Consider the following 115,343-nt stretch of genomic DNA (forward strand, 5'->3'; position numbering starts at 1 on the left):
AATGACAGCTACGTTTATCCAAAAAGTGACTGAACCTCATTTTACTAATGCTTAGATTATATTATTTCCAGTTGCTTATCTTATGCTTGGCCTTTCCCTTTCCCATCATCACCTCCCGCTTAACTACATGATGATCCGATCGTAAGAACTGAGATTGGTTCAGATATTTTGGAAACAACGCCCTAGAAGATTGTCATGTATCCAATAAGGTGATCTCCGTACAAAACGAGTTTTTATTCATGCTGTATAACTTCGGCTAGAAATCTTTACATATGCATTGGTGCACATCAAAATAACCGAGTTGTCAGTTATGCTGCCGCATCCCCCAACTTATTGGATACATAAGCTAGAAAACTATTAAATGGGCTCAGACCATTTGGTATCTTTATTGGAAAGCATATTGTGTTTAATTAGTTGAATTAGACTTAGTCTATTAACTATAAAATATGAGTATATATGCATATTAATAATCTCTCTTACATACGTTTCCTTTTGATTTTAATTATTTTATTATTCTCATTTAATAATTCATTAGCGAGTGATTACTTTAGAGCCGACAGTCGTACTCCAAATGAGATAATCAGAAGTAACGGTTTAGTATCTCGAGGTCATGACAATGTATACGAATACGGAACGCCTCAAAATATAAGTTTATATAACCATGCATTAGGAAATGTTCTGACAGGGAATACACGGTTTAATGATGGATACATATCCACTACAAATACACTCACGCTTGCTCACAATTTCGGACAAAATTTGCTTGGTGGCCAATCTGTATACTATATATACGTTATTGCTTCCGCACCCAATATATTCGATCTCAATGGTGTGCTTGGACGTTATTCTCCCCACCCAAGTGAATATGAGTTTTCCGCTCTAGGAGGTGTTCCGTTGAGCCAAATTATTGGCTGGTACAGAGTTAGTTTTGGTGTTGTTGATGTATCAATGTCACGTAATCCTGCATATTATCGAACTCTATTTCGGGCGTTGGATATAGCACCCACTGAGGATGGATATAGATTGGCTGGATTCCCTGATGGACATAGGGCATGGAGAGAAGAACCATGGAGAAATCATGCTCCTGCTCAGTGTAGATCAGACTTAAAAAGTCTTACGTGTAAAGAAGAAACTAATTCTTTGTCTGAGAAATCTTTAAGAAACTATAAGGATATGATAGTCAGGTATTCTATATTAATAGCTCTAATCACCACTGGTGATATTTGATTTGAAAATTAATCTGTTTAACTAATGGTTGTTGATTTTGAGTATCCAATCGCTTTCCTATTAAATCGTTTTAAATAGGCGTTATTAATGAACAAATGCCAATACCTCTAATGAGGAGTGTACGACTCATAAGATACAACAATATAATTGTTATGAGTAGAACAGACCGATGAGCATGGATTTAATAAAAAAGCCTATAATTTTGTTAAAGTTTTATGGTGTAAATAAAGAAACACCACTTAATGCTGAAATTAATTTAAATAAAGATCAAGGTTCTCTAATTCTTTGTTTATTAAATCCATTTCTATCACTTTTATTAATAGTGACTATCAGATAGAATAGGGAAGTGGATAAGGTTTATGATAAACCCAGAGTTCATGATCTATCTAAACGGAAATAACTTCAAAACTAGATAAGTATTTCTTTTCCAAGTTAAGTGCTTTTAAGGCTTGGTTGATTATATAATTAAGGTTAGTCCTGTTATGCTAAGATTTATTTATTGTACATTTTTCTTGTTATTATCATCTTACTCCCAAGCTATGGGAGAGGATGGAACTATCCAAGATAAATCGGATCGTTCTTTTGATGAAATGAATGTCACAATAACCTCAGTGAAAGCTACTGACCAAAATAAGTGTCTTGTAGGTTATAAATGGGCCCATACTACTGTTCCCGTTTACGGTATATGGCTATGTAATGATTATAAGGGGCAAAATATGTTTTCAGTTGCAAAGTTGGCATATCTTTCAAACACCAACGTAAAATTAAGTGTGATTGCAGGTCCTTGGCCTAAAACGGTTGTTGCTATCGAAACTTGGCACAAATAGACTTAGAGATCCATTCACGTATTCTATCCGTGGTGAAGACCTGTGAGAAACGTGGGCTGTCTGCATTGGATGTCATTAGCGATGTAGTATCATCGGTAATACGTAAGCAATCCTATTCCGATATGTTTAATCTCATAAAAACCGAGTCAAGCCACCTCTGGTGAACGCTGATAGTTTATGTAGACTCAAGCACGTTCAATAGGAAACGCTATCACCTCATTAATATGGGTTTTACCCAATGCAAGCATAATGAGTCGATCGATACCTAATGCCACACCGGCACAGTCGGATAGGCCGAAGTGAATTGCATCAATCAAATGATGATCGATAGGTTGAATATTGCGACCAATATCCACACGTCTTTTGTTATCTTTTTCGAAGCGAGCCAATTGTTCATTTGCGTTATCCAGTTCATAGAAACCGTTTGCCAGTTCAACACCTTGGTAATACACTTCAAACCGAGCGGCAACGCGAGAATCTCCTTCACAAACTCTTGCCGACGCTGCTTGTGATACGGGGAAGTCATAAACAAACGCAGGTACAGATCTGCCAATCTTTGCTTCCACTCCCTCGTTAAATAGCAGTTGTATCAAGGTGTCTCGATCTTCCTCGTTGTCTGCAATATCCAACACTCCAAGAGTTGTGGCTACCCTTTTAAGGTCAGTTATTGAAGCTTCAAGTGGACACACTCCTAATATTCGCTTAAATATCCCTTGATAGGTCATGCGATCTGCGGTAGAGGTACCCAGTATTGTGTGCAATAATGAATCTATTTCAGTCATTAAGGCATGATGGTCAAAACTCGGTCTATACCATTCGAGGATCATAAATTCTGGGTTGTGGTAACGTCCTACTTCTTCATTTCTGAATGATTTGCAAATTTGATAGATAGCACCACTTCCTGCTGCAAGTAGACGTTTCATGTGGAACTCAGGGCTCGTAATCATGTACAAGGGAATACCGTGTATATGCCCCTGCCCCACAAACTCTGTGCAGAACGTGTGCAGATGGATATCGGTTACGGCAGCATGACTCATAGCTGGGGTGTCTACTTCCAGTACATCACGCTCTAAAAAAAACTGCCGGATCTTCCGAATCAAGAGTGCTCGTGTTTTTAAGGTATCAATATTTGAGGTTGGACGCCATTGGTTTGTCATAAAAAATCACGGTTATCATAATGAGAATTATTATGTCTCTGGAGACTTTAGATTAGGAATCTACACGAGTGTTGTTGATTAAGTAAAGCCTATAATGCACTGATCCCATTCTTTTTTACAGTCTTAATTTGTATACTTGCTCGCCAGCAAACAAATTGAAACTGTAAAAAAGAATGGGATCAGTGCATTATAGGCTTTACTTAATCAACAACACCGCACCTAAGACTTTAATTCGGAAAAATATATTTTTAAGCAAATAAATAGGATTTTAATGAAAATGAGTTCTAGTGACCTAATACAGATTATATCAGAAGACAATTCAGTTTATGCAATTTTTGATGATAATAAGTCCTGTGAAATAAAATCTAAAAACATAATTTTACATTCTCCATCTGAACATATAATTGCATTTAATGAAGATGAAGTGTTAAAAGCAATAACAAAAATAGATGAACTAAAGAACAATGGACTTTATCTGGGTGGGTATATTTCTTATGAGGCCGGATATTCTTTTGTTGATAAAAGAATCTCTACAAGTAAGAAAGGAAGCTCACAACCACTAGTAAATTTTTACGCATTCACTGAGATGGTTAAGTTATCTAAAAGTAACTTGAATAGATTACTAATAGATTCTCTAAAAAAGGATAATCAAAGATTATCCATACATAATCTTACTCTTAACGAGAGTAAAGATAAATACAATAACTCAATAAATAAAATAATCGAATATATAACGTCTGGTGATACGTACCAAGTTAACTACACTTTAAAATATAAGTTCGACTTAGAAGGATCTCCTTTAGCATTGTATGCTAGCTTACGAAATAGGCAAAGTGTTAATTATGGAGCCTTCTTAAACTTTAAGAAAGAGAAAATACTGTCTATTTCTCCAGAATTGTTTATCGAGAAATATGCAAAATCAATCAAATCAAAACCCATGAAAGGTACAGCTAGAAGAGGTGATAGTGTTGAGGAAGATAATAGGATAATTCACTTCATGAGGAACGACCCTAAAACAATATCTGAAAATATAATAATTGTAGATTTGATCAGGAATGATTTAGGTAGGATATGTGATTCAGGAAGCATTAAAGTTGAAAATGTATTTGAAATTCAATCATTCGAAACTGTTCATCAAATGGTATCTACAGTTAGAGGAAAAATTGATGAAAATATCTCATTCCTCAATGTGATGAAGGGAATTTTTCCATGTGGATCAATTACCGGAGCTCCAAAGTTAAGAACGATGGAGATCATAAACGAGTTAGAATCCGAAGATCGCGGAGTCTATACTGGAGCAATAGGATTCATAATACCAAATAACAATTTCTGCTTTAATGTTCCAATTAGGACAATCAGAACACTAAATGGGAAATGTGAAATGGGTATAGGGAGTGGAATAACATCTGATAGTCACGCTGAAAAAGAATTCGATGAATGCTTACTAAAGGCAAAGTTTTTAACTGAAAGAAATGATAAATTTTATTTAATATAAACACATTAAGTTTAATGTTATTGAAAGAGTTTTTTATAATCCAGGACATCACTTAAATAGGTTAGGTAGATCAACTATGATTTTAAATTTCATTTATAATGACAATGTCATATTTAATAAGCTTACTGATATAACACTAAATTTAAAAGAAAGTATTCATGAATACTTACGTAAATATATACTAGGACGACAAATCAAAAATAACTCATTAACCTATTATTTAATTCATTGGATATAATGACGTATATATAAATAATGTAAATATTAACTATAGTTCTGTTTATTAGTACCATAAAACGTCGATGAGAAAACTATATGAATATGAATATAAATATCTATTAACAATGGATTATATGACGTTATCTTTTGAATGAAATTGGTACAGTTGTGGAAGCAAGTCGTCATAATGTTTCTATCAAGAAAGATAGATATCTATTCACACTACCTTGCTCGTCTGGGAATTTAAATGGTATTTATAGATAGGACTTAATATCTAATAATTTTATTTTTGAAAAAGAGATTAGTGTTAAGGAGTTATTTGATGCTGATAAAATGTATCTTACTAATCCAGCTATAGGTATAGTAGATATAAGTTCGTGTAAAGACATGGAGAACTAAAATGCTTTGCTTGATTGATAATTATGATTCATTCACTTATAACATTGTCCAATATCTACAAATACTAGGTGGGAAACCTTTAGTTATTAAAAATGATGAAATGACTATTCAAGAAATAATGGATATTCCACCTAGCAAACTTATTATATCACCAGGACCATGCACTCCAAAGGAGTCGGGGGTTTCTCTTGGTCTTATATCTCATTTAAGAGGAAAGATTCCAATCTTAGGTGTATGTCTTGGTCATCAAGTTATAGCTGAAGCATTTGGAGGAAAAGTAGTTCTATCAAGACGTGTTATGCACGGTAAAGTATCCGAAATTAAACACAACAATAAGGGAGTTTTTAAGGGAGTTCCATGTCCATTTAAAGTCAATAGATATCATTCATTAATAGTGGAAAGAGAATCTTTACCAAAAGATCTGGAAATAACGGCATGGTGTGAAAGTGACGATTATGGGTTTGAAATAATGGGTTTGAGGCATGCAAGATATGATATAGAAGGTGTTCAATTTCATCCAGAGTCTATTTTTACTGAATTTGGACTGAAAATTATAAAAACATTTCTTTATAGAAAATATGGGCGTTGCTGATTAAATTAAGCTTATAATACACTGATCCAACTATTTTTACAGTCTTAATTTATTTGCTAGCGAACAGGCATACCGAGTTTTATAACTCTGTCCATCGCTTTCATATTTACCAACGATTCACCAACTTGAGCATTCTAATTACGAAGGGTGAGTTGAGGGCTGAGCAACTGTTTATAGCAAAATATTGCTGTCTCTGCTAATGAGCTTTTGTGATAATCCCTGTCCTTTTTCCACTCCACTCGTTTATTATCTTTCAACGCCTTTAGCGCTTCATTTTTAGGATGCCCTTCCTCCCAGTACCCCGAGTTGCTTCGAGGTGGAATACTGGGTGTTATTTCTTTGTTTTTAGTACGTGGTGACATGTTTTTGTGTAAGAAGCTCCATCAGCACTTACTTGCTGTATCTTACATCGTAATGGGTTAAGCAATGTAGATAAAACAGCACTGTCACCCACAGAAACTGGGCTAACTTCTGCAAGAATAACCGCATGAGTAGACAAATCAACGCAAGATGAAGTTTGCGTCAGATATTTCACTTCTCCTTACCATATTTACGCATTTCCCATTCATCTTAGTCATATATTTTTAAGCCTGTATCATCAATAACGACATGGTCGACAGCTCCTCGACTCAGCAAACGGTACTTAACTTCTACGGTCTTCGAACGTTTACTAATGTAAGTGTATGTAAGGGATTCCAGCGGAACATTCATCAACGTAAAAACCGCATTGAGAAAGTATTCTCATCCACGAAGGGGGAGCTTAAAAATACCTTTAACCATCAGTACAATCTTAATCAAGGTATCCGAAAATATAAACCCACGTCCGTGATGACCGTGATGCTTTAGACATTGCCATGCCTTAATGGCAGTGACGTATATCCAAAAAGTAACTTAGCATCGGTTTACTAATGCTTGTTATATTATTTCCAGTTGCTGATCTTGTGCTTGGCATGACCTCATTACCAAGGAGATAACTGGAGATTTTATGGCTCAGAGAAAGCTAACAAAAATCGTCATAGTTGGGAACTACCGTGCAGTTAAAAAGAAGTCAGTCAAAATTGGAGTATCGTTATTACTTATTACATCAGCTCAGCAACGTTGGTATTAAAGCAAGTAGTTGACGCAATCAGAGAACATTCTAGGATAGAATCCATGCACTATATCTTGGATCTTAGTATGCAAGAAGATGCTTTCCAGATTTATTGCGAGAATGCCATAGAAAACTTGATTGACCGTAAAACACATGACCTTAAATAACCTGATCTATGCATAAGAAATGAACTAAATACCCAAGTCGAGATTTAATCGTTTAAAAAACTATTGCCTGCATAAGGACTTCAGCATGAATAACTTAGACGCTATTTTCGTTGATATCGACGACTTCTGCTAGACTTTCCTACCTGCATGGGAAAAACACCTAATTTCTTCTGGTATCAAACAAAAAACAAGCTTTCTTACCTCTCAGTTAGCGAAGTGATGACCATAGTGATAGCTTTCTATCAATCTGGGTATCGATACTTCAAAAGCTATTACATCCACTTTATTTGTCGCTACCTCACCAACGAATCCCCTAAATTAGTTAGCTAAACGAGGATGCTTAATCTCATACAAGGTGTTCTGGTTCCGCTTTGTTCTTACCTCACTCACCGTCAGGCAAAGCCGACCGAGATTACCTTCGTTGATTCTTCCAAGCTACAGGTTTGTCACAACCTACGCATTCTCAGACATCATGTTTTTAAGGTACCAAGAAGCGAGGAAAAGGAACGATAAGGTGTTTCTACAGCTTCAAATTACACCTTATTATCAATAACTAAGCATTATCTCAGTTAAAGTTATGACGGCTAACGTGGATGATAGAAAGCCTGTATCAGAAATGGTTGACGAGCTTTGGGGGTGTTGATACGGAGATAAAGATTATATCTCTGGTCCATTGGAGCGGGAACTTGCAGGCTTTTTTTCAGTAACCAAACAGTGAATACGCATGCAGATGATCTAGACTTCCCTATGGAAAATAGGTAAGCCTAGATAACGAATTAGACAAGGAAGTCAGGAACCAAAATGGTTGGGCCACTATTTTCCTGTTTGTCAGGATAATCTATATTGTAATGTAGACCTCGGCTTTCCTTACGGGCCATCGCGCACCGCACCATAAGTTCGGCCACCTGAAGTAAATTACGTAATTCTAATAAATTGTTAGATACTCTAAAATTGCTGTAGTACTCATTAGTTTCTTGTTTTAGGAGTTCAATACGATGCAAAGCACGCTCAAGACGTTTTGTAGATCGGACAATACCGACATAGTCCCACATGAACAAACGCAGTTCATGCCAGTTGTGTTGAATCACCACTTCTTCATCGGAACAAGATACTAGGCTGTCATCCCAATGCGGGAGTTCTGTTGGGATTTCAGCAGTTGCGGCGTTAGCACCAATATGCATAGCTGCGGCCCAAGCATAAACAACACATTCTAACAGCGAGTTGGAAGCCATACGGTTTGAACCGTGAAGTCCGGTGTAACTGACTTCACCGATAGCATATAGCCCATTCAAATCTGTTTTTCCATTTTTATCGACCATGACACCACCACAAGTGTAGTGCGCGGCAGGAACAATTGGAATAACATCTTTGGTTAGATCAAAACCATATGTTCTTAATTTTCCGTAAATTGTTGGAAAATGCTTTGTAATGAACATGGAATCCTTGTGACTGATGTCGAGGTACATACAGTCGGCACCTAAACGTTTCATTTCATAATCAATCGTGCGGGCAACCACATCACGAGGTGCTAACTCACAACGCTTATCAAAGTCAGGCATAAAGCGTGTGCCATCAGGGCGTCTTAGGTAGGCACCTTCACCACGTAATGCTTCTGTAAGAAGGAAGTTGCGTGCTTCTGGGTGGAATAGGCAAGTAGGATGGAACTGGTTGAATTCAAGATTGGCAACTCTACAACCTGCACGCCATGCCATGGCAATACCGTCTCCTGAAGAGACATCAGGATTAGAGGTGTATTGGTATACCTTGGAGGCGCCACCAGTCGCCAGCACAACGAATTTAGCACGCACAGTTTCTACGAGTTCACGATCTCGATTCCACACATAGGCACCTAAAACGCGGTTCGAGCCCATAATACCAATCTTCTTACGTGTGATAAGGTCGAGCGCGTTATGACGTTCCAGTACGGAGATATTTGGGTACTGAAGAATGTTTTCCTGCAAGGATGTTTGTACCGCCATGCCTGTTGCATCTGCAGTATGCAGAATGCGACGATGACTATGACCGCCTTCACGAGTTAGGTGGTATTTAGGGAGGTTATCGTTATCATTGTCTTCTCGATCAAAAGGCACACCTCCATCAATTAACCATTGCACACACTCTTTAGCATTTTCGGCAATAAAATTAACCACATTTTCATCGCAAATCCCGTCACCTGCCATTCTCGTGTCTTGCGCGTGTGATTCTGTCGAGTCACTTTCGTCAAATACCGCAGCAATCCCGCCCTGCGCGTAGGAGGTAGCCCCTTCACTGCTAAGTCCTTTACTCAAAACCAGCACTTTCTGGCTAGGTGCGAGATGCAGTGCTAAAGAAAGTCCCGCAGCACCGCTGCCTATAATCAGTACGTCACAAATTTTTTCTCGTTGATTGCTCATTAACTATGTATTCCTTCAACGCGAGCTAAATGATTTCCACGATTTATAATCGCTTCCTTCGAGACAGCGTGCTTTTCTCAGACCAACTAAAGAGAGTTTACACTAATCTTGAATGTTGGAGAATATTTAGATAATACTGTATATGATGAAATGAATACTTTCTGTACACTAACGTTAGCGCATATCATTGAGTAGATGATTATAGAGTATAATGCTCAATGGCGTTGTTTCCCCAAGGGGGCATTATCCGTATCAAGATTTGGAAATAATACCCTAATTGCCACAGTGACAATGGCGCGTACATAATAAGAACGATGAAGACCAATTTATCAAACAGGGCTACACATTAGGTGAAGCTTATCCTTATACGGTTACAGCGATTTATCATTACATCATGACAACATCAAATTGCTCGTGGGTATATTGTTGTTTAACATAGACTTTCACTTGTTTACCAATAAAAACTTCAAGTTCTGCAACTACATGTGATTTTTCACCTTTGAGAGCTTCACCAACTTCGGATGAGGCATAAATCACAAATTTATCTGCATCATTCGTGTGCTTAACGCGCGTAATTTCACGTAAAACTTCATAACATACCGTCTCCACAGTTTTCACTGTGCCACGACCGACACACGTAGGACACTGTTTACAGAGGACGTGTTCGATGCTTTCCCGTGTACGTTTACGTGTCATTTCAACCAAACCAAGCTGAGTAAAACCATTGATGCTTGTTTTTACTCGGTCTTTCAATAACGCTTGTTTCAAAGCTTGCAGCACACGTTGACGATGTTCATCGATATTCATATCGATGAAATCAATGACAATAATTCCTCCCAAGTTCCGTAAGCGAAGTTGACGGGCAATTGCACCCGTTGCCTCAATATTAGTATTGAAGATTGTCTCTTCGAGATTACGACGTCCCACAAACGCACCCGTATTGATATCAATGGTTATCATAGCTTCTGTTTGGTCGATGATGAGATAGCCACCGGACTTCATTTCCACCTTACGATCCAATGAACGTTGAATTTCATTTTCAGCATCATACATGTCGAAGAGTGGTTTATCTCCAATATAGAGTTCCAGTTTATGATTGAGCTCAGGTGCAAATTCTTCACTGAATTCTCTCAGAACATTTAAGGTGCTACGTGAATCAACTCGAATAATCTCTATTTCAGAGTAGAGAAAATCACGCAAAATTCGCTGGGCAAGCCCCAACTCACTGTACAGCATTGATGTAGACAAACACTTACTGCATCGTTCTAGAACTTTATTCCATAAGCATTTTAAAAAAGCAGCATCATGCGCCATTTCTGAAGCAGACGCACCCTCTGCCGCCGTACGGATAATAAAGCCACCCAAGTCATCACAGTATTCAGATACAATATACTTCAACCGCGCACGTTCGGCGTCATTTTCGATACGTTGTGACACACCTACGTGGGATATCCTTGGCATCAAAACTAAATAACGAGACGATAAGGTAATGTTTGTCGTTAAACGAGCCCCTTTTGTTCCAAGATGATCTTTAACCACTTGCACCACAATATCCTGACCTTGTCTAACAAGCTCTGAGATATTTCTTACTTGGAACTGCTGTTTTTCGTTTTCTGACACGCACTCAGTGCGTGGAATAATGTCGGAGGCATGCAGGAAAGCGGATTTATCAAAGCCAATGTCGACAAACGCAGCCTGCATACCAGGTAACACGCGACTAACTTTTCCCTTGTATATATTTCCAACGATGCCAAGCTTTGCTTCTCGTTCAATATGAATTTCCTGAAGACTGCTACCTTCAATCATTGCAACACGTGTTTCCGTCGGAGTTACATTGATCAATAATTCTGCACCCATATATTTTCACCACGTAATTCTTTAAATTAGGTTAACAGCGCATCTGTATTCAAATAACACTAGGACAATTAGCACATGATAGCTGCCATCTATCACATATCACGAAACGACCTATTAACCCATGAGTAGCCTAGTCAACACGAGCTACAAATAGAAAAAAACTAAATGCCAAAGTCACGATTTGATCTGTTAAATCCAATAATCAGTCATACAAGGACTTGAGCATGAATAATTTAGACGCTGTTTGCACTGATGTCGACGATTTCTGTCAGGCTTTCCCTTTTGCTTAGAAAAACATCGGATTTCAGGTGCCAAAATAAGAAATAAACCTTCTCAGCTTTCAATCAGTGAGGTCATTACGATTATTACCTATTTCCATCAATCTGGATTGTCGTGACTTTAAAACGTATTATGTGCAACTTTTCTGCCGTCACCTAACAATATGATATCCTGATTTAGGGGTAGACAGGGAATTAGTAAATTATCCTACGCTAAGGGCTTGGCCAACGGTACTCTCCAGTTAATGCAATGTGCTCCCAACCCAAGGGCGATATATGCTGATGAAGCTTGTCATCAACCTCTATACCTTGTCTTCTAAGGGTTCCTACTGCTTTTTCCAAGTAGATTATATTCCAAAGAACAATTGCCGCTGTGACTAGATTTAAGCCGCTGGCGCTGTAGCGCTGTTGCTCAAAACTACGGTCTCTAATTTCACCCAGTTGGTTAAAAAAAACGGCACGTGCAAGCGCATTACGAGCTTCACCTTTGTTTAAACCCACTTGGACTCGTCGTCTGAGCTCCGGACTTTGAATCCACTCCAGCATGAATAACGTACGCTCAAGCCGCCCAAACTCCCTTAGCGCGAGTGCTAGACCGTTTTGCCTCGGGTAACTTCCTAGCTTGCGCAAGATTAGAGACGCGCTCACAGATCCCTGTCTAATTGATGAGGCAAGCCTTAATATGTCATCCCAATAGTCTTCGATGAGTTTAATGTTGAGTTTCTGACCTATCATTGAAGACAATGCTGGAAGATCCTTTAAAATCGAGGCTGAAACAAATAGCTGCTTATCATTTAGATCTCTTATCCTTGGGGCAAAGCGAAAGCCAAGTAAATGGGTTAGCGCAAACACATGATCAGTAAACCCAGCCGTATCGGTATAGTATTCCTCTATGTCTGAGTTCAGACTCATGATAGAGAAGCCCGTCTAACACGTGGGTAGAATTACGTATTGCAGTGCTAATATTTTGAACATAGTAAGGAGCGTATTGGTCAGATATATGAGTATAAATCTGTGAACCTGCTTTTTGACCATATTTAAGATTAACCCGTCCACCGTAACTACCACGAGCACCAACCTTAAAATTTTGGCCGTCAGATAACGATGTGGTGCCATCCCCCCAAACGTCAGAATATGAGTGACGTGACTGAAAATTAACTATCTCAGCTAACGCCCCCGAGTACGTTTCATCTCTGACATACCAGGCTTGAAGCCAAGCTAGCTTAGAATAAGTGGTGCAAGGGCAGGCCTCAGACTTTTTGCTTAAACCTAAGTTAATAGCATCTGCCAAAACCGTAGTCAGTAGCTATGTTCTGTCGGGCGCTTCTTTGCCTGTTTTTAAGTGGTTAAACTGCTTCGTAAAGCCTGTCCACTGGTCAATCTCTGCCAACAAGTCAGTGATTTTAATGTGTGGAAAAAGCCCTACAACCTTTGAAGCTAGAAGTTCGGTCTCATACGGAACAAGGCGTTTGAGTGATGAGACCCGCAAACCACTTTCAGAGATTGAGGCATCCGGTAATTCGCCCTTAGAAGCTAAGTCATTGATAGTTCCTAAGTTTTTGTTGAGTGTTAATAATCGCTCCTCAAGATAGCTCTCGCATCGAGGATCAATACTAACAGGTAAGGAGCGGTTCTTTTCCAGATTACGATATTCTGCTAGAAGCATCATATAATCATAAAAGTCCTTGAATTGACGCGAACTGGTAATGTAAATATCCCCTGATTGTAATGCGGCTTTCAATTGAGTTAACGCACATATTTCATAGTAGTGTCTGTCGATAAGACCGTTGGTTGATACCACCGGTTTCCAGCGTTTAGGAATAAATTTTAACGGGGTATTGCTCGGCACACTACGTGTGTTTTCATTATTCATCTGCTGTATTGTTTTTATTGCTTGTAGCAAATCAGAGGCTGATGGTGCCGCCTTTAAATTGAGAATATTCAACATGGCCGGTGTATAGCGCCGTAATGTTCGATAGCCGTCAGCTACAAAGTGCAAAACATCATAGTTGTTGCTAGTAGTAAGTTGTGTGGCCTTGCCAAGGCTATTTTCAAACTGGCTCCAGGGCATTACATTTTCTATTGCATCAAATGGGTTCATCCCTTCCCGTTTAGCCGTGATCAGCGCTTGCCCTCTTTTCTGGAACTGATTGAGCTGGTGATGAATATCTTTTGACGACTGCTGTAGCTTCTTTGTTTGCGTTCGTTTTGCTTTATTGAAAATCTGGTTAATAAAGCGATCATGTAAATCTACTATCTGATCTATCAGGGTTGCGCGAGCTTCAACTGCAATTGCAGCTAACGTGGCATAGAGTCTGTTCGATTCGAATTTTGATAAATCCTTAGTCGTCATCTTCCCTCCCTCACGGGAGATTTTTAACAATCGATTTTGATGTATAAGTCGGCCTAAGCCATCAGGCAAATCAAGACCTTCAACGACGGAAAGTCGTTCTATGTGTAATAAGATATGTTTTGTATTTGCCTTCAATGGAGGTTGGCGCAGCCATACTAGTGTCGAAGTATGAGTTTTATCATGATAATCTAATAAACTGTTTAATGCTGTTTTTTGATTTTTAGTCAGTGCATTTGTAAGTGTCGAATAAACCCGCTTGCGTCCTGCAGTTAATGATTTAATACAAACACGCTCAATGACCGAAATCGAGGGAACTAAAACTCCCTCATGGCGAAGCCAAATAACCATGGCTCTAGCCAGTTCTATGCCTTTATCAGTTCGAGTTGCTAGCTCTGTTAAGTATTCAGTCACTCTTTCTCGGAGAACTGTTGTAAATGGAGTTAAATCGAAAAATTCATATAATTCCTTAAAGTGCTCCCATCGAGTCGTTGGTCGTTCACTGTAATCGTGCCACTTACTCACATCGATCTTAAGATTCTTGGCCACCATCGTAACTAAATTTGCGTTAGGCATTACACCAACTTCGATTACTGCACTAGTGTAATCGAGATAACAAAGCTGAAGGGCAAATCCAAGTTTGTTTGCATCACCTCGTCGTTTATCGATGAGATCTTTTTCTTTTTGTGTGAATGACGTTAACCGAATTAGCGTCGATTCATCGCCCGGAATACTTTTTAGCTCCTCACGCTCTAGTTGAGTTAACAATGGTTGTTTGCGTGGCATGCAAACTTTCCTCTATTGTAAAAACGTTCGTTTGTGCAACGGTTATTAACGCAAGGCAGAATAAAGGTTTGCGCGTTGCACAAAGACATTGCAAAATAAAAACAAATGGCAACAGGTTATCGCAACAATGAAATGTGGTTACGCACGAATATCAACTCAAGATCAAAACACCCAAGTACAGGTAGCAGCGCTCTTGAGCGCTGGGTGCAAACTGGTCTTCGAGAAACAAGCCTCTGGCGGCCGCTGGGATCGACCTGAGTTACACCGTCTGCTTGAGCAATTGCGCCCACGTCGATACGGTGGTAGTTTGGAAACTAGACCGACTATCGCGGTCATTAAAAGATTTACTAACGATCTTAGAAAAAATAGAAATTGCTGGGGCGACCTTTTTGAGTCTCACAGAATCAATCGATACCTCAGCCCCTGCTGGACGTTTGATGATGCAGATAGTGGGTTCGTTTGCTGAATTTAAACGAGCTACACTTCGAGAACGTACAAAAAATGGTCTAGATGCCGCCAGAAAAGAAGGGCGCGTTGGTGGGCGTCGGCCGAAACTAACCAAACAACAGCAAGACGAAATAGTCTCATTGGTTACGTCTGGTAAAAAACAGGCGCTGATGCGGCCAGGTTGTTTCAAGTACATCCGTCTACAGTTAGTCGTCTTTTAACAAAAGACAAATAAATTTTACCTGTACCATCCCCGAACTTTTAAAAAAGCTAGGTTTTAAGGTTGGCGATTGAAGAGAAAGTACGTGTTATTTTGTGTTTTTAAATCCTTAACGTAGGATAATTTACTAATTCCCTGTCTACCCCATTTAGTCCGCTATACACAAATGATTAAGTTAGTGCAAAGTCCTTTTCTTCCTATCTGTTTTATCTGACACACCTCCAAGACAAATCTACTGGCACCACGTTCGTTGATTCAAACCAAACTACAGGTCTATCACAATTTTCGTATTCCACAATAGTACGGGGTTGAGGGGGTATTTACACAAGGTAAGGCGACGATGGGAGGTTTTTATGACTTTCAACCCTAGGTTTAAATAATAATGCTGCTTCTTGCCCTAAAATTGCTCAAGATCCATCGACGACTAATCGTAAGCAAGCAATCAAAGACAAGATAGAAACAGATCAGAGATCTTTCGTTCATTTGTTGCTCGAAAACGATTAAAATCTAAAGCAAATATCACACGTACATGCTAATACAGGAATCACCGTCAACCATGAGTAAATGTATTGTTTTGTCGCAGTCGATAAACGGCAAAGAGGTAAACTCTACCATCACTTACGGCAGGAACATAAACGAGATCGCTAAGGTCGCAAAGAAAGGTGCCCACCATTAAAAATAAAGTCTTCATTGATGAACAACCCTCGTTTGCAGATGGTCGAGAACGGTTTGATAATTGGAAAATTAGTACAATTTTAGGTAAAATAATACTGGTGCTATCGTCACTATATTAGAATGTAAAAGTCATTCTTATTTGATTAAGAAAGTAGCATAAAAACGGGAAACTGATATCACCTAAGCGACAATTAATCTGCTGATACCATAGGTGTTGTTGCCCAGATATCTGAACTAATCACAATTCCTAGAATCAAATAATCATGGAGTTAAACAGGAGGTAATGATGGGAAAAGCCAAGCACAAGATCAGCAACTGGAAACAATATAATTAAGCATTAGCAAACCTTGTTTCAGTCATTTTTTAGATACCGTGATTGAAACGGCACTTATGGTAAAAGGTATGTTTAAGCTTCCACTTCGTAGATTTAAAGGCTTTCTCCATTCAGTTTTCACGTTGATGAACGTCCTACTGAAATCCCTTAAATCCACCTGCATTAATAATGTGTTAGAAGACCATAAAAGTTAAGTAACCTGAGCTGCGCATAAGAAATTAACTAAATGCCAAAGGCGCGATCTGATTATTTAAAAAAAACTATCCACTGCATAAGGACTTTGCCATGCATAACTTATAACGCTGTTTTCGTCGATGTCGACGACTTTTGCCAGACGTTCCTCCCTGCACGGGAGGAAACACCTAATTTCTTCCGGTGTCAAACAAAGAAACAAACCTTCTCGCCTCTCCATTAACGAAATTATGACGCTAGTGATAGTTTTCTATAAATCGGAGTATCGAGAATTTAAAATTTATTACATTCACTTTGTTTGTCGCTACCTCACCAACAAATTTCCTACATTAGTCAGTTACACGCAAATTCTCAAGCTCATGTAAAGTCTTCTGGATCTACTTTGCTCTTACCTCATTCACCGTCAGGTGAGGCCGACAAGGATTGCCCTCGTTGCTTCGTCTAAGCCACAGGTTTATCACAACCTACGCATTCTCAGACATCAGGTTTTTAAAGGTACCTCTAAGCGAGGAAAAGGAACAATGGGGTGGTTCTACGGCTTCAAATTACACCTTATTAACCTCAGATCTGCATAGGTAAGCGCTTAGGCAGATCTGAGGTTAATAACAATGCTCAAGTTAGTGAAACGCTATCAAATATAAAAGCGATAAACGAAGTTATAAGACTCGGTATGCCTGTTCGCCTGCAGATAAATTAAGACTGTAAAAAAGATTTGGATCAGCGTGTTATAGGAATAATTCAATCAACACCTCCTGGTTGTTGTATAACAAATAGCCTTCCGACTCTCTTATTAATCATTTTAATCTAGCAGATAAGTGTACTATTTTATAGCGCTATTTATTTGATTCGAAATAAGTCCCCCACCCATCATAATCAATGCTGTGTTTTTCAGCCAGCGCAACCAGCTTTCCAACTTGCCCATCGATACGATCTGCATTTAGCACTGTTTCCATTATGGCGTCAAAACAAATCATCCTGCTGCCATTTTTCACTTCCAGTTCTTTTACTTCAAAACCCAATTTGAATGCCTCCACCACTACACTATCCATCTCAGCATAGGTGCTTGTTGCCGACAGGTGGTGCTCAATTGTATAAAGTGCTGACGGATCACTGCCATCTTCAAGCAATGCAGCAATTATTCCTCTCGTTTCACTTTTTTGTTCTTTAATAATGTCCGTGTAAGACATTGTATAACTCTAGACTGAGAAAACACAGTGCACTATGGCAGGGATTACCAAGCTTTTCCATGTGTAATTTATGATATATTTTTTACTCTCATGAATATTTCTCAAACATAAAATACGCACTCATCGTATGTTAATTGAGAATTTAAAACTTACCTTAAATCTGAAGTGCGACATTTCTCAATCAAGCTGCTAATACTCTTTCCTTAAAGAAGGACGGAAGTGCCACTTAAACTTTAAACATTTCTTAGGTCGATGATTAATCCTTGCTTGAGAGAAGGTAATTTTTTCATCGCTGAGAATTCCTAAGTTTATCCCTTTCTTTACGTATTGTCTCAAAAGCCCATTAGCATTTTTATTTGCCCCTAGTTTCCACGAAAAGTAAGAATGTGCAAAGTCAATTTCAACATCCAAAGCTTTTGCTATCTTTTCATGATGAGCAAACTCTCGACCATTATTTATCGTAATCGTATGGACATGCTTTTTGTATGGCATTTAGTTCATTTCTTATGCGCAGTTCAGGTTAAGAAGAAGCGGCATCTATGGTGCAAACTTCATTTTGCCGTTGATGTATCTACTCATGAGATTATTGCTGCAGACAACGGGGGTAAAAAATAATATGAAACCCAAAGTGATGAAAATGTAGGACAGCCTGATGCTCCAGAAACGATTTATTATTGAAACCGTTTTTGACCAACTAAAAAACATATCCCAAATCAAGCATTCTCAGCACCGTAGTTGTATCAGCTTTATGGTCAACTTGCTAGTGGGGCTCATCGCGTATTCATTTCAACCGAAAAAGCCGAGTATCAAGATAACTCGGCTTGATAAGCAAGCTCTTATGCAGATCGGAGGTTAATCACTTCCTTGCCGGTACTGCAGACTTCTTTTGTCACTCAATAATCAAAACCATACACTTATTGTTACAAGTGAGATCAGTATTGGCCTCCAATTCCCATAAGTGACGATCGTCATCACTTGATGCTCACGGACGATCTTTCCCCTTACAATTAAAGTTAACTTTATGTTGCCTTTGACCGCAATCCAAGTATTGGTAAGTAGTAAAACTACGTTCTAAACTTCAGCATCTTAGCTATTTCTGAATGAAAATAATCCGTGTCATATCGGGGAAGACTAGATATGAATATGGCCTGATTTGCAGTGAAAATACGTTTAAAGCGAAACAGAAAACTATTTGGGTAGCAACTTCCAACATGGAGACATTGACACAATACACAATTAATGATCTGTCATCGCGTATTAAAATTACCTAATCGAGAACTGGCGACGTACTCGACGCAGTAAAAGAAAGAGCCAAGGCCAGAGAATAAAATTAAGCACACCTGACAACAGCAACTCTGGATAAAATTTGACACCAGATACCAGATACTCACCCAAGAATTCTAGGACTTTTCCTGCCAAGGTCAGCGGTAAGAGCAAAGTAGCCTGTTGCCAAAGAGACATATTTCTAAGTAATTGGAAATTCAGTGCAACAATATACACTAATATCGACATCATCAACCCGTGTATACCCAATGTCGAACCCAACATCAAATCCCACAACAAGCCTAAAATAAGCGCTGTCCCAACGTTGACACGGTGTGGCAAGGCTAACACCCAATAAAACGCGACCAGTAAAACCCATGAAGGACGAAACGGTGTTAACTCACTTGGCCACGGTGCCGTTTGTAAGATCAGGGCAATGATAAACGATAACCAAATTATCAGATAACCCCGAAATATAGAATTAGTCATTTTTTGTTTCTTGCTCTTCTAAAGCTGCATCATTTCTATTTTTTTCTAGTACAGCTTGTTGCCCATATTCCACAGGCATATTGGTATCCTCTGTGCCTTCAGTTTTATCAACATTCGTTTGCCATACTAGCAACAGATAACGTAATTTGTCGAACTGCACTGCTGGCATTGCATCCACTTGAGCAAAAGGCCGACGATTATCGAAAGAAAATGACGTCACTTTTGCAACCGGATACCCCTCAGGAAAAACCCCACCTAATCCAGACGTAACTAACATGTCCCCTGCCTCAATATCGGCACTGCTTGGAATGTTTTGTAATTGTATATTATCACTTTGTCCTCGACCTGCTGCGATGACGAGAATATCATTACGCATAACCCTAACTGGGATCGCATGGGTCGGATCCGTGATCAACAACACACGACTATTGTGTGCACCAACATAAGAAATTTGTCCGACAATTCCATGTTCATTGATCACAGATTGTCCTTTATACGCCCCATTTGTTCGCCCTTTGTTAATCATTACCTGATGCTTATAGGGATCAGAACCAACACCCATAACTTCCGCCAGCATTTTACGTTCTTCACGCACAAATGGGGAATGTAGTAACCTTCTCAATAGCTGGTTTTTCTTTTTAATTTGATCGAGCAGTAACTGATCGCTGCGAAGCAGCAAAAGCTCTTCCTTAAGTTGGGTATTTTCAATAAGAAGTTGCTGATGAGAGGTAAATTGACGGAAGACGTTATCCAACATATCCCGCGGCACATTCGAAGCATATTGAAGTGGTGCAACTACAGAATTGAGCAAATAGCGGAAATTGGTGAAATCTTCAAGAAGACCATCAGCCAGCATGAGGCTGACTGATACAAATAAAGCAGAAAACAGACGTAATGGTACAGATGGCCCTCGACCAAAGATTAGTTTCATTCAGCTACAACCTGTCATAGATAGATGACGATCAATCTTCGCTGAATAGATCACCGCCATGCATGTCGATCATTTCCAGCGCTTTACCTCCACCTCGCGCCACGCAGGTCAACGGCTCTTCAGCAACAACCACTGGAATACCTGTTTCTTCTGTCAGAAGACGATCCAAGTCGAGAAGCAATGCTCCACCACCAGTTAATACCATACCACGTTCAGAAATATCTGACGCTAACTCTGGTGGACACTGTTCAAGCGCAACCATTACCGCGGACACAATCCCTGATAACGGCTCTTGCAGGGCTTCCAAAATTTCGTTTGAGTTCAATGTAAAACTACGTGGCACACCCTCAGCAAGATTACGACCGCGTACTTCGATTTCACGTATTTCGTCACCCGGATAGGCTGAACCGATTTCATGTTTGATTCGCTCTGCGGTTGCTTCACCAATCAGGCTACCGTAGTTACGACGGACATAGTTGATGATTGACTCATCAAACCGATCCCCACCAATACGAACAGAGGAGGAATACACCACACCGTTCAGTGAGATGACGGCAACCTCAGTAGTACCACCCCCGATATCGATTACCATAGAACCGGTTGCTTCAGACACGGGTAAGCCAGCACCAATGGCTGCAGCCATTGGTTCGTCAATAAGATACACTTCGCGCGCACCCGCACCCAATGCTGATTCACGGATAGCACGACGCTCAACTTGGGTAGAGCCACAAGGCACCGCCACCAGCACACGAGGGCTAGGACGCATAAAGCTGTGATCGTGCACAGATTTAATAAAGTGCTGCAACATCTTTTCAGTGACGTAAAAGTCAGCAATAACACCATCTTTCATTGGACGAATTGCAGCAATGTTACCCGGAGTACGACCTAACATTCGCTTAGCGTCACGGCCAACGGCAGCAACACTTTTCGGTGAACCTGCACGATCTTGGCGAATCGCGACAACAGAAGGTTCATTAAGAACAATCCCTTGTCCTTTAACGTAAATAAGTGTGTTTGCTGTACCAAGATCAATCGATAGATCATTGGAAAACATACCACGGAGTTTCTTAAACATAGTCTTCGGTTAATCCTGCCAGCGTTAAATTTCTTAAAATTTCACTAAATGTACCAATGCAGACGAAAGGCGACAAGGTGAGGATCTACAAATCTGAATAAGATCAGTCTTTTTTCCATTTTCGTGTCCAAATAATGTTTTTAACCTTCTTGTGAGGAGATGTGATTACTCACTAGGTAGTGACCAAATGTATCCAATACGCAGGTATCATTTGTAAACGTTTTTTTGCCGATTATGTTGCAACCATGATTGAAAAATAACACAAAACCTCACTAGCACCTCACCATACTTTGATCATAACCTCAATCTGGATCCAAGTAATAAATGCAACACACTTACCAATAAAGATTTTAGATGGTGTAAGCCCATCTAATACTTTTATTCGAGGCGAGTATCAATCACTAACTCTGTAAGAGTTAGTATTTTACATTTTTTTGTTCAGAATCGTCTTATCCAACAAAGCGTGCCTCATTAAGTTCCTTACTTCCAACTTGCAGATGGCTTCATAAAGCATATGTAGTTGCTTTTGCAGGAAAACGTTTTTCCATCATAAATCGGATTCATTCTATCGATTAATGTCACAAGCTTCGTCTCTTTACCATGCACTGTGTCTCCTTCATCGGTTAGTTAATCACTCCCATCTATTCACAATATAGAGATAAGGTTTTTTATGATATCTCCTCGATTAGGGATGAAGATAATGTCGCTTTTTTATTACGTTTTTCTCTTTCCCATCCTGTTTTACTAAACCCAGGTAGGTAATGATATAAATTGCCACATTGTGCTTTCTTATCTTCAGTAACATTGTAAATGCGTCGTGTAACTGAATTACAAATCCAACACATTGTTTTTCGTGTGGAATACTTATTCCTCCAAGGTGATCATTGTAACTACCATTGCCAATTATGCAACAACACCTTACAGTCAGAACATACCTAACCGACTTATCCGGCAGGGACAACTAGAGAGAATTGATGAGCTTGCTATGAACAATTCAGATATCCACAATCTTTTTCGAATACGAGGCCTCAGCATGAATACCGTGGTACGAGTTTAAAAAACTCGTACCACGGTAGGCATTATATGATTAAACAAGGCCTAGAACACACTGATCCCTGTTTTCTTTACAGTCTTAATTTGTCTGCTGGCAAACAGGCATACTATTGTCTGCTGGCAAACAGGCATACTAAGTCTTATAACTTTGTTTATCGCTTTCACATTTGCCATATACCTTTAGGCCTGTAGCATCAATAACGACAAGGGAGATAGCTCCTCAATTCAGCAAACGGTGCTTAACTTCTACGGTTTTCGACCACTTACTAATGCAAGTATATGTAGGGAAGCGGGACATTCATCAACGCAAGAACTAAATTAAGAAAGCCTTTTAATCCATGAAGTGGGAGCTTAAAAATACCTTTTACCATCAGTGTTGTTTCAATCACGGTATCCGAAAATATAACCCCCACGCCCACGATGAGCGTGATACTTTAGACAATTCCATCCATTAATGGCTGCAGCATCTATCCAAAAAATCACTGAGCCACGGTTTACTAATGCTTGATTATATTGTTTCCAGTTTCTCATCTTGTGCTCAACCTCTCCCATCATCACCTCCCGTCTAACTTCATAATGATTTAATCGTAGAAATTACTGTTAGCTCAGATATTTGGGAAACAACGCCGATGCTATAGCATAAATTCACAACAATCTACATTGTTTTTCTTCAAAGCTGGTAACTGAATTCTTCATAATCTCCAACTCCGCTTCCTACTTAGAAAGCAGCAGTTTTAGTTCGGCATTTTTAGGGGCAAGTTCCCATTCTCTATATATCAACATTTGTACTGTAGTTTAAGTTACTTTACGCCAAACATAACACTGTTATTAATCTAAAGATAATTGTCTCTCTCACTTAATTTAAACTCTAATGGTTCAGCCAGCTTCAATACCTCAGCTTTTAATTTTAGAGTATGTTTAGTCCGTTTGGTTTGTTCGTAGTCATTAATTTACCTGATTAAACTCAGTTCTGGTATAAGTGTTATTTTTTAAGTTGAATGATTTTGATGCTAGGATTTCTTGTTGAAACGAATAAACAATGAGTTTACCAATCAAATTGACCATAAAGTTCATCCCACATTTGTGCCGAAAATGCTCGATTTGGGATAGATGTGTTAGTTGGTAAAAAACTGTTTTGCTGATAAATCGATTTCTCAGTATAATAAGACAGTCACAAAGTTCATTACCTTTGATCTCATGCTCTTCCGTGTATTCGTGATGAAAGAAAGCCATTTATATTAAAAATAACGTCAGGCTGTTTAAACCCTAAACATTTTTTAGGTTGATGATTGATCCTTGCTTGAGTAAGGATCATATATTCATCAGTGACCCTCTTTAAGTCTGTTCCTTTCTTTCACGTACTGTCTCAATATCCTATTAGCATTTTCATTTGCCCCTCATACCTATTAAGAGTAAGGTTGGGCAAAGTAAATCTCAAAATTAAAAGCTTTTTCTGTCATCTTATGCTGATAAAACTCTCAACCATTATCTGCCGTAATCGTATGGACATGCTTTTTGTGTGGTATCAGTAAATCAATGCTCACTACGGTGATATCAGCTCCCGATTTCGACGCCACTTTTTTAATTAACTTCAGATCTGTATTAAGTGCATCTTAAAAAACTGCGCCTATACAGACTTGGAGTTAATTAGTCCATGCAATATTTTCTCGGGATACCAATCGTTTTGGATTAACAGATAAACAAAAGTTCTTTGATCTGTTGGTATATTGTATTTACTTGCTCGCTTACGCTTATTCATCGATAGATCTCGAGCAATTCTAGGGGAAGACTCACCGTTATTACGGTACCTTTTCAGCTCTCGGTAAACTGAAGAACAGTAGCATTTGATTATCTTTTCAATATCTAAGATTATAATTCTCTATTCCAGAATAGCTGTAATTCGGTATCTCAATTCCGCTGACAACATCTGGTAATTAATGGTAGCACTGTTTGTTCAATTGGAGAGAAGAACGTACCACTTTCGGTAGTTGGCTTCCTCTTCTACACCAAACCATATCTGTCTCAGTTATCATATGAATTGACAAGCAAGTATGTAGAAATGATGATTAATGCTAAAAACCATACTCGAAGGTTATCAGTAAGCTTAGTTTCAAGATCTTTGAGAACTTATCAGAAGTTAGTGCAACCCATTTTTTAAATCACGCAGATATCCCTATGCAAGGCAGGTGAGAACTCTATTACAGATCTCGGTGAGAAAATCGTTAATTCATAAACTCTTGCGACGAAATACCCATCATAACCCCGTGGCTTAATTAAAGGCGAACATTTCTGATTAGACCAGTATTTTACTGCCATTTACTGTAATTCATCTATAATTGCGTTTTTGTAGTAGCCTGAACTACATAAACACGGATTCTCGCACCCATGAGTGTTGAAAAAAAATATATTATCTTTTATCTACAAGAACAGGGGCAAAGCGATCGGCATGACGAAAAATCGAAAAGTTTTACTCCTCAACGGCCCAAATCTGAACATGTTAGGGATTCGAGAACCTAGTCAATACGGACAAAAAACATTGAACAGCATAGTCACACACCTGACATCGCTGGCAGCCAAGCTCAATATTCAACTTAATCATTTGCAATCAAATGTGGAACACATCCTGATTGACACCATCCATCAGGCTATGGGTAACACCCATTTTATAATCATCAACCCTGCTGCTTTTACGCACACCAGTGTAGCACTAAGAGATGCTGTACTCTCAGTAGGCATTCCATTTATTGAGGTACACCTCTCCAACGTATATGCACGTGAACCTTTCCGTCATCATTCCTTTTTTTCTGACAAAGCGGTAGGTGTTATTTGCGGATTAGGCGCTGACGGATACGAATTTGCACTGATAGCAGCAGCTCGCTGTTTGCAATTAGATACCAACTGATACGATAATTTTAAAGAGTCAATACACCATGGATATTCGCAAGATTAAAAAACTGATTGAACTAGTCGAGGAATCTGGTATTTCAGAACTAGAAATTTCCGACGGTGAAGAATCAATACGCATCAGTCGCGTAGTCGCATCCCTCCCTGTACCTACGCATATACTAGGTACGCCGATTGTTACTGAACCTGTTACCACTGCACCCGTAGTAAATGCTCCTGCCGAAGTAGTTAATCATAAAGTATTATCTCCAATTGTAGGTACGTTCTACCGATCTTCCAGTCCTGAGGCCAAACCCTTCATCGAAGTAGGCCAACTCGTTGACGTTGGTGATACCCTTTGCATCATTGAAGCAATGAAAATGATGAACCAGATTCAAGCTGACAAAATGGGCGTGGTTAAAGCTATTTTATGTGTAGACGGCCAGACCGTTGAATTCGACGAAGTCTTGATCATCATCGAGTAATTAAGGACAACTATGTTAGATAAAATTGTCATCGCTAATCGCGGTGAAATTGCGCTTCGTATTTTACGTGCGTGTAAAGAGCTCGGTATCAAAACCGTGGCAGTTCATTCAACAGCAGATCGTGAACTTAAACACGTACTGCTCGCCGACGAATCAATTTGTATCGGATCAGCATCAAGCATTCAAAGCTACTTGAACATTCCACGTATCATCAGTGCAGCAGAAGTCACAGGCTCAGTCGCTATTCACCCAGGTTACGGTTTCTTATCAGAAAACGCTGACTTTGCAGAACAAGTTGAAAGGTCCGGCTTTATTTTCATCGGACCTCGAGCCGAAACCATTCGTTTAATGGGTGACAAAGTATCAGCCATCAGCGCAATGAAAAAGGCGAACGTACCGTGTGTTCCTGGTTCAGATGGTACACTGGACAACGATGAATTAAAAAACAAAACCTTCGCAAAGCGAATTGGCTACCCAGTTATCATCAAAGCTTCAGGTGGCGGTGGTGGGCGTGGCATGCGTGTAGTACGTTCTGATGGTGAACTTACCCACGCAATTGCCATGACTCGAGCTGAAGCGAAAGTTGCTTTCGATAATGATGTTGTTTACATGGAGAAATTTCTAGAAAACCCTCGTCACATTGAAATTCAGATTTTGGCTGACGGGAAAGATAGAGCAATTTCCCTCGGTGAACGTGACTGCTCAATGCAGCGTCGTCACCAAAAGGTGGTCGAAGAAGCACCCGCATTAGGTATTACAACAGAAATGCGCAAATATATAGGTGACCGTTGTTGCCAAGCGTGTATCGAAATTGGGTATCGTGGCGCTGGTACATTTGAATTCCTATATGAAAACGGTGAATTCTACTTTATCGAGATGAACACCCGTATTCAGGTTGAACACCCTGTGACCGAAATGGTAACAGGTATCGATCTGATAAAAGAACAATTGCGCATTGCGGCAGATCAACCTTTGTCATTCACCCAAGAGGATATCCAAATTCGTGGACATGCGATCGAATGTCGTATTAACGCGGAAGATCCGGTCCGATTTTTACCTTGTCCAGGTAAGATTGAACGCTTCCATGCTCCAGGTGGTATGGGTGTACGTTGGGAATCGCATGTTTATACTGGCTACACCGTGCCTCCCTACTACGATTCAATGATTGGTAAGTTAATTTGTCACGGTGAAAACCGTGCTGTTGCCATTGCTCGCATGCGTAATGCGTTAAGCGAAATCATCATTGACGGTATTAAAACTAACGTTCCACTCCAACTGGAAATTATGAAAGATGAAAACTTCCAACATGGAGGTGCAAACATCCATTATCTGGAAAAGAAATTAGGGATCTATAAGTAACTTGATACACAAAAAGACCTAAACGTAGTATGACTCACAATTAAATTAACCGTAATCACATCCCATGATTTTATCTTTAATTATACCTGAAGGGAAAATCATAGCATCAACGTATAGAGTTCAACGCTAGAATCTTTTTTTGCAACATGAATGAGGAAAGTGCTCATATCAAAGAGATATGCTGAATACTAAGTAACCTGATCTGCGCATAAAAAATGAACTAAATGCCTAAGTCGCGATCTGATCATTAAAAAACCATCTACTGCATAAGGACTTGGACATGAATAACTTAGACGTTCTTTTCGTTGATTTCGATGACTTCTGCCAGATTTTCCTCCCTGCATAGGCGGTGTTTCCAAAATATCTGAACTAATCGTAATTCCTACGATTAGTGCATCATGGAGTTAAGAGGGAGGTGATGATGGGAAAGGCAAAGGCTAAGATTAACAACTGGAAACAATATAATCAAGCATTAGTAAACCGTGGCTCAGTCACTTTTTGGATAAACGTCGCTTCTATTGAGGCATGGCTTTGTTTAAAGCATCATGCTCATCGTGGCCGTGGGTTTATATTTTCGAATACCAAGATTGAAACGACACTGATGGTGAAAGGCATTTTTAAACTTCCACTTCGTAGATTACGAAGGCTTTCTCAATTCAGTTCTTACCTTGATGAATGTCCCGCTGAAATCCCCTATATACACCTGCATTAATAAATGTTCGAAGACCGTAAAAGCTAAGTACCGTTTGCCGAGTCGAGAAGCAGTCGCCCACGTCGTTAATTATGCCACAGACCTAAAGGTATACGACAAAGGTGAATAGAAAACGCGTAAACACGGTAAGGATAAGCGACATATCGGGCGCAAATCTTATTTTGCCGTTGATGTGTCTACTTATGAGATGATTACTGTAGAAGTTAGCCTAGTTTCTGTAGGTGATAATGAGGTTTTACCTATACTGCTTAATCCATGACGACGAAAGATACTAAGTCAACCTCAGATCTGCATAAGCGCTTGCTTATCAAACCTAGTCATCTTGATGCTCGGCTCCTTGGGTTGAAATGAATACGCGATAAGTTCAACTATAAATCTGATACAACTACGGTGCCGAGAATGCTCGATTTGGGATATGTTTTTAGTTGATCAAAAACGGTATCAATAACAAATCGTTTCCGGAGTACCAGGCGGTTCCAAAGTTTCATCACTTTGGTTTTCATATTCTTTTTTATACCCGTTATCAGTATCACTCCCTTGTTTGCAAGTTCCCGCCACAATGGACCAGAGATATAACCTTTATCCCTTATCAATACCCCCAAAGCTCTGTCAGTCATTTCAGACACAGGCTTTCTATCATCCACGTCAGTCATCGTCACTTTGACTGAAATAATGCCACCTTGGTCATTGATAATGAGGTGTACGGTGAAGCTGTAGAACTACCCCATCGTTCCTTTTCCTCGTTTCACGGTACCCTTAAAGACCTGATGTCTGAAAATGCGTAAGTTGTGATAAACCTGTAGCTTGGATGCATCAACAAAGGCAAGCCCTGTCGGTTTGACCTGACGGTAAGTTAAGTAAGAGCAAAACGGAACCAGAACACCTTGCATGAACTTGAGCATTCACGTGTAGTTGACTAATTCAGGAAATTTGTTGGTGATGCAGAGGCAAACAAAGTGGATGTAATAGGTTTTGAAGTTTCTACACTCCGATTGATGGAAAGCTATCACTATCGTCATCACTTCGCTAACGGAGAGGCGAGAAGGTTTGTTTCTTTGTTTTATACCGGAAGAAATTAGGTATTTTCCCATGCTAGAGAGGAAAATCTGGTAGAAATACTATTTGCCAAGTGAGTCTAAAACTGTGGCAACTACTAGTTGACAAACACATACGTAATTTCATCACACCAACATAATAAAATACAACCATCTCTTTGCGGGTTAGTCTCCCATAGGTACACTGTAACCATGAATGATCTCCTTCAACCTAAACATTGCCAAATGACTCCAAAAATCGCTAAAGTCGCATTACCCTTACCGTTATACAAAACCTTTGATTACCTCATTGGCAATCATGTACCTATTGTCGGTGGACGCGTACGTGTACCCTTTGGTAAACAATGTAAAATTGGAATTGTAACTGCGCTTACTGACCAGTCTGATCTCCCACTAGAGCAACTTAAGCCAATTAATGACGTATTAGATAATACACCACTTTGGCCAACCTCTTTGTATAACCTACTCAATTGGGCAAGTCGCTATTACCAATATCCGTTTGGGAATGTGTTAACCACTGCTATGCCAGTCAGCCTAAGGAAAGGAAAGGCAGCTTTCCGTACACAAAATCGCCTATGGAAATTAACTGATATCGGAAAAATTCAACCATTAAGTTCACTGACCAGCGCTCCAAAACAGGCACGAATACTAACTCTATTACGCAATAGCGCCATGACGCACACTAAACTATTAGAAAATAATATCACCGCCACAGTTATAAATAAAGTAGAAAAAAAAGGCTGGATTGAAGTTGCCCAAAATGCGCATTACAAGCCATGGTCTACTCATTACAAAGTCATCGAAGATAAGCCAACATTGAATAACGAACAGGCAATGGCGGTGGCTACCATAAATGCCAATCCTAATTTTAGCTGTTACCTGATTGAAGGGGTGACAGCCTCGGGCAAGACAGAAGTATACCTCAACCTGTTAGAGCCTGTTCTCGCAAAAGGAAAACAGGCGTTAATTTTGGTACCAGAAATTGGCCTGACACCACAAACCATTGAGCGCTTTAAACGCCGATTCAATGTTCCCGTTGAAGTCCTTCACTCAGGACAAAACGAGACAGAACGTTTAAATACTTGGCTTGCCGCTCGCGACTGCGAAGTAGCGATTATTATCGGAACCCGCTCCGCATTATTTTCACCATGCACAAATCTTGGCATCATTATTGTAGATGAAGAACATGATGTATCGTATAAACAAAAAGATAGCTTCCGCTATCACTCCCGCGACTTAGCCGTGATGCGTGGTCACAAAGAGAATGTTCCTGTGGTACTTGGCTCGGCCACACCATCATTTGAAAGCATCCATAACGTGGAAATAGGGAAATATCATCACCTTATTCTCTCTACCCGTGCCGGTAACGTTTTAAATGCTAAACACGGTATACTCGATATTCGAGGTTTACACCTTGAGTCAGGATTATCGGCACCGCTAATATCCGAGATACGAAGACATTTAATAACAGGTAATCAAGTGATGCTTTTTTTGAATCGCCGTGGTTATTCTCCTGCTTTAATGTGCCATAAATGCGGATGGTTGGCCTCATGCAAGCATTGTGATGCTAACTACACACTCCACCAGCAACCACAAAAACTTCGCTGTCACCATTGCGGCATACAATGTTCAATTCCACATCAATGTGATCACTGTGGTTCCACGCAGCTGATCCGTGTTGGGGTAGGAACTGAGCAGTTGGAAACTCACCTAGCATCCATATTTCCTGAATACAAAACTGTCCGGATCGACCGAGATAATACGCGGAAAAAAGGTGTATTGGAAGAATACCTCCATGCCATTCATAATAAGGAATATCAAATACTGATTGGTACCCAGATGCTCGCAAAAGGTCACCACTTTCCTGATGTTACGCTGGTTGCATTGGTTGATACTGACAGTGCACTCTTCAGTAATGACTTTCGCGCGCCTGAACGATTAGCCCAATTATTTATTCAGGTGGCAGGCCGTGCTGGTCGGGCAAACAAGCCTGGGATGGTTTTGCTACAAACGCACCACCCTGAGCACTTTCTGTTGCAGTCGCTCATTCACAACGGTTATAATAGTTTTTCTCGGAAAGCATTACGTGAACGTCAGCAAGCAAGTCTACCCCCATTTAGCTATTTTTGTCTTATCCGCGCTGAATCACATAAGAGTGAACTCGTCGAGCAATTCCTACAACAAGCACGGACTGTACTTGAAATTGGAGCTCTAGACGACAATAGCTGCACGGTTATGGGTCCAACACCGGCACCCCTTCATCGCCGCGCTGCTCATTATCGATGGCAACTGATCGTTCAAACCCCAAGTCGTAGGATCCTTCAGCAAAAACTATCTATTGCACTCCACAGCATTCGACAACTACCACTGTCGAAGAAAGTACATTGGTCACTTGATATCGAGCCTCAGGACATGAACTGAACGCATGTCATACGGCGTTATTTCCCCAACATCTGAACTAATGGCAATTCCTACGATCAGATCATCATGGAGTTCAGTGGAAGGTGATGATGGGACAGGCCAAAGCCATGATCAGCAACTGGAAATAATATAATCAAGCATTAATAAACTTGGGCTAAGTCACTTTCTGGATAAACGTCACTGCCGTTAAGGTATGGCATTATCCGAAGCATCACGGTCATCGTAACCGTGAGTTTATATTTACCTATACCGAAATTGAGACGGCACTGCGGGTAAAAGATATTTTCAAGCTCCCACTTCGTGCGTTAAGAGGCTTTTTCAATTTGGTTTTTACGTTGATGAATGTCCCGCTGAAATCCCCTACATACACTTGCATTACCCTCAAACCTGTATAAGCACTTGCTTATCAAACCAAGTCATCTTGATACGCGGTTTCTTTAGTTGTAATGAATACGCGATAAACCCCCAACAAATTGACCATAAAGCTCATATAATTACGATGCCGAGAATACTCGATTTGGGAGATGTTTTTAGTTGTCAAAAACGGTTTGAATAAGAAATGGTTTCCAAAGTATCAGGCAGTCCCAAAGTTTTATCACTTTGGGTTTAATATTCTTTTTTATACCCGTTATTATCTCAGTCAAAGTGACGACAGCTAACATGGATGATAGGAAGCTTGTTTCAGAAATGACTGACGAACTTTTGGGGTGTTTATGGTGTTTATAAGGAGACTAAAGATTATATCTCTGGCCCATTAAAGCAGGAACTTGCAGACAGGGGAGTGAAACTAATACCACCTTGATCATTGATCATAAGCTGTAATTTGAAGCCGTAGAACCACCCTATCGTTCCTTTTCCTCGCTTCGAGGTACATCGATGTCTAAAAATGCGTAGGTTGTAATAAATCTGTAGCTTGAACGAATTAACGAAGGCAATCCCTGACGGTGAGTGAGGTAAGAGCAAAACAGAACAAAACCAAAACACCTTGCATGAACTTGAGCATTCACGTGTAGTTGACTAATTTAGGAAATTTGTTGGTGAGATGGTGGCAAACAAAAGTGGATGTAATAAGTTTTAAAGTCTTGACATCCCGATTGATGGAAAGCTATCACTATCGTTATCACTTTGCTAACGTAAGAGGCGATAAGGCTTGTTTCTTTGTTTGATACCGGAAGAAATGAGGTGTTTCTCCCATGCAGGGAGAAAAGGTTTGGAAGATGTCGTCAACAGCGTCTAAGTTATTCATGCTAAAGTCCTTATGCAATCAATAGTTTTTTTAAACGATCAGATCACAACTTTGGCATTTAGTTCATTTCTTATGCGCAACTCAGGTTAGCTATATGTCGGTAAGTTTAGCTTGGTGGGGAGTAAGATAAAAATGAGATATGATCAAATCTGGTGTACAACTTCCAGAGCAGTATCCTGATGATTGACGTTTCTTGCATGACTGTCATTTCTAAATTTCACGCCTTTGATAATATCTGAGAGTAATTTAAAGCTTCGCTAGCCTACGCCAGTTAACCTTAGCGTTACAAACATTGATTCAATGGGGTTTATCGTTCGCATATGTATCCAGTGCTCGGTGGAAAATCGTGAAATACCCACATTTCAACTTTGTTTTTGATCCGGTATTCCGCTGTTTTGGGACATTGAACACCATATCGTATTTCAAACTGTCTGAAGGCTTTCTGTACCCATCAATAACGAACGGCTAGCACTTCCTTGCGACTGGCATCATCGACGCCGATGACAACAAGCAGGCAAAGCTTGTCATCCATCTTAACTTTGCAGTAAATACCATCGGCCAAAATGTAGATATTCCACAGTTTACTTAGGTTGCGCTTACACCACTGGTCGCATTCTGCTTCCCACTGCTGCTTGAATCGAGAAACACTGTTTGCTGACAACCCCTTGACTTGCTTACCTAAGAGCAATTCTAGGGCTAGCTGCATATCGCCCGTAAAGATCCCACGCAGATAAAGCCAAGGGATAAGCTCTTCTATGTTTTTGGTTCGCTTGAGATAGGGCGGAACCAATGTGCTGTTGAACTTGATCCCACTCCCTGTTCTATCTCGAATCTTTGGGACTTTGACGGTAATGTCGCCAAATCCAGTTTGTAGGTGCCGCTCAGGCAAATGGCCATTGCAAACCACTCCCTGCTTTCCATTAGCTTGGAGTGATGTAAAATCATTGTGCATGGATTGAACCTCGGCTTCTATAGCTTAAACCAGCAACTGCCTTTCGCCTTATTTCAGCAGTTCATTAAGCGGGTTTTTTAGTTTATGAAACTCGGTAACGCTATGATTATTGTTCATGCGGTGTATTCTTTATTGGTTGTTAATCTGGCTAGATAAATCAACATGTTACACCGCATTATTCCCTACCCATACATCAGAAATCACTATAGCTCGATAAAAACTAAAGGGAACTAGAACATTTTGCATCAACTTAAGCATCTCTGTATAGAGGATCAAATCAGGAAATTTATCTGTTAGGTGACGGCAGTAAAAGTACATTTAATACGTTTTAAAATCACGAAATCTAGGCTGATAATAAAGATATAACAATCGTTATTGATTTCACTGATTGAAAAGCGAGACGGTTTATTTTTTGTTCTAAACTCTAAAATTAAGTATTTTTCCCAAGTAGGAAGGAAAACCTGACAGAAAGTGTCGATATCAATCGAAAGCAGCGTTTAAATTATTTTGCTAACGTTCTTTTGCGACTGATAATTTTGTTCAAACTGGCAGACCGAGACTTACGCATAGTTCAGGTTAATTAACAATGTGTTAGATCACGCAAAGAGACCATATGGTCTCTTTTTCTGGCTTATGCATTCAATAAGTTGAATGGTTCGTTAGTATAACTTGCAATCAAGTTGTTTACTATTACAAGTATCATGTGTCCTAACAGGATTTGGTAACCATGAAAAATTTATTGTTAAATAGAAACCAACTTATTAAACACATGATCTCTTTATTGCAACTTGTTATGAGCGGGATCTCTTTGGAAACCAATTTTGTCTTTCTCTAGTCTCAATAATAAATTCAATTTCAAGGTATTACCTATTATGATGAAGATCATGTCGACATCCAGTTTTCGATTATTTACTTTTTTTACGCTTGCTCTGTTTAGTGTGTTACACGTACATGCTAAATTCACCCTATTTAATTCACCTACCTTTTCCATCAAGAATGTACCCACTTTTGTGACAGTTGATCAGGCATATCCATTTAGCTTTAGTCAGCAAGGTGATCGGGTCTACCTCGATTGGCAAGTTACACCTGGATACTACCTGTATCAAAATAGAATTGAGATTATCGCCAGCGATGATGCGAAAATTGGTGCATTAGAAATGCGCCAAGGGCAACTTTATGAAGACGAATTCTTCGGTAAGATGCGACTCTACAAGAAAAAACTAACAGTCACTGTTCCTATTATTTCTGCCACGAACAATTCGACCTTAAGTGTTACTTACCAAGGTTGCGCAGAAACGGGATTTTGTTACCCATCCAAAAGGGTTGATGTGCCGTTAATAACAAGAGATGCAGATTCGTTGATAGCAACAGCCATACCATCTGTCACATCGGCTTCAATGTCATTGGTATCAAAAATATCAGATCTGGTCAGTCAGCAGGTAAACGTTGGTAATCTGGCTGATAATTGGTGGCAACCCCTATTGTTTTTAGGATTTGGTCTTGGTCTTTCCTTCACACCATGCGTACTACCAATGTATCCAACCTTGGCAGGAATTGTACTTGGTTGTGGTAAGAAAACCCACAGACAGACTTTCTCTTTATCAATGTGGTATGTGCAGGGAATGGCACTCACTTACACCTTACTTGGATTGGTTGTTACTTTTGCTGGTATGCAATTTCAGGTTGCTTTTCAACACCCCTATGTATTGGTTGGTATAAGCACGACGTTTATATTACTGGCGATGTCGATGTTTGGATTGTTCACTTTGCATCTTCCTTCCTTTTTACAAATCAAGTTGAGTCAACTCAGTAACCAACAGTCTATAGGGAGTAACCTTGGCATATTTACTATGGGTGCAATTTCTGGCCTTATTTACTCGCCATGCACCACCGCTCCGCTATCTGGTGCGTTACTGTATATCGCCCAAAGTAGTGATCTACTGACTGGTACCGTTACTCTTTATTCTCTCGCTATCGGTATGGGTATCCCTCTAATCATCACTACTATGTTCGGTAATAAGTTACTTCCAAAATCTGGGGATTGGATGGATAAAGTTAAAACATTCTTTGGCTTTGTGTTACTTATGGTTCCGTTGTTGATGTTTGAACGTTTGCTGTCAAAAGAGAGCAACATCTTGTTGTGGTCAGGATGGCTATTTGCTGTACTGAGTTGGTTGTATCATGTCAGTCGAGGATTGAAACCAAGTAAGTTGGCTAGTACCTGTGCGATCCTTGCCATTATTGGATTCAACATATGTACGGCGTATACTTATAACAAACTGTTTTCGAAATCAGAAATTGACATATCCACACGAGGTGTGGACTTTATTCGTATACAGTCAATCGACGATCTTAATCGAGAGTTAGCGTCTGCAAAGCAAGCTGGAAAACCTGTGATGCTAGATTTCTATGCTGACTGGTGTATTTCATGTAAAAAGTTTGAGAAGTATACGTTTCAAAATAATTGGGTTGTAACAAAACTGAAATACTTTGACTTTGTATTACTGCAATCGGATGTCACCGAAAACCGTCCACAAGACATTAAATTACTGATGTACCTCAACGTGAATGGGCTGCCTAGTTTAGACTTTTGGGATGTAGCAGGCAATGCCTTACCACGGGCACGTCTCACAGGTTTCGTGGATGCATCCTCTTTCCTTCTGCATCTTAACCAAAATAACCTAATGGAAGCAGAATGACTGATTGCCACCATACTTTATTCTTTCGGAAGAGCCACGAATTGGAGGGATCTAACTCTTACCTACAATTTATGTAACTTAATCTCAGTTGCTCATAAAAAATAAACTTAATACCAAAGTAGCGACCTGATCGTTTAAAAAACCATTACCCGCATAACCACTTTGGTCATGGATAATAAGGTGGCATTATCTCAGTCAAAGTGACGACGGCTAACGTGGATGATAGAAAGCCTGTATCAGAAATGGTTGACGAGCTTTGGGGGTTTATACGGAGATAAAGGTTATATCTCTGGTCCATTGGAGCGGGAACTTGCAGACAAGGGAGTTACACTGATAACGGGTATAAAAAACATCTCGCAAATCGAGCATTCTCGGCACCGTAGTTGTATCAGCTTTATGGTTAACCTGCTGGCAGGGCTTAGCGCGTATTCATTTCAACCAAAGAAGCCGAGCTTCAAGAGGATTAGGTTTGATAAGCAAGCGCTTATGCAGATCTGAGGTTAATTAAAATTACACTGTTGTTAACTATGTTTTATCAACCCCATCACTAGAAGCTCATTTACGTACATGGAGCTAGTTTACTTCTCTTTACTATTTAAAGCTGGCGTAACCTACTCGAATGAATGTGATGACGGAGAAGTATTAGATAAAAAAAAGAAAAAAATTACATTTCCCCCTTGGGATTGAGATAACCCATCCCCATCTACAAGTGTACTTTGGGATCTGCGAGTCGAGTACTGCAGGTATCTTTTAAAAAGTGTGCTTTGGGATCTGCGAGTACCGCAGGTACCTTTTTGTTCCTTAAATATGGATCACTACATTTAATTAGGAGAAGGCCGATGAACATTCGTCCACTACATGATCGAGTAATCGTTGAACGCCAAGAAGTTGAATCAAAATCGGCTGGTGGCATTGTTCTGACCGGTTCTGCCGCTGAAAAATCTACCCGTGGTGTTGTACTGGCGGTAGGAAAAGGTCGCGTTCTAGATAATGGTAACATATTACCTCTAGATGTTAAAATTGGCGACACTGTGATTTTCTCAGAAGGCTATGGAATGAAGACCGAAAAAATTGACGGTAAAGAAGTCCTGATCCTGTCTGAAAACGACGTCATGGCAATCGTTGAGTAATTACATTTCACTAGAAGAACAGATTTTAAAAGGAAGAGAGAAATGGCAGCTAAAGACGTTAAATTCGGCAATGATGCACGTACAAAAATGCTGGAAGGTGTAAATGTTCTGGCAAACGCAGTTAAAGTGACCTTAGGTCCTAAAGGACGTCACGTCGTACTGGATAAATCCTTTGGTGCTCCGGTTATCACTAAAGATGGTGTAACAGTGGCGCGCGAAATTGAACTGGAGGATAAATTCCAGAACATGGGCGCTCAAATGGTTAAAGAAGTTGCATCTCAGGCAAACGACGCGGCTGGAGATGGTACTACGACAGCAACAGTATTGGCTCAAGCGATTATTACTGAAGGTCTAAAAGCGGTTGCTGCCGGCATGAACCCAATGGATCTTAAGCGCGGTATCGACAAAGCGGTTATCGCTGTTGTTGAAGAGCTAAAGACGTTGTCTGTCCCTTGTGCGGATACTAAAGCGATCGCACAAGTAGGCACTATCTCAGCTAACTCCGACAAAATCGTAGGTAATATAATTGCAGAAGCGATGGATAAAGTTGGGCGTGATGGTGTTATCACCGTTGAGGAAGGTCAATCTCTAAAAGACGAGTTGGATGTTGTTGAAGGTATGCAGTTTGACCGTGGTTACCTGTCACCTTATTTTATTAACAACCAAGAGTCAGGTTCGATTGATCTCGAAAGTCCATTTATCCTGTTGGTTGATAAGAAAGTATCAAATATTCGTGAACTGCTGCCTACTTTAGAAATGGTTGCTAAATCTTCACGTCCACTGCTGCTAATTGCAGAAGATGTAGAGGGCGAAGCCTTAGCTACGCTAGTTGTGAATAATATGCGTGGTATTGTAAAAGTAGCGGCTGTGAAAGCACCTGGTTTCGGTGACCGCCGTAAAGCAATGCTGCAAGATATTGCAACACTGACAGCTGGTACTGTGATTTCTGAGGAAATCGGTTTAGAACTGGAAAAAGTGACGTTGGAAGATCTTGGTCAAGCTAAGCGTGTTACTATCACTAAAGAAAATACCACAATTATTGATGGTGGTGGTGATGAAGCGTCCATCCGCGGTCGTGTTGCACAAGTTCGTCAGCAAATCGAAGATGCAACATCGGACTACGATAAAGAAAAACTGCAAGAGCGTGTAGCTAAGCTGGCTGGCGGAGTTGCAGTGATCAAGGTTGGTGCTGCAACTGAAGTTGAAATGAAAGAGAAAAAGGCTCGTGTTGAAGATGCCTTGCATGCGACACGTGCAGCGGTAGAGGAAGGCGTTGTAGCTGGCGGCGGTGTTGCACTTATCCGAGCAGCGCATAGAGTTATTGACCTAAAAGGCGAAAATGAAGACCAAAATGTAGGTATTCGTGTTGCACTTCGTGCAATGGAAGCCCCTATTCGTCAAATCTCACTTAATGCCGGCGACGAAGATTCAGTTGTCGCGAACAATGTGAAAGCGGGTGATGGTAACTACGGTTATAACGCAGCAACAAGTGAATATGGGGATATGATTGAAATGGGTATCTTAGATCCAACTAAGGTTACCCGTTCAGCTCTGCAATTTGCTGCGTCTGTTGCTGGCCTGATGATCACCACAGAAACAATGGTGACTGAACGTCCTAAACAAGAGTCATCAGCAACCCCTGATATGGGCGGTATGGGTGGTATGGGTGGCATGATGTAATCATCGATCCTGCTATTCATAATAGAATACATCAAGGTTTCACTAAACCCGTAAAGCTCTGCTTTACGGGTTTTTTATTCGTGGGTTTATTTATGTCATTTCATTATAGGTTTATAACTTTTCAGTTATTTATTGGGTCTTAAGTGGGGGTAGCAATAGTTGCAGGTTGCTATGTGTATACTATGAATAGTAAAAATTTAAGCCCTTGAACTAAGATGGGAAATTACGAATTTAAATTAACTAAACTAGAAATGAAAAGTAGATTTTTTAGAGAACAAAAACCATATCAATTAACCACTATCGGAAGCAAACAAATCGAAGAGCACACCATGCTTTGGGTGGGTGAGCCGAACTAACTCCATCCCTCTCCTACAAAACACACATTTTAAGGGATTAGGACCTGCTACCTCTTCTTAAAGCTCACTGTCGCTTGAAGACCACAATATCTCACTAGTTGAAATCCTTTAGGAAGAATGTGCGGAACCAGCCTGCCAACAAATACCTGATCATCTACTATCTCATACGTTTTCAACTTCGTTTTATGTAATTGATAGTAATACCTGATTTGATGACCGTCATACCCAACTATCCTAGATAAGCCTATCAACGGGGATGATAAATAGTTGGTTAGGTATCGTATTAACCCTCGGTAGCTTGTACTTGATACTTTATTTTTACGACCATTGCCAAAATGGGCATAGAAACCATCAGGATAATTAGCCCATACGGTTCTTATCACATATTGACGCACCGGAAACTTAACCTCCATTAACTTCAGTAAGTGTTGTTGCTAAAGTAATCGTAGCTAAGATAACGATAAATGCTGAAACCCTTTCCAATCCTAGTTTGAAGGAAAGAATGCATCTTCAGCTAGTATCACATGTAAATGTGGATAATAGTTGCCATTACAACTATAGGTTATGGATGAAAACAATCACGACTATTTCACACGCATCGCTCTTAAAGTGCACTTGAATTAACTCTGATAGGCAGGATTCCGCCAAGATCATAAACCTAAAATACAAACTCTTCTGATTGGAGTGATTATGGAAAGGAATACGAAGTTGCTCAGGCAATGTTAAGATACCTTGCTGATATCTCACTCTAGGAAACAAGCAGACGCCTATTTTGACCATACTCTCCAGTACATAACCTTTTCCACGTTGCGGACAAGCTTTCCCCTTATAACTAAAGTTAACTTTATGTTGCCATTGACCGCAACCCAAGCATTGGTAAGTGGTAAGATCATTGTCTGAGCTTCCACACTTCAGCATCTTAGCAATTTTTGAATGATAATAATTGGTGATATAGCACGGATGACTGGATATGAATATGGCCCAATTCGTAGTGAAAATACGTTTAAAGCGAAGCAGCTTCAATTTGATACCTTGGAAATTCATTCATGCCTTTTATCTGTTCACTCGTGCTAAATGTATCACAGAAATGGACATGCCTTAAGCCCCACCACATATAGTTTCTGGGAGGAAATTCCTAGGTGAAAAAATAAAAAATAGAGCAAATAACCTGATAGAAGCACCCTCCTTCATCTGAAATAAACAGGTATTAGATCTTAATCAACCATCAAAAACTCTAAAAATATCGCCAGCAGAGCGATACCCAAGATGCGCACTACCACGTGTATTGAAAATGTGTTTCATCTTGGCAATTCCCTCATTAACTGACCGCATTAAAGTTAGTTCACTTGGGTAAAATCACCTTATCAGATCATTGGTATGCCAATTCAGTCCCCGAGCACTTACCAAGAAGATCTGGCGAAATAGAAATCAGCGTCCTTAATTTCAGTAATCTATCCATGATCTGCACACTCTATCCGTTGTCTGATCTGAGGATTTTGAAGTCATGGAAGGTGGAATTTACAATATCAATAAACGTCTCAACCCCTGTATCCGCCTGTTTATTAACCTGAACTACGCATAAGAAATGCACTAAATAACAAAGTCACGATCTGATCGTTTAAAAAAATGATTGACTGCATAAGGACTTGGGCATGAATAACTTAGACGTTGTTTTCATCGATGTTGACGATTTCTGCCAGACTTTCCTCCCTCACAGGGTAGAAACACCTAATTTCTTCCGGTGTTAAACAAAGAAACAAGCCTTCTCTCCTCTTAGTTGGCGAAGTGATGACGATAGTGATAACTTTCTATCCATCGGGGTATTGAGACTTTAAAACCTATAACATCCACTTTGTTTGCAGCTACTTCACCAACGAATTTCCTGAATTAGTCAGCTACAGGTTTGTCACACCCTACGCATTTTCAGATATCAGGTCTTTAAAGGTACCGAGAAGCGAGGAAAAGGAACGATGGGGTGGTTCTACGGAGATAAAAGTTATATATCTAGCCCATTAGTGCGGAAACTTACATACAAGAGAGTGACACTGATAACTGGTATGAAAAAGAATATGAAACCCAAAGTGCCAAAAGTGATGAAACTTTGGGACCGCCTGATGCTCCGAAAACGATTTATTATTGAAACCGATTTTGACCAACTAAAAAACATATCCTAAATCGAGCATTCTTGGCACCGTAATTATATCAGCTTTATGGTTGGACTTATCACGTATTCATTTCAACCAAAGAAGCTGAGCTTCAAGATGACTCGGCTTGATAAGCAAGTGCTTATGCAGATCTTAGGTTTATTAGACATCTTCCTGATGAAGTAGAGTTTATTAGCTTTATCCACCATATTGAGAAGAAAAGAGTTGTGCCCAATCCCGACGACAGTGTCACTTTCGTAGTGACCAAATTTAGTCTTCTCGTCTGCAATATCAGACCAATTCTCAATGCCAATACAGTTCTTTACCGTATCGCCGATACTCATCTTAATTTTATAAGATTTTCCACGATGGAGAAGATCCTTTTTATAGCGCCCAGCCATTACCCCTATCATGCCATATCTACCGATAAAGGGTGCTTTCACTAAGCACCACATCATGCTTTAACACTAGTTTCTCCGCTAATCACATCTAGTGACGTATGCATGGCTAAGATGACCATGAATGAACGCCTTCCTTCTCTCTTATATACATCTAAAAGCCAACCCATTCGTAGCGTTTAAGCAGTTTTTTAGCTTGTTCTGATACAAGGAGATGATAGTATACGCCGTGAAAATTATCTGGGATATAGCGCTTTATTTCTCGACTGATAGTGGGAAAAACACCACCGAAATATTCTGGCAATTTGGTTAAAAAAGTCACCGTAAGCCAATCGTTGCTCAAGGTGTTGTTTCCTAAATATCTGGAACTAATCGCAATTTCTACAATCAGATGCTTATGCAATTAAGCGAGAGATTATAATGGAAAAATCTAAGCACAAGATCAGCAACTTGAAATAATATAAATCAAGCATTAGTAAACCGTAGTTCAGTCACTTTTTAGATAAACAACGCTACCATTAAGGCATGGCATTGTCCAAAACATCACGGTCATCGTGGACATAAGTTTATATTTGCCAACACCGAGATTGATGGAAAGATATTACTATCGTCATCACTTCGCTAACTGAGAGGCGAGAAGGCTTGTTTCTTTGTTTGATACCAGAAGAAATTTGCAGTTTTTACCATGCAAGGAGGAAAGTTTGGCAGAAATCATCGACATCGATGAAAACAACGTCTAAGTTATTCATGCTCAAGTCCTTATGCAGTCAATCATTTTTTTAAACGATCAGATCGTGACTTTAGCATTCAGTTCATTTTTCATGCGTAGTTCAGATTAAAGTAGAAAACCCGCTTAATGAACCGCTGAAACAAGGCGCACAGCAGTTGTTAGCTCAAGCTATAGAAGCGGAGGTTAAATTCTGGCTCGATAATTTTACATCACTCCAAGTGAACGGAAAGCAGGGAGTGGTTTGCAATGGCCATTTGCCTGAGCGGCACCTACAAACTTGATTCGGCGACATTACCGTCAAAGTCCCAAAGGTTCAAAATAGATCAGGGAGCGAGATCAAGTTCAATAGCACACTGAGTCCATCCTATCTCAAGCGAACCAAAAACATAGAAGAGCTTATCCCTTGGCTCTATCTGCGGGGGATCTACACGAACGATATACAGCCAGCCTTGAAATCGCTCTTAGGTAAGCAAGGGGGCGTCAGCAAACAGTGTTTCTCGCCTCAAGCAGCAGTGGGAAGAAGAATACGACCAATGGCGTAAGCGCCTCCTAAGTAAACGTCAGTATGTCTCCACTTAGCTCGATGGTATTTACTGCAAAGTTTTGATGGATAACAAGTTTTGCCTACTTGTTGTCATCAGCGTCGATGATGCCAGACACAAGGAAGTGTTAGCCGTTGTCGATGGGTACAAGGGAGTTAGAGGTCAGTTGGCTTAGAGTTCTATCACAGCTAACGTTCCAATCAGCATCACTCCTGAACTCACCATTAGTGATGGTGCTTTCGACTTTTGGAATGCAGTGAAAAAGCATTGGCCAACGACGCGTCATCAGCGCTGCTGGGTATACCAAACAGCCAATGTATTAAACAAAATCCGAAAATCTGTTTAACCAAGAATGAAAAAACTCTTCACGATATCTGGATGGTGGAGACACAACAAGAGGAACAGAAAGCCTTCGGACAGTTCGAAACATGATATGGTGCTAAATCTCCCATAGCAGAGAGGTGCCTGATTAAAGACAAAGTTGAAATGCGGGCATTTTATGATTTCCACACCGAGCATTGCCATACATATTAGAACAAGAAAACCCATTGAATCAATGTTTGTAATAGTGAGGCCAAAAACGAACAAAACCAAAAATTGTGGAAATCGAAAAATAACACTGGCAATAACCTGCAAACTGATGCGAACCGCTAAGGTTAACTGGCATAGGCTACGCGGCTTTAAATTACTCACAGATATCATCAAAGGCATGAAATTCAGAGATAGCATTCGTGAAATAAACGTCAATCATCAGGATACTGCTCTGGAAGCAGTACACCCAATTTGACCATAGCTCCACTCAAGCAAGGGTCAATCATCGATCTAAGCAATGTTTAGGGTTTAAGCACCCTGCCGTTGTTTTAAAAGACATAGTATTAGCAGTTTGCTTGGAAAGCGTCGCACTTCAGATTTGAATTCAGGTGTATATGATTAATTGAAGGAAGTAAGAAAATAGAGCAGAAATGGAACTTGAAAAAGTGGGATCAAGGGAGTAAATTTGCTTGGTGACCATAACATTATATAACCACCTGATCCCATACTAAACTCAGTAGTGATATGTAACAGCCCCTATTGTAGGATCGGGGTTCCCCGTGCTTTAAATTAAAAAAGCGCAGTAAGTTTAACGAACCTCTCTATTACTTTTACACTGACTTAAAAGTTAACCGTGACATAAGAAGGATTTTTTACTTTATCTTCTAAGGAAATAAGGCGGAATTTTTTCTTGACTGAATATCAGGATGGCGTAAAATATGTGGCTTCAGTTTTCTGAAGTGCCATCGGTTAGCATATTGAAAGTCAACGTTCTTTAACAATTCAATTTATACAAATTTTGTGTGAACTCGTACATGGTATATAAAATCATCATCAGTGAACTGAGTGACTAAACGAATAACTCCGTTTTGCGGAATGGCCGTTATTATCTTGGTCAATTTGCTTCCTATTTTCGGACAGAAAAGAAACGTACGTTTTTTGCTGAGGAGCTTTGGACGGTGTGAGAACCCGGTGTGATGTCAGGACACAACAGTTGTTGTTAGTTAGTGGCTTAAATAATTTCATATCAAGGGGGCCTCCCTAACTGGTTTGAGATGATGATTAGGGGATATTAGAACTTAGAGTCAGCCCAAACTCCCGTGGGAAAAAGTAGTGAGAAACATTGAATAATAGGTGCAAGCCGGTACCTCCGTAACTTCACTTTAATTACAAAAGAAACATCGGTTGACTCCCCTATCAGGGGTCTTGGCAGGTTAGGTATTCAATAAGTTAAACATTTCGTCAGTAGGATTGGTAACTAAGTCGTCGAATCCTTTAAATATCACGGATCCTGAAAGAATTTATAATCCATGGAACATCAACTTCCTAAACGGAAATCGGATTACTAAACACATAGCCGTCGTGTAACACAGATGGTGAAAGCATGATTACTGAGAACAAAACCCTTCAGACTCTTTGTTAAGACAAAGTTGAAAGTTTTAACCTTAATCTAGATAAGATAAAGTTGTGTAGAGAGAGGTAAATTTTTAGGTGTAATGGTGAAATACGTGGTAGAGTGTGTTGCAATCAAAAGGAATATGAAAGGAGTGAAGGTGGATCCACTAGACAAAAATGATGCTTACATACGGAAATACGAGACGTGTTCATCTACGCCACAAACGAATTTTACGTAGAAATTGTAAGAATGAGACCTAAATATCCTCGCTATCGATTCAAGTTGATTGCTTGACAGGGACAGTCAGAAAATTCAAATGAATGATTGAGATTCATGACAAGAGGTGAAGCACATGGTTAAGTTTTCTGCCTTGCGAAGACCTCTTCTACTCTTAATACCCTCAGAAATGGAAAGAAATTATCTCTGGGAAATTCTCAAACAAGTACTATATAGTTATCTTCAACTAGTTTTGTGCAATGTTAGGTTAAGTTCTGCATTGAGCACACCACGTATCCTTAACTTCAAGTATATAGTATATTAAAGAGGGGAACTCTTAAGAAAACTGCGGATAATAGATTACAGGGAGAAGACAATGACGTCCAATTATCAGAGTTTTTCTGAGTGGATCTGTATACATGCTACAATGGCATATACAGAAGGCAGATCAGTGGAATGGAATCTCAAAAGTAGGTGATGGTCTGGATTATAGTTTGCAGCTAAAATCCTTGAAGTCGTAATTACTAGTAATGGTGAGTAAAAATGCTACGGTGAATACGTTTCTCATACGATAGGAGTAGTCTTGTAGCAAAAGGAAATATCTTTATCTTCATGGGAAGTTATTTATCTTGGTATCTGTCATGAGTGGAGTGAGTTATTAGGTAACCCTATGTTCAACTTGAACAGGATTGATTCCTTATTATTAAGGTAAATTTAACACGGATTGTATATATTGGAAAATAAAGATTAGTTGAAGCTTACAAAGCATAACCAATAAAGTGTCCCATTCGTCTAGAGGCCTAGGACACCGCCCTTTCACGGCGGTAACAGGGGTTCGACTCCCCTATGGGACGCCACGGGTCGTTAGCTCAGTTGGTAGAGCAGTTGACTTTTAATCAATTGGTCGCAGGTTCGAATCCTGCACGACCCACCATTTAACTGCAAGAAAGAGCGCGATTTGTTTTTTAATCTATATCAGTAATAAAGTAAAACGGCATGTGGGCGATTAGCTCAGTTGGTAGAGCACCTCCCTTACAAGGAGGGGGTCGCTGGTTCGAGTCCAGTATCGCCCACCATTTTTTAAATACCCGTATAAGCAATTATACTTCTAGACATGATCTACTGTGATCTAAATTAATTAAAAATCTAGTTCGGTAAGACCGTATATTATATACATATACTCTTTAGAAATATTGGAAAGTTTACTGGTTGCTGTCGCTTTTGCCATACAAAAATGTCATACTACTGACATTTCTTGAAAGAAATGTCATCTCTAGTTAAAACTGTAATGCATACTAAAATAAAGATACTTATATAAAGTACAGTCTAAACCACTTTTATTAATACCTCTCCCATAATTCCACTTAGCAATGAATGACGTGTTGTCATAACCTTTAACAGCAACTATCGCATTGAGTTCTGCACGGAAGTCTATAAGAATTTATGTATGAACAATAGCGTACCTTTACCTTTCTGATAACGCGAAGTAAAGAAGCAATCTGCCACAGTAGTTGCACGCCCTCCTTCATCTTAAGGGTACAGGTATTCTATCTTAAACCACCATCAAATACTCTAAAAACGTCATTAGGGAAACGATACCTAAGATTCGCTCTACCACATGTATTAAGGATGTATTTTATCTTGGTAATTGCCAAATTACTGACCGCATTGAAGTCAGTTCCCTTGGATAAAAATTAGTATGATCATTCAGCCACCGATTACTTGACTGATAAGGTTTGGCAAAATAGAACTCAGCGTCTGTGATTTCAGCAATCTCGTCATGTCCGACGGTCTATGTACCGTTATCTAATTTACAATATCAATAAATTTCTCAACCACTGTATCTGCCTACTTAATTTAGCATCTTTCTAATGAAGTAGAATTCATTGACTTTATCCACCTCGATAATAAGAAAAGATTTGTGCTAAAGCTCGATAACAGTATCAATTTCGAAAAGACTAAACTCGGTCTTTTTATCTTCAATATCAGGCTATTTCTCAATGCCAACATACTTCTTTATCCTTACCTTATCGTCGATATTCATCTTAATTTTGTAGAGTTTGCCATGATGGGGGAGATCCTTGTATAGTGCCACACCATTACCCCTATCATGCCATATATATCGGTAACGCCTACTTTTACTAAGCATTAAATCGAGTGACCTATGCTTGCTGAGACATTCCTGAAAAAATGCTTGCCTTCTCTCTAAGTACAGCCAAAAGCCATCAGGTTCGTAGCGTTAGGGCAGGTTCGTAGCGTTAGGGCAGGTTTCTTTAGCATGTTTGGATGCAAGGTGATGACAGTATACGCAATGAAAATTGTTTGGGAAATGATGCTTTCTTTCTTGACTGATAATGGAGTGAGCACAGTCAAATCTTCAGGAAATCTGGCTAGATAAATTACCCTTAGCCAATCACTGCTTAATATAAAATCGGTCATTGTCATTTAAGTGGTTATGATCCATGCACATCTCCAAACCAAAAGAGGATACGGAGAGTGTACTTTAGTCTAGCTAATTCTCCGCTAAGTCGTGCATTGTACCTGACGGAGGGCGAATTCATTTCAACAAAAAAATCCAAGTATCAAGATGACTCGGCTTGATAAGAAAGCGCTTATGCAGATCGCAGGTTAGTTACATCCAAAAGCAGATCAAATGAACCATGAGTAGCGATGACATTACTGTCATAGTATATCGAATGGCAAAATAATTTTAAGAGTGCGAAGGACGTCTGTTTCATGGAGGGCAAAGCTTAAAAAATCATAGCAAACCTCCAACCTGACGATGCAAGCAGTCCCATTGTTATATTATCGCGAACTTGACTATTAGTCCTTAGTATCATGCAAGGTTTCGAATACTTATTTTTGCTTCTTAATCACGATCATTTTCATAACCCGTATCTTGATCCTCCTTTTATTGAGACTCAAGCATCTTCAATGATCACGGGTATCCTAGATGTTGTTGATGACCAATAAATGTAACTACTTGTTTTAGTCTACATATCTATAGTCAGTGCTTAGTCACCTCTCATTAGGCGATAATAGTAACTGCCATGGTAACCATCATCGGAAGTATTCGCTTATGATGCTTTCTTTTTCAGTAAGGGTTTCAAGAAACGCGCAGTATGTGAACCTTTTACCTTAACTATATTTTCTGGTGTCCCTTCTGCGATAATTCGCCCACCACCGCTTCCTCCTTCTGGTCCTAAATCAAGAATCCAATCTGCTGTTTTAATGACATCAAGGTTATGCTCGATCACCACTATGGTATTACCGTGATCACGTAGGCGATGCAGTACCGTTAATAACTGTTGAATATCATGAAAATGTAGACCTGTAGTAGGTTCATCTAGGATATACAAAGTGCTCCCAGTGTCACGTTTAGATAGTTCACGTGCCAATTTAACACGCTGTGCTTCTCCACCCGACAGTGTGGTTGCCGCTTGACCCAAACGAATGTAAGACAAACCAACGTCCATAAGTGTTTGTAGTTTACTAAAAATGGAGGGAATAGCATGGAAATACTTATGTGCATCTTCTACCGTCATTTCCAAGACTTGATCTATGGTTTGTCCTTTGTAAATGACTTCTAACGTTTCACGATTGAACCGTTTGCCCTTACAAGTTTCACACGGTACGTAGATATCTGGCAAGAAATGCATTTCTATCTTTATAACACCGTCACCTTTACAAGCTTCACAACGTCCTCCTTTCACGTTGAAGCTGAAGCGTCCGACTTTATATCCACGTGAACGTGACTCTTGAGTACTAGCGAATAGCTCTCGAATTGGTGTGAAAATCCCCGTGTAAGTAGCTGGATTTGAGCGAGGAGTACGGCCAATGGGACTCTGGTCAATGTTGATGACTTTATCGAAATGATCAATGCCTTCAACCGCTTGGTAAGGTGCAGGTTCAGCAGTATTCGTACCGTTTAAATTCTGGTGGGCAATCCTATAAAAGGTATTGTTTATAAGCGTCGATTTTCCTGAACCTGAGACTCCTGTCACACAGGTAAATAAACCTATAGGTATGGTCAGGTTGACGTTATTTAGGTTATTACCATTTGCTCCCCACAGTTTGACGACCCGATCTGGGTCATAAGGTACACGTTGTTTAGGCAACATAATTTTCTTTTTACCACTAAGGTATTGTCCCGTTAGCGATGCTTCATTAGAAATGATGTCTTCATAGCTGCCTTCGGCAACTACATAACCACCGTGTACTCCTGCACCGGGACCAATATCGATGATGTGATCTGCAGTACGAATAGCCTCTTCGTCGTGTTCTACCACCATCACCGTATTACCCAAGTCTCGAAGGTGAATCAGTGTGCTGAGCAGACGTGCATTATCACGCTGATGAAGGCCTATTGACGGTTCATCCAGAACGTACATCACACCCATCAATCCTGCACCAATTTGGCTTGCCAGACGAATGCGCTGCGCTTCTCCCCCTGAAAGGGTGTCGGCGCTACGTGATAAATTAAGGTAGGTGAGACCAACATTGACTAGAAAGTCAAGACGATCATGAATTTCTTTTAAGATTTTATTGGCGATTTGTGCGCGTTGTCCAAGAAGTGACAAATTTGCGATAAAATTCAATGCCTGATGAATACTCATTTCACAGATAGTGGGTAGGTTTGTTTCACCCACAAACACGTGGCGTACTTCTTCACGTAGACGTGAACCCCTGCAACAGGTACATGTTCTAGTCGAAACATATTTCCTGAGATCCTCACGTACGGCCATGGATTTTGTGTCATGATAGCGACGATTTAGGTTGTTCAATACCCCTTCGAACGGGTGCTTGCGTATGGTGATATCACCACGGTCGTTGACGTACTTAAAGGTAATATCGGTAGAACCAGATCCGTTAAGTACAATATCTTGTATGGTTACTGGCAAGTTTCCCCATGGGGTTTCAATGTCAAAGGTATAGTGTTCTGCCAGCGATCTCAGCATTTGGGAGTAATAAATATTCCGACGATCCCAACCGCGAACTGCACCACCAGCAAGGCTAATTGCTGCATTTTGAATGACACGTTTTTGATCGAAGTATTGCTGAACACCTAGGCCTTCACAGGTTGGGCAGGCGCCTGCTGGATTATTAAATGAAAACATCCGTGGTTCCAGCTCTTGCATACTGTATCCACAATGTGAACAGGCAAAGTTTGCTGAGAATACCATGTCCTCACCCTCACCTTCCATCAACCCAATTACAGCCGTACCACCTGTTAGTTCTAGTGCGGTTTCAAACGAGTCTGCCAGACGTTGCAGCAGGTCGTCGCGTACTTTGAAGCGATCAACCACTACTTCGATGGTGTGTTTATTATGCAAAGCCAATGTCGGTGGAGTAGATAAATCATATACTTTCCCGTTAATACGGGCGCGGATAAAACCATGTGCCACCAAGTTTTTTAGTGTTTGAAGGTGTTCACCTTTACGTTCTTTTACAATTGGTGCAAGCAATATTAGTTGGGTGCCTTCTTCCAGTTCCATCACTTTATCGACCATTTGACTAACGGTTTGTGCTTCTAACGTGACATTGTGGATAGGACAACGAGGATCACCGACGCGCGCATAGAGTAAGCGTAAATAATCATATACTTCAGTGATGGTGCCAACAGTTGAGCGTGGATTGTGCGAAGTGGACTTTTGTTCAATAGAAATAGCGGGCGATAGACCGTCTATATGGTCTACGTTTGGTTTTTCCATCAACGATAAAAACTGACGCGCATAGGTAGACAGGGATTCTACATAACGACGCTGACCTTCAGCATACAACGTGTCGAAGGCCAGTGAGGACTTACCAGAACCAGACAAACCAGTGATCACAATCAATTTGTCTCTCGGTATGGTCAGATTAATATTTTTAAGATTATGGGTGCGAGCTCCTCTCACATCGATCGTATCCATGTTCTCCTTGTTTATTGTCTATTGCATGTCATATAACAAAATCAACCCTTATTCTCTTGAAGTCGCAACATTTCTGACGACAATTCATACTTATTTACTGTAGGTGACCTATATCCATGGGACTTAATCATTAACCTCTGCACTGCAACGAAAATGAAGTTAGGTATCACTGAATCTATCAGTATCCCATAAACAAGTGGCGTGGAAAAGAACAAGGCTGGATATTTAGACAGCCTTGTTCATGTCTATAACAACAGATATGAGCGCTATTGTACGTATAAAGTGAAAGTTAGTACTTTACCGTTGTATGTGATTGATTAGGTGCATCAGAGGTTAGATAAATGTTTTCGTAGCAATAGTTAGTAGCTTCGATAAATCCTTCCACGCTACCACAATCAAACCGCTTACCTTTGAATTTATGTGCCAGTACACAACCATCTTTGGCTTGCTTAAGTAGAGCATCGGTAATTTGAATTTCCCCATTCTTACCAGGTACAGTATGCTCGAGAATCTCAAAAATATCTGGGGTCAGAATATAGCGGCCAATGATCGCTAAATTGCTTGGTGCAGTGCCAAGTTCTGGTTTCTCAACCATGTTGTCGACACGAAATAAATCATGTTTTATTTCCTGACCAGAAATCACACCGTATTTGTGTGTTTCATTTTCTGGCACTTCTTCTACTGCTACAATTGAACAGCGAAATTGTTTGTATAGTGTGACCATTTGAGCCAAAACACCTTGCTCTTGGTTGATGCAAAGGTCATCGGCAAGTACAACCGAAAAGGCGTCATCACCCACTAATTCTTGACCTGTCAGAATCGCATGACCTAAACCACACATTTCTTTTTGGCGAATGTACGTGAACGAAGCAGCATAGATGGTTGCACGAATATCTTCCAGCAATGCTTCCTTGTTAGTACCTCGGATCTGATGTTCAAGTTCATAATTTTTATCAAAGTGATCCATCAAGCTGTATTTTCCACGACCTGTAACGATACACATTGCGTTAATTCCTGCTTGAATTGCTTCATCTACGCCGTATTCAATCAATGGTTTATTAACAATGGGCATCATCTCCTTTGGCATTGATTTGGTTGCGGGAAGAAAACGGGTACCATAACCAGCAGCGGGGAACAGGCACTTCTTAATCATCAGATATCCTTATTTGATCATATCCAGAATGTCGGCAAGATACTTAAAATATTAGACAGATAGGATCTATTCACTAACTCTATCCATTTTGCCAATTACTATAAGTATTAGATGAGGTTAGCTCATGGAATAAAAATCGAGACACTTTTTACTTTATGCTAAATGCTAGGCCAACAGGTTTTATGTACTTAAACCGAGACGCGCTGCAATCTCAATGCCTAAGTAACCATAAAGTGGCTTATGCTTCTACTTCGTAGATTTGTGATATGATCTATGTATTTGAAGGTTTCTATAATAATTAGAAATTTATATATTTAGGCTCGGTTAATCCTTGATAAGTTTTTTTAAATAGCAAGGTGAAGTGTTATAATCACTTTGCCAACAAAGACCGACAGACAACAACATACCTAGAACCCTGTTAATTGATAATCGCTAAAAACTATTATTGCAACTAAGGAGGAGTACTGGTCTTGTTTATAACAAGAGAGAATATAGGATTCTATCACAAACTGAAAAGCTAAGTTATGATCTTATCAGCATTCATTATCTTTAGCATTATGACTATCAATTTTTCGGGGCGATACTTGCTTTCCAACATCACCCTTTAGGTTGTTCTCTATTACGCTTTTTATAAACTCAGTTACCGTGAAATCGAAGAGATCATGGCTAAGTGGGATATCAAGCTTGATCACTCAACTATCAATCTGTGGGTTATCAAATATTCTATTTTGCTAGAACAGCAAGTTCGTCGAATAAAGAAGTGTGTTACCTCTTCGTCACGGATGGACAAGGCATATATCAACGTCAAAGGTCAGTGGAAGTATTATTATCTGGCTATTGATAAGTTCGGTAATGTCATTAAATTTCTACTTTGTAAACATCGTTTTGATAAAGAGGCTCTTGCCTTATTCAACAAGGTAAATAGGCCGTAATCATTTACTTTAAAAAGTGGTAATTGATAAGAGTAGTGACAAGTAGTTAACCTGAACTGCGCATAAGAAATGAACTAAATGCTAAAGTTGCGATCTGACCGTTTGAAATAAACTATTGACTGCACAAGTCCTTGTTCATGAATAACTTAGACGCCGTTTTCGTCGATGTCAACGACTTCTGCCAGACTTTCATTCCTGCATGGAAAAAATGCCTAATTTCTTCCGGTATTAAACAAAGAAACAAGCTTTCTTGCCTCTGAATTAGCGAAGTTATGACGATAGTGATAGCTTTCTATCAATCTTGGTATTGAGACTTCAAAACCTATTACATCCACTTTGTAGGTCGCTACCTCACCAACGAATTTCCTGAATTAGTCAGCTACACGCAAATGCGCAAGTTCATGCGAGGTGTTCTGGTTCCGCTTTTTTCTTACCTCATTCACCAACAGGCAAAGTCGACAGGAATTGCCTTCATTGATTCGTCTAAGCTACAGGTTTGTCACAACCTCCGCATTCTCAGACATCAGGTTTTTAAGGTACCCCGAAGCAAGGAAAAGGAACCATGAGGTGGTTCTACGGTTTCAAATTATAACTTATTATCCATGATTAAGCTAGCTTTATCTCAGTCAAAGTGACGACGACTAACGTGGATGATAAAAAGCCTGTATCGGAAAAGGTTGACGAACTTTAGAGATGTTGATATGGAGATAAAGATTATATCTCTGCTCCATTAGAGTAGGAACTTGCAGACAAGGGAGTGACACTAATCACGGGTGTAAAAAACATGAAACCCAAAGTTATGAAACTTTGAAACCGCCTGATACTCCGGAAACGATTTATTATTGAAACCGTTTTTAACCAACTAAAAAACATATCCCAAATCAAGCATTCTCGGCACGGTAATTGTAGCAGCTTTATGGTCAACTTACTGGCAGGGCTTATCGCGTATTCATTTCAACCAAAGATGCCTAAATTTGATAAGCAAGTGCTTATAAAGATCTGAGGTTAGTTAGCGTTGCTAAATATTAACATCTAATTTTAGTTTACGGAGAGGATGCTCAACTTGATTGAAGTACTTCAAGTTAAGTATGTAAACAACCTAGTCGAGCAAAGCCCGCGGCTGGTTACATGCATCCGTTTCGAGAATGCAATTAGATGAAGGCGCCACTTCAACATTCACCGTTATAGAGCTGTGGTCGATGATTAAAAATGGATAGCTCAACAACCCAGAGCTTTATCTGTTTGGGATTAACTTTACGCACTTACAGCCTGATTTCCCTTAAAAATCAGTATATTTCTCCTTCTGTATAACTTTGCTACAGCACCGATCTTTTTGGTTGGAACGTATAAGCAATGAATATTGCAATCCGCTTGACCATAAAGTTGACATTACTTCGATGCCAAGAATGCTCTATTTGGGATATGCTCTTTAATTGTTCAGAAACTGCCTCGGTGATAAATCGTTTTATTAACATAAGATAACCCCTTTATCTCCATATGAATGCTCCCCAGAGATTATCTTCCAGATAAGGCATGGGTTCTCTGTCATCAACATTGGCTGTTATTACCTTCACATGAATGATATCGCCTTGGTCGTTGACGATAAGGTTAAGTTTAAAGCCATAGAATCAGCACATCGTCCCCTTACCTCGTAAGGCCACCCCCTCAAACATTCAATGCGGTGGTATACGTAAATTATGACAGAGGGCACTATATCTTGGTAGTAAGTGAACATAATAAATGATAATAGAGAAACTAAATCACTAGTTTAGTTCAACATCCTAGATATAAGATAGTCAACAATGCCACAATTTCAAGTAAAAGAATATCCTATTTTTCCATCCATATCGACCAAGCATCCTTTACAGCTTTACGCTGTTCTACAAATTCGTTCGTGCTAATTTCCACCGATACATCCAATAGATTTAGACGATGAATTTCATCACGCATTTGTACGTAAGCATCACGTAATCTAAGTGCTTGCGCTGTATCGAGAATCCCCACCTTCACAAGATCTCCAAGAATACGTACATTATCGCTCCAACGTGTCAAAACTGGTTCGTCGTGGCTATTTGCGAGAACTAGGTACTGGGTCAAAAACTCAATATCGATGATACCCCCTAGATCTTTCTTGAGATGAAACACCCCTTTTTTTCTCCTGATAAAAGACTCATACATTTTTACCCGCATATCTACGACCTCTCGACGCAACACAGCAATATCTCGCAGTTTAGTCAATATTTGCCTACGCACCTTTGAAAACCCTTGTGATAGATCTCTATCTCCGAAAATAATACGTGTTCGCACAAGTGCCTGATGTTCCCAAGTCCATGCTTCTTTATCCTGATACTCTTGGAACCATTCAAGAGTACTGACCAACATTCCTGACGCCCCTGACGGGCGCAAGCGCGTGTCGATCTCATACAGAACTCCATAGGTCGTTCTGGTTGAAAACAAATGGACAATCCGTTGTGCTAAACGCAAATAGAATTGACGACCATCAATCTCCTTAGGACCGTCGGTATACACGTTATCTGGACAATCGTGCAAAAACACCAAATCGAGATCTGAGCTATAACTGAGTTCATTACCACCAACCTTACCATATCCAATCACGGCGAACCTTCGACCTGTCCCGCTCACGAGATGCATTGGTTGACCGTATTTCTCAGATATTTGATACCACGCCTGATTGACAACTGCTTCAACAATCACTTCTGCTAAGTAAGTCAGGTGATCACTCACTTCCATCACTGGTAACACACCCGTAATATCGGCAGCTGCAATTCGCAACAACTGGGTTTGTTTGAACTGACGTATCATCTCCATTTGCTGCTCCATATCCTCTTCTGGAATACGAACTGAAAATTCAAACAGTTCTTTTCGATATTCTTCAAGTCCCGTAGGGTTATACAAATGCTGCAGGTCTAACAGTTCATCGAGCAAAATAGGGAATTCTGTTAGTTGATCTGCGATCATCGGGCTGGCACTACACAATCGAACTAGCTGTGTGATCGCGCCGTGATGTTCATTTAAAAGCTCTAGGTAAGTAGTACGTGTGGCAATTCGTACCAATAGCTTCAGAACCCGTTCTAACACTACCAATCCATCCTCACGATACAAAATATTATTAAGAACATGAGGCATCAGTCGATTTAGTACCTCACGACCCCGAGGTCCAAGGGTACGCTTGGCAAGCTCTTGTTTAAAACGAAGCAAGACTCTTGCTTTTTTAACCGAATGATTGGTTCGAATATCTTGCGAGATCTTTTCAATACAGTCGGTATCTAGCACTGTATTCCAAATCTCACTAAACACTGTCACGCTCTTATCATTTTCAATGCCTTCATCGTCTCCAATTAGATCGTCAAAAATCCGATGCACGCCAGACATATGGACGTGAATTTTATCATAAAGCTGAACCCAGTCTTTTGTTCCCATCATAAGGACCAAACGTTGTTGATCTAATGAAGATTCCGGCAAGGTCTGTACTTGCTTATCACCGATCGCCTGTAGCAGATTTTCAACTCGCCGCAAATAACGATAGGATGCTTCAAGCATCTCAACATCTTCCTCTGATAAAAGATTCAACGAACGCAGAGCCTCTAACGTAGAGAAAAAACCACGTTGACGAAGAATAGGATCGCGACCACCACGAATTAGCTGAAAAGATTGCACAATGAATTCAATTTCACGAATACCGCCTACGCCAAGCTTGATGTTATTGATCACCCCACGACGACGCGCTTCGCTACGAATCATCGCCTTCATTCGACGCAGTGATTGAATGGCACTAAAATCAAGATAGCGTCGAAAGATAAAAGGCCGCAATAACTGACATAGTCTTTGGGAACATTCAAATTGCTCCTTGCCCATGACGCGTGCCTTGATCATGGCGTAGCGTTCCCAATTTCGTCCCTGTTCTTGATAGTAATCTTCCATAGCAGCAAAGCTCATGACTAACGGTCCACTGTCACCAAAGGGACGAAGACGCATATCAACTCGATAGCAAAAACAGTCATACGTTTTCTGATCAAGTGATTTAATCAGCTTCTGCCCTAAGCGGGTGAAAAACATTGAATTTTCCATACTACGGTGAGTGCCTTGGGTTTCTCCATTTTCTGGATAAGTAAATATAAGATCAACATCAGAAGAGAAGTTAAGCTCACCACCACCCAATTTTCCCATCCCTAAGATCAGCATAGGTTGTGGCTTTCCATCAGCATCACAGGGAGTGCCCCATTTAATACAGCAATGGCGATAAAGCCAGTCGTATGCCTCCATGATCAGGGCTTCAGCAAGTTTCGATAAATGAGAAAGGCTGTCATCAAGTGATATCAGGTCATTAAAATCATTCCACGCCAACCAAACCATTTCTCTTCGTCGAAAGATCCGAAGCTCACGCATCAGACCATTTTCAGATTGTTGTCTATTTAAATGTGCTTTGAGAGTCACTCGATACTGATCACTACGGTGGCCTGACATAAGATTATCCATAAGCCAAGGCAGTAGTGTTTTATCGTGTAATATAGCCTCCGCGATAAAATCACTCAGCGCCAGTGATCGGATTAACTGCTCACGCACAACACCTTTCCAGGGTTCAAGATTGTCCAGTTGAGTATCAAAAATAGAATTCAACGCTCGAGTAGCACAGTGCTCAAGTTCATCAGGTAGCGACATAATGTTTTCCTATTAGCCACACTTATAATCAATCATGCAAACAACGTTACCGTAAAAAAATATTCGAGCAGTTAACGCTGATTACGTTGGACGATCCTACCAATAGTTAGGGGTTGATGATCTTTGCTGTACAAAACTCATTTAACAAGACAACAACCACACTAACATTAATATCAGTAACATCCTGTAACATAATTTCTTTCGGATTTGTTATATCTAGCCAAAAATAAACGATATTATTTGATTCTCCAAAAGGTATTCTTTATATAAAAAACGATACTCATATAGAGAAAACCTCTACTATTTTTATCGACATTTCACCCATAATCTCGCTTATCAATGACGCTCTTTCCACCTTTAAACCGTGTTTTTTCAAAATATCTGAACTAATCGCAATTCCTACGATCAGATCATCATGGAGTTAAATAGGAAGTGATGATGGGAAAGTGAAAGCACAAGATCAGCAACTGGAAATAATATAATCAAGCATTAGTAAACCGTGGCTCAGTCACCTTTTGGATAAATGACGCTGCCATTAAGGTATGATTAAGGTATGCATTGTCTAATGCATCACGGTCATCGTGGCAGTGGGTTTACATTTTCGGATACGGCGATTGAAACGGCACTGATTGTGAAAGGTATTTTTAAACTCCTACTTAGTGGATTAGAAGGTGTACTCAATTTAGTTTTTATGTTGATGAATATCTCGCTGAAATCCCCTACAGACACCTGCATTAGTAATGCCTTCGAAGACCGTAAAAGTTAAGTACCGTTTGCCGAGTAGAAGAGCTCTCCACGTCGTGGTGGATGCCACAGGCTTAAAATATACGGCGAAGGTAAATGGAAAACGCGTAAACACGGTAAGGAAAAGTGGTGTATCTAGCGTAAACTTCATCCTGCCGTTGATGTGTTTACTTATGAGGTTATTGTTGCAGAAGTTAGCCTAGTTTCTATGAGTGACAATGAGGTTTTACCTATATTACTTAACCCATTACGATGAAAGATACAGCAAGTCAGTACTGATGGAGCCTATGAGGCAAGAGCATATCACCACGTACTAAAGAACAAAGGAATATCGCCCAGTATTCCACCTCTAAGCAACGTGGGGTATTGGAAGGAAGTACATCCTAAAAATGAAGCTGTAAAAGCTTTAAAAGAGGACAAACTGGCGGAATGGAAAAGGACAGGTATTATCAAAAATGCTCATGAGCAGAGACAGAAATGTTTCGCTATAGACAGTTGCTCAACCCTAAACTTCCTCTTCGTAATTACAATGCTCAAGTTAGTAAAGCGTTAGCAAATGTGAAAGCGATGAATAAAGTTATAAGACTCGGTATGCCTGTTCGACAGCAGACACATTAAGACTGTAAAAAATATTAGGATCAGTGCGTTATAGGCCTTATTTAATCAACAACGCCTCTCCACACTGGTGATGATTTTCGGCTACATTTATATCTCCCAGAAATGGGGCACTTGTTTTGCGCCAGCCAACGGTTATGAAGGTATTAAATGGATCTTTAATTTATTGATGGTTGTGACAGTATTTACAAAGGGTTCATAATGATGTAGCCACCGCAATCGGTTCTCAGTTAGCCATTGTGTTAATGATTAAGAATCATGGATCAAATTAGCAATAAAGCGTACATTGCCTACTGGATATAACCATTCGGCCGTATGGGTATGGGTACTTTAGTGGATTTGCAACGTTGGGTCACAAGGTTACCGGCGGTATTGACCTTACGCACTCTCACCGAATAGCAGTTTTACGACCCAGATTGTAATCGCTTTCACCGTAGTATTGGTATCAAAACAGGTCTAGCTATTTCCACTAAACAAACACTCGTTTTGGTGTAGGATTCATCCTTGGTTCCGTAATATCGGTGCATTAAATTTTAGCGCATTGAAAAACCTTGTTGCATCGTAGGGGTAACCTTACCTAGCGGTACACTACTGTCAGTAGTGTTATTTTATGTCATCCAAGCTACGCTCCGTTAACACGAAAGTACTTTCATCACGTTATTGGATAATAATATCCGTCTCCAGTCATGAAAAGACTGGTTCTGCCTCACTTTTTTTGTACCTAGCAGGCATAATTTTTAATATCTAATACAAACAAAATTCACAACCAACCAAAGGAATAACCCGTGAATCAATTTTTTTCTGTTCTGGCTGTGATACTAATGTTTGCAGCTCCAGTCACACAAGCGCAGGACAACTATATTTCTGATGAGCTTTTCACATATATGCACTCAGGTGCTGGATCTCAATTCAGGATTATCGGTAGTGTAGATGCAGGTTCAAAAATTACGATTTTGGATATAAACCGTAGTGCTGGTTACACGCAAGTACTCGATGACCGAGGTCGTAAAGGCTGGGTCGAAAGTAAGTTTATAACCAGTCAACCAAGTTTAAAAATACGAGTGCCTACGCTCGAGAAAGAATTGTTACAAATTAAGTCTGCATTAGTAAGTGCTCAAGGCGATTCGGAAGTAAAAACCAAAGGCTTAATTGAATCACTAAATCAGCGTAATTCTCAGTTAAAATCGATTGAAGGTCACACCAAAGAACTCAACCAAAAGCTGGTTGACGCACAAAGAGAAATTCGCGAATTGCGTGCTCGCATCGATACCCAGAAAGACGATCTTCTGATGCGTTACTTTGCATATGGGGGTATGGTAGCAGGTGGTGGTTTGCTACTTGGTTTACTCCTGCCACACCTGATTCCGCGTCGTAAAAAACGTAACAAAGGTTGGGCATAATTATATTCAATATAAGCACCCTTGAAGGTGGGAAATATCAATGCTTTTAATCGGTCGAAATGGTTAGAGTAAAAAGAGCAGGTTGCTCATTTTTGGAGTATGATAACCCTATAGAGGATAAAGAATGGCCAAACATCGACTGTTTTACCTCTTCAGACGACCTTCTCCAGTTCGAGACCGTCAAGTCGACATCATACGGTTAGGTTACATCGCTTGCCACACTCAGCTATTGGTATGCCTACACAGTAATCCGTAAAATTAACCGGAGAATCAACCGAAGTTTTCATAGGATGGATTCATAAGAATCCACCTTCATATATCCGTTCGGTATCGTAGCATAATATCGAGCTGCCGTTTTTCTCTTTATCACCCTACCCATCGCCTTTAGGCAGTATACCCTCACCGTGGCAAATCAAAAAACCATAATAACGGATCATGTTGAAGTGTTTATTCGAAATATAGTCTACCACTCTTTAAATTTGCTTTGGCAAGTGGTTTCAGTACTCACATGTAAGCATGATAGCCTTTGCTGTAGTTACGAAGGCAGAACTGTGAGGGAAATCGTTTTTAAATAACGGTCTAGATAGTTGATGCTCAACTGGATGTTATCGATCTTTTTGGCAAAGTGGACTTTTCAGTGTATCTTGTACGGATAGTCAAGATAATTATTCCATTTCAATTCATCTTGGATATGGGTATAAATATCAGCCAACACCTCAAGACTAGTATACACTCAGGTCTGTATCTACCCATAATTATTGAAGATGCATGATTTTCGTCGATGTCGACGACTTCTGATAGACTTTCCTTCCTGCATGGGCAAAGTACCTAATTTCTTCCGGTATCAAATAAAGAAACAAGCCTTCTCACCTCATCAATTAGCGAAGTGATGACGATAGTAATAGCTTTCAATCAATCAGGGTATCGAGACTTCAAAACTTATTACATCCACTTTATTTGTGTTACCTTACTCACCATCAGGCAAGGCCGACAGAGATTGCCTTTGTTGATTCGTTTAAGCTACAGGTTTATCACAACCTACGCATTCTCAGACATCATGTTTTTAAATGTACCGATAAGCGAGGAAAAGGGACGATTGGCTGGTTATACGGTTTCAAATTACACCTTATTATCAATGATCAAGGTGGCATTATCTCAGTCAAAGTGACGACGGATAACGAGTGTAAAAAACATATCCCAAATCGAGCATTTTTGGCACCGTTCTTCTATCATCTTTATGGTTAATTTGCTGGCAGATCTCGTCGCGTATTCATTTTAACTAAAGAAGCCGAACATCAAGGTGACTTGGCTTGATAAGCAAGTACTTATGCAGATCTGAGGTTAATTATAATGCTCAAGTTAGTGAAGTGCTGGCAAATATGAAAACGATGAAAAAAGTTATAAGCCTCGGTATGCCTATTCGACAGCAAACAAATTAAGATTGTAAAAAATAGTGGGATCAGTGCGTTATAGGCCTTATTTTAATCCACAACGCCACCTGATAATCCCAACATATCGAGCTACATCTTCAACAAGCAACTTTTCCCCCCAAAGAATAACCTCGATCACCAACATGATCGATTAAATCATGGTCTTAATTATCGCCCAAGTACGACTTTTGTTGGCCATACTCCAAATGACTTCGAGATTGTGATTTAAGGCTCAAAGATGAAGATAGGTAGTTGCCACTTTCACCATTTTTCTCCGTTATTCATCACCAAACGTAGAACCTGCGTAATTATCAAATCGGGAGAAACGGCCTTGAAAAGTCAATCTAACAGAGCCAATAGGACCGTTACGCTGCTTACCAATGATAATTTCCGCAATCCCTTTCAGGGAGCTATCTGTGTTATAGACCTCATCGCGGTAAATAAACATGATAAGGTCGGCATCTTGCTCAATCGCCCCTGATTCACGAAGATCTGAGTTTATTGGACGTTTGTCTGCACGTTGCTCCAAGGAACGATTAAGCTGCGACAGTGCAACAACAGGCACGTCAAGTTCCTTTGCCAGTGCTTTTAACGACCGGCTAATCTCAGAAATTTCCTGAGTTCTATTGTCTTTCATCCCCGGTACACGCATAAGTTGAAGGTAATCAATCATGATCATAGAAAGACCACCATGTTCACGCGCAACCCTGCGAGCACGAGAACGAATGTCCGTTGGTGTCAAACCAGAACTGTCATCAATATACATGTTCTTCTTCTGAGTAAGAAGACCCATGGTGGAAGAAATTCTAGCCCAGTCTTCATCGTCCAGTTGTCCAGTACGTATTTTAGTTTGATCGACACGAGAAAAAGAAGCTAACATACGCATCATTAGCTGTTCAGCAGGCATTTCGAGCGAGAAGATCAGCACAGGTTTTTCCTGATCCATAGAGGCATTTTCACACAAGTTCATTGCAAAGGTAGTTTTGCCCATTGATGGACGAGCCGCTACAATGATCAAATCTGAGTTCTGTAAACCTGCAGTTTTCTTATTAAGATCAGTAAAACCAGTAGAAATACCTGTTACTCCATCTTGCGGTGTTTTTAACAGTAATTCTATCCGCTCAAGAGTCTTTTCCAATACGGTTTCAACATTCTTTGGCCCTTCATTTTCACTGGTACGCGCTTCTGCGATAGCAAAAACTTTACTCTCTGCCATATCAAGCAACTCTGCAGATGTCCGTCCCTCTGGTTCGTATCCTGCATCAGCGATCTCATTAGCAACTCTGATAAGATTGCGTACGACGGCACGTTCCTGAACGATGTCTGCATAAGCCACAATATTCGCTGCACTTGGTGTATTGTTTGCCAACTCAGCCAAATAGGCAAAGCCACCCACGTCTTCTAACTGATTTAGCTTCTCAAGGTGTTCAGATAAAGTAATAAGATCAAGTGGTTGACTGGTATCCAACAACTTTTTAGTGCCTTCAAAAATTAATCGGTGTGAACGACTATAGAAGTCTGCCGTAACCACTTTTTCGACTACGCTATCCCAGCGTTCATTTTCCAGCATTAAACCACCGAGAACAGATTGCTCTGCTTCTAAAGAATAAGGAGGCATTTTGAGAGCCTCTACCTGACGATCCTGAGATTTACTGAAGTTAAATTGCTTGCCACGTTGCTCTACCATATCACTCATTACCTTATAATTACGCCTGTCATTATAGCCCTATCATGATTCCAATAACTATTGGAACCACAAAATGCACAGTAATGACATAATTCTTTTTCAATTTAACATTTTGTTGTTATTGTTATACATAGGGCATTTCCACTAAAACATCGCCCTGACAGTTGTAATAGTAAATCCATATGGACACCATCCTGTTGAAACCACTTTTTCTTCGTCTCCCGACACTGCTATTACGTAGGTTAGCCGATATACTTACCAAAGTGACGTTCTAAACTAGAATTAGTTTTTAGGTACTTTCACCTAAATCGATTCGCGTAACTATCAACGATCGACCCAGCATAAGCGATACCGAAAATCGGAGATTTAATACTTCATAAGCGACATTTCTTCTGGTCGAGAAATCCTAGATGGAAGAGAATAAATATAAAGGTCGCAATAGGACGTCAAGCCAACTACAAATTTAGTCATGTATCTCGTTCTGTCTTCAATAAGTCGATTTCTGTATAAAAAATGAATTCTTTCATGGATTACAAATCCTTGTTAAGACACATGACATCTGTAGTAGCCGACAACTGGGTTACCTGTTATACCACTGAACAATTCAACTTATTGAATACAGAACCACAAATTTTACCTATATCCTATACAATAATTGTTAGAAACATTATTTTAATTAAATTAATGTTGACGATATGGTCATACCATATAACATGCGGGAACCAATCCTGAGGATATAAATGAGAGTAACGTGATAAATGACAAGACCTATGAAACTTCAGGGTATCCTTAACTGTGATAGGTCGAACAAGTAATTAATCCCAGATCGATGTTGTTGATAAAATCAGACCTATAATGCACTGATCCCAATCTTCTTTACAGTCTTAATTTGTCTGCTGGCAAACAGGAATACCGAGTTTTATAATTTTGTTTATTGCTTTTACGTTTACAAGTACCTCATCAACGTGATGCATTGTAATGCATGAAGAGTGAGTTTAGGACTGAGCAACTGCTTATAGCGATATATTGCTGTTTCAGCGAATGAGCGTTTGTGATAACTACTATCCTTTCTTACACTCCGACAGTTTGTCGTCTTTCAACGCCATTACCACTGAATTTTTAGGATGTCCTTCTTCCCAGTGATCCGCATTGCTTCAAGGTCAAATAGTGGGCATTATTCCTTTATTTTTATTTTCAGTACGTAGTTCACATCCTTTTGTGTCATAGGCTCCATCAGCACTAACTTGCTGTATCTTTCGTTATAATGGGTTAAGCAATGTAGGTAAAACCTCATTGTCACCCACCGATATTAGGCTAGTTTCGGCAGCGATAATCTCATAAGTAGACATATCAACCGCAAGATGAAGTTTACGACAGATACACTTCTTCTCCTTACCCTGTTTACGTATTTTCCATTCACCTTGCCATATACTTTTAGGCCTATGTATCAATAACAACGTGGGCAACAGCTCCTCGATTAGATAAAAGATACTTAACTTCTACAATCCTCGAACACTTACTAATGTAGGTGTATGTAGGGGATATCAGTAGAACATTCATCAATATACAAGCCAAATTGAGAGATCCTTCTAACGCACGAAGTGGGAGCTTGAAAATACCTTTTATCATCAGTGCTGTTTTAATCGAGATATCGGCAAATATAAACCTACGGCCACGATGACCGTGATGATTTGGACAACACGATGCCTTAATGACAGCGTCATTTATCCAAAAGGTCACTGTACCACGGTTTACTAATGATTTATTATATTGTTTCCAGTTGCTGATCTTATGTTTGGCCTTTCCATCATAACCTCCCGCTTAACTCCATGATGAACTAATCGTAGAAGTTGCGATTAGTTCATATATGTTAGAAACACCGCCCTTTCAAGTTATCGCGTATATTGAATAGTAATTTGGCGTAATATATATAATTAACCTCAGATCTGCATAAGCGCTTACTTATCAAGCCGAGTTATCTTGATGCTCGGCTTTTTTAGTTTAAATGAATACACAATAAGCCCCTCCAGCAAATTGACCATAAAGCTGCTACAACTACCGTGCCGAGAATACTAGATTTGGGATATGTTTTTTAGTTGGTAAAAAACGGTTTCAATAATAAATCGTTTCTGGAACATCAGGCGGTTCCAAAGTTTCATCACTTTGGGTTTTCTATTTTTTTACACCCGTTATCAGTATCACTCCCTTGTCTGCAAGTTCCCCATCCAATGGATCAGAGATATAACCTTTATCTCCGTATAAACACCACCAAAGCTCGTCAGTCATTTCTGACACAGGCTTACTATCCTCCACGTTAGCCGTCATCACTCTGACTGAGATGATGCCACTGTGGTCATTGATAATAAGGTATAATTTGAAGCCGTATAACCACCCCCATCATTCCTTTTCCTTGCTTCTTGATACATTTAAAAAGCTGATGTCTGAGAATGCGGAGATTGTGATAAACCTGTAGTTTGGACAAATCAACGAAGGCAAGCCCTGTTTTCCTTGCTTGACGGTGAGTGAGATAAGAGCAAAGCGGAACTAGGACACCTTGCATGAGTTTGAGCATCATCGTGTAACTACTTCAGGAAATTAGTTCGTGAGGCAGCGACCAACAAAGTGGATGTAATAGGTTTTGGAGTCTCTATACTCCGATTGATGGAAAGCTATCACTATCGTCATCACTTCGCTAATTGAGAGGCGAGAAGGCTTATTTCTTTATTTGATACCGGAAGAAATAAGATGTTTTCCCATGCAGGAAGGAAAGTCTGTCAGAAGTCGTCGACATCAACGAAAATAGCGTCTAAGTTATTCATGCCCAAGTCCTTGTGCAGTTGATAGTTTTTTTCAAATGATCAGATCGCGACTTTGGTATTTAGTTCATTTTTTATGCGTAGCTCAGGTTAATTACTAGCATGACTAAATGGCTTCATTACAATGACTTCAGTTATAAAATTCCTAAAGTGGTCATGTATTCAATAGATTTTCTTCGTGTAAAATACCATGCTTTTGCATGGTGACCCTTCCAGCTAGCGTTGACGTTAAATGTCGTTTCTGCCCGCAAACAAAAATGGTTAAAAACATGGTATCAGCCTTGGTGGACACCAAGGCTATCGTTGCCAAGTATATTATCAAACCTTACAGCTTGTATATGCATACAGGGTTTGTCAAGCGTGGATAGAAGAGTAAATTATTGAACTTACTATGAATGATTCAGGTATTAGTGACTCCTATCAAGTACTACACATTAGCATTAATGAAGTTGTCCGAATTTTAAAAAAAATTTACACCACGCTGTAACCACATTCCATTTTGATGGACAGGAAGTGGAGCTTATCTGCGAAAATAGATGAGTAATGGTCTTTCGTAGGTAACAAAAATACCCCTCTCTGGCTTTAGTATGCTATGGCACCTCGATTGAAAAAATCATTGCTCACTCATTCTGGTATCGTGGAAGAAAGACATGAAATTTACTTTCCAATCGGTTATTTGTAATTCAATATTGCATTTTGGTGCATGGACGGTTTTAATATATACAAATATCTCTTCCCGAGAATAAACAAATTGTTAACAAGTTCTATACACAACACATTAAGAGGAAAAATTTAACCCTTCGGACACGCTTAAAACGACAAAACCTGAAAATGATTGAATACTTAAAATTAACGGAAATACACGACAAAGAGAACGGTACATTCATTGAACAGGAGTATTACCTTTAAACTATAATCAACTTATTGAATACATAATCGCTTAAATGTGTCATCCACAAGTTTAACTTAGAGAAACAACAGGATCTCATCCGTCACTCTGATGCGTTCAGAGTTCACTGCGCAAAGGATGAAGAAATTTTATTCATTGATGCCATCCATCCAACGTAAACGATAAAATAATCCATACATGGATACGCACGGCACAAGACAAAGCACATGAAACCAAAGAGCCACACAGTCGCCTGAATGTTATTCGGCACGCCCAATATCCCTAATATTGCAGGTACAGTTATCAGCGATAATGACACCATCAACAGCGTAAAGATTGTTGATCTTTTATGCAAGTTAAGAGATGATTAGCCACTAATTTATGAACTACATATAACCTTGGATAGAACGGAATATTACCGAAGTGTCTTAATGAGAAATGCCGTACACATCCTCAATATCGAACGTAACTATCTACCGTCTTACAATCCATATCTGTACCCAATATCAAGGTGTTATAAGATGAGGAATAAAAGGTCGCGAAACACATTTACTTTAAAAATAGATTAGATCTAAAATAGGCCATTGACCAATTTCCCACTGCAACTCTTCCAGATATTACAAAATCTTTAATATCTCGAATAAATAATGAATTTCAGGTACTTAAACCTGCATCTTCAAGATGATTTAATCTAGTTCAGTCTAGATTTAACACATCTATCTAAAAGATTAACATAGTTGATAAAGCCTATAAGCTCTGTTGCATCAGAAAAATACTAATAAGCAGGCGGTACTCTCGTAGAAACGTTTATTGAAATTGTGAATTCCACCTCTATAACTTAAAAATCCTCACATAAGACAACGGTACAGAGTTCGCCGGTCATGAGGAGATTGATAAAAATAGAACATATCCTCAACACACGTGATAAAACGTGTCTTTGGTATTGTTTCAATGACGATGTTTTTTAGAGTATTTGATAGCAGATTAGGGTATAACACCTATGAATTTCACATGAAGGAGGATAAACAGCTATAGCGACAATTCAATAGATATTCATTCTTTCATAGGTAGTGGTGGGTTACCCATCTACTTCGAGTTATCCGAAGGACAAAGGCACGATATTATTCATGTAGGAAGTCTTCTAGACCACCCTGTTAAGGTTAATACGATATTTGATGATAAATCTGATAACAATATGTCATTCAGAGAATGATGTAGTGATTATAAGGTGAACATACCATCATTGCTGAACGAAATCAGAGGCGAGATACCGGTAAAAATGGATAGACTGATATTTAATACAGATATCGTCATTTAACAGAAAACGTCTTTAAGCAAATTAAATAATATTGTTCAATTCCAACTAGATATGCAAATTAGAAATAAATTGTGTCAGCAGGGTATCAAGGAAATTTATTTTAATGTGGCTGCCGTTGTATTTTTGAACAAATTTTGTAAAGTAAAGATCAACAGCCCTATTATTTATTGGTGGGATTGTTTGTCAAAGTGCTCGGTGTTAGGCGAATAATTCACTTTGTTAAAGTAACGTATATTCTACCTAGTTACGACGCTTACCTTAACAGTAGCTAATACATCGGTATGTAGTTGCAGTCCGATTTCGTATTCACCCGTGTTGCGTAGTGCACCTGCTGGCAAGCGAACCTCACTCTTCGTGACATTGACGCCAACTGCAGTTATTGCATCAGCAATATCTCGAGCACCGACAGAACCGAACAATTTACCTCCATCACCCGCTTTAGAAATGATTACAACTTCCCCCAGAGCAGCAATTTTCTCAGATCGTGCACCTGCAGCAGCTAGAGTTTCAGCAATTTTTACTTCCCACTCAACACGTTGGGCTTTGAAATGTTCAACGTTTTCTTTAGTTGCCATAACAGCCTTACCTTGTGGTATAAGGAAGTTACGTGCGTAACCAGATTTAACCTTTACCTGATCACCTAGTTGACCTAGGTTACTAGTTTTATCAAGCAGTATAACTTGCATTATCGTATCCTCTTAAATTGAAGAGTGCCCATTACTGATGTTTATCAGTATACGGCAACAGAGCTAGGTAACGTGAACGCTTGATAGCACGAGCCAGCTGACGTTGGTACTTAGCACGAGTACCCGTGATACGGCTAGGTACAATTTTGCCAGCTTCAGTAATATAGTTTCTCAGAGTCGCTACATCTTTGTAATCGATCTCTTGTACGTTTTCTGCAGTAAAACGGCAGAATTTGCGACGACGGAAGAATCTCGCCATGGGATTTTCTCCTGATCTTAATATTTATTATATGCATCGGCATGCATATAGCACCACTTTGTCCATGCCATTTTATGGTTAGTTTTAGATGCAATGAAGCCAACTACCCTGATGTTATTCTTTGAGCTAAATACCGCGTTTAATGTTATTTCCCTTATCCAATAGTGACTAAATTCAGACGAGATACATATCTTGACAATGCCGTTTCCTCTTGTTACGAGTTGTACGTAGGCACAAAGTGAAATCTAAGTATACCCACAGGGCTTTATTCTTAAATAGCACTACCGATGAAGACATCCGAATGCATAATCTAATTAATCATCAAATCAAATTACTCTGTTACTCCGCCTTCAGCTTGTATAAAATTTTCACTATCTTCGCGCCGAGGTACGCGCTCTTCTTTAGCCTTCATCATCACAGATGGGTCAGTAATAATGTCTTTGGTACGCATAATTATATTTCGAATCACAGCATCATTAAAATGAAACGCGGTCTCTAACTCATCAATAACAGCTTTATCCGCTTCAACATTCATCAAAACATAGTGTGCTTTATGCAGCTTGTTGATCGGGTATGCCAGCTGACGACGCCCCCAGTCTTCTAGACGGTGGATTTGACCACCTGACTCTTTGATAGAACTTGTGTACCGCTCGATCATACCGACAACTTGCTCACTCTGATCAGGGTGCACCATGAATACGATTTCGTAATGACGCATTATTTGCTCCTTACGGACTATTCAGCTTCCAGTGTTGGCCAGTCGTCCAGAGGAAGCAAGGAACGAAAATAAAAGACTGGGAATTTGGAGACAGAATGTTACAGAGTTCCACAACCAATAGCAATCACTATTAAAAAGTGAGCACAGGAACCAAATGGGTGTGCAAACCAAATTCAGATAGCTTTCAAAAAGGGATAAAACCTGCCAACCAAAAATCGTTGGGGCATGAACACATTTGTTCTAAGGAGGGGTATGCTCTCATTAAGGTTGCTGAACCCAACCCATACACTAAAGCTAGAATACGGTATCGATATAAGCACCACATGATATGGACGAAACACAATGGAGCTATTCCAGCAAAGCTGTTATCCATTTTATCGAGGGTGAACCGTTAAATTGCGATATTAGCAATCTAACTTGTGAGACAAAATTCGTTAATATGAGGATGCATTAGAACCGTATGAATTCTTTCCATGTAGAGTTCAGATCAATGGCGAAAGCGATAACTTAACTTAAAGTGACGTTATTTGAAAGGACGGGGGCAGACCGATGAACAGGATGCTAATGGCGTAAGCGATGAGCATTAAAGTAAGTAACCCGACACGGAAGTTTGTTTTGTTTAAACTTGCAGATAATGCCGGTGGCAAGTGCTGGCCTTCGTATGAGCACATTGCTGATATGTATGAAATTGACCGACACACAGCGATGCCTCACACCAAGAAATTGAAGGAAGATGGCTTAATTTCGGTAACATATCATAAGGGTAAAAAAGGTAATTCTAGTAACATTTATTAGCTCTATTTAAGTAGTGATATACCATTACATGGGTAGTGGTAGAGGATCACCAACCTAGTGATCTTGTGTCACCCAGAACCAGTCATAGAACCTATAAAAAATAAACAAGAAGTATATGACTGCAATTGAATGTTGTTTCAAGCATGTGTGGTTTCAGTTTCCAACGAAGAAATCTAAGAAAAATTCTTTGGCAAAATTCAAGATTTTGGCTTAGGCGAGAAGTGAACCAGTGGATGAATTTACAAACAGGCTCTGTCAGAATATCAGAACTCGAATATCTAACCAACAATTCAGATTCAACAAACTACACCTTACGACTTACTTGAACCAACAGCGTTGGAGTGATGACTATGAAAGAAATCGACCAAGTACTAATAAAATAAACCATAAACAAAATCGATATAAGTAACACAATGCGGAGCTGCTCAAGTGTTATGACCACTCTTCCGCACCGAGTGGAAGGGTAATTGGTTCCAGTTAATCTTGGAAGATCGGATTCAAACGAAGTTTGTGGAGGGCTACGAGGCGTAATAGTCTCACAATGCACTACCCCTAGACTTGGATATAAGCGATTACGACGATGTCGAACAACGAAGTTTGCAGGGCTGTTAGTTACCTTTTGCTGGAAGGCGATGCATGGCTACCAAACTTACCAGAGTTTATTTCTTTGAGCCGACAAGAGCTTGTCAATTTTGACGACGCTTTCGATCAAATGATGCAAGGAAAACCCGAAAGCGATATTGAATACTAGGCGACGCAAGAGGTAGGTTTTCTGTGCCGTAGTTATTTAAGTGAAGAGAGACGCATAATTAAAATACCGCAAAGTGTTGAATAAATACGGTGAATAAGTATCGCACTGGTTCATTACCAACAAGAAACCAAAACCGCTTACAAGATAAATCAAACATCAAACTAATATCTACTATTCATCAGTGGCTTATGCCTGAATAATTTGATAAGAGTTCAGTGTTCGCAACAGTTACTTCAATGGCGCAAAAGTGTGATACAAGTAGAGAAACCACGGGCGAAATTTAACGTTAAATGGATTAACTACGAGCCGTCGTTAGGCGGTAAAGCGTTGCTGTTTCTTGAAGCCTGCTAAATGTATAACAGATGACTTAAGCCTCACCACATATAGTTTCTTGTAGGAAATTCCTAGCTGAAAGAACAAAGGACAAAAGTCATCATATTTAACCTGAACTGCGCTTAGGAAATGAACTAAATGCCAAAGTCACGATCTGATCGTTTTAAAAAACTATTGCCTGCATAAGGATTTTAGCATGAATAACTTAGAGGCTGTTTTCGTCGATGTCAATGATTTCTGCTAGACTTTCCTCCCTGCATGGTAAAAACACCCAATTTCTTCCGGTGTTAAACAAAGATACAAACCTTTTCGCCTCTCCGTTACCCAAGTGATGACGATAGTGATAGCTTTCCATTAATCTGGGTATCGAGACTTTAAAACCTAGTACATCCACTTCGTTTGCCGCTACCTCACCAACGAATTTCCTAAATTAGTTGCTACACGGAGGATGCTCAAGCGTATGCAATGTGTTTTGGTTCCGCTTTACTTTTACCTCAGTCACCATCAGGCAAGGACGACAGGGATTACCTTCGTTAATTCGTATAAGTTATAGGTTTATCACAACCTACGCATTTTCAGACATCAGGTTTTCAAAGGTACTGCGAAGCGAGGAAAAGGAACGATATGATGGTTTTAAATTACACCTTATTATCGATAACCAAGGTGGCATTATTTCAGTCAAAGTGACAACGGCAAACCTGGATGATAAAAAACCTGTATCGGAAATAGCTGACGAGCTTTGGGCATGTTTATACGGAGATAAAGGTTATATCTCTGATCCATTGAATAGGGAACTTGCAGACAAGGGAGTGACACTGATAACCGATATAAAAAAATAGGAAACCCAAAGTGATGAAATTTTGGAACCGCCTGATGTTCCAGAAACGATTTATTATCAAAATCGTTTTTAACCAACTAAAAAACATATCCCAAATCGAGCATTCTCGGCACCGTAGTTGTAGCAGCTTTATAGTCAATTTGCTGGCGGGGCTTATTGCATAGTCATTTAAACTAAAGAAGCCGAGCATCAAGATAACTAGCTTTGATAAGCAAGCACTGATACAGATCTAAGGTTAATTACGTGGAGCTGTCAGTAAGATATCATATAAAAGAAACAGTGATGAAGCGCGCCTTTTACATCGATTTAAGTTATAATAACCCAAATATATTTAGAAGCTTAGAGTTAACGAGTTTTTTAGACTAACGCCTGATGATTCTTATGTTTCTGGACATGCTTCCACCTGAATAGTTGATCAGTATCATTGTGATCGTAAACGAGTATGGGATGACCATGTAAACCATATGGTTCTGGTTATCAACGAAGTTATGTGGTTGGCGTTCGTGGTAAAATAGTAGGAAACGATTAGGCAGGCCAGTAGCATTAATTATTATGTAAATTAGAAACGCTTGTGAAGCGTAACACTGTTGTATCACCTCCGTTTTTCGTCTAACAAATGCTATGAAAGCCTTTCTCGAAAAAGAGACAATCTCACCTTCGTGGTATGATTGCAGGAAATAATGACCTACAACAGCCTTCGTACTCCTGTTTATCTCTGTTTAACTAGTGGTATTTGTAGACTGTGCCCAACCATTGCTGGCAATCCTGCTGAGCACTCATTTTATTTTATCTAAAGCGATATACTTAAATAAAGTGTCGCTAACGGGAATCCTATATGTCTCAGGACAAAGACTTGTATAGCAACGATCCATTTTCAGATCGTGAAGCAGAAAAATATGAGAACCCAGTACCAAGCCGTGAATACTTGTTAGATGTTATTAAAAGTTTTAGTGCACCTGTTAATCGCGATCAGCTCTTTGAAGTGCTGGGCTTGTGTTCAGACGATGAATACGAAGCTCTTCGTCGCCGACTTCGTGCCATGGAGCGTGACGGGCAGTTAATCTTTACCCGTCGCCGATGTTTTGCTCTTCCTGAACGTTTAGATCTAGTCAAAGGTACGGTGATTGGACACCGAGATGGTTTTGGTTTTCTTCGCACAGAAGGTAAAAGAAACCGTGAAGATTGGCTATTGCCATACCACCAAATGAAAAGTTTAATGCACGGGGATTACATATTGGCGCAGCCAATGGGTACCGATAAACGGGGTCGTAAAGAAGTTCGTGTAGTACGTGTGTTAAAAGAACGAAAAGGACAGATTGTTGGTCGTTATTTCGTTGAAAATACCCAAGGTTTTGTCACACCTGATGATTCTCGGCTAGGTCAGGACATTAAGATTCCTAACCAAGATCGTAAAGGTGCTCGCATGGGCAACGTAGTGGTGGTAGAAATTTTACAACGTCCAACTCGTCAACATAACCCTGTCGGTCAAGTTGTCGAGGTTCTTGGTGAAAACATGGCACCTGGAATGGAAATAGAGATCGCTCTCCGTACCCATGATATTCCAAATGAGTGGCCAATAGGACTCGAAAAACAAATTAAGGATTTGACTGAAGACGTCCCTGAAAATGCAAAAAATGGCCGTGTAGATCTACGTAAACTATTATTGGTGACTATAGATGGAGAAGATGCCAGAGACTTTGATGACGCCGTGTTTTGTGAAAAGAACAAACTTGGGGGGTGGCGTTTGTGGGTAGCTATTGCAGACGTCAGTTGGTACGTGCGTCCTAAATCAGCACTCGATAAAGAAGCAATTAACCGTGGTAATTCAGTTTACTTTCCCTCTCAAGTGGTTCCTATGTTGCCAGAAGCGCTGTCTAATGGAGTGTGTTCTTTAAATCCACACGTTGATCGTTTGTGTATGGTGTGTGAAATGACTATATCGGAATCGGGTATACTTTCAGGCTTCAAACACTACGAAGCCGTGATGAACTCATATGCTCGTTTAACCTATACTCAAGTGGCGAAGATGCTTGAAGGTAATGAGGAGCTGCGTGCACGTTACGCACATTTGGTTCCTCATATTGAAGAACTCAAAAACATGTATAAAGTACTCAAAGCATCGCGTGAAGAACGTGGAGCTATTGAATTCGAAACAATGGATACTAAGTTTATTCTTAATGCTATGCGTAAGATTGAACGTATTGTTCCGGTTGAGCGTAATGAGGCACACAGAATTATTGAGGAATGTATGATTCTAGCCAATATTGCATCTGCTCGTTATGTGGAAAGACACAAAGAAGCAGCCCTATATCGTGTGCATGAGGCGCCAAGCGAAGAACGCTTGACTGGTTTTAAAGATTTCTTGAATGAAATTGGCTTAACTCTTAATGGAGGGTTAACACCCTCACCAACGGATTACGCACAATTGGCACACCTTATTCAAACCCGTCCTGATAAAGAGTTAATCCAAACTATGCTATTGCGTTCAATGAAGCAAGCGGTGTATCAGGCAGATAACCAAGGACACTTTGGCTTAGCAATTAAGCAGTATGCACACTTTACGTCCCCAATTCGGCGTTATCCTGATTTGCTACTGCACCGTGTGATTAAATATCTAATAGCTAAAGAAAAAGGAAGCACCGATCGAGGAACACCAACGGGTGGTTATCACTACGCCTTTGATGATATGGATGTAGTAGGTGAGCAGTGTTCAATGACTGAACGTCGTGCTGATGATGCAACCCGTGATGTGTTTGATTGGCTCAAATGCGAATACATGCAAGATCATGTTGGTGATGTACTGGTAGGTACCATTGCCAACGTGACAGGATTTGGCTTTTTTGTGCGTCTTAATGAAATTCAAATTGATGGTCTGGTACATATATCAAATCTGGATAATGACTATTACCGTTTCGACATGGTCGGTCAAAAGCTGGTGGGTGAAAGTTCTGGTCGCATATTCCGACTTGGCGATCAGGTTACGGTTAAAGTATTATCGGTAAAGCTTGATGAAAGGATGATTGATTTCGAACTGGATGGTGTTTTACGTAAAATGCGTGGTACAGGGAAAACAGCGCGTAACAAAGCCAACAAAGGCAATGACGTATCTGGTAAGCCGCATGGAGTAAGTCAAAAGCGACTGTTTGTTCATCAACAGTTGAAACAAGGTGGGGTTTTAAAAGCTGAAGGTGATACGTCATCAAATGGAAAGCAAGGCGATAAAAACAACACAGTCAACTCGGCTAAAAAAAGAAGAAGAAAGAAAAGGTGTACAAAAAAGAGTCGAGCTGAAACAAGCCAACGAAAGCCAAATCTGTAAAAACAGGCAATCAAAAGAAGTAACTTATGAATGACGAATTAATTTATGGCATCCATGCCGTCAAAGCGATATTGGAAAGTGACCCCGCACGCTTTATCGAAGTTTATATCTTAAAAGAACGTGACGACGACCGTGTGCTTCCTTTACTAAAACAGTTAATTAAATTTAGCATTCCCACACAAAAAATGGGGAGAAAAGTGTTAGATACTAAATGTGATGGCGCGTCACATCAAGGCTTGATCGCACGTGTAAAATTGGGTCGCCAGTACAATGAAAATGATCTGAGTTTTATTCTTAATGGGAAAAAAAATCCATTGTTGTTGGTGTTGGATGGCGTGACTGATCCACATAACTTAGGTGCGTGTCTCCGTAATGCAGATGCCGCAGGCGTCTGTGCGGTTATCGTGCCAAAAGATCGCTCTGCCAAACTCAACGCTATAACACGAAAAGTTGCCGTGGGTGCCGCTGAATCTGTGCCATTGGTTCGTGTGACTAACCTAGCTCGTACCATGCGTACACTACAAGAAAAAGGTGTGTGGTTTATGGGCACAGCAAGAGAAGCGTTACTTGACATCTTTCAAAGCAAAATGACAGTACCACTGGCGATCGTTATGGGTGCGGAAGGTAATGGAATGCGCCGCCTAACGCGTGAAACATGTGATGAGTTAATCAGCATACCCATGGCGGGTAGTGTTTCGAGCTTGAACGTGTCGGTTGCGACTGGGATCTGTTTGTTTGAAGCCATACGTCAACGTCGTTGCTAACCACCAATGAATTGGTTTTAACCAAGAGTCATTCTGTTTTCTTATGAAAGTTATAGGTATACCTGATATTTTGACGTGTGTAAGTATACTGTATTGTGATAAAGTTATCCAGATGTAATGCTTGCCTGCCGTCAGTAAGGGATCATTTAATCTAATAGACTTTTCATAGTCGTGCTTATTGATAATAATAAAAATACCACATAGGCCTTTAGGTTTTCTTGTACGTTGCTACAATCAATGCCAACATAGACTTATAATCGTATATACGAAGAACGTTCCTCAAAGAATTTGATTTAACAAGTTATCGTGCTATGCCTGACTAAATTGTGATAAGTAATCTATGAGTTCATTACCATGGTAGAATTGCTTGGTAGGAACGTATTAATCTAACATAATCGGAGCTACGTATAAGAACTTGCTTATGCAGATCTAAGGTTACTTAGGTAGTTCTGAAGTTACCTAAGAACGCCACTGTTTAAAGGCATTAATCAGGCCATTAGTTGAACTATCGTGATTCGTCACTGCTTCTTGACCTCCCAACTCTGGTAAAATCTGATTCGCCAGTTTTTTACCTAGTTCAACACCCCACTGATCGAAACTGAAGATATTCCAAATAACTCCTTGTGCGAAAATCTTGTGTTCGTACATGGCAATTAATGCACCCAAAACATGCGGCGTTATTTTCTTCACTAATATAGAATTAGTTGGGCGGTTGCCGTAAAAAACTTTGAACGGCACTAGCTCAGCTACTTCTTCAAGTGATTTACCTGCTTCTACAAATTCAGCTTCAGCTTGCTCACGGGTTTTACCAAAGGCTAAGGCCTCGGTTTGTGCAAAGAAGTTTGCTAGTAGTTTCGGATGATGATCGTTTAACGGATTATGGCTAAGAGCTGGTGCAATGAAATCACATGGGATCAGCTTGGTACCTTGGTGGATTAACTGATAAAACGCATGCTGACCATTCGTTCCAGGTTCCCCCCAAATAACAGGACCTGTCTGGTAGTCAACGATATTGCCAGAACGATCTACAGCTTTGCCATTTGATTCCATATTACCTTGTTGAAAATAGGCTGCAAAACGATGTAGATATTGATCATACGGCAAGATCGCTTCTGACTCTGCACCATAAAAGTTGTTATACCACAAACCAATCAACGCCAGCAGAACTGGCAAGTTTTCTGAAAAGGGTGCCTGCTGAAAGTGGTTATCCATGTCATGTGCACCCGCCAGTAGCCCGATAAAGTTATCGTAACCTACAGAAAGGCAGATAGAGAGACCAATCGCTGACCATAGGGAATAACGCCCACCCACCCAATCCCAAAACTCGAACATATTATCCGTATCGATACCGAACTCTGCAACTAATTTTGAATTGGTTGACAACGCTACAAAATGCTTAGCCACATGCACTTGATTCCCTGCCGTCGCAAGGAACCAGTTACGTGCGGACAGCGCATTCGTCATCGTTTCTTGAGTGGTAAATGTTTTCGAGGCGACCAAGAATAAGGTAGTTTCTGGATTTAAGTTCTTCATGGTTTCTACAATGTGGGTACCATCAATGTTAGAAACAAAATGTAGGTTCAGGTGAGTTTTGTAGGCAGCCAATGCCTCAGAGACCATGTAAGGACCCAAATCAGAACCACCGATACCGATGTTTACTATATCAGTAATTTCTTTTCCTGTATAACCTTTCCAATTGCCCCCAAGTACACAATCAGAAAACACCTTCATTTTTTCAAGCACGGCATTGACGTAAGGCATAACATCTTCACCGCCAACAATCACTGGTGTATTGCTACGATTACGCAAGCCAATATGCAACACGGCACGATCCTCAGTTTTGTTTATTTTATCACCATTAAACATGGATCTGATCGCTCCTTTTAAGTCTGTTTCATCTGCTAGTGCGAACAGTTTATCAAGCGTTTGTTCACTAATGAGGTTCTTTGAGTAATCCAGCAGAATATCTTCACCGAAGTACACAGATAATTTAGAAAAGCGATTAGAATCGCTTAAAAAAAGAGAAGTAAGGGTCAAATCCTGTATATCTTCAAAGTGTGCCGTTAACGCTTTCCACGCCGCAGTTTGCGTCGGATTGATGGACTTTAACATAATCATTTCTCCTTGTAGACAAAATAAGTAACCGTGGTTAATGTCATCCCACAGTTACTGATATAAACTAAATATTGGTATGAAATCATCAGGTAACATAACGTGACTCTATCGCTATCCGTCATCTGAAATACACAAGTTTGATATCTTTAAAACCGACATCGAATGCTTGATAACAAATATCGTTAGGAGAGCAATAGCCAAGACTCCCTCTACCACGTATATTAAAGATGTGTTCTATCTTGTTAATTTTCTCATTACTGACTTCGTTGAAGTCAGTTCCCGTGGATGAAAAGCACCCTATCAAACCATTTGTATACTCATTCATCCCTCGACCACTTGACCTATAAAGTTTAGCAAAATAAGAATGAGCGTCTGGGATTCTAGCAACTGCTCAATGACCGTCAAATTCTGTTCCATTGTCTGACGTGAGGGTTTTTTAAGTCATGGAAGGTGGAATTTACAATATCAATCAACATCTCTACCACTGTACCCGCCTACTTATTGGGCATCTTTCTGATACAGCAGAGTTTATTGCCTTTATCCACAACTGATAAGAAGAAAATATTTGTGCTCAGTCCCAACAACAGTGTGAATTTCAAATTAATCAAACTCGGTCTTCTCGTCTGCAATATCAGGTTGTTTCTAAATGCCACCACAGTTCTTGATCTTTACCTTATCGCTGCTGCTCATCTTAATTTTCTAGGGTTTGCCATGATCTGGAAGATCCTTGTATAGCGCTCTGCCATGCTATATATACAGGTAATCGTGCTTTAGAGCCAGTTCTCCGCTAACTAACTCGGGTGACGTATGCGTGCTGAAACACTCATAAATGAACCCCTTCGTTCTCTAGGATATGGCTGCCAAGATATTCTTCATGCTGGATGTTTGCCCCGTACTATCTGCGCAACCCCTCTTTTTTATGCATTGATGGGGATTGATAACGACGCGCTAAAGTGGTTACGTAAATATGAAACTGAACGTCATTACAAAAAAACGTAAAAAGTTACGATACGGACAACGCGCTTCGTCAATATTATTGAAACAACATTTTAAGAATCTTGGAACATAGACATACCAAAAAACTCAAGTTATAAAATATTATTGTCCTCGATACCACCTCTTTCTCGCCTAGCATCGATAGCAAAAAATCTAAGAAAACGTTTCAACGAGAAAAGCTGGCATGTTAACACAAAGGCTAAAGCGAGCATCAAGATCGCTAATGTGATGCTGTGTCGCATGGGCACCCACACATGAAAATAACACTGAGGCGTATATAAGAAATATTTCTCATAGATTGTCTATTCGCGATGACACGGCATTAGCTTTGGCACATTATCCAGCATTGAGGATAATAATCATAACGTTACCGATCCTCATAAACTAGAAAACCGCTTAATTAACTGCTGAAATAAGGCGCACAGCAGTTGTTGCTTCAAGCTATAGAAGCCGAGGTTCAGTCCTTGCTTGATAATTCTACATCACTCCAAGCTAATGGAAATCGGGGAGTTGTTCGCCATGGGCATTTGCCTGAACGGCACCTATACACTAGGTTCGTCAACATTACCGTCAAGGTCCCAAAGGTTCGAGATAGTACATGCCTTAAGCCCCACTAAATATAGTTTCTGGAAGGAGATTCCTAGGTGAAATGAAACACAGCCAAAAGCCAGACCGTTCGAAGTGGCGAAGTGGGTTTCTTTAGCCTGTTCTGATGCAAGGTGATGACAGTCTACGCCGTGAAAGTTATTTTGGATATTACGATTTATTTCGCGACTGATAGTGAAGTGAACATAGCCAAGTATTCGGGTAATCTGGTTAAAGGAACCACCCACAGCCAATCGTTTCTCAATATAAAATCGGTCATTGTCATTTAACTGTTTATGAAGCCATATACATCTCCAAAGCAAAAATGGATACTGGAAAGTGTATTTTAGTCTGGCTGACTCTCCGTTAGGTTATGAATTTCACCTGACGAAGGGCGTGTTGATTAGTTTATCCTGATAGCACATACTCAGGGAGTAAGTTTAAACCATGAGATTTCAGTGTCTAGAATTTCAAGCGTGTGTTCAATAGGTTGAATTGTTCGTCAGTACAACTTGCAACCAAGTTGTCTACTGCTGTAGATATCCTGTGTCCTAACAGGATTCGTAATCCATGGAAAATTTCGTTTCCTAGACGAAAATAAACTTATTGAACACACGACCGGAATTCCCGTTAACAGTTGCTATTCGATCATATTCATTTCAACCTCAGGCAGTGTGAAAACCTATAAACACTAGGTAGATCCTGAGTTTGACACTACTTCTTCACCACACTTTTAACAGCACAACCCTAGCAGGGAGTGAACAAGAATGTCTGTCTCTCTCTGCCCTCTTCGACGGAGATTCTGACGATGGGCAACATGCCGAGTTTCATGAATTGACGGACAGTCGAACTTCATATTCGCGTAACTTGCACTAAAGTTCTTGTATCAGGGCTTTAGCGGAACCAATACTGCCTAGTTCAGGTAATTTTCGGTAAATATATTTGACCCTTCATTTCACACAGTTTAATCAACGCGTTGGATCGTTCAACAGGCAGAAGTGAACCAAGAGATGATCGTCATTTTCTGACGACTAATGGCTAATGGCTAATGGCTAATGGCTAATGGCTAATGGCTAATTCTGACTGTCAATAGAACTCTCCTGAACGGTTACACGTATCGTGGACAAGGTTACCACGACGACAATCGGCATACTTTTTGCTTGAGCCCATCAAGATAACTGATACCAAAATCTTTTATCTATTCCCAACCCACAATAACACCACAAACAGTTAACAGTCCGATATAAGAAAGCGTGTTATATACGTTTTAAGTTTATCATAACTATCTGATAAAAGGAAAGTATTCAAACAGAATCATCGCATTCATTGGTAACAATGATGGCAAAGAACAGCAAGTAAGATACTAATCACCTTATACCTTATTAAAGATGAAAAAACCTAAGGCTTTAATGACAATATAAATCTTCATAATCTCTCCCTAGGTATATGTAGGGAGATAGATAATGGAAAATGGATCATATTTTCCTATACAATTCCTTATAATCCAGTTGGTTCTCATGCTAATTTACTGTCAGTTCATGCCGTGCTTTTTCAGTTTCTTACGCAAAGTCCCTCGGTTAATACCCATTATGGTCGCGGCGTGCGTTTGGTTACCACGAGTATATTGCATGATGGTGTCCAGCAGGGGTTGCTCCACTTCCGCAAGTACTAACTCATACAGGTCATTAACTTTTTGGCCATTCAACTGTGCAAGATAGTTTTTCAGGGAGGACTTGACTGAGTCACGCAGTGGCTTTTCAGTGATTTGGTCTTGCGAAGTCACCGTGGTAACTATCAATGCTTCTGAAGTCGGGTTTTGTTCGAACATACTCTGTCAGCTCTTCTCATATTTATGCAGGGTTTAGGAAATATCTTTACAGCGAATCGATCTGCTGATATGCATCATCGATTACGTTGAGAATCAGGCGGAAATATCTATTTTATCAAGTTTTTTTAAGCTCCATCTCAGGTGTTTATATGCGATAAGTATCCCTTTAAAATAACCATAAAAATACTGAAGTTATTGAACATAATCCAACAAAATTTTTCTGATCTCATCAATTATCTGGACACGGAGCTCTTCGTCAATGGCGAGGTAATTTAAGTTTGCATCAAAATCCAATTTTGCCATTAAACTAGCGACCCATAATCAAGATCACAGTATTTGTGTAATTCAGCACCTATTTAGCTTTTTGATGAAAAACGATATCCTGTTAGGGATATCCGAACAATAGACACTATTTCTTTCACCATTTTTACATTCGCGTACTCATCAAATTATTTATACACACAAATGAGTATTCTGTCATATAAGCTAAACACTTGACCTGTGAGTTAAGATTGCCAGCTTAGATGAAAACTTGATACATATTTTTGTTTCCCAAATCTTAACTTACCTAGGTGTTAAGCGTCACGCTAACAACTCCAGCACCAATCATTTTATCTACAATTCGACCAAGCTTATTTTACTCATTGATATTAAATCAGCGAGTTCCTTATTGATCTTTTTACCGAACAATCCATGTTGATGTTAACGATCTGAGTACCCTTCACAATACAATAACAGTAACACCAAGAATCTGTCTAGATTATCGGTTCTGTACCGATCTGTTGGACAACAAGGAATCATTTCCGTAGAGATAAGCAATCCGATATTAACATTTATTTTCATGTTACATCGCCAGATTGTAATACATCAATTTTTGTTTACTCGAATGCCCTAGTTGTAACTAGAACAAAGTTCGTGAAATAGACTGTCAATTATATTCAGCTATAAAAACATCACTAAAGCGTGCCATCAGTTCACGTTATCAGATTTGGAAGAAAACACCTCTTTTATACAGCAAGGGGGCGTATTTTACGCATTTCTTCCTCCTTTTGGAAGGCTAATATTTGAACGTTTTTACTTCATTATATAAAAATTATTTAATTCAATTAGTTAGTTTATTAATCACCAAATTGTCACCTAGTCACCTCTTTTAACCTATGATGCAGCACTTTTTTTAGATAATTAGGATGTCCATGACTAGGCGCTGTTTCCTAACCTCAGATATGCATAAGCACTTGCTTATCAAACCTAGTCATCGTGATGCTCGGCTTCTTTGGTTGAAATGAATACGTGATAAGTCCTGCCAGCACGTTGACCAGAAAGTTGATACAACTACGGTGCTGAAAATGCTCGATTTGGGATATGTTTTTTAGTTGGTCAAAACGGTTTCAATAATCAATCGTTTCCGGAGCATCAGGCGGTTCTAAAGTTTCATCACTTTTGATTTCATGTTTTTTTACACCCGTTATCAGTGTCACTCCCTTGTCTGCAAGTTCCCGTTCAAATGGACCAGAGATGTAACCTTTATCTCCGTATAAACACCCCAAAAGCTCGTCAACTATTTCCAATACAGGCTTTCTATCATCCACGTTAGCCGTCGTTACTTTGACTGAGATAATGCCACCTCAATTTTTTTATCTTTACCTTATCGACGATGTTCATCTTAATTCTGTAGGGTTTAACATGATAGGTAAGATCCTTGTATAGCGGCATGCCATTACCCTTAGCATGATATCTATCTATAAAATATGCTTTCACTGAGCATTACATCGGCCTTTAGAGCTAGTTCGCCACTAATCACATCAGGTGACGTATACGTACTAAGACGTTCATGAATGAACACCTTTATTCTCTCTGAAATACGGCTAAAAACTATCCATTTCGTAGCATTAAAAATAGTTTCTTTAGCCTGTTTTGACGCAAAGTGGTCATAGTATATTCTGTAAAAATTATTTGGGATATGGCGCTTTCTTTCTTGACTGATAGTGGAGTGAACACAACCAAGTCTTCAGCCAATCATTACTCAATATAAAATCGGTCATTGTCATTTCACTGTTTATGAGCCATGCACATCTCCAAACCAAAATAGAATACAAAGAGTGTACTTTAATCTCGCTGACTCTCCGCTAGGTTGTGCCTTTCAAATGACGAATGGTGAAAGTAATGGACAAAGTTATAAGATTTGGTATGTCTATTCGCTAGTAGACAAATTAAGGCTGTTAGAAGACGATTGGGATCAGTGCGTTATAGGCCTGATTTAATAAACAACGCCTTTTCGAAAAACAGATGAACGGTGGTACTTATATTGTCTTTGCGATATCGAAGATTGGAATTTACCGTGGTCAATCATTGATAATTCATGGTAGTACTATTTGCTATCTTAGACAGAATAGCATACAACTTTGGATAGTTGGCTTCCTTTTTTCCGCTAAACCAATTAAGTGTTGCAGTTATTATTTGAATTCAGGTTTTATGATAAAATCACATAAGTAATCGATTGTGTAGGTGAATTCGATTAGGATGTTCACTATTCAACCTCATGGTTTTGCCTAAATTTAAGTCTTTGACAAAGCTACCTTAAGATATTGCAGTTTTGCTAAAAATCTTAATCTCCACAATTGAGAGAAATGGTACCGATGAAAGATCTTCATCCTATTCGTCATGCATTAATTAGCGTAGCTGACAAAACTGGCGTTATATATTTTGCCAATGCCCTAGCAGCACAAGGTGTGGATATTATCTCCACTGGCGGTACTGCAAGCTTATTGGCACAACAAGGTCTAACGATTACTGAAGTGTCAGATTATACAGGTTTCCCAGAAATAATGGGAGGACGCGTCAAGACCTTGCATCCGAAAGTGCACGGAGGTATTTTGAGACGTCGCAACACTGACGATGATGTTATGAACGAACACAGTATTACCCCTATTGACATGGTAGTAGTAAACTTATACCCATTTGCAGAATGCGTCGACAAGGAAGATTGTACGCTAGAAGATGCAGTTGAGAACATTGATATCGGCGGGCACACCTTGATTCGTTCTGCCGCAAAAAATCACAAAAATGTGGCTATCGTGGTAAATATATCTGATTATGACCGCGTATTGATAGAAATGAGAGCAAACGAAGGTTCGTTAACGCTTAAAACACGCTTTGACCTTGCTATTTTAGCATTCGTACACACAGCGGCTTACGATGGCATAATCACCAACTATTTCGACAGCTTGGTATCCTCTTGTCATAACCCATTCTTAAAAGAAAGAGGGATAAGTGGTGATAAAAAATCCAATTTTCCACGAACTTTCAATCAAAAATTCATAAAAAAACAAGATCTGCGTTATGGTGAAAACAGCCATCAAGCCGCAGCGTTCTACACTGAAGCCTCACCACAAGAAGCTTCAGTCTCAACAGCAACCCAGCTTCAAGGAAAGGCATTGTCTTACAACAATATAATGGATACTGATGCAGCACTTGAGTGTGTGAAAGAGTTCAACCCACCAGCATGCGTCATCGTTAAACATGCCAACCCGTGTGGGGTCGCTCTTGGTGAGAACATACTCGAAGCATACAGCCACGCATACAATACCGATCCGACGTCAGCATTTGGTGGTGTCATCGCGTTTAACCGTGAATTGGATATGGATACAGCACAAGCCATTATTGATCGCCAATTCGTGGAAGTTATCATTGCACCATCGGTATCTGCCTACGCATCCAAGACTATTAGCACGAAAAAAGATATTCGGCTACTCATCTGTGGAGAGTGGAGCATCAAGACCAGTGCTTTTCATCTAAAAAGTGTTAACGGCGGTCTGTTAGTGCAAGATCGTGATCAAGGTATGGTATCATTTGACGACCTAAAAATTATGTCTCAACGCCAACCAGAACAAGATGAACTGATCGATGCATTGTTTTGCTGGAAAGTTGCAAAATACGTAAAATCTAACGCCATTGTTTATGCGAAAGGACAAATGACTATTGGCATTGGTGCGGGGCAGATGAGCCGTGTCTATTCTGCAAAAATTGCGAGCATTAAGGCGACGGATGAGAATCAGACAATCACTGGGAGTGTCATGGCGTCCGATGCCTTCTTCCCGTTCTGCGATGCTATTGACATCGCAGCTGAGGCGGGAATTACCTGTGTGATCCAGCCAGGTGGTTCTATTCGTGACGATGAAGTGATCGCCACAGCCAACGAGCACGGTATGGCTATGATCTTTACAGGTATGCGTCATTTCCGACATTAATTAAACAGTTTTTATGTTCTAGATACGAAAACTCTAAAAACCGATAGCTCGCTACCAAAAAGTTTAAGTCAGTCCTATAAATCTATCTTTCTAGGCAAAGGGATGAGGTAAGTATTTAGATGAACGTTCTTGTTATTGGTAACGGAGGACGCGAGCATGCGTTGGCATGGAAGGCGGCACAGTCTCCAAAGGTTGACACCGTATTTATTGCACCTGGTAATGCAGGGACTGCACTTGAACCTCTACTAAAAAACGTCGAGATTAGCACCGAAGATATTCCAGCACTGGCTAGATTTGCCAAAGACAAAAATATCGGGTTAACCATTGTTGGTCCAGAAGGTCCTCTGGTTATCGGCATTGTTGATATTTTTCGTGCAAAAGGCCTTCCCATCTTTGGCCCAACACAAGCGGCAGCACAACTGGAAGGCTCAAAATCCTTTACCAAAGATTTCCTCTCACGCCACAAAATCCCTAGCGGGGAATACAAAAACTTCACCGAAGTTCAACCTGCATTGGCATATGTCAGAGAAAAAAATATGCCTATCGTTGTCAAAGCAAATGGTCTCGCTGCGGGCAAAGGTGTGATTGTGGCCATGACGCTAGGAGAAGCAGAAAATGCAATTAGAAATATGCTCTTATACAGCGTATTTGGCTCAGCCGGTCACTGTATAGTGATTGAAGAATTCCTCGACGGTGAAGAAGCCAGTTTCATTGTCATAACGGATGGAAAAAATGTTCTACCGATGGCCACCAGCCAAGACTACAAACGTGTCGGTAATGGTGATACAGGGTCAAATACAGGTGGTATGGGCGCCTATAGTCCAGCACCTGTTATTACACCTGAGATCCACTATCGAGTGATGAATGAAATAATTCTTCCTACTATTCACGGTATGGCAACAGAAGGCAATCCATATACTGGATGTCTATACGCAGGCTTGATGATCATGGCCGACGGGACACCAAAAGTAATTGAATACAATTGCCGCTTTGGTGATCCAGAGACCCAGCCCATTATGCTACGCCTGCAATCAGACTTGATCACACTTTGTGAAGCGTCTATCGGAGGCAATTTAGATATGGTTGAGTCCAAATGGGATCCACGTACATCCCTAGGTATCGTTTTAGCTGCTAAAGGTTACCCTTCTGCTTATAAAACAGGTAATATTATTTCCTTACCAACCACTGAATTAGACTGCACAAAAGTCTTTCATGCGGGCACTGCAGAAAAGGATGGCAACATCGTCACTGCAGGAGGACGTGTACTCTGTGCTACAGCAATGGGTGTTAACGTGTCAGACGCTCAGCAACGCGCATATGAACTGGCCTTACAGATCAGCTGGGATGGTATGTTCCACCGTGATGATATTGGCTACCGTGCTATCGCTCGCGAACAAAAATAACACGAACAAAATATAACGTATGAACAAAAACATCACTGTAAATGAAAAGGGAAGTACGATATATTCGACTTTCAGGATGATTTAGTTCTTGGAGACAGTCAGCACAGTGATGATCGTCTTGATGCTATGGTTCTTTGGTTTAAATGAATAAGTGATGAACCCCACCAATCAAGTTGATCATAAAGCTGATATAGCTAGATTAGAATAACTTGACATAATCCACATGCTGATAAAACAGCTCATCAATGTAACAGACTCTTTCCTTCTTATAGACTTCACCTCTGCCCATTTATGTCCTATTTGGTTAAGATCTGGATCTCCACTCTAAAGTACAACCACGAGCGTCAATTGCTTCCAATGTGTCGCTAAACTTATGAAAACTCGCATTATCCATAACAATCATAGCTTGCTCTGGAACTTTCGGAAGTAAATCTTGTTCTATCCACGTGTGATATACCTCCGCATTGACGCTTCCAATTACTAAGTTAAGCGTTCAAAACGTATAACTAATGATAGCACCAATGGCGTTAACTCTTCCTTTCGAGTGCCAATAATGAACTCCAGAATATCGACTTCCTTTTTTAGAGTAACAATGCGTTCGAGGCATATTTTGGTTAAATCCACTTTCAGATCAGGTTAGGTAACCTTGTCACTCATCTAAGAAATAGATGCTGATAACACCTACTTGGACAAGGATAGTTAGTAGTAAAAATAGGGTACTATGCACTCTCGGTCAAATCACAATCCATTTAAGCAACAAAAGGAAGAATAAAGGAAGCTATTGCTCAATAATGCATATATATCCGCCGAAACAAACAAAGTGTTTTGGCGGAGTATGTATAAATTTACTTAACTGCGTCTTTAAGGGATTTACCAGCGACAAATGCAGGCACGTTTACCGCTGCAATTTGAATCTCCTGACCAGTTTGCGGGTTACGGCCAATACGCCCAGCACGATGGTTAACTTTAAACGTACCGAAACCAATCAATTGTATTTGTTCACCATCTTTCAGTGCAGCTACAATACCTGACAACGTTGCTTCCAAAGCGGTTTTCGCTTGGATTTTAGATAAGTCTGCTTTTTCAGCAATCAGATCGATTAAGTTAGTTTTGTTCATTAGAACTTCCCTTTTAATAATTTTATTGAGAAAAGTCAACTCTAATTCAAAAGAAGCCCGCCTGACAAAGGTTTGTAGCAATTGCAGTGACTCTATACAGAGTTTTTAACCATAAAGTGAGTGCATCCTCACAAAATATTAGATATATTTTAGCGTCAACGCTTGTATTTACAGCACTAAAACCTGATCTTTGACACTACTATTACCCCAAATCATCACTACCACATTGGAATATAATGAGCCTGCTAATCCTGTTCGTGATACTGGCTATCAGTGTTTCTTTTTTTTGCTCTGTACTAGAAGCTATACTTTTGAGTATCACTCCCAGTTATCTCGCTCAGATGCGTCAACGAGGTGATCGTTCAGCAGCGCGTCTGCAAGTGCTTAAGGATAATATCGACCGACCACTTGCTTCTATCTTAACGTTAAATACCATTGCGCACACTGTAGGTGCAGCTGCGTCGGGTGCACAAGCTGCAAAAGTATTCGGTGAAGTGTGGCTCGGTCTGTTTTCTGGGATACTTACACTGGCTATCTTGTTGCTATCTGAAATCGTGCCAAAAACCCTAGGTGCAACGTACTGGCGTCAACTTGCACCTAGCACAGTATCTATACTGTACTGGATGGTTTGGACGTTAACACCCATCGTATGGGCTTCAGAACAGCTGACACGACGCTTAGCACGCGGTAAACAGGCACCTAAACTACGTGATGAAATCTCCGCAATGGCGATATTAGCAAGAGAAAGTGGTGAACTAGCTGATGATGAATCAACAATACTCACCAATCTACTGAGCCAACGTGATGTGCTGGTAACCAAATTGATGACACCACGCCCAGTACTGTTTCGTGTTGATGCAACAATGACCATTGAAGGATTTCTAAATCAGCACCATGATACGCCATTTTCACGTCCATTGGTCTATGCAGAACAACGCGACAACATTCTGGGTTTTGTACACCGTCTAGAACTATTTTATGCACGCCAACACAATAAAGGCGATCAACCCCTCAGTAGCTTGATGCGACCAATTCCAGTAATACATGACTCCATGTACGTACCAAAAGCATTCGATCGCCTAATGGCGCAACGTTCACAGTTAGCTCTGATTGTGGATGAATATGGAGATGTTCAGGGTATAATTACGTTAGAGGACATCTTTGAGCATTTGATGGGTAAAGAAATTATTGATGAGGCAGACAAGACTATGAACATGCAAATGTTAGCACACGAACGTTGGGCTGATTGGAAAGAAACCCACGGCGTGATTGAAAGTACAGATGATGATGAAGATCGCCAATCAAATTCAACCACCGAGACAAACGCAGGAAAAATAGAACTCGAGGAAAATAAATCAACAGATTACAACCACAAAAGCAATGAAAAATCTACAAAATAATATTTAACACAGCATGCACATTACAGGTATTATAGTGGGATCATTTTAAGTGAACCTCAGATCTACATAAGTGCTTGCTTATCAAAACTAGTTATCATGATACTCGGCTTCTTTGGTTTAAATCAATACGCGATAAGCCCAGCCAGCAAGTTAACCATAAAGCTGATACAACTACGGTGCTGAGAATGCTCAATTTAGGATATGTTTTTTAGTTAGTCAAAAACGTTTTCAATAATCAATCGTTTTCGGAGCATCAGGCAGTTCCAAAGTCTCATCACTTTGGGTTTCATGTTTTTTACACCCGTTATTAGTGTCACTCCCTTGTCTGCAAGTTCCCACTCCAATGGACCAGTGATATAACCTTTATTTCCATATAAACACCCTCAAAGTTCATTAACCATTTCCGATACAGGCTTTTTATCATCCACGTTAGCCGTTGTCACTTTGATTAAGATAATACCACCTTAGTCATTAATAGTAAGGTTTAATTTGAAACCTTAAAACCACCCCATCGTTCCTTTCCTCGCTTCTCGGTACCTTTAAAAACTTGATATCTGAAAATATGTAGGTTGGAACAAACCTGTAACTTGGACGAGTAAACTAAGGCAATCCCTATCGGCCTTGCCTGACGGTGAGTAAGGTAAGAGCAAAGCAGAATCAGAACACCTTGCATGAGCTTGCGCATTCGTGTCTAGCTAACTAACTCAGGAAATTCGTTGGTAAAGTAGCAACAAATAAAGTGGATATAATAGACTTTGTAGTCTCAATACCCCGATTGATGGAAAGCTATCACTATCGTCATAACTTCGCTAACAAAGAGGCGCAAAGGCTTGTTTCTTTGTTTGATACCGAAAGAAATTAGGTGTTTTTCCTAGGCAGGGAGGAAAGTTTGGCAGAAGTTTTCGACATCGACGACAACAGCGTTTAAGTTATTCATGCCTACGTCCTTATGCAGTCAATAGTTTATTTTAAACGATCAGATCATCATGGAGTTAAGCGGGAAGTTATAATGGGAAAGGGGAAAGGCCAAGATCAGCAACTAGAAACAATATAATCAAGCATTACTAAACCGTGGCTTAGTCACTTTGTGGATAGACGTCGTTACTATTAAGTCATGCATGCTCTAAAGCATCACAGTCATCTTGGCCGTGGGTTCATATTTTTGGATACCTCGATTTAAACGGCACTGATGGTGAAAGATATGTTCAAGCTCCTACTTCGTGGATTAGGAGGCTTTATCAATTCAGTTTTCACGTTAATGAATGTCCCTCTGAAATCCCCTATATACACTTGCATTGGCATTGTTGATTAAATCATGTCTATAACAAACTGTTTTAATCAACAACACTGGTATTACATCTTAAACCACCCTCAAATAATCTAAAAAACATCGGCAGGAGAGATATAGAAAAGACTCGCCCTACTACATGTATTGTAGAATGTATTTTATATTGACACTTGCCTCCTTACTGAGCTCGTTGAAGTCAGTTTCCTTGAATAAAAATCGCCTTATTAGACCATTAGTATACTCATTCAGCCCCTGATCACTTGAGCTATAAGGTTTTGCAAAATAGAAATTAGCTTCTATAATTTCAGCAATCTCTTCATGACCAACGAACTTTGTACCGTTGTTTGACGTGAGGGTTTTTAACCCATGGAAGGTAGAATTTACAATATCAATAAACATATCAACCACGGTAAACAGAAAATATTTGTGCCAAGTCCCGACGACAATATCAAGGTCGAAATGACTAAACGTAGTCTTCTCGTCTGCAATATTAGACCGTTTCTAAATACCAATGCAGTTCTTTATCTTTATCTTATCGACGTTGCTCATCTTGATTTTGTAGAGTTTTCCATAATGGGGAAGATCCTTGTATAAGGCCACGCAATTACCCTTCTCATGCCATATATAACGGTAAATCGTGCTTCTATTGAGCATAACATTGTACTTCAGAGCCAATTTAACGCTAATCACATCTGGTAACGTATGCGTGCTAAAACGTTCATTAATGAAAACTTTCGTTCTCTCTGAAATACAGCCAAAATCTAACCAGTTCGTAGCGTTGGAGTAAGATTTCTTATCCTGTTTTTATGTAATGGAGTTACAGTACGCCATGAAAATTGGCTGGGATATGACTCTTTATTTCTCAACTGATCCTAGAATGGACACAGCCAAGTGTTCGGGCAATTTGGCTAGATTAATCACCCTCAGTCCATCGTTACCCAATATAAAGTCGGTCATTGTCATTTAACTGTTTATGAGTCATGCATACTCTCGCAAGCCAAAAGAGGATATGGAGAGCGTACTTTAGTTTGGTTGCTTTTCCGATAGTTTTTGCATTTCACCTGACGGAAGGCGAAATTATAGGAGAATAACCGACGATCACAATATCAACACTGAGAGAAACAACATTCAAATTCCTTACCGTCAAGATCTTTACAAATACTACGGATACTGTATCTCTGACAATATCAAACTTGAGTTTTCACTAGTTGCTTATGATTAATCATAGTTCTCTGTTTATCTGTTAACCGAATAAATATTTCGCCTAAAATAGGTCATTTTTACATTAGCGGTAACACTCCAACCTTCTGATGAGAACAATATACTTTTATGCGGTCGTAGCCTCGATCATCACGCATTGTTTCATATTCGGTTCTGAGTGTTTGTTTTTGCTTCCTTAGTCAAAGTCACTGTCATAACGTATAAATTTATCCTCATTTTATTGTAAATCAAGCATCGCTAACGATTACGAGGATAACATGGTCTACATATGATATGATTCCATCATCTTGCCAATTAGAACAAATAATTCCAAGAAAATATCCAAAAATATATTAAAGCTGTCACACTCTTCCCTATTAAAAACTTTTTTATCGAATATATAATGCATAGATTAATTTTTATAAGCACTAATCCTACAACGTATCAATCTAAATTTTCCAATTGTAAATCAATAACTAGATATGACCGTCTTACCATAACTCACCTTCAGGTGAGTAACGTATATACATAATATAATTCTGACTAAGCATAACAGTACTTCGACTCTTGATAAGAGCAGTGAATACTGTCACTCTAAATTTAAATAAACAAATGTTAGTAAATAAATGGCCTGAATGATACGGCCATAATCAATCCGATATAGCGCTCAGTTACGCTGATCAAGGAACGTGGTCATGCTCAATAAACCCGAAAAAGCACAAAGAGAGTGGATAGGTAACGTTGACGTAATCAACTACTGGTTGACACTAAGACAACAGCTACTGGTTGAATACTCTAAAGTCGCAGGTCTGGTAGGGGATTATAAAAAACATTTGCCATCAGAAGATAAATTGAATCACTTTTGTGGAGCCTTGGTTGATTATATTTCCGCTGGACATTTCAAGATCTATGATATGGTGATGGAGAGATGGCAATCAACGGGTTTCACCACTAATTCAGATATAGATGCACTATACGCGCGAATCATCGAAACCACTGAACCCTTACTAAATTTCGACGATAAATATAGCAATGCTGAACTCAACGAGAATAATTTTGCAGGATTCGACAATGATGTCTCGACTATCGGGGAAATTATTGAACTGCGTTTCGAACAAGAAGATATGTTGATCCAACTAATAACTGATAGTCTCGCAATTCCTCCAGGGGCATAGCGCCTATCCTACACTAATGTCTGATTAGGTTATAATAGTAACTGGATACTCATTCTCTTTTCAGAAGAGATCCAGGCGACTTTTTATGTACAAAAAAGCACCCCTAAGGATGCCTTTTAATGAACCTGAGCTGCGCATAAGAAATGAACTAAATACCAAAGTTGAGATCTGATCGTTTGAAAAAACTATTGCCTGCATAAGCGCTTACTTATGCAGATCTGAGGTTAATTACATTACTGATTCTTAGCTACCGTCACTTAAACCTGCGTTTAACAGAGCTGCTAGATCATGAGATGCTTGTTCTGCATCGATCTGAGGAGTTACTGGCTCTGCAAGCACCGTACGTTTCGCTTGACGCATTTTATGGTAAGCGAAACCCGTTCCAGCTGGAATTAAGCGACCCACGATAACATTTTCTTTTAGACCACGTAACTCATCACGTTTACCAGAAACTGCTGCTTCCGTTAGTACGCGAGTCGTTTCTTGGAATGAGGCTGCGGAAATAAATGACTCAGTTGCCAGCGACGCTTTAGTAATCCCAAGCAGATCACGTACAAAGGAAGCAATCTGTTTGCCTTTCTCTCCCAGTTTACGATTCGAGATAGTTACCCGAGAAAATTCTACCTGTTCGCCACCTAAGAAGTCAGAGTCACCTGGATATAGAATGGTTACCTTTCGTAACATTTGACGAACAATGGTTTCAATATGTTTATCATTAATCCTCACTCCCTGCAGGCGGTAAACGTCTTGCACTTCGTTTGTAATATATTCGGTTACTGCACGCACACCACGTAAGCGTAGGATATCATGTGGAGATTCTGGCCCGTCGGAAATAACATCCCCTTTTTCAACCTTTTCACCTTCAAATACGTTTAATTGACGCCACTTAGGAATCATTTCTTCGTGTGGTTGTCCTTCAGTTGGTGTGATGATCAACCGACGTTTCCCTTTGGTTTCTTTACCATAGGAAATAACTCCAGTGATCTCGGCCAGAATTGCAGGCTCTTTAGGTTTACGGGCTTCAAACAGGTCTGCCACACGTGGTAAACCCCCAGTTATGTCTTTCGTACCACCAGATTCCTGAGGAATACGAGATAAAGTATCACCGATACCTACGTTTGCACCGTCTTCCAGCTGGACAATCGCTTTACCATGCAGGAAGTATTGTGCAGGCATAGACGTACCAGGGATCATTACGTCGCTACCAGAGGCATCGAGAAGCTTAACCATCGGACGCATATCTTTTCCGGCCAGAGTACGCTCAGATGCATCTAAAACAACCATTAAAGACAGTCCTGTCATTTCATCAGTTTGACGTTGAACGGTTACACCATCAACCATATCAACAAACTCGATACGACCTTCTACCTCAGTGATGATTGGCATAGTGTGCGGATCCCAGTTTGCAACTGTTTCACCAATAACAACTAAATCACCATCAGCTTTTGTCAGAATCGTGCCGTATGGTAGCTTATAGCTTTCCTTGGTACGACCAAACTCATCAACGATAGTCAGAATAGAAGCTCGGGACGTAACCACCAACTTTCCAGCATTATTAACAACAAATTTGGAATTATGTAGATGAAATGAACCATTATTCTTAACTTGAATACTATTCTCTGCAGCCGCACGAGATGCTGCACCACCAATGTGGAACGTACGCATCGTCAACTGTGTACCGGGTTCACCGATTGACTGAGCAGCAATAACACCCACTGCCTCACCATGGTTAACCATGTGACCTCTAGCCAAATCACGACCATAACAATTTGCACAACAGCCAAAGTCTGTTTCACAACTTACGACAGAACGTACTTTGATTTGGTCAACAGAGTTTTGTTCCAGAATGTCACACCACTTTTCATCGAGTAGAGTGTTACGCGGGGCAAGAACTTCTTCAGTATTAGGCTTAAGCACATCCTCAGCGACCACACGTCCAAGAACGCGCTCACGTAGCGCTTCTTTAACATCACCGCCTTCGATAACTGCCATCATATGAATACCTTCACTAGTACCACAGTCAGTTTCAGTAACGACCACATCTTGTGCGACGTCAACCAGACGACGCGTTAGGTAACCTGAGTTCGCTGTTTTAAGTGCAGTATCCGCCAGACCTTTACGAGCACCATGTGTTGAGATAAAATACTGGAGTACGTTCAAACCTTCACGGAAGTTCGCGGTAATTGGAGTTTCAATAATTGAGCCATCCGGCTTTGCCATCAAACCACGCATGCCTGCTAACTGACGGATCTGAGCAGCAGAACCACGAGCACCTGAGTCAGCCATCATGTATACACTGTTAAATGACTTTTGCTCAACTTTCACACCATTACGGTCAATAACTGTATCATGAGACAAGTTGTCCATCATCGCCTTAGCCACTTGTTCGTTGGCTGCAGCCCAGATATCAATAACTTTGTTATAACGCTCTCCTACAGTAACCAGACCAGATTGGAACTGCTCCTGAATTTCTGCAACTTCAGCTTCTGCTGCTTCTATAAGATCATATTTTGCTTGAGGGATCACCATGTCATCAATTCCAACTGATACACCAGATAGTGCAGCATATGCAAATCCTGTATACATAATTTGATCAGCGAAGATAACGGTTGCTTTCAAACCTAGTTTACGATAACAATTATTCAATAGATTAGAGATCTGTTTCTTACCAAGTGCTTGGTTGACAATACTGTATGGCAGACCTTCAGGAACTATTTGCCATAACATGGCACGACCAACAGTGGTATCGATCAACTTTATGGTCTCAGACCGGTTACCCACCTCATCAAATAGTACTTCTTTTAAACGTACTTTGACGTGAGCGTGTAGATCTGCATAACCCGTACGATAGGCTTTTTCAGCTTCTGCTGGATTAGATAGGTATAAACCCTCACCTTTAGCGTTAATCTTATCCCTAGTCATATAGTACAGACCCAAGACTACATCCTGAGAAGGCACAATGATTGGATCACCTGACGCAGGAGACAGGATGTTATTAGTAGACATCATAAGTGCACGAGCTTCAAGTTGAGCTTCCAACGTCAACGGTACGTGTACAGCCATCTGATCACCATCGAAGTCGGCATTATATGCCGTACACACGAGGGGATGTAACTGAATCGCTTTACCTTCGACTAACACAGGTTCGAATGCTTGGATACCAAGACGATGAAGCGTAGGTGCACGGTTCAACAATACTGGGTGTTCTCGGATAACATCATCCAATATATCCCAAACAACCGCTTCTTCACGTTCTACCATTTTTTTAGCCGCTTTAATGGTAGTAGCAAGCCCACGTGCTTCTAACTTGCCATAGATGAACGGTTTGAATAGTTCAAGAGCCATCTTTTTAGGAAGGCCACACTGGTGTAGACGCAAGTATGGACCAACGGTGATGACTGAACGCCCAGAGTAGTCAACACGCTTACCAAGCAAGTTTTGACGGAAGCGTCCTTGTTTACCTTTAATCATATCAGCCAGAGATTTAAGTGGGCGCTTATTCGAACCAGTGATAGCACGACCACGACGTCCATTGTCTAGCAGAGCATCCACCGACTCTTGTAACATACGCTTTTCGTTGCGGACAATGATATCAGGTGCTGCAAGATCTAGCAGCCGTTTCAGACGGTTATTACGGTTAATAACTCGACGGTACAGATCATTCAAATCTGACGTTGCGAAACGGCCACCATCCAGTGGTACTAACGGACGTAAATCTGGCGGCAATACTGGTAATACAGTCAGGATCATCCACTCAGGGTTGTTTCCAGACTGCAGGAATGCTTCAACAAGTTTCAAGCGCTTGGTAATTTTTTTACGCTTAGTTTCAGAATTGGTTTCTCCCAGCTCTTCACGCATCAGTTCCGTTTCAGCTCGCAGATCCATATTAGCCAAAAGAGCTTTAACTGCTTCTGCACCCATACGGGCATCGAATTCGTCACCCCATTGCTCCAACGCATCTAAGTACTGTTCTTCAGATAACATTTGGCTACGCTCGAGATCCGTCAGACCGGGTTCAATCACGACATAGGATTCAAAGTACAGAACACGCTCAATATCACGCAATGGCATGTCCATCAGTAGCCCAATACGAGACGGCAGTGATTTCAGGAACCAGATATGTGCTACTGGTGAAGCCAGCTCAATATGACCCATACGCTCACGGCGTACCTTCGTTTGAGTAACTTCAACACCACATTTTTCACAAATCACACCTCGGTGCTTCAGGCGTTTATATTTACCACAGAGACATTCGTAATCTTTTACTGGACCAAAAATACGTGCACAAAACAGACCGTCACGCTCAGGTTTAAAGGTACGATAGTTAATGGTTTCTGGTTTTTTTACTTCGCCAAAAGACCATGAACGGATCATATCCGGTGAAGCTAGACCAATTTTGATTGCATTAAATTCTTCAGTCTTATGCTGTGCTTTCAGAAACTTAAGTAGGTCTTTCACATTTCGCTCCTGTGAGGAGTTAACCCATAAAGTCGCTGTTAGTTAGCGACTTTATATTGATACCGAAAATAACGGTTAAGCGATAGCTTACTCGTCTTCCAGCTCGATGTTGATACCCAACGAGCGAATTTCTTTCAGTAGTACGTTGAAAGATTCCGGCATACCGGGCTCCATGCGGTGATCGCCGTCAACGATGTTTTTATACATCTTAGTACGACCATTCACGTCATCCGACTTAACAGTCAGCATTTCTTGCAGAGTATAAGCAGCACCGTATGCTTCTAGTGCCCAAACTTCCATTTCACCAAACCGCTGTCCACCGAACTGAGCTTTACCACCCAACGGTTGCTGAGTAACTAAGCTATAAGAACCAGTAGAACGAGCATGCATCTTATCATCAACCAAGTGATTCAATTTCAGCATATACATGTAACCGACAGTTACTGGACGCTCAAACCTGTCACCGGTACGTCCGTCAAACAAAGTCAGCTGACCAGATTCTGGTAAACCCGCTAATTTCAGCAACTCTTTGATTGATGATTCTGGCGCACCATCAAACACTGGAGTTGCGATCGGTAGACCTGCACATAAGTTCTTAACGAGTGTATGCACTTCGTCATCAGAAAAAGCGTTGATATCAACTGTTTGACGTGTTTCACCTAGATCGTAAACCTTCTGCAGGAACTCACGAAACCTAGCGAGTTCTTGCTCCTCTTGAACCATTTTGTTAATCTTATTACCAATACCCTTTGCCGCAAGACCTAGGTGGGTTTCAAGTATCTGCCCGATATTCATACGAGACGGTACACCCAACGGATTCAATACGATATCTATCGGATCACCATTTTTGTCATACGGCATATCCTCAACAGGGTTGATCTTAGAAATAACACCCTTATTACCATGCCGACCCGCCATTTTATCACCTGGCTGGATGTGGCGTTTAACAGCCAAGTAAACCTTGACAATTTTAAGGACGCCAGGTGCAAGATCATCTCCCTGAGTGATCTTTCGACGCTTAATGTCAAATCTCTTATCAAAGTCTGCTTTCAATTCATCATACTGTTCTGCCAATTGCTCTAATTGAGTTTGCAGAGCTTCATCGTCAAGGCTCTCTGTCAACATCCTATGACGAACCATGTTCGACAGTCGTGCTTGGTTGTAACCAGCTTGCATCAGTACACTTCGAACACGTGCTAACAAACCACCTTCCAGAATAGAGAATTCTTCTTCCAGATCTTTTTTCGCTTCTTTCAGCTGCATTTCTTCGATTTCTAGCGCACGTTTGTCTTTCTCCACACCATCACGGGTAAAAACCTGTACATCGATAATCGTACCAGATACACCATTAGGCGCACGTAGAGAGGAGTCCTTCACGTCAGAAGCTTTTTCACCGAAGATTGCACGTAGGAGTTTTTCTTCTGGCGTCAGTTGAGTTTCACCTTTAGGTGTTACTTTACCAACCAGTATGTCACCACCTTTCACTTCAGCACCAATATAAACAACACCCGACTCATCAAGTTTAGACAACGCTGCTTCGCCCACGTTGGGGATATCGGCCGTAATTTCCTCACTACCCAGTTTGGTATCACGTGCCACACAAGATAATTCTTGAATGTGGATGGTAGTCAGACGGTCTTCCTGTACTACACGTTCAGATACAAGAATAGAGTCTTCGAAGTTGTAACCATTCCAAGGCATGAATGCTATACGCATGTTCTGACCAAGAGCTAGTTCACCTAAATCCGTTGACGGACCATCAGCGAGTACGTCACCTTGGGAGACTGATTCACGGGGCATCACTGTAGGACGCTGGTTGATACAAGTATTTTGATTAGAACGGGTATACTTAGTCAGGTTATAAATATCGATCCCTGCTTCACCTGATACTAACTCTTCCTCATTGACTTTAATCACGATACGAGATGCGTCAACTGACTGAACCATACCACCACGTTTAGCAACTGCAGTAACACCAGAGTCAACCGCGACGGCACGTTCAATACCAGTACCCACTAATGGCTTTTCTGCACGCAAAGTCGGTACAGCCTGACGTTGCATATTAGCACCCATAAGTGCACGATTAGCATCATCGTGTTCAAGAAATGGGATCAGTGATGCTGCCACTGAAACAACTTGATTAGTTGCAACATCCATGTATTGAACATGGTCACGTGGGTGCAAACCTGATTCACCTTTTTGACGAGCAGTGATCAATTCCTCACCAAAATAACCATCCTTGTTTAACACAGCATTTGCCTGTGCAATAACAAATTGACCTTCTTCGATAGCAGATAAATAGTCGATGTCATCCGTCACTTTACCATTAATAACCTTACGGTAAGGTGTTTCGAGGAAACCGTATGAGTTAGTGCGTGCATATGCTGAAAGTGAGTTAATCAGACCAATGTTTGGTCCTTCAGGAGTTTCGATTGGACATAACCGACCATAGTGGGTTGCGTGAACATCTCGAACTTCAAAGCCTGCTCGCTCACGCGTCAAACCACCTGGACCTAATGCAGAAATACGACGTTTATGCGTTACTTCTGACAGTGGATTATTCTGATCCATAAATTGAGACAACTGAGAAGAACCAAAGAACTCTTTTACTGCTGCAGAAATAGGCTTCGCATTAATAAGATCCTGAGGCATTATTGCGTCAAGATCTCCAAGACTTAGGCGTTCTTTAACCGCACGTTCAACACGTACAAGTCCAACACGGAACTGGTTCTCAGCCATTTCTCCGACAGAACGGATACGACGGTTGCCAAGGTGGTCAATATCGTCCACTTCACCAATACCATTACGGATATCAATAAGTTTACGCATAACTTGGATGATATCATCATTGTTCAATACACCAGATCCAGTCATCTCTTCACGGAACAAGGAGCTGTTAAACTTCATACGGCCAACCGCAGAGAGATCATATCGTTCTTCTGAGAAGAACAGGCTTGCAAATAACTGTTCTGCTGCTTCACGTGTAGGGGGCTCCCCAGGACGCATCATGCGGTAAATTTCAACTAACGCGCTCAGTCGATCCGTCGTACTATCAATACGTAAGGTATCAGACATGTATGGACCATGATCTAGATCGTTGGTAAACAGGGTTTCGATCTTTTTATGACCAGCCTGAAACATCAGAGCTAGTGACTCTAAGCTTAGTTCTTCGTTAGCAGCAGCTATGATCTCACCCGTTTCCTTGTTGATGTAATCACGTGCAGAAATTTTGCTAACAATATACTCAACAGGAACTTCAATTTGATCGATTTTATCCTTTTCTAACTGACGTATATGACGCGCAGTAATACGACGGCCTGTTTCCACGTAGACTTGACCCTTTGCTTGGATATCAAAGTTTGCAGTTTCACCACGTAGGCGATCTGGTATCAGCTCCATGACAAAAGATTTGCCTTTTACTTTGAAAACAATTTTGTCGAAGAACAGGCCAAGAATTTGTTCGGTAGTGTATTCCAATGCACGAAGAATTATTGATGCAGGAAGCTTACGACGACGATCAATACGTACATATACAGCATCTTTAGGATCGAATTCAAAATCCAACCACGAACCACGGTAAGGAATAATACGTGCGTTGTATAACACTTTACCAGATGAATGGGTTTTACCCTTATCGCTGTCAAAAAAGACGCCTGGGCTACGATGCAACTGGGATACAATAACTCTCTCAGTACCGTTAATTACAAAAGTACCATTGTCAGTCATGAGTGGAATTTCACCCATGTAAACTTCTTGTTCCTTGATGTCTTTTACTGTGCCAGAAGGTGCATCCTTGTCAAACATCACCAAACGCAATTTTACGCGCAGTGGTGCTGAATAAGTTACACCACGGATCTGACATTCTTTAACATCAAAAACAGGCTCACCGAGACAATAGCTAACGTATTGCAACTCGGAGTTGCCATTATAACTCTTAATCGGGAAGACAGAGCGAAAAGCAGCTTCAAGCCCGTATTTCCCATCTAGATCTTGCTCAATAAATTTCTTGAAAGAATCAAGTTGGATAGACAGTAAATATGGTACATCCAGTACTTGAGGACGCTTACCAAAATCCTTACGGATACGCTTTTTTTCGGTATAAGAGTAAACCATAGGGTTCCTCAGCTCGCTGATAAGTGACCCAAACTGTCCAGACTGAGGACAGTTACTAAACAAACTTCGTTTACTATAACAGACACCAGAGGATTTATTCCGATGTCTTTTTTGCATAGCCAGTAGTGACTAAACGGGGTAAAATTCACTACTGCCCTACAGCGCAAAAAGGCTGGTGCCTCAATAGCCACCAGCCATCAACCTTTTGAGGCTAGGAAATAAAGTGATAATTACTTAATTTCAACAGAAGCACCGACTTCTTCCAGATCTTTTTTCAGGGCTTCTGCTTCTTCTCTGGAAACAGCTTCTCTCAGGGATGCTGGAGCACTATCTACAACCGCTTTAGCTTCTTTTAATCCAAGACCAGTTGCTGCACGTACTGCTTTGATAACAGGTACTTTGTTAGGACCAACAGCACTCAGGATTACATTGAATTCAGTTTGCTCTTCAACAGGTTCAGTAGACACCCCCCCAGGCACGACTACTGTAGAGACAGCAGAAACACCAAATTTCTCTTCCATAGCCTCGATCAGTTCAACAACCTGCATTACAGGCATTTCTGCAACTGCATCTAGGATTTGTTCGTTAGTGATAGACATAACAATTCTCTTAAAAATCAACAATTAGTTTAAATAGCAATCAGTGAAAAGTAATACAAATTATGCAGCTTCTTTATGATCGCGAATAGCTTCGATAGTTCGAACCAGCTTGCCCGCAGACGCTTCCTTCATACACATCATCAAACGTGCAATAGCTTCGTCATAAGTCGGCAACATAGCCAGTTTATCAACGTCTGTCAGTACGCCTTGGAATGCAGCAGCTTTGATCTCAAAATCTTTATTCTCTTTAGAGAAGTTTTTTAAAATACGCGCTGCAGAACCTAGGTGCTCGTTAGAGAACGCAATAAGAGTAGAACCGACGAAAGCATTTCGTAAACACTCATAATCAGTACCTTCAACCGCACGACGTGCCAAGGTGTTACGAACAACTCTGATATAAACACCCATTTCACGCGCTTTTTTACGTAGAGAAGTCATCGCACCAACTGCGATACCACAGGAATCAGCTACAACGGCAGACAGAGCAACACTGGCAGCTTCATTGACTTCAGTAACAATTGCTTTTTTGTCTTGAAGATTTAATGCCATTTAGATCTGCTCCTTGATTGTACACACACCACTCTATACTACACGGCAGAGTAATTACGGCGCAGATTCAAGATAGAAACCATCTATTCATGTTCTAGCACCATCTACGTAGGAATTATTAAGGTTCCTTCAATGAAAGAACACCTACGATATTGGATAAAATCCGACGCGCGGATATCAACCATTATTTTAAATGCGAAAAATTATATAACAAAGCTTTGCTTTAAGCAACTAGTTTACGATCTCTTCCAGAGTATTCTGATTAACCGCAACACCTGCACCCATGGTGGTGGAAAGACTTACCTTTTTGATGAAAGTGCCTTTTGCCGAAGCAGGCTTAGCCTTTTTCAGTGCTGACAGCAGAGATCCTAGGTTACCAATTAGTTTATCCGTGTCAAAGTCAACCTTGCCAATAGTTGTGTGTATGATACCATTTTTGTCGTTACGGTAACGAACCTGACCAGCCTTCGCATTTTTAACCGCTTCAGCTACATTTGGTGTTACCGTTCCCACTTTCGGGTTTGGCATCAAACCACGAGGACCTAGAATAGTACCCAATTGACCTACAACGCGCATTGCATCTGGGGATGCTATAACCACGTCGAAGTTCATATCTCCTTTCCTTATCTGATCAGCTAAATCTTCCATACCTACGATTTCAGCACCAGCTTTTTTCGCAGCTTCCACATTCAAACCTTGAGTGAATACGGCTACACGGATGTCACGGCCGGTACCGTGTGGCAATACAGTCGCACCACGAACGTTTTGATCAGATTTTCGTGCATCAATGCCTAATTTTACTGCAACATCAACACTTTCAATAAATTTAGCATTCGCTAATTCTTTTAAGATAACAATAGCTTCATTGATATCGTAATCACGATTCACATCAACTTTATCGCGGATTTTACCCATACGTTTAGTCAGTTTTGCCATTGTCTTAGCCCTCTACTGTCAAGCCCATTGAACGTGCAGTACCCACAATTGAGCGTTTTATCGCTTTCACATCCGCACCCGTCATGTCTTTCGCTTTTGTTTCCGCGATTTCTTGAATTTGCGCATCAGTAACAGCACCAACTGTGTCAGTATTAGGACGACTTGAACCAGACGTGATGCCAGCTGCTTTCTTCAGCAAAACTGCTGCAGGAGTCGTCTTCGTTTCAAACGTGAAAGAACGATCTGAATATACCGTAATAATGACTGGAGTGGGCAGACCCTTTTCCATAGTTTCTGTGCGTGCATTAAATGCTTTACAGAATTCCATGATGTTGACACCATGTTGACCCAAAGCTGGACCAACTGGTGGACTTGGATTAGCCATGCCAGCTGCAACTTGTATTTTGATATATGCTTCTACTTTTTTAGCCATTTCTGAATACCTAAGTTTGGGTTCAAACATCCATTTTACAAAAACAGACTCCCCGTTCAACAAAAGGGTATGAGACTGCATTCACATAGCACACCCCTAACAAAACTTTGTACAAAAATTCAGCTTTTTTCTACTTGGTTAAACTCTAACTCTACAGGCGTAGCTCGTCCAAAGATTGAAACAGAGACCTTCACACGGTTTTTTTCATAATCCACTTCTTCAACCACACCATTGAAGTCCACAAACGGACCTTCAGTAACCCGAACAACTTCACCTGCTTCGTATATAGTTTTATGTACTGGTGACTCGTTCGCCTTTTCTAAGCGATTCAGGATAGCATCCGCTTCTTTATCAGAAATCGGTGCTGGACGATCGGGTGTCCCACCAATGAAACCCATAACACGTGGTACACTTCGTACCAAGTGCCATGATTCATCGTTCATGATCATCTGAACCAACACGTAGCCTGGAAAGAATTTACGGTCGCTCTTACGCCGCTGTCCTGCGCGCATTTCGACTACTTCCTCTGTAGGCACCAAGATATCCCCAAAAAAGTCTTCCAACTCATGTATCCTGATATATTCTCTCAATGTTCTAGATACACGTCCTTCGAAACCGGAAAAAGCCTGAACAACATACCAACGTTTTTTTGGAGCTTCGGTCATAAATTTATCCTCACACGCCAGTGAATAGGCGAACCAGACGAACCATGATGCCGTCGATACCCCATAGTATAAGCGCCATGATGACAGTAACAACCAGAACAATAAGAGTGGTTTGTATGGTTTCTTGGCGAGTAGGCCATACCACTTTACGCACTTCCATACGCGAGTCTTGGGCAAAAGTAATTGCTGATCGTCCTTTTACAGTCATGGCGGCAGCAGCAGCAGCTGATGCAATAAGAAAAATGACAACTGCGGCTCGCAGTACGACAGATACTTCACTGTACAATCCATTTCCTGCAACCGCAATCGCCAGTAAGGTGAAGACCACAACCCATTTCAGTCCGTCCATAGATCCATTAGGGATTTCCGCATTTGGTTTCATACACTCTACCTGTAACTTGTTTATTTAATAAACTTTAATAAACTACGACAGCCTCGCATCAGCGAGGTGAGAAGAATACTGAAAATAAAACTTGGTAAATAATCGTCTATTTTCTTATTCCGTAAACATTTACTACACTACCTAATCAGTAAAAAACTCCAGTTCAATAATTAGGTGCATGAAAAGGCATCAAATAATGCCCCTTTTATTAGTATATCGTCAAATCTTATTCGAGGAGTTTAGCAACAAAACTAGTGCAAATGGTACACCTCCTTCTCGGATTACAAAGCGCAAGCCTTCATTCATCGCGACTGATATGATTCACAGTCATAGTCATTGAAGTGTTGTCGGCGGGCATTACCAGTTCAGCACCTTCAGGTAATTCGAGTGTACCTGTCACAATAGGTCGTACAGAAGTAGAATTTGTAGAGGATAGCCTTTGAAAAAGGAGTATGCCACCATCTTCATTTTTCGACAAAATGTATATTGCTGATGTGAAGATTTTATGTGGAGTGATTGAACTAGGATTATCCAGTACTTGCCCATGCTCAACTTCATCACGCTTCGTACCACGCAGAAGCACGCCAACATTTTTATCTGCTCCACTTTCATTGAGCAGTTTACGAAACATTTCGATACCAGTACACGTAAAAATAATCATTTCTTTGATATTAATGATCGCAACTTCTTTATCAACTTAAACAACACCTAGCTCAACATGAGCAGTAATGACTGTACCACGCCCTTGGATTGAGAATACATTTTCACTTGGTGGTGATCAATGGCTTGTCGATAGTACGCTCTAGCTCTGAAATGTAATCATCAATCATATCACACTTGTTCCTGAACACTAGGACGTCTGACATACAAACTTGCCAACTCAGCAAGATTTGTTCACGCGTTTGTGGCATTAGATCATCAATTGCTCCGACAACCAAGATACAGGCATCCATTTACGCAGCACCCGTTACCAGGTTCCTAACCTAATCGGTATGTTCAAGAAAATCCACATATGATGTAGTGACGCTGATGTAACACTTTCTCTCTTCAGGCAGATGGATCAATTGATGAAAAGTCACACGCTGAGACATCCTACTTTTTTAAACACGCCCACCCTTTAAAGCACGTCATTGTGGTTGGTATGAACACCCTACAACAAATAGAGAAATCTAGTTAAGAATAAATTAAACGCTTTGAAATTACTTGAAAGAGAAGAATGGTGCTGATACCCAGATTCGAACTGGGGACCTCACCCTTACCAAGGGTGTGCTCTAACCAACTGAGCTATATCAGCACGTTAGAATTGGAGCGGGCAGCGGGGATCGAACCCGCAACTTCAGCTTGGAAGGCTGAGGTAATAGCCATTATACGATGCCCGCTTTCAGTTTCTCGGAGAGCCAATCAAACTTTTTTAAATTGAAATATGGTGGTGGGAGAAGGATTCGAACCTTCGAAGGCTGAGCCGTCAGATTTACAGTCTGATCCCTTTGGCCACTCGGGAATCCCACCTAATTGTCTTATCTGGTATTCGCTGCCAAAATTAAACTGCCCATCTACTAATTAAAAGTCAGTTATTTGCAAGTCCTCTTGTCCAGCCTCTAACGACAAGTGCTGCGCATTTTATGCAATGATTTTTGACGTTGCAATACCTAATTTATGAAATCCCGAAAATCATTCCATATTGTGCGTTATTCAAACAATTTAGGCACCTCCTTAACTATCATATAGCGACAGATTAAGAATGTATCGCACTTTCACTCTCTGTAAGGATAATGTATTGTCGCGTTCCTTAGTCTAAGTAGATCTCCTTTTAGCATGAGCGACCTGTTAACTCCTTTTTTATCGTTTAATCGCAAACAATGGTCAGAACTCCGTGATTCTGTACCTATGACGCTGGACGAGACTGATATCCAAAATCTACGTGGTATTAACGAACATTTGACTATGGATGAGGTACAAGATATCTATCTTCCGTTATCTCGGCTTTTAAGCCTCTATGTTAAAGCACGGAAAGGGCGCACACAGGTTTTAAAACACTTTCTAGGCAAAAAAAATAATAATATCCCTTACATAATTGGTATTGCAGGGAGTGTTGCCGTAGGTAAAAGTACCACAGCACGCTTGTTAAAAACATTATTAGAGCGTTGGCCAGAACACCCTAAAGTAGCACTCATTACGACTGACGGTTTTCTTTTTCCCAATAATGTACTAAGAGAACGTGGCTTAATGGAAAAAAAAGGATTCCCACAATCTTATAACATCAGAGAGTTAGTACAGTTTGTCTCTAATGTGAAATCTGGCAAGCCACGAGTAGAGGCACCTATCTACTCGCATTTGATATATGACATCACTAAACATGTAAAAGTAGTGGAGCAACCAGACATTTTGATCGTGGAAGGGTTAAATGTACTTCAGACAGGTATGCATTATCCTCACGAACCTCACCGTGTTTTTATTTCTGATTTTCTCGATTTTTCCATTTATGTTGATGCCGATAACAAGTTATTAAAAACTTGGTATATCGACCGATTCATGGCATTTCGAGAAGGGGCATTTAAAAATCCTTCTGCATATTTCCATCATTACACAAACTTACCGCACGACAAAGCAATCAAGACGGCTTCAGCTATTTGGGATGATATAAACGGCAAAAATTTAGTCGAAAACATACTACCTACCCGTGGTCGTGCCGGGTTAATACTTCATAAAAGTAATAATCATGTTGTACAAACTGTTAAAGTTCGGAAGTAGCAGCCTTAGCTAACTAGCTTGAACTGCGCATAAGAAATGAACTAAATACCCAAATCGCGATCTGATCATTTAAAAGAACTGTTGTCTGCATAAGAATTTGGGCATGAATAACTTAGACGCTGTTTTCGTTGATGTCGACGACTTTTGCCAGACTTTCCTCCCTCCATGGGCAAAATACCTAATCCCTTCCGGTGTAAAACAAAGAAACAAGCTTTCGCACCTCTCAATTAGCGATGTGATGGCGATAGTGATAGTGATAGCTTTCCATCAATCTGGTCTCTGGACCTTAAAACCTATTACATCCACTTTGTTTGCCGCTACCTAACCAACGAATTTCCTGAATTAGTCAGCTACACGAGAATGCTCAAGCTCATGCAAGATGTTCTGGTTTTGGTTCCGCTTTGCTCTTACCTCACTCACCATCAGGCAAGGCCAATAGAGATTGCCTTCGTTGATTCGTCTAAGCTACAGGTTTGTCACAACCTACGTATTCTTAGATATCAGATTTTAAAAGGTACTGTGAAGCGAGGAAAAGGAACAATGTGGTGATTCTACAGATTTAAATTACACCTCACTTATCAATGAGTAAGGTGGTATTATCTCAGTTAAAGTGACGACGGCTAACGTGGATGATAGAAAGCCTGTATCGGAAATGGTTGACGAGTTTTGTGGGTGTTTATACGGAGACAAAGGTTATATATCTAGTCCATTGGAGCAGGAACTTGCAGACAAGGAAGTTACACTGACTACGAGGGTAGAAAAGAATATGAAACCCAAAGTGATGAAACTTTAGCACCGCCTGATACTCCTGAAATGATTTATTATTGAACCCAGTTTTAACCAACTAAAAAACATATCCCCAATCAAGCATTCTCAGCACCGTAGTTGTATCAGCTTTATGGTCAATTTACTGGCGGGGCTTATCGCCTATTTAATTTCCACCAAGGAAACCAAGCATCAAGATAACTCGGTTTGATAAGCAAGCGCTTATGCAGATCTGAGGTTAGGTTAACCTGAGCTGCGCATAAGGAATAAACTAAGTGCCAAAGATCTCGATCTGATCGTTTTAAATAAACTCTTTACTGCACAAGAACTTGAGCATTAATAATTTATACGCTGTTTTCGTCGATATCGACGACTTTTGCCAGACTTTCCTTCCTGCATAAGAAAAACACCTAACTTCTTCTGGTATCAAACAAAAAACAAGCCTTTTCGCCTTTTAGTTAGCGAAGTGATGACGATAGTGATCGCTTTCCATCAATCAGGGTATCAAGACTTCAAAATCTATTATATACACTTTGTTTGTCGCTACCTCACCAACGAATTTCCTGAATTAGTCAGCTACACGCAAATGCGCAAGTTCATGCGAGGTGTTCTGGTTCCGCTGTTCCCTTACCTCACTCCCCGTCAGGCAAGGCCCACAAGGATTTCCTTCGTTGATTCGTCCAAGCTACAGGTTTGTCACAACCTACGCATTCTCAGACATCAGATTTTGAAAGGTACCGTGAAGCAAGGAAAAGGAACGATGGGGTGGTTCTACGGTTTTAAATTATTATTATCAATGACCAGAGTGGCATTATCTCAGTCAAAATGACGACTGCTAATGTGGATGATAGAAAGCCTGTATCGGCAAGGGTTGACGAGCTTTGGGGTGTTTATACGGAGACAAAGGTTATATCTCTGGTCCATTGGAGCGGGAACTTGCAGACAGACAAGGGAGTGACACTGATAACGGGTGTGAAAAAACATGAAACCCAAAGTGATGAGACGTTGGTACCGCCTGATACTCCGGAAATGATTTATTATTCAACCCGTTTTTAACCAACTAAAAAAACATATCCCCAATCAAGCATTTTCAGCACCGTAGTTGTATCAGCTTTATGGTCAACTTGCTGGCGGACTTATCACCTATTCATTTCAACCAAAGAAGCCGAATATCAAGATAACTCGGTTGGATAAGCAAGCACTTATGCAGATTTTAGGTTAGAGTGTTTTTGGCTAAGCCATTAGATCACTTCACCACGCTTTTCAAAAAACTTATCACATATCAATACGCCATAAAAGGAAGAATATCTACAAATCTGAACGTAAGCTAATTTCACCATCAATATATGAAGTAATACCAACCTCTGTTTCCAGCAATAACTCCCCTTTATCATTGATACCACAGGAGATACCTTTTATCTTTCTCTCTCCAAGCAGTAATTTCACAGGTTTCCCATAAAAATTATCATACTTATCCCAAAGGTCAACGAATCCTTTCATTCCCGTAGATTCATATTCATGCAAGGTTTCATTTATGCCATTGATCAGTGCCACCGCCAAGGTATTTTTGTCTGGCAATGTAGATGACGTTTTTATCAGATTTATCCAATCTTGGTTGACCTCACTCGTCTCCGTCATCGCGACATTCAACCCAATCCCTATGACACAATGAGTAACATCACCAACTTGACCCCTTGTTTCGACTAAAATTCCAGCCAGCTTTCGCTCTTGCCAATATAGGTCATTCGGCCATTTTACCTTTATATCTTTGGCACCTAGTTTTTCTAATGTTTCCACCATGGATATTCCAACAACAAGGCTCAAACCCACTGCAGCAGCCATACCCGTGTTTAGCCGCCAATATATAGAAAGGTAAAGGTTAGTACCAAAAGGAGAAAACCAAACACGCCCACGTCGGCCACGGCCAGATTCTTGATATTCAGCTAAACAACTAGTTCCAGAGACCAATTGGTCTATACGATCCAATAGAAACTGATTCGTTGAATCAATGACAGGAATAAGTGAAAAATCTGGTACATTTAACTGCACCTTCAAACGCACTTCGTCAAGCAGATCAAGTGGAGAAGATAAACAATAACCTTTACCTTGCACTAAAAACACATCCAGACCCCATGTTCGTAGTATTTTTACGTGGTTAAGAATTGCAGCACGAGTCATACCCATTTCCTGTCTTAACTGTCTACCAGAATGGTAATTACCATCAGACAATTTCCGGATAAGAGCAAGTCGTGCTATATTCTCTAGCTCTGGCATATCGTCTCCAATGAGATTTCATGCTCACGTCCGATAAAACGTACTTCATGCTCCAGCTTAACAGCAAACTGCTGGTAAACCGTATCAAGGACATATTCAGCTAAATTAATCACATCTGTGGGGGTTGCTTTACCTGAATTAATCAACACCGGTGCCTGCTTTTCGTGAACAGCGGCTCCACCAATACAGTGACCCTTCAAGCCAGCTTGATCTATTAACCACCCTGCTAAAAGCTTCACCAGATTGTCGCCTACATGGTAAAATGGCATCATTGGGTATTCCAGCTGTATCTGTTCAGCCATTGATTTCAATATTACGGGATTTTTGAAGAAACTCCCTGCATTCCCTGTAACACTAGGATCGGGAAGTTTCTCTCGACGAATTTTACAGACTTTATCAAACACTGTTTGTGCAGTTATTTTTTCCCGTTCAGCAAGCTCCACAAGGGCACTGTACTCAATCACAGGTGACCATGCTTTTGCCAACATCAATCCTACTGCCAGTATAACTGTATCGTACTTAAGTTTACCTTTGAATACAGAATCCCGATAACCAAACCCACACTCAGCCGCTAAGAGCCGAACCTTTCCTCCTGAGCTTAATGACAACACATCGACATATTCACACCGCTTATCAAATTCTACGCCGTAAGCGCCAATATTTTGAATTGGTGCAGATCCTACCAATCCAGGGATAAGCGCCAAATTTTCGAGGCCAAGCATGCCATGTTTTACGGTCCACATCACCAATTCATGCCAACTTTCCCCACCTGCAACATGCAGGTGCCAATGTGTCGTCGACTCAGTTATACTGATTCCCTTCAATCGATTCAATACCACGATACCCTCAAAATTACCACAAAATAGGAGATTGCTCCCCTCTCCAACAATTAATTTAGGTTGACAAACATAGGGAGCTTCACGCCACAACATAAGGAAATCTTCGGGGCATTCTGCCTCAACGATTGTTTTCGCAAGAACATCTAAACCGAAGGTATGAATACGTTTGAGTGAAGTGTCCATATGAATTTTCATTTATACCCAATCAACTTAAAGATGCAAATCTTGCTACCTGAAATTTATCATTCATTTGATGATGCCAAAGAGTCTATAATATTTAGAAGAGTTGCAATGAAGGGTAGTTTAATGGCTGATTTAAGATCACGTTTATTTTCCAATAAAACATTATTCCTCAACCTTTTATGTATCATTTCCCAAAGCCTTTCTATTTAATTCAGATTCGGACTGCAAGGGGTAGGTAGTGAAATTCAATATTGAGGATGAATGTAGCATCTCTAACTAAGTTACTTTGATGATATCCCGCTATGTCCAAAATTACATACAGTTTATACGTCAATGGCTAATCTCCTCTCAACTTGCAGAAGGAACGAAGAAGACTTATACTATCGATAGTGTCATATACGCTGACAATTATACTTGTAATGTCAGAGATGTTGCGCACAATAACAATATTCAGGGAACTCCGATTTCCCGTGGTTTTAAGTGCTTGTTCTTGTCTCCTGAATCTCCATCCAGAGGTAAATTTTGTCTCTGGCGTTAGATGTACAGCGTTAATGAATGAAATGGTTTTATCCTTGGTATAAAAGGCGTTAAGCACATAATAATAATGGATGAAAGCGAGTTGTTTTCCACGTCAAACTTATGTGACACACCTTTAAGCATCTTATAACTGAAACCCTTGTGATTGAGCCAGTTATGTATACCCGTAATTGTATTTTTTACGCCAAATTGCTATTTAACATACTCCTCAATTTGAAAGATGTGATGATAGGTAAAATCGCTGAGATATTCGATGAAAACAAAATCTTCGGTGATTGAAAAATGGCTGTTTACTCCCCCATTTTCAAGCTGTAGTTTCTCAGACAGTTCATAGTCTTTGAACTGGTGAAAGACGGCTGATCCATAGATACGCAGAGCTTGAGAACTCAACGCAATACTCCAACCTTCGGATACAAAGAGTACCGCTTTTATACGGACACTAATTCAACCGTCACGTGTTGTATCCTAGTGGGTTTCGAATATTTGTTTTTGCTTTTTGATCAAAGTTACCTTCATAGCGCGTAGATTAATCCTAATTTTATTAAAAATAAAGCAGCATCAATGATATTCAGGCACATATAGTCAGAAAAACAAAAACTAAATAATATATGACAGATAGAGTACCGTCAACTCAAAATCGATTAATTAATCCCAGATCTTGATATTGTTGATTAAAACAACCTGAGCTGCGGAGTGAATAAGCAACGTCCTTTCATGGGTAACCAAAATAACCACCGCTGTCTCTAGTATGCTAGAGAAGTCTCAAGTGAAGAACAACATTCAATTTACTTTTCACTCTATTATTTATATTCAATTATGCATTTTGG

At 40.2% G+C, this 115,343-nt stretch carries 66 protein-coding genes, 6 tRNA genes, 1 rRNA gene, 32 pseudogenes and 1 other annotated feature (1 of these 106 only partly in view); of the genes and pseudogenes, 52 read left to right on the forward strand and 53 right to left on the reverse strand.

Annotated elements, in window-relative coordinates; genetic code table 11:
* A pseudogene (locus BTN49_RS03220) lies at positions 1-40 on the reverse strand (IS5 family transposase); it reaches 811 nt to the left of the window's first position.
* Between the two features lie 416 nt (positions 41-456).
* Between BTN49_RS03220 and BTN49_RS03225 the strand changes: the two are divergent.
* Both BTN49_RS03225 and BTN49_RS03230 read left to right on the forward strand, forming a co-directional pair.
* On the forward strand, positions 457-1,227 hold the full coding sequence (locus BTN49_RS03225; RefSeq protein WP_097355974.1) for an enterotoxin A family protein: 771 nt from the start codon (positions 457-459) through the stop codon (positions 1,225-1,227).
* 449 nt (positions 1,228-1,676) lie between these two features.
* Positions 1,677-2,054 carry a hypothetical protein gene (locus tag BTN49_RS03230; RefSeq protein ID WP_146679058.1) on the forward strand — a complete coding sequence of 126 codons (378 nt, stop codon included), beginning with the start codon at positions 1,677-1,679 and terminating at the stop codon, positions 2,052-2,054.
* A gap of 185 nt (positions 2,055-2,239) precedes the next feature.
* Here BTN49_RS03230 and epmA read toward each other — a convergent pair whose 3' ends face one another.
* Complete coding sequence (epmA, locus tag BTN49_RS03235) at positions 2,240-3,211, reverse strand: elongation factor P--(R)-beta-lysine ligase (protein WP_097355976.1); 972 nt, start codon at positions 3,209-3,211, stop codon at positions 2,240-2,242.
* A gap of 277 nt (positions 3,212-3,488) precedes the next feature.
* Between epmA and pabB the strand changes: the two genes are divergently transcribed.
* Positions 3,489-4,706, forward strand: coding sequence for an aminodeoxychorismate synthase component I (gene pabB / locus BTN49_RS03240; RefSeq protein ID WP_158523592.1), 1,218 nt, complete (start codon positions 3,489-3,491; stop codon positions 4,704-4,706).
* A 619-nt stretch (positions 4,707-5,325) separates the two neighbouring features.
* Positions 5,326-5,916, forward strand: coding sequence for an anthranilate synthase component II (locus BTN49_RS03245; protein ID WP_097355978.1), 591 nt, complete (start codon positions 5,326-5,328; stop codon positions 5,914-5,916).
* 56 nt (positions 5,917-5,972) lie between these two features.
* Here BTN49_RS03245 and BTN49_RS03250 read toward each other — a convergent pair.
* Positions 5,973-6,854 (reverse strand): annotated as a pseudogene (locus tag BTN49_RS03250) (IS5 family transposase).
* Between the two features lie 404 nt (positions 6,855-7,258).
* On the opposite strand from BTN49_RS03250, the pseudogene BTN49_RS21820 reads away from it, so the two are divergent.
* A pseudogene (locus tag BTN49_RS21820) lies at positions 7,259-7,813 on the forward strand (transposase); the annotation flags it as partial.
* Positions 7,814-7,949: 136 nt separating this feature from the next.
* Here BTN49_RS21820 and nadB read toward each other — a convergent pair.
* Positions 7,950-9,566, reverse strand: a complete 1,617-nt coding sequence (gene nadB, locus BTN49_RS03260; protein WP_097355980.1) for an L-aspartate oxidase — start codon at positions 9,564-9,566, stop codon at positions 7,950-7,952.
* Positions 9,567-9,953: 387 nt separating this feature from the next.
* Positions 9,954-11,423: a ribonuclease G gene (gene rng, locus BTN49_RS03265; protein WP_097355981.1), complete on the reverse strand. Its 1,470-nt coding sequence runs from the start codon at positions 11,421-11,423 to the stop codon at positions 9,954-9,956.
* Between the two features lie 224 nt (positions 11,424-11,647).
* On the opposite strand from rng, the pseudogene BTN49_RS21825 reads away from it, so the two are divergent.
* Positions 11,648-11,863, forward strand: a pseudogene (locus tag BTN49_RS21825) (IS982 family transposase); the annotation flags it as partial.
* Positions 11,864-11,914: 51 nt separating this feature from the next.
* Here BTN49_RS21825 and BTN49_RS03270 read toward each other — a convergent pair.
* Positions 11,915-14,837: pseudogene (locus BTN49_RS03270) on the reverse strand (Tn3 family transposase).
* A 127-nt stretch (positions 14,838-14,964) separates the two neighbouring features.
* On the opposite strand from BTN49_RS03270, the pseudogene BTN49_RS18900 reads away from it, so the two are divergent.
* From BTN49_RS18900 to BTN49_RS21830, 4 genes and pseudogenes are all read left to right on the forward strand, one after another.
* Positions 14,965-15,087: pseudogene (locus BTN49_RS18900) on the forward strand (recombinase family protein); the annotation flags it as partial.
* A gap of 22 nt (positions 15,088-15,109) precedes the next feature.
* Complete coding sequence (locus tag BTN49_RS03275; protein WP_263363790.1) at positions 15,110-15,505, forward strand: recombinase family protein; 396 nt, start codon at positions 15,110-15,112, stop codon at positions 15,503-15,505.
* A 1,010-nt stretch (positions 15,506-16,515) separates the two neighbouring features.
* Positions 16,516-16,707, forward strand: coding sequence for a transposase (locus BTN49_RS20210; RefSeq protein ID WP_394349188.1), 192 nt, complete (start codon positions 16,516-16,518; stop codon positions 16,705-16,707).
* Positions 16,708-16,802: 95 nt separating this feature from the next.
* Positions 16,803-17,262: pseudogene (locus tag BTN49_RS21830) on the forward strand (transposase); the annotation flags it as partial.
* 276 nt (positions 17,263-17,538) lie between these two features.
* Here the strand turns inward: BTN49_RS21830 and rraB are convergent.
* Both rraB and BTN49_RS03295 read right to left on the reverse strand, forming a co-directional pair.
* Complete coding sequence (gene rraB, locus BTN49_RS03290; RefSeq protein ID WP_097355984.1) at positions 17,539-17,892, reverse strand: ribonuclease E inhibitor RraB; 354 nt, start codon at positions 17,890-17,892, stop codon at positions 17,539-17,541.
* A gap of 189 nt (positions 17,893-18,081) precedes the next feature.
* Positions 18,082-18,384 (reverse strand): annotated as a pseudogene (locus tag BTN49_RS03295) (IS30 family transposase); the annotation flags it as partial.
* On the opposite strand from BTN49_RS03295, the gene BTN49_RS14920 reads away from it, so the two are divergent.
* Both BTN49_RS14920 and BTN49_RS03300 read left to right on the forward strand, forming a co-directional pair.
* Positions 18,325-18,507, forward strand: a complete 183-nt coding sequence (locus BTN49_RS14920) for a hypothetical protein (RefSeq protein WP_190322077.1) — start codon at positions 18,325-18,327, stop codon at positions 18,505-18,507. The pseudogene BTN49_RS03295 and the gene BTN49_RS14920 overlap by 60 nt on opposite strands.
* Positions 18,491-18,748: pseudogene (locus BTN49_RS03300) on the forward strand (transposase); the annotation flags it as partial. The gene BTN49_RS14920 and the pseudogene BTN49_RS03300, both read left to right, overlap by 17 nt.
* 407 nt (positions 18,749-19,155) lie before the next feature.
* Here the strand turns inward: BTN49_RS03300 and mreD are convergent.
* From mreD to BTN49_RS03325, 5 genes and pseudogenes are all read right to left on the reverse strand, one after another.
* The gene (gene mreD / locus BTN49_RS03305) at positions 19,156-19,644 is read right to left on the reverse strand and encodes a rod shape-determining protein MreD (protein ID WP_097355986.1); all 489 of its coding nucleotides are present in this window, start codon (positions 19,642-19,644) and stop codon (positions 19,156-19,158) included.
* Positions 19,637-20,575, reverse strand: a complete 939-nt coding sequence (gene mreC / locus BTN49_RS03310) for a rod shape-determining protein MreC (RefSeq protein WP_097355987.1) — start codon at positions 20,573-20,575, stop codon at positions 19,637-19,639. Before mreC ends, mreD begins: the two co-directional genes overlap by 8 nt.
* 31 nt (positions 20,576-20,606) lie before the next feature.
* The gene (locus tag BTN49_RS03315) at positions 20,607-21,650 is read right to left on the reverse strand and encodes a rod shape-determining protein (RefSeq protein WP_097355988.1); all 1,044 of its coding nucleotides are present in this window, start codon (positions 21,648-21,650) and stop codon (positions 20,607-20,609) included.
* A gap of 1,213 nt (positions 21,651-22,863) precedes the next feature.
* A pseudogene (locus BTN49_RS17200) lies at positions 22,864-23,255 on the reverse strand (transposase); the annotation flags it as partial.
* A 393-nt stretch (positions 23,256-23,648) separates the two neighbouring features.
* Complete coding sequence (locus BTN49_RS03325) at positions 23,649-23,936, reverse strand: hypothetical protein (protein WP_097355990.1); 288 nt, start codon at positions 23,934-23,936, stop codon at positions 23,649-23,651.
* 1,213 nt (positions 23,937-25,149) lie between these two features.
* Between BTN49_RS03325 and aroQ the strand changes: the two genes are divergently transcribed.
* The 4 genes and pseudogenes from aroQ to BTN49_RS17205 all read left to right on the forward strand — a co-directional run.
* Positions 25,150-25,605 (forward strand): type II 3-dehydroquinate dehydratase, encoded by a 456-nt coding sequence (aroQ, locus tag BTN49_RS03330; RefSeq protein ID WP_097355991.1) that lies wholly within the window; start codon positions 25,150-25,152, stop codon positions 25,603-25,605.
* A 28-nt stretch (positions 25,606-25,633) separates the two neighbouring features.
* On the forward strand, positions 25,634-26,071 hold the full coding sequence (accB, locus tag BTN49_RS03335; protein WP_097355992.1) for an acetyl-CoA carboxylase biotin carboxyl carrier protein: 438 nt from the start codon (positions 25,634-25,636) through the stop codon (positions 26,069-26,071).
* Positions 26,072-26,083: 12 nt separating this feature from the next.
* Entirely contained in the window at positions 26,084-27,430 is a 1,347-nt protein-coding gene (gene accC, locus BTN49_RS03340) for an acetyl-CoA carboxylase biotin carboxylase subunit (RefSeq protein WP_097355993.1), read from the forward strand.
* A gap of 421 nt (positions 27,431-27,851) precedes the next feature.
* Positions 27,852-28,398 (forward strand): annotated as a pseudogene (locus tag BTN49_RS17205) (transposase); the annotation flags it as partial.
* 26 nt (positions 28,399-28,424) lie between these two features.
* Here the strand turns inward: BTN49_RS17205 and BTN49_RS21835 are convergent.
* A pseudogene (locus tag BTN49_RS21835) lies at positions 28,425-29,248 on the reverse strand (IS982 family transposase).
* 174 nt (positions 29,249-29,422) lie between these two features.
* Here BTN49_RS21835 and priA point away from each other — a divergent pair.
* Both priA and BTN49_RS20215 read left to right on the forward strand, forming a co-directional pair.
* A complete protein-coding gene (priA, locus tag BTN49_RS03360) occupies positions 29,423-31,618 on the forward strand; it encodes a primosomal protein N' (protein WP_097356066.1) in 2,196 nt (731 codons plus the stop codon).
* A 170-nt stretch (positions 31,619-31,788) separates the two neighbouring features.
* Positions 31,789-32,013: a transposase gene (locus BTN49_RS20215; RefSeq protein WP_097356067.1), complete on the forward strand. Its 225-nt coding sequence runs from the start codon at positions 31,789-31,791 to the stop codon at positions 32,011-32,013.
* Between the two features lie 11 nt (positions 32,014-32,024).
* On the opposite strand, the gene BTN49_RS17210 is transcribed toward BTN49_RS20215, so the two are convergent.
* A complete protein-coding gene (locus tag BTN49_RS17210; RefSeq protein ID WP_223823679.1) occupies positions 32,025-32,159 on the reverse strand; it encodes a transposase in 135 nt (44 codons plus the stop codon).
* 59 nt (positions 32,160-32,218) lie between these two features.
* Here BTN49_RS17210 and BTN49_RS17215 point away from each other — a divergent pair, with 59 nt between their 5' ends.
* Positions 32,219-32,344, forward strand: coding sequence for a transposase (locus tag BTN49_RS17215; protein WP_223823680.1), 126 nt, complete (start codon positions 32,219-32,221; stop codon positions 32,342-32,344).
* Between the two features lie 59 nt (positions 32,345-32,403).
* Here BTN49_RS17215 and BTN49_RS21840 read toward each other — a convergent pair.
* Both BTN49_RS21840 and BTN49_RS21845 read right to left on the reverse strand, forming a co-directional pair.
* A pseudogene (locus tag BTN49_RS21840) lies at positions 32,404-32,864 on the reverse strand (transposase); the annotation flags it as partial.
* A gap of 143 nt (positions 32,865-33,007) precedes the next feature.
* Positions 33,008-33,933, reverse strand: a pseudogene (locus BTN49_RS21845) (transposase).
* A 758-nt stretch (positions 33,934-34,691) separates the two neighbouring features.
* Here BTN49_RS21845 and BTN49_RS03380 point away from each other — a divergent pair.
* The 5 genes and pseudogenes from BTN49_RS03380 (at position 34,692) to BTN49_RS13785 (ending at position 39,681) form a co-directional block, all read left to right on the forward strand.
* A complete protein-coding gene (locus BTN49_RS03380; protein ID WP_097356068.1) occupies positions 34,692-36,515 on the forward strand; it encodes a protein-disulfide reductase DsbD in 1,824 nt (607 codons plus the stop codon).
* 179 nt (positions 36,516-36,694) lie between these two features.
* Positions 36,695-37,013, forward strand: a pseudogene (locus tag BTN49_RS03385) (transposase); the annotation flags it as partial.
* A gap of 341 nt (positions 37,014-37,354) precedes the next feature.
* A complete protein-coding gene (locus tag BTN49_RS03390; protein ID WP_097355999.1) occupies positions 37,355-37,645 on the forward strand; it encodes a co-chaperone GroES in 291 nt (96 codons plus the stop codon).
* A 42-nt stretch (positions 37,646-37,687) separates the two neighbouring features.
* On the forward strand, positions 37,688-39,325 hold the full coding sequence (gene groL / locus BTN49_RS03395; RefSeq protein ID WP_097356000.1) for a chaperonin GroEL: 1,638 nt from the start codon (positions 37,688-37,690) through the stop codon (positions 39,323-39,325).
* Positions 39,326-39,540: 215 nt separating this feature from the next.
* The gene (locus BTN49_RS13785; protein WP_158523595.1) at positions 39,541-39,681 is read left to right on the forward strand and encodes a hypothetical protein; all 141 of its coding nucleotides are present in this window, start codon (positions 39,541-39,543) and stop codon (positions 39,679-39,681) included.
* Between the two features lie 47 nt (positions 39,682-39,728).
* Here the strand turns inward: BTN49_RS13785 and BTN49_RS03400 are convergent, their stop codons facing one another.
* Both BTN49_RS03400 and BTN49_RS03405 read right to left on the reverse strand, forming a co-directional pair.
* Positions 39,729-40,076, reverse strand: coding sequence for a transposase (locus tag BTN49_RS03400; RefSeq protein WP_158523596.1), 348 nt, complete (start codon positions 40,074-40,076; stop codon positions 39,729-39,731).
* Between the two features lie 160 nt (positions 40,077-40,236).
* Complete coding sequence (locus BTN49_RS03405) at positions 40,237-40,725, reverse strand: transposase zinc-binding domain-containing protein (protein WP_097356002.1); 489 nt, start codon at positions 40,723-40,725, stop codon at positions 40,237-40,239.
* A gap of 608 nt (positions 40,726-41,333) precedes the next feature.
* Between BTN49_RS03405 and BTN49_RS20225 the strand changes: the two are divergent.
* Positions 41,334-42,011: pseudogene (locus tag BTN49_RS20225) on the forward strand (transposase).
* A gap of 366 nt (positions 42,012-42,377) precedes the next feature.
* Here BTN49_RS20225 and BTN49_RS14945 read toward each other — a convergent pair.
* Positions 42,378-42,626 carry a hypothetical protein gene (locus BTN49_RS14945; protein WP_206746256.1) on the reverse strand — a complete coding sequence of 83 codons (249 nt, stop codon included), beginning with the start codon at positions 42,624-42,626 and terminating at the stop codon, positions 42,378-42,380.
* A 181-nt stretch (positions 42,627-42,807) separates the two neighbouring features.
* Positions 42,808-42,972: pseudogene (locus BTN49_RS21850) on the reverse strand (IS982 family transposase); the annotation flags it as partial.
* Positions 42,973-43,057: 85 nt separating this feature from the next.
* Here BTN49_RS21850 and BTN49_RS21855 point away from each other — a divergent pair.
* The 6 genes and pseudogenes from BTN49_RS21855 to BTN49_RS13790 all read left to right on the forward strand — a co-directional run bounded on the left by BTN49_RS21855 (position 43,058) and on the right by BTN49_RS13790 (position 47,727).
* Positions 43,058-44,282: pseudogene (locus BTN49_RS21855) on the forward strand (IS256 family transposase).
* Positions 44,283-44,495: 213 nt separating this feature from the next.
* Positions 44,496-44,590: ribosomal RNA gene (rrf, locus tag BTN49_RS21860) — 5S ribosomal RNA — on the forward strand.
* Positions 44,591-45,758: 1,168 nt separating this feature from the next.
* Positions 45,759-46,202, forward strand: a sequence feature (16S ribosomal RNA rRNA prediction is too short).
* A 217-nt stretch (positions 46,203-46,419) separates the two neighbouring features.
* Positions 46,420-46,495 (forward strand) — tRNA-Glu (locus BTN49_RS03425).
* Between the two features lies 1 nt (position 46,496).
* Positions 46,497-46,572: transfer RNA gene (locus BTN49_RS03430), tRNA-Lys, on the forward strand.
* A 66-nt stretch (positions 46,573-46,638) separates the two neighbouring features.
* Positions 46,639-46,714: transfer RNA gene (locus BTN49_RS03435), tRNA-Val, on the forward strand.
* Between the two features lie 845 nt (positions 46,715-47,559).
* Positions 47,560-47,727: a hypothetical protein gene (locus BTN49_RS13790; protein WP_158523598.1), complete on the forward strand. Its 168-nt coding sequence runs from the start codon at positions 47,560-47,562 to the stop codon at positions 47,725-47,727.
* Between the two features lie 988 nt (positions 47,728-48,715).
* On the opposite strand, the gene uvrA is transcribed toward BTN49_RS13790, so the two are convergent.
* The gene (uvrA, locus tag BTN49_RS03445; protein WP_097356004.1) at positions 48,716-51,550 is read right to left on the reverse strand and encodes an excinuclease ABC subunit UvrA; all 2,835 of its coding nucleotides are present in this window, start codon (positions 51,548-51,550) and stop codon (positions 48,716-48,718) included.
* Between the two features lie 289 nt (positions 51,551-51,839).
* Positions 51,840-52,703 carry a UTP--glucose-1-phosphate uridylyltransferase GalU gene (galU, locus tag BTN49_RS03450; RefSeq protein ID WP_097356005.1) on the reverse strand — a complete coding sequence of 288 codons (864 nt, stop codon included), beginning with the start codon at positions 52,701-52,703 and terminating at the stop codon, positions 51,840-51,842.
* Between the two features lie 662 nt (positions 52,704-53,365).
* Here galU and BTN49_RS03455 point away from each other — a divergent pair.
* Both BTN49_RS03455 and BTN49_RS21865 read left to right on the forward strand, forming a co-directional pair.
* Complete coding sequence (locus BTN49_RS03455) at positions 53,366-53,635, forward strand: DDE-type integrase/transposase/recombinase (protein WP_097356006.1); 270 nt, start codon at positions 53,366-53,368, stop codon at positions 53,633-53,635.
* A 137-nt stretch (positions 53,636-53,772) separates the two neighbouring features.
* A pseudogene (locus BTN49_RS21865) lies at positions 53,773-54,638 on the forward strand (IS982 family transposase).
* A gap of 313 nt (positions 54,639-54,951) precedes the next feature.
* Here the strand turns inward: BTN49_RS21865 and BTN49_RS19615 are convergent.
* The 3 genes and pseudogenes from BTN49_RS19615 to glnE form a co-directional block, all read right to left on the reverse strand.
* Positions 54,952-55,110: a transposase gene (locus tag BTN49_RS19615; protein WP_097356007.1), complete on the reverse strand. Its 159-nt coding sequence runs from the start codon at positions 55,108-55,110 to the stop codon at positions 54,952-54,954.
* Between the two features lie 12 nt (positions 55,111-55,122).
* Positions 55,123-55,251, reverse strand: a pseudogene (locus tag BTN49_RS20250) (transposase); the annotation flags it as partial.
* A 214-nt stretch (positions 55,252-55,465) separates the two neighbouring features.
* Entirely contained in the window at positions 55,466-58,315 is a 2,850-nt protein-coding gene (gene glnE, locus BTN49_RS03475) for a bifunctional [glutamate--ammonia ligase]-adenylyl-L-tyrosine phosphorylase/[glutamate--ammonia-ligase] adenylyltransferase (RefSeq protein ID WP_097356009.1), read from the reverse strand.
* A gap of 459 nt (positions 58,316-58,774) precedes the next feature.
* Between glnE and BTN49_RS03480 the strand changes: the two are divergent.
* The 4 genes and pseudogenes from BTN49_RS03480 to BTN49_RS17245 all read left to right on the forward strand — a co-directional run.
* Positions 58,775-59,677: pseudogene (locus BTN49_RS03480) on the forward strand (IS5 family transposase).
* 818 nt (positions 59,678-60,495) lie between these two features.
* The gene (locus BTN49_RS03485; RefSeq protein WP_190319193.1) at positions 60,496-61,074 is read left to right on the forward strand and encodes a TIGR04211 family SH3 domain-containing protein; all 579 of its coding nucleotides are present in this window, start codon (positions 60,496-60,498) and stop codon (positions 61,072-61,074) included.
* An 804-nt stretch (positions 61,075-61,878) separates the two neighbouring features.
* A pseudogene (locus BTN49_RS21870) lies at positions 61,879-62,353 on the forward strand (transposase); the annotation flags it as partial.
* Positions 62,354-62,417: 64 nt separating this feature from the next.
* Positions 62,418-62,513, forward strand: a pseudogene (locus tag BTN49_RS17245) (IS5/IS1182 family transposase); the annotation flags it as partial.
* Between the two features lie 268 nt (positions 62,514-62,781).
* On the opposite strand, the gene BTN49_RS03495 reads toward BTN49_RS17245, so the two are convergent.
* The 3 genes and pseudogenes from BTN49_RS03495 to BTN49_RS21875 all read right to left on the reverse strand — a co-directional run bounded on the left by BTN49_RS03495 (position 62,782) and on the right by BTN49_RS21875 (position 67,010).
* Positions 62,782-64,191 (reverse strand): replicative DNA helicase, encoded by a 1,410-nt coding sequence (locus BTN49_RS03495; protein ID WP_097356011.1) that lies wholly within the window; start codon positions 64,189-64,191, stop codon positions 62,782-62,784.
* A gap of 884 nt (positions 64,192-65,075) precedes the next feature.
* Positions 65,076-65,979: pseudogene (locus tag BTN49_RS03500) on the reverse strand (IS5 family transposase).
* A gap of 170 nt (positions 65,980-66,149) precedes the next feature.
* A pseudogene (locus tag BTN49_RS21875) lies at positions 66,150-67,010 on the reverse strand (IS982 family transposase).
* Between the two features lie 723 nt (positions 67,011-67,733).
* Here BTN49_RS21875 and BTN49_RS20260 point away from each other — a divergent pair.
* Complete coding sequence (locus BTN49_RS20260; RefSeq protein ID WP_394336632.1) at positions 67,734-67,916, forward strand: IS1 family transposase; 183 nt, start codon at positions 67,734-67,736, stop codon at positions 67,914-67,916.
* Positions 67,917-69,450: 1,534 nt separating this feature from the next.
* Here BTN49_RS20260 and rplI read toward each other — a convergent pair.
* The 3 genes from rplI to rpsF all read right to left on the reverse strand — a co-directional run bounded on the left by rplI (position 69,451) and on the right by rpsF (position 70,877).
* Positions 69,451-69,900 carry a 50S ribosomal protein L9 gene (gene rplI, locus BTN49_RS03515; RefSeq protein ID WP_097356012.1) on the reverse strand — a complete coding sequence of 150 codons (450 nt, stop codon included), beginning with the start codon at positions 69,898-69,900 and terminating at the stop codon, positions 69,451-69,453.
* A gap of 31 nt (positions 69,901-69,931) precedes the next feature.
* Entirely contained in the window at positions 69,932-70,159 is a 228-nt protein-coding gene (gene rpsR, locus BTN49_RS03520; protein ID WP_097356013.1) for a 30S ribosomal protein S18, read from the reverse strand.
* Positions 70,160-70,490: 331 nt separating this feature from the next.
* Positions 70,491-70,877 (reverse strand): 30S ribosomal protein S6, encoded by a 387-nt coding sequence (rpsF, locus tag BTN49_RS03525; protein ID WP_097356014.1) that lies wholly within the window; start codon positions 70,875-70,877, stop codon positions 70,491-70,493.
* A gap of 576 nt (positions 70,878-71,453) precedes the next feature.
* Here rpsF and BTN49_RS17260 point away from each other — a divergent pair.
* From BTN49_RS17260 to rlmB, 5 genes and pseudogenes are all read left to right on the forward strand, one after another.
* Positions 71,454-71,672: a helix-turn-helix domain-containing protein gene (locus BTN49_RS17260; RefSeq protein WP_223823684.1), complete on the forward strand. Its 219-nt coding sequence runs from the start codon at positions 71,454-71,456 to the stop codon at positions 71,670-71,672.
* Positions 71,673-72,252: 580 nt separating this feature from the next.
* Positions 72,253-72,423, forward strand: coding sequence for a hypothetical protein (locus BTN49_RS17265; protein ID WP_190319928.1), 171 nt, complete (start codon positions 72,253-72,255; stop codon positions 72,421-72,423).
* A 529-nt stretch (positions 72,424-72,952) separates the two neighbouring features.
* Positions 72,953-73,827, forward strand: a pseudogene (locus BTN49_RS21880) (IS982 family transposase).
* 602 nt (positions 73,828-74,429) lie between these two features.
* Positions 74,430-76,913: a ribonuclease R gene (gene rnr / locus BTN49_RS03545; protein ID WP_146679068.1), complete on the forward strand. Its 2,484-nt coding sequence runs from the start codon at positions 74,430-74,432 to the stop codon at positions 76,911-76,913.
* Positions 76,914-76,939: 26 nt separating this feature from the next.
* Positions 76,940-77,677, forward strand: coding sequence for a 23S rRNA (guanosine(2251)-2'-O)-methyltransferase RlmB (gene rlmB / locus BTN49_RS03550; RefSeq protein ID WP_097356015.1), 738 nt, complete (start codon positions 76,940-76,942; stop codon positions 77,675-77,677).
* Positions 77,678-78,136: 459 nt separating this feature from the next.
* Here the strand turns inward: rlmB and pgi are convergent, their stop codons facing one another.
* The 4 genes and pseudogenes from pgi to BTN49_RS21885 form a co-directional block, all read right to left on the reverse strand.
* Positions 78,137-79,789: a glucose-6-phosphate isomerase gene (gene pgi, locus BTN49_RS03555; RefSeq protein ID WP_097356016.1), complete on the reverse strand. Its 1,653-nt coding sequence runs from the start codon at positions 79,787-79,789 to the stop codon at positions 78,137-78,139.
* A 1,541-nt stretch (positions 79,790-81,330) separates the two neighbouring features.
* On the reverse strand, positions 81,331-81,696 hold the full coding sequence (locus BTN49_RS20265) for a helix-turn-helix domain-containing protein (protein ID WP_097356019.1): 366 nt from the start codon (positions 81,694-81,696) through the stop codon (positions 81,331-81,333).
* Positions 81,697-82,904: 1,208 nt separating this feature from the next.
* Positions 82,905-83,201 (reverse strand): DNA-binding transcriptional regulator Fis, encoded by a 297-nt coding sequence (gene fis, locus BTN49_RS03575; protein ID WP_097356020.1) that lies wholly within the window; start codon positions 83,199-83,201, stop codon positions 82,905-82,907.
* A 1,217-nt stretch (positions 83,202-84,418) separates the two neighbouring features.
* Positions 84,419-84,826: pseudogene (locus BTN49_RS21885) on the reverse strand (transposase); the annotation flags it as partial.
* Positions 84,827-85,837: 1,011 nt separating this feature from the next.
* On the opposite strand from BTN49_RS21885, the gene purH reads away from it, so the two are divergent.
* Both purH and purD read left to right on the forward strand, forming a co-directional pair.
* Entirely contained in the window at positions 85,838-87,448 is a 1,611-nt protein-coding gene (gene purH / locus BTN49_RS03585; protein WP_097356069.1) for a bifunctional phosphoribosylaminoimidazolecarboxamide formyltransferase/IMP cyclohydrolase, read from the forward strand.
* A gap of 119 nt (positions 87,449-87,567) precedes the next feature.
* Complete coding sequence (gene purD / locus BTN49_RS03590; protein WP_097356022.1) at positions 87,568-88,851, forward strand: phosphoribosylamine--glycine ligase; 1,284 nt, start codon at positions 87,568-87,570, stop codon at positions 88,849-88,851.
* Between the two features lie 845 nt (positions 88,852-89,696).
* Here the strand turns inward: purD and BTN49_RS03600 are convergent.
* Positions 89,697-89,969: an HU family DNA-binding protein gene (locus BTN49_RS03600; RefSeq protein WP_097356023.1), complete on the reverse strand. Its 273-nt coding sequence runs from the start codon at positions 89,967-89,969 to the stop codon at positions 89,697-89,699.
* Positions 89,970-90,205: 236 nt separating this feature from the next.
* On the opposite strand from BTN49_RS03600, the gene BTN49_RS03605 reads away from it, so the two are divergent.
* A complete protein-coding gene (locus tag BTN49_RS03605; protein ID WP_097356024.1) occupies positions 90,206-91,369 on the forward strand; it encodes a CNNM domain-containing protein in 1,164 nt (387 codons plus the stop codon).
* Between the two features lie 125 nt (positions 91,370-91,494).
* On the opposite strand, the pseudogene BTN49_RS21890 reads toward BTN49_RS03605, so the two are convergent.
* Positions 91,495-92,306 (reverse strand): annotated as a pseudogene (locus BTN49_RS21890) (IS982 family transposase); the annotation flags it as partial.
* Positions 92,307-92,570: 264 nt separating this feature from the next.
* Between BTN49_RS21890 and BTN49_RS03615 the strand changes: the two are divergent.
* From BTN49_RS03615 to rsd, 3 genes are all read left to right on the forward strand, one after another.
* Positions 92,571-92,681 carry a transposase gene (locus tag BTN49_RS03615; protein ID WP_190319191.1) on the forward strand — a complete coding sequence of 37 codons (111 nt, stop codon included), beginning with the start codon at positions 92,571-92,573 and terminating at the stop codon, positions 92,679-92,681.
* Positions 92,682-93,023: 342 nt separating this feature from the next.
* A complete protein-coding gene (locus BTN49_RS12745; protein ID WP_146679070.1) occupies positions 93,024-93,251 on the forward strand; it encodes a hypothetical protein in 228 nt (75 codons plus the stop codon).
* Between the two features lie 1,301 nt (positions 93,252-94,552).
* The gene (rsd, locus tag BTN49_RS03625) at positions 94,553-95,032 is read left to right on the forward strand and encodes a sigma D regulator (RefSeq protein WP_097356027.1); all 480 of its coding nucleotides are present in this window, start codon (positions 94,553-94,555) and stop codon (positions 95,030-95,032) included.
* Positions 95,033-95,275: 243 nt separating this feature from the next.
* On the opposite strand, the gene rpoC is transcribed toward rsd, so the two are convergent.
* The 12 genes and pseudogenes from rpoC to BTN49_RS03685 form a co-directional block, all read right to left on the reverse strand.
* The gene (gene rpoC / locus BTN49_RS03630; RefSeq protein WP_097356028.1) at positions 95,276-99,490 is read right to left on the reverse strand and encodes a DNA-directed RNA polymerase subunit beta'; all 4,215 of its coding nucleotides are present in this window, start codon (positions 99,488-99,490) and stop codon (positions 95,276-95,278) included.
* Positions 99,491-99,577: 87 nt separating this feature from the next.
* Positions 99,578-103,603, reverse strand: coding sequence for a DNA-directed RNA polymerase subunit beta (rpoB, locus tag BTN49_RS03635; protein WP_097356029.1), 4,026 nt, complete (start codon positions 103,601-103,603; stop codon positions 99,578-99,580).
* A 230-nt stretch (positions 103,604-103,833) separates the two neighbouring features.
* Positions 103,834-104,202: a 50S ribosomal protein L7/L12 gene (rplL, locus tag BTN49_RS03640; protein WP_097356030.1), complete on the reverse strand. Its 369-nt coding sequence runs from the start codon at positions 104,200-104,202 to the stop codon at positions 103,834-103,836.
* A gap of 60 nt (positions 104,203-104,262) precedes the next feature.
* Positions 104,263-104,751, reverse strand: a complete 489-nt coding sequence (gene rplJ / locus BTN49_RS03645) for a 50S ribosomal protein L10 (RefSeq protein WP_097356031.1) — start codon at positions 104,749-104,751, stop codon at positions 104,263-104,265.
* 231 nt (positions 104,752-104,982) lie between these two features.
* Positions 104,983-105,687, reverse strand: coding sequence for a 50S ribosomal protein L1 (rplA, locus tag BTN49_RS03650; protein WP_097356032.1), 705 nt, complete (start codon positions 105,685-105,687; stop codon positions 104,983-104,985).
* 4 nt (positions 105,688-105,691) lie between these two features.
* Positions 105,692-106,120 carry a 50S ribosomal protein L11 gene (rplK, locus tag BTN49_RS03655; protein WP_097356033.1) on the reverse strand — a complete coding sequence of 143 codons (429 nt, stop codon included), beginning with the start codon at positions 106,118-106,120 and terminating at the stop codon, positions 105,692-105,694.
* A gap of 119 nt (positions 106,121-106,239) precedes the next feature.
* Positions 106,240-106,785 carry a transcription termination/antitermination protein NusG gene (gene nusG / locus BTN49_RS03660; protein ID WP_097356034.1) on the reverse strand — a complete coding sequence of 182 codons (546 nt, stop codon included), beginning with the start codon at positions 106,783-106,785 and terminating at the stop codon, positions 106,240-106,242.
* A 10-nt stretch (positions 106,786-106,795) separates the two neighbouring features.
* Positions 106,796-107,167 carry a preprotein translocase subunit SecE gene (secE, locus tag BTN49_RS03665; protein WP_097356035.1) on the reverse strand — a complete coding sequence of 124 codons (372 nt, stop codon included), beginning with the start codon at positions 107,165-107,167 and terminating at the stop codon, positions 106,796-106,798.
* Positions 107,168-107,386: 219 nt separating this feature from the next.
* Positions 107,387-108,150 (reverse strand): annotated as a pseudogene (locus BTN49_RS03670) (EF-Tu C-terminal domain-related protein); the annotation flags it as partial.
* A gap of 234 nt (positions 108,151-108,384) precedes the next feature.
* A tRNA-Thr gene (locus tag BTN49_RS03675) sits at positions 108,385-108,461 on the reverse strand.
* 10 nt (positions 108,462-108,471) lie between these two features.
* A tRNA-Gly gene (locus tag BTN49_RS03680) sits at positions 108,472-108,546 on the reverse strand.
* Between the two features lie 45 nt (positions 108,547-108,591).
* Positions 108,592-108,676: transfer RNA gene (locus BTN49_RS03685), tRNA-Tyr, on the reverse strand.
* Positions 108,677-108,982: 306 nt separating this feature from the next.
* On the opposite strand from BTN49_RS03685, the gene coaA reads away from it, so the two are divergent.
* From coaA to BTN49_RS17270, 3 genes and pseudogenes are all read left to right on the forward strand, one after another.
* Positions 108,983-109,918, forward strand: a complete 936-nt coding sequence (gene coaA, locus BTN49_RS03690) for a type I pantothenate kinase (protein WP_097356036.1) — start codon at positions 108,983-108,985, stop codon at positions 109,916-109,918.
* 103 nt (positions 109,919-110,021) lie between these two features.
* Positions 110,022-110,894: pseudogene (locus BTN49_RS03695) on the forward strand (IS982 family transposase).
* A gap of 387 nt (positions 110,895-111,281) precedes the next feature.
* Positions 111,282-111,739: pseudogene (locus tag BTN49_RS17270) on the forward strand (transposase).
* 252 nt (positions 111,740-111,991) lie between these two features.
* Here BTN49_RS17270 and birA read toward each other — a convergent pair.
* From birA to BTN49_RS15005, 3 genes and pseudogenes are all read right to left on the reverse strand, one after another.
* The gene (gene birA / locus BTN49_RS03705; RefSeq protein ID WP_097356037.1) at positions 111,992-112,957 is read right to left on the reverse strand and encodes a bifunctional biotin--[acetyl-CoA-carboxylase] ligase/biotin operon repressor BirA; all 966 of its coding nucleotides are present in this window, start codon (positions 112,955-112,957) and stop codon (positions 111,992-111,994) included.
* Complete coding sequence (gene murB / locus BTN49_RS03710; protein ID WP_097356038.1) at positions 112,945-113,991, reverse strand: UDP-N-acetylmuramate dehydrogenase; 1,047 nt, start codon at positions 113,989-113,991, stop codon at positions 112,945-112,947. The genes birA and murB overlap by 13 nt, the downstream gene beginning before the upstream one ends.
* Before the next feature lie 10 nt (positions 113,992-114,001).
* Positions 114,002-115,032, reverse strand: a pseudogene (locus BTN49_RS15005) (IS630 family transposase).
* Between the last annotated feature and the right edge of the window lie 311 nt (positions 115,033-115,343).

This window comes from Candidatus Enterovibrio escicola (assembly GCF_002464935.1).
Taxonomy (GTDB): Bacteria; Pseudomonadota; Gammaproteobacteria; order Enterobacterales; family Vibrionaceae; genus Enterovibrio; species Enterovibrio escicola.

Bases quoted from the DNA above. Each gene is read 5' to 3' on its own strand.
- rnr (WP_146679068.1), top strand. From the start codon at position 74,430: ATGTCTCAGGACAAAGACTTGTATAGCAACGATCCATTTTCAGATCGT.
- accB (WP_097355992.1), top strand. From the start codon at position 25,634: ATGGATATTCGCAAGATTAAAAAACTGATTGAACTAGTCGAGGAATCT.
- uvrA (WP_097356004.1), bottom strand. From the start codon at position 51,550: ATGGATACGATCGATGTGAGAGGAGCTCGCACCCATAATCTTAAAAAT.
- rpsR (WP_097356013.1), bottom strand. From the start codon at position 70,159: ATGGCGAGATTCTTCCGTCGTCGCAAATTCTGCCGTTTTACTGCAGAA.
- BTN49_RS19615 (WP_097356007.1), bottom strand. From the start codon at position 55,110: ATGTTAATAAAACGATTTATCACCGAGGCAGTTTCTGAACAATTAAAG.
- rpsF (WP_097356014.1), bottom strand. From the start codon at position 70,877: ATGCGTCATTACGAAATCGTATTCATGGTGCACCCTGATCAGAGTGAG.
- rplA (WP_097356032.1), bottom strand. From the start codon at position 105,687: ATGGCAAAACTGACTAAACGTATGGGTAAAATCCGCGATAAAGTTGAT.
- BTN49_RS03325 (WP_097355990.1), bottom strand. From the start codon at position 23,936: ATGGCTTTCTTTCATCACGAATACACGGAAGAGCATGAGATCAAAGGT.
- fis (WP_097356020.1), bottom strand. From the start codon at position 83,201: ATGTTCGAACAAAACCCGACTTCAGAAGCATTGATAGTTACCACGGTG.
- priA (WP_097356066.1), top strand. From the start codon at position 29,423: ATGACTCCAAAAATCGCTAAAGTCGCATTACCCTTACCGTTATACAAA.
- BTN49_RS13785 (WP_158523595.1), top strand. From the start codon at position 39,541: ATGGGAAATTACGAATTTAAATTAACTAAACTAGAAATGAAAAGTAGA.
- rpoB (WP_097356029.1), bottom strand. From the start codon at position 103,603: ATGGTTTACTCTTATACCGAAAAAAAGCGTATCCGTAAGGATTTTGGT.
- purH (WP_097356069.1), top strand. From the start codon at position 85,838: ATGAAAGATCTTCATCCTATTCGTCATGCATTAATTAGCGTAGCTGAC.
- BTN49_RS03405 (WP_097356002.1), bottom strand. From the start codon at position 40,725: ATGAATTTCCAAGGTATCAAATTGAAGCTGCTTCGCTTTAAACGTATT.
- rng (WP_097355981.1), bottom strand. From the start codon at position 11,423: ATGGGTGCAGAATTATTGATCAATGTAACTCCGACGGAAACACGTGTT.
- nusG (WP_097356034.1), bottom strand. From the start codon at position 106,785: ATGACCGAAGCTCCAAAAAAACGTTGGTATGTTGTTCAGGCTTTTTCC.
- BTN49_RS03225 (WP_097355974.1), top strand. From the start codon at position 457: ATGCATATTAATAATCTCTCTTACATACGTTTCCTTTTGATTTTAATT.
- rplI (WP_097356012.1), bottom strand. From the start codon at position 69,900: ATGCAAGTTATACTGCTTGATAAAACTAGTAACCTAGGTCAACTAGGT.
- accC (WP_097355993.1), top strand. From the start codon at position 26,084: ATGTTAGATAAAATTGTCATCGCTAATCGCGGTGAAATTGCGCTTCGT.
- BTN49_RS12745 (WP_146679070.1), top strand. From the start codon at position 93,024: ATGGAAGGTAGAATTTACAATATCAATAAACATATCAACCACGGTAAA.
- mreD (WP_097355986.1), bottom strand. From the start codon at position 19,644: ATGACTAATTCTATATTTCGGGGTTATCTGATAATTTGGTTATCGTTT.
- aroQ (WP_097355991.1), top strand. From the start codon at position 25,150: ATGACGAAAAATCGAAAAGTTTTACTCCTCAACGGCCCAAATCTGAAC.
- rraB (WP_097355984.1), bottom strand. From the start codon at position 17,892: ATGTCTTACACGGACATTATTAAAGAACAAAAAAGTGAAACGAGAGGA.
- BTN49_RS03455 (WP_097356006.1), top strand. From the start codon at position 53,366: ATGGCTAAGTGGGATATCAAGCTTGATCACTCAACTATCAATCTGTGG.
- purD (WP_097356022.1), top strand. From the start codon at position 87,568: ATGAACGTTCTTGTTATTGGTAACGGAGGACGCGAGCATGCGTTGGCA.
- BTN49_RS14920 (WP_190322077.1), top strand. From the start codon at position 18,325: ATGAGCAAACTCTCGACCATTATTTATCGTAATCGTATGGACATGCTT.
- BTN49_RS03615 (WP_190319191.1), top strand. From the start codon at position 92,571: ATGTTCAAGCTCCTACTTCGTGGATTAGGAGGCTTTATCAATTCAGTT.
- BTN49_RS03245 (WP_097355978.1), top strand. From the start codon at position 5,326: ATGCTTTGCTTGATTGATAATTATGATTCATTCACTTATAACATTGTC.
- BTN49_RS03485 (WP_190319193.1), top strand. From the start codon at position 60,496: ATGTTTGCAGCTCCAGTCACACAAGCGCAGGACAACTATATTTCTGAT.
- BTN49_RS03315 (WP_097355988.1), bottom strand. From the start codon at position 21,650: ATGTTTAAGAAACTCCGTGGTATGTTTTCCAATGATCTATCGATTGAT.
- murB (WP_097356038.1), bottom strand. From the start codon at position 113,991: ATGAAAATTCATATGGACACTTCACTCAAACGTATTCATACCTTCGGT.
- coaA (WP_097356036.1), top strand. From the start codon at position 108,983: ATGAGCGACCTGTTAACTCCTTTTTTATCGTTTAATCGCAAACAATGG.
- groL (WP_097356000.1), top strand. From the start codon at position 37,688: ATGGCAGCTAAAGACGTTAAATTCGGCAATGATGCACGTACAAAAATG.
- galU (WP_097356005.1), bottom strand. From the start codon at position 52,703: ATGATTAAGAAGTGCCTGTTCCCCGCTGCTGGTTATGGTACCCGTTTT.
- pgi (WP_097356016.1), bottom strand. From the start codon at position 79,789: ATGTTAAAGTCCATCAATCCGACGCAAACTGCGGCGTGGAAAGCGTTA.
- pabB (WP_158523592.1), top strand. From the start codon at position 3,489: ATGAGTTCTAGTGACCTAATACAGATTATATCAGAAGACAATTCAGTT.
- glnE (WP_097356009.1), bottom strand. From the start codon at position 58,315: ATGTCGCTACCTGATGAACTTGAGCACTGTGCTACTCGAGCGTTGAAT.
- rlmB (WP_097356015.1), top strand. From the start codon at position 76,940: ATGAATGACGAATTAATTTATGGCATCCATGCCGTCAAAGCGATATTG.
- nadB (WP_097355980.1), bottom strand. From the start codon at position 9,566: ATGAGCAATCAACGAGAAAAAATTTGTGACGTACTGATTATAGGCAGC.
- BTN49_RS17260 (WP_223823684.1), top strand. From the start codon at position 71,454: ATGAGCATTAAAGTAAGTAACCCGACACGGAAGTTTGTTTTGTTTAAA.
- BTN49_RS03605 (WP_097356024.1), top strand. From the start codon at position 90,206: ATGAGCCTGCTAATCCTGTTCGTGATACTGGCTATCAGTGTTTCTTTT.
- epmA (WP_097355976.1), bottom strand. From the start codon at position 3,211: ATGACAAACCAATGGCGTCCAACCTCAAATATTGATACCTTAAAAACA.
- BTN49_RS03600 (WP_097356023.1), bottom strand. From the start codon at position 89,969: ATGAACAAAACTAACTTAATCGATCTGATTGCTGAAAAAGCAGACTTA.
- mreC (WP_097355987.1), bottom strand. From the start codon at position 20,575: ATGAAACTAATCTTTGGTCGAGGGCCATCTGTACCATTACGTCTGTTT.
- BTN49_RS03380 (WP_097356068.1), top strand. From the start codon at position 34,692: ATGAAGATCATGTCGACATCCAGTTTTCGATTATTTACTTTTTTTACG.
- rplL (WP_097356030.1), bottom strand. From the start codon at position 104,202: ATGTCTATCACTAACGAACAAATCCTAGATGCAGTTGCAGAAATGCCT.
- rplK (WP_097356033.1), bottom strand. From the start codon at position 106,120: ATGGCTAAAAAAGTAGAAGCATATATCAAAATACAAGTTGCAGCTGGC.
- BTN49_RS03390 (WP_097355999.1), top strand. From the start codon at position 37,355: ATGAACATTCGTCCACTACATGATCGAGTAATCGTTGAACGCCAAGAA.
- BTN49_RS03495 (WP_097356011.1), bottom strand. From the start codon at position 64,191: ATGGTAGAGCAACGTGGCAAGCAATTTAACTTCAGTAAATCTCAGGAT.
- rplJ (WP_097356031.1), bottom strand. From the start codon at position 104,751: ATGGCATTAAATCTTCAAGACAAAAAAGCAATTGTTACTGAAGTCAAT.
- secE (WP_097356035.1), bottom strand. From the start codon at position 107,167: ATGAAACCAAATGCGGAAATCCCTAATGGATCTATGGACGGACTGAAA.
- birA (WP_097356037.1), bottom strand. From the start codon at position 112,957: ATGCCAGAGCTAGAGAATATAGCACGACTTGCTCTTATCCGGAAATTG.
- rsd (WP_097356027.1), top strand. From the start codon at position 94,553: ATGCTCAATAAACCCGAAAAAGCACAAAGAGAGTGGATAGGTAACGTT.
- BTN49_RS17265 (WP_190319928.1), top strand. From the start codon at position 72,253: ATGTCGAACAACGAAGTTTGCAGGGCTGTTAGTTACCTTTTGCTGGAA.